The organism is Paenibacillus polysaccharolyticus, assembly GCF_900102085.1.
Lineage (GTDB): Bacteria > Bacillota > Bacilli > Paenibacillales > Paenibacillaceae > Paenibacillus > Paenibacillus polysaccharolyticus.
In genome coordinates, this window is sequence record NZ_FMVM01000015.1 from 115,343 (window position 1) to 211,714 (window position 96,372).

Genomic DNA, 96,372 nt, shown 5'->3' on the forward strand with positions numbered 1-96,372 from the left:
CTTTTTGTGTAAACTTAACAGGTACATCTCTTCCGCCTACCCGATACAACTTCGTATATGTGATCGTGTAGTCCGTATCCGCTACGGCTGGGACTGCATATTCACCCTTCTCATTCGTCTCAATCTGAAGCTCTTCACCTGTCTTCAGATCAGTCACCGTGATGGATGCATTCGGAATAACTTCTCCTGTATTGTTGTCACGCAGTACACCTTCCAGATAAGGGCGAGTATTTTTAAATTTAGCCTCCGCCGCTTTTTTCTCCGGAATCACACCCGTGCGAACAAAACGTTCAGGGTCTGTCACATAACCATCTTTCGTGTAATCGTCCTGCGTTACCGTATACTCGAGAGATGAAGGCAGTCCTTGCACAATAAGTGTCTGGCCATCGGTAAGCTCGAAGCTATCGCCGTTCTTGATCATGCCCTTGCTGCCATCTGACTTCTCATAGGCGTAGGACTCATCTGATCCCTCACCTGTGAAGGTGATGGTGTACTTAAACAGCTTGCTCTTATCTTCGTCTTTGCCTTTCACTGTGTTGCTGATGAGTAATCCGCCCTTCAAAACGCGCACGTTCGTGAATGGTGCTTCTTCATCCATGCCTTTCATCACTTCGGAATAATACCGTTCCCCAGGAGTAGTCATGTATTCATCGGTTGTGTAATCTTTTTGGCTAACTGTGTATCTCAGATGTTTAGGCAGGTCTGAAATATCCAGTGTCTCTCCATCCTTGAGGCGGAAGGTGTCGCCAGACTTGATCGTGCCTGTACTATTATCCGACTTCATGTAAGAGTAACTTTCATCTTTGCCTGTTTCTTCAAAGTGAATGGTGTACTCGAACTCCTTCGTCTTATCGCCACCGTTGCCCATGACCGTATTACTAATAGTCAGCTTGTTAACGGTTCGTTCGTTGATGAAGTCCGCTTTATGATCACCTTTGTTCACAATGGAGCCGGACAGCTCTCTCGTATCAGGTGTGGTCGTATAGCCATCAACGGTCGTATAATCGTCCTCAGTCACGGTATAGACCAGATTCGCAGGCAAAGCAGGAAGTATTGCAGATTCCCCATGCTTGAGGACGATCTTGTCTCCATTTTTGAGCGTTCCAGACGTATTATCCGATTTCTTATAGACATACTCTTCGTCCTGACCTTCACCAGTGAAGGTCACAGTGTATACAAACCCTTTGTTCGGATCACTGCCGTTGCCCTCTACCTTATTGGTAATGGTCAGCTTGCCTTGGGCAGGTGTCGGCACAATCAGCGGTAGATCCGAGGTTACTTTTACCCCGTCTACCCAGAGAGGTTTTCCCGGTGTATTTCCTACATATACTTGATAAATCTTTGTTGTAGGCAACCAAGTATTTGTATCAATGTATGTTTCCTTCAGCTCATAGTAGCCTGGGTCAGGGAATAGAAGATTAAGTTTACCTAAATTATCGGTTTTTCCTTTGATAACTGTAGTTCCGCTGTCTTTTTTATAGAGTGTAAATTCTACATCTTTCAACGGATTTCCATTTGGATCTACTTTTCTCAGAGGCAACAAGGCATTGGAGCTTGAACTACCTGCTACGTCTGAACTGTCCAGTGTACTTTCACTTCTAGCACTGACAGCACTCAGACTGTCATCGCCCTTCAGTTTTACCTCGTTGCCCATTTTGTCTCCGGCTTTCGCTTTCGAAGGATCAACTTCAGTTTGGTATACAAACTGGTAAAACTTATTCGGGTTGTTCATTTTGAATTTGAGGACGGTAGTCCCATCTGCACCTGGTGCAACCTCTACTTGAACTTCGCTATTAGGATCGCTCAGGTCGAGGGCTTCACCTCGTTCCAGAGTACCGCTAGCTGTTAGTTTAGCAGGGTAGACGGCCATACTAGGTGATGTCAGCACAAGCTTTCCGTTAACTTCATAACGTAAGTTCATGCCTGCACCCAGGGTATCCTCCAGATAAACGCCCTGCTTCATGTTAAATGGCGGAGTATAGTTTACTGTCCATTCCAACACACCTGGAACAGGTTTAGTTACCGACTTGCCCAGAGTCTGGATCGGCACGATAATCTTACGCTGTTCAGAGACAATCTTTTCTACTCCACCCCAAGACATATGGAGGTCAGCTTTGTTATATACCACTTGCTTGTCCGTGCCATTCGTCGTGTATTCGTTCAAATATTCCTCTAAAGCTTCGTTAGAAGGTCTTGCCTTCACCAAGATAACATAAGGACTTTCTAATTTAGAGAAAGTGAACGTTCCTACGTTGCCATTATGGGTGAAGGAGCTTACGACATGAGCGTCAGTGCCTGGTTCAATAATGGTCTTGGCATCGTTTCTCGTACCGTAATCTGTACCTGAACTGTTGTCGGAAAATCCTTTCCAAAGCTCATAGTCTTTACCTTCGGAAAAAGGAACAAACTCCCAGCCTTCAGGCAATGTGTCCACTAACTTCATATTACTAATGACTCGATTACCGCCATCTTTAGCCATTTCTTCTGTGTTATATCCGGGCATGTTTACCCCTAGACGGAAGGTGACTGTCTTGGTTGTCCGGTCATAAGCAGAAATCGTCCATGCATCATTACTATCGTTTCTAATGTAACTGTTAACGTTATTTGGGCTAACATTTTCAAGTGTGCCATCTACTTTCAATGGTCTCGAAGCAAAGAGCATATCCTTGTTCAGCATACGCAGGTGAAGATTGGCATTGTTTTGCGCTTGTCTTACGTTCTCACCATCAATGAGCAAAGCGCGATTAGAACTTGTTTTGCCTACGTTGATGTCCTGTCTGAAAAGGATGTCCGGGTTGGTCTCCAGTGCACGGAAGCTGAAGGATGCGGAACTATCCGTATATCCTGTCACCTTAATTAAATCCGCCACCACTTTACCATCCACCGTTAAAGGGATTGCCTTCATCGTCAGATTGGCTTCACTCGTCTTCAGCGTTCCTGCCTTATACTGCTTCCAAAGCTGTGCAGAAGTTACATTTGCTTTAATTTTCGCAATGGTTTCTGCACTCACTTCACCACTTACATCTACGGCGTTGTCCAAAACGTCCATATTACCGCCATGTACCAGGACATCATATACCGCTGCATTCGGCAGAGCATATTGTGGGGCAAGGTTAACCGTCCACGTGATGCTGCCTTGGTTATAATCCTCTATAGAAACAGCGCCTGATTTGGTGAAATTGTGCGCACCGATGTTGACGATGGCCTCGTCCGTTACTGCCACAGGCCATTTACCCGTCGTTACATCGTTGTTCTGTATACCAGCCGGTGTATCCAAATTCCAGTTGGCGCGAGGATCAATTCTGAAGCTGGAACCACTTATTACTTTACTTTTAATAAACAAATCCACTTTACCGTTAATATTTCCAAAAGAATACACACCGTTTGCATCTGGTGTAATGGGTGTTAATCCAGATTCGGTGCCATCCTCTTGCCATTCAGCCGATACAAAATTCAGCCCGGCAGGTAAAACGTTAGTAATCGTAAAGTCCTTTAACCCATTTTTGTTATATCGGTTAACTGTGACTTTCCAGGTAATGGTTTCACTCGCATGATCGTATGAAGCACTGGATTGAATCCAGTCGGGAGCAAATGTCATCTCCAGCCCAGCCTGCACCAGCATGCTATTGTCTTGTCTCAGTTCCACTTTACCATTCATATCCCGGTGACTACGCCCCAAATTGCTTGGCGGATTCCGATACTCGTAATAATAGGATTCCTTAGGAATCCAGGTTTTATATTCTACTTTTGGTTCCGAACCTGTTCCCTGTGGAAAAATGTAAGTCAGCGATCCGTCTGCTCCAACAACTGGTGCTACGTTCTGATCGTTAACTTTGAAGGAGCCCTCCATATAAATACCGCGTGAATTTCCAGGGTTTGTATTATATGCTGAGGGATTTGTATAAAATGTCTTCCCGTCTAATGGCAATTTGATCGTTTTATCAAACTGATCGGATGCGGATACGGTTGACTGCCAAGTAATCGCGCCTTCTACGAATTGGGCCGGTTGAATTCCGCGATAACTATATTGATCCCACCTGATCATTCCAGGCGAGGTTAACGTGATACCGTACTCTGCTGTAACATTTGGATTCTCTAGCTGATATGTACTACCAAAGATGTTGACAGTCTTTTTATCTCCATAATTCAATCCCGTTACATCTGCATCAGCTGTCGTTTCGAAACTGAAAGTAACACCTCGTCCAACACCATTGAAAAAGTTATCATCACCATCGAAGACAACTCGAATGCTATTTGGAGTAAAATAGGTAGTACCCAGTTGTTTAGTGCCTGAGTCAGTCTGTGCATACAAGGTTCTGGTCGCTGTCGGAAGCACGACTTCCTTGAAGTGATCTTCTCTTTTCAGCTCAATCCAGTCACCCTTTTGAATGTATTTCTCAGGATCTGCATTCGTTGGATTGGCATCATCCCCATTGACAGGTATCTTGAGCCCTTCCGATTTGAGCGTAAATGGTTGTCGTCCCTTAATAATACCGTTCAGATCAATGACCACATTCCCTTGCTTCAACTCCAGCGGAAAGGATACATTAGATTCCATAAAAACTGCTGTTTTATCCATTGGGACAGCTGCCAGCATTATGGAATTGTTGGGTACATCATATACTGCCTCGGATACTGAAGTTGGTTCTTCCATACTCATCGAGTCAGATTCGCTAACTGCGCCCATTCCATTATCGTTAGGTACACTCTCTGCATATGCGGCAGTGGAGAACATCACTGTCTGCATAACAAGCATAATTGCCAGAAATAAGGACAATAGCGGTTTACCTACATTGCGTCTTTGCTTCAATACGAGAATCTCCTCCATTTCTAAAATTTATGGCGAAACTGGCATACCTGACCATTATAAATTAGAGGTCTAACCAAATTCTGACCACCTGTATATTTGCCCTTTAGATCTCATATGTAAGCAAAAAAGCGCCCTGTCTACTGATTAACAATCAGTAAACAAAGCGCAAATGGAGAGCCAATATTCAATGTTTAATTCTATTTCACATCATATTTATTCCTTGAACACTGCTGATGTGGTGTGTTATTCGATTAAAATCTATTCAGGTATATATGGAAGATCCAGCATCTTCGGAACGTTGATCACATGTTTTTCCGTATACGTGAGAATACCCTCTGCGCCGTATTCACGGCCAATACCCGATTGCTTGAAGCCACCAAAAGGGAACTGAACATCAAGCCCCTGCACAGCGGCTGTATTAATCATGGTTGTTCCAGCTTCGAGTTGACGTGCCAAAGTGATGGCATCCTCTTCTTTTCCCCACACAGAACTCGTAAGTCCATATATGCTCTCATTGTGCAGTTTAATAACCTGCTCTTCATCGTCAAATGGCAGAACTGGAACCGTCGGACCAAACTGTTCCTCCACGACAATCGGATCATGAGCATCGCAATCCAAAACAAGTGTAGGTTGCAGGTAGTAACCTTGTTCAAACCGATTTCGATCCAGGATTTGGCCGAGAGGGATGACCTTGGCTCCGCGCTTCTGCGCATCTTCAACCAGACCATTCACGTACTCTCTCTGCTTCGAGTTATTAACGGGTCCCACCGTCGTGTTTGGATCAAAAGGATCACCAATTCGAATCCAGCGATTAGCTGCCTCTATATATTTTTCCACAAATTCATTATAAATCGAACGGTGCACATATACGCGTTTGGCAATCATACAGATTTGGCCTGTCGTCAAGAAGTTAGAGATGACAATCCGGCGCATGGCTCGCTCATCATGAACATCAAAGCTTTCCAAGAAAATCGCCGCGTCATTCCCGCCAAGCTCCAGCGTCATATCTTTAATCGTTTCGGAAGCGGCTTTGATAATATGCTTCGCTGTTGCAGTTCCACCTGTAAAGGCGATTTTCGTCACAAGAGGATGACTCGTCAGTTCAACGCCCACATCCGCATCACCGTATACGACATTGATTACACCCGCAGGGAACTCACTGGCAATGATCTCTGCCACCTTCGCCGCCGCCAGTGGTGCATACGGACTTGGTTTAAGCACGATCGTATTGCCCGCAAGTAAAGCTGGAGCGATCTTGATTGTAGATAGAGCAATAGGGTAGTTCCATGGACTAATCGCTGCTACCACACCGATCGGATCATAGGATACAATCGTTTTACCCTGGTCATGCTCGTGAACCTCGTCCGCCAGAACGGATGCAGCTTCATTACAAGCAAACTCCATCCACATCAGCGAAACAAAAATTTCACCATGTGCATCATACAGAGGCTTGCCATGCTCTCTAGACAGCAAATGCACAATGTCATTCTCCGCTGCTTTAATTTTCTCTATCGCCTTGCGCATCCGAGTAATGCGTTCGTCAATGGAGGTCTGTTTCCACGTTTTAAAAGCCCCTGACGCCGCTTCAATGGCGGTGACCGCTTGTTCTTTGGTCGTGACAGGGAAATAACCTACGATTTCAGTTGGATTAGCCGGATTCTCTTTTGCTAACTGCGAAAGGGATTTTACATGTTGACCGTTAATGAAGGCTTCAACTGTAACTGTCTCTTGATCTGCTTGAATTGTCATATGAAATCCCCTCCCTTAACTCCATACTTCTTCTGCAATTTCCTTAACGTAACGAAGTTTACGCCATTGTTGTTCTTCTGTTAAAATGTTGCCTTCTTCGGTGGAAGAAAAGCCGCATTGTGGGCTCAAACAAAGCTGATCCAGAGGAACATAGGTTGCCGCTTCTGCAATCCGGGCTTTGATCTGTTCTTTATTTTCTAACTCGCCGGTTTTCGATGTGATTAAACCAAGCACGATTTTCAAATCTGTTCGATTCACATATTTTAATGGCTCGAAACTACCTGAGCGCTCATCGTCAAATTCTAAAAATAACCCATCTACATTTAAGCCTCCAAAAATAACTTCAGAAGCATAATCGTAACCACCGGTTGAGAAAAAGTTGGATTTATAGTTACCCCGACAAATATGCATCGTCACAACTAAATCTGCCGGTTTATGAGCCAAAGTTTCATTAATCATGCGCTGCATCGTTTTCAACTCTACTGCCGGTTCCAACCCTTTAGCGCGCAGTTTATCATGACCAGCCTCTGAGAATAGGTCTGCCCAAGCTGTATCATCTAATTGTAGATAACGGCATCCTGCATCATAGAAGGCTTGAATGACCTTTTGATATGCTGCAATCGTATCCTGAAGGAATTGCTCACGATCCGTATAGCTGTTGGCGCCGTTTTCCAATCGATAGAGAAGCATATTCGGACTTGGAATAGTTTGTTTTGCCACGGCGTCCCCTGCATGTTTTTTCAAAAACTTAAAATGATCCACAAAGGGATGCGTAGAGAAATCGACCTTACCTACAACTCGAATTCCGCCCTTACGAGTCTGCATGTTATGGAATTTAGGTCCATCAATTTCCTCATACAGCTCTACACCGTCCAAACCACCCAGGAAATCAAAGTGCCACCAGCTTCTGCGAAACTCACCATCCGTGATAGCGAGTACGCCATTTTCTTTTTGTTTCTCAATCAATCGGATGATCTCTTGATCCTCGACATCTCTTAGTTCTTCATATGTAATAGTGCCAGCTTTATATTGTTCACGCGCCTGACTCAAGTTCGCAGGACGTAGGAAGCTTCCAACATGATCGTTACGGAATGGTATCATAGAAAAATCTCCTTCTAACTTTTAGTTACCTGAGTATAGCATGATCAAAATGGTTACAGGTTATATGAAAAAAGCATGACTGGTCATAGCTTTTAGCAATAGCCAGAAGGCCTTAGAAAGCAAAAAATCCACAACCGCATAGGGTCATGGATTTACAGGGTGTAGCCCTATTTTTAAAATAATCGTTCATTAATAAAATTGTACCCGTCTCAACTAATATGATTATAGTTGCTTGATAATACCTTCCAGCTCATCGACCAAGCCTTTTGCCCGTTCAAAATCGGTATTTTTCAAAGCCAATTCGATTTGCATTTCAACAGCCTTTTTATTTTGTTCATTTTGCAAATAGTCTTTATCGAAATGACTGGCGTATATCATTTGTCTGAACTTGCGCATGCTCATTTTTCTGATCGTCTTATTCTCAATAATGAGTACATAATCCATACCGTTGACGACCGAATAGAAATCATGCGAAACCATGAGGATCGCGCCTTGATATTCTTCGATGGCTTTCTCCAGTGCAATCTGCGAATAGATATCTAGATGGCTTGTCGGTTCGTCAAGAAGCAACAGGTCAGCTTGAACCCCGGCAGCTTTAGCCAGTTGAAGCATGTTTTTTTCGCCGCCGGACAGTGATTCGATCTTTTGATCCAGGATTTCGCCTTCAAAGCCGTAGTTCACAAGATAGGCTCTGATCTCATCATACGTTTCAAACCCGGCATCGATGAATTCATGTAGGATTGTATTCGAATCTTTGAGCGTTTCGCCTTGAAGCTGTGATAAATAAGCCAATTTGAGATCCTCATTGATTTCGATGGATGGCTGATTGTTTTTGAAAATATCCCGAAGCAACGTTGTTTTTCCAGTACCATTGGGGCCGATGATGGCCACTTTATCTGTCGATTTGATCTCGAAGTTCACATCTTGCAGAACTAGCTCATCAAAGGAAACACTATAGTTATCGACCTTGATCGCGATGCTGTCTTCCACTTGATGATCCAGGCCAAACCGAATATTCGGCTGCTTGATGTCGACAAACGGTGCTTTGATTCTGCGCGCTTCCAAACGTTCTTGAAATTTCACTCTCGCTTTTAACGCTCTTCCTCTGGAAGCTTCCGAATTAATCGTTGCGATGGCTCTGAGATTTTCGATGACACCATCGTATCTTTCGATCTCTTCCGCTTCAGCAACTGCGATTTCCTGCAGTTCAATCTTCGTCTGAAGCAAGGAGAAATTGTACTCGATATATCGTCCGTCAAACTCCTGAAGCTCCATGTTCTCAAGGTGAATGATTTTGTTGAAGCAATGATTCAACAGATAGCGGTTATGCGTAACGACGAGTAACATGCCTTTATGGGAATTAATCAATTTTTTTAACGCATTGAGATTTTCAAAGTCTAGAAATACATCCGGCTCATCCATGATCATCAGATCCGGACTGTGGAGCATTTCCTTCATGACTTGAATAAGCTTGAATTCCCCGCCGCTTAAGGACGATATGCTTGCATCCTTCAGCTTCATGAGGTTGGCCAGGTTTAGCTGTTTATGAATGGTGTTTTCATATTCATCTCCGCCCATGGCCTCCAGTGCGTCCAAAGCCAATTGCACTTTTTCCATCAGTGAATCCATATCCGATGTGTTGGCCATTTCCGCATAAATCGCTGTGATCTCATCCTGAAGCTTGATAAATTCTTCTGCGATATATTCAAAAACCGTCATTTCTGTCGTTGGGTCTACCTGTGAGAACTGACTCATATACCCGATTGTGCAATCCGGATCGATCTCCAGCTTCCCCTCGAACAAATGTCTTTCCGGGTCCATCAAGATTTCAATCAACGTACTCTTGCCACTACCGCTTGTGCCAATAAAAGCGCAGTGTTGGCCCTCTTCGAGGGTAAATGAAATGTCTTTGTAGAGTTCTTTTTGTGGAAACGAGAAGGATAGATTTTGGGCTTTAATCATGGTGTTACCTTTCTTGGTATCTAAAATAGTGTAATTATGATGTGGGATTGTTGCAGAACGTAAGTTTGAATAAGCCTGAAGTTGTCGATTCTCAGCGTAACACCGATTGAGGTCAAGTACAATTGATTTGTATTTCTAGGTACGAACCAAAGTTTGGCTGTGTCAGATCACTGCTTAAAATGAACCAGTAAACCAGTTCCCAAAACATTGAATTGTTATTAGTGGGGTCAGTTAACGATGACTTTGTGTTTACTTGTGGTACATTCCTCCGCACTGTCTATAACAACACGTTTAGGGCCATTCTTTGTCGAATGGCCCTTCATTTATAAGTGATTATGGACGACTGAATAGTTTCATTAATTTGATGTAAATCGGATGGACCATAAGACCTGTCGGGCTTACGGAGTATCTTTTTCCCGTATCCAATCGGCGAATATGTTCCATTTCCTCAGCATTAAACTCAAAATCAAATAATTCACTGTTCTCTTTTATCCGCTCAGGATTTGATGATTTCGGGATTGCAATAATTCCCCGCTCCAGATGCCAGCGCAAAATGACTTGTGCCACCGATTTTCGGTGTTTATTAGCGATTGCGAGCAGTTTCGGGTGCTCCAGCAGTTCTTTGCTCCCCTGACCTAACGGGCCCCAGGCCTCGTGCAGAATCTGATTTTTCACCATATACTCATGCAACTCTCGTTGTTGGAATTCCGGGTGTGTCTCGATCTGATTCACCATGGGCAAAATCCGGGCATGTTTCTTAAGATGCTCCAAATGCTTGATCTCAAAATTAGCTACGCCTATGACTTTGATCCGGCCTTCGTCGTATAACTCTTCCATCGCTCTCCAGGCATCCTCATAATGGGCACCGGCAAAATGAATTAAATACATATCGAGATACGTTACGTTTAGTCTTTGGCAAGTTCGCTCAAATGTCTTTTTCGTCGCATGATATCCGAGATCCGTTGTCCAAGCTTTCGAGGTAATAAAGAAATCTTCCCGAGAAATGTCACTTTTTTGAATGACTCGGCCTAGCGCTACTTCATTCCCGTAAATTTTCGCTGTATCGAAATGGCGATACCCGGCTCGAATTGCCTCTTCAACCGTTTTTTCGAAAGATTCCCCCTGCTTGATCTTATATAAGCCGAATCCGAGTTGCGGAATATCGACTCCGTTATATGCTTGGATTGTATGTTTCATCAAAGATCGTCCCTTTCATTGGTTCGGGATCGTGATTCCGTAGCTGGCTCCTCACATTGTTCAAATAGCTTATCAATCTCGCTCGCCAAGTTTTTCAACGACTTCAGCTTGCTTCCGGCGTCCAGCAGATAAAAGTTACGAGTTCCTTCTTTGTGAACGCTGATAATCTGCGCTTCTTTCAGTATTTTCAGATGGTGGGATACAGCAGGCCGGGAGAGGTGTGTTTGTAATCTGATCTCACCCACACGCATGCCCGGTTTCTGCGGTCCTTGAATCAAAGCCATCAATATCGCCTGCCGAGTCTCGTCTCCAATTGCATTCAGTACCTTCTGGTTGTTCTTAAATTCGGTCGCGATTGTATTCAAAAATTGCTGTTCGACGGGAATCTCCCCTTTTCGTTGAACCGTTCAATTCTTTTGACGAATATAAGATACCACGATCTCAGACACAGCAGTACTTCGGGAAAGAAATCCAAGAACAACATTTTTCCAATTGCACGGGATTGCTCGAATACTTGCTGTGACTTGTGGTGGTAAGGTTGACCATGTTGTCTAGAGGGTCTCGTTTTATATGCTAGACAATATTTTGAAAATCAAATGTGTTAAACTTAAATGAGCATTGCCTGTCTATTCTAATGAATGCTACATAACTAAATATAGGCTGCTTATAGAACAAATATAGTGAGAAAGGAACTGCCATGAAGCGTTCTCTGAAGCAACCAATGAAGTCATTATTAATGCCTGTAATTCCCGGTGGAATCATGACGATTCTTATATTTTATTTGGATTACTTTCACTTCCAGCTTGTTGAGAAGTTCATACTGTTTGCGGCATTCGTCATTGTGCCTCTTGTCATTTTACTTTTGAAATATGATGCGAAGAATAAACAGCAACGAATAATGTTTGTGCTTATAAAGTGGCTTCAATATCCGGCCGCGCTTCTTACCCTATTTTCCGTCATGAGCAATAAGATGTGGGGATTCGAAGGCACAGCAATACCAGGCATGCTCTCCCTGGGTTGGCTACTGTTCACACTACTGCTGGGCATCTATGGCTTGACCACGATTGTGATGGCTAAAGGAAAAGCAGCGGAAATCGCAATTGGTGCGGGACTTGTTTACTTTTTTATCGGGGGAATATGGTTTACGTTATATCAATATCAAGTGGAGCTTTTCAATGCCAATGTTACTACGCATGCCTTGAGCTCGGTTCACTTTCATTTCTCATCTGCGATCGTTCCAATTTTCATTGGTGCACTGGGACGGATTATGGCGAAAAAAAGCTGGTATCCCTGGGTCGTTGCCATCGATATTATCGGACCGCTATTGATTGCTTTTGGTATGATTTTCTCCAAACCGATCGAGTACGTTGGTGTCGCTTTGTTCGCTTGTAATATTGTGGTATATACGGCTTATCTCCTGGCTTACTTAAGGAAAAACGCTTTGAATATGAAGGCATCCTTCTTCCTAGGCCTTTCTTGTATAGCCTTTTACACGGTTGTTGTCATCTCCATCTTCTATCCGTTACTGAAAAAGATGTACTCCTTAACCATACTCGACTTTATTCCCATTTACGGAGCTCTACACGCGTTCGGTTTTGTCTTATGCGGATTGATTGGTTGGGTGTACATGGTAGACTCTATTCAGGAGAAAAAGATGGCCAAGGAGAATAGATGGGTTGGTACATCTTTATGAGTTGGGTGAACATGGTTTCAGGCTAACCCATCGGCTTCATAGGAGTAGTTTAGTCAAGTTCGTGCTATAATAGGGATCACATAAATAACATTCATCATTTGCCGAGATGGCGATGATTAAGGAGATTGAATCTTGACGAACAACCATGATATTGGAGCAGTTAACGGACTACCAGAGAACTTTGAAGAGCTCAAACGAGCGGCTAATCGGACATCAAGCTGGAGAGACAGACTGAACGCGGTGAACGAATTGGGGAACTGGGACACAGAACCTACCATTAAGTTACTGCAGAATGTTTTGAAAAATGATCAAGTGTTCCAAGTGCGCGAAGCCGCATATCTCAAGCTCAAACAGTTGGGTGAAGAAGTACAAATGCCTGCCAAAAACAAAGGCGAGCTGTTTAAAGGTACGAACAAAATTTTGCTACGGATCAAAAAAAGCCTTCCCGAAGGTCACACATTTGAGGAATTCAAGGAAAAACTGCAAAAGACACGTCTGGATCTCTATGATACGTACGAGGGCGATAAAAATGCTGAGTTCGACTCCTGGCTCCATGATATTTGGGAGACACTAGGTAGAAGATAAGATGGCTGCCGTTCACCGTATGAATAGCAGATTGCAAAATAATAGCCGAGTAAAAAGCCACTTCAAAAAATGGAGTGGCTTCTTTATTTCTTCAGGGTCATCTCCATGAGATCAATGTCACCAGAGTAGCTGTTCATAAAACATCCATCTTCCTGTATATCCCATTACATTTATTTACTAGTATAATAGTGGAAACCAACAAACATTTTGAAATAGAAGGAGAGCTGTTATGGAATATCATGTATCCATATATGGGAATGATCAAGGAAAAGGAACCGCAGATCAACCCCTTCGTACCATATCACGCGCTGCGGCTCATGCCATGGCTGGTGATACCGTTATTGTTCATGCGGGAGTATACAGGGAATGGGTTAACCCGGCGAATGGAGGAACAGCCGAGCATCGAATCGTGTATCGATCCGCAGGAGACGGGGAAGTCGTCATTACAGGAGCTGAGCGGATTACCGACTGGAAGTCCGAAGGAAATGACGTTTGGAGCACAGAAGTGCTGAATTCCATCTTTTCCGTTCGTAATCCCTTTGAAGTGGAGCTTAGTGGAGACTGGTTGTTCGACGGGCCCTTCCCAGTTCATCTCGGCGATGTATATTTGGATGGAAAGTCATTGTATGAATGTGCTAATTTTGAAAGCGTTCACAATCCGGAGATTTGGCCCGAAGCCAAGTATTCCGAGGATTCACTGTTGAAATGGTACGCCGAAGTGGATTCTACGACGACGAAGATCTGGGCTAATTTTGGCGGAAAAGATCCTAGAAAAGAAAATGTAGAAATTAATGTACGTCCTTATTGCTTCTGGCCTGAGAAACCAGGATTGAACTATATCACCGTAAGTGGGTTCACACTCCGTCAAGCCTCTCCTCAATGGGCACCCCCTACGGACTACCAGGAAGGTCTGATCGGACCACACTGGAGCAAGGGCTGGATTATCGAAAACAATATAATCAGTGAATCCAAATGTGTTGGTATTAGCCTAGGTACCGAAATGGGTACAGGGCACACCAACTCTTTGGAAAAGCGCAGTAAAGGCGGGACTCAACGGGAGCAGGAGGTTATTTTACGAGCATTACGCTCCGGCTGGCATAAAGATATCATCGGCAACCACATCGTTCGGGGTAATGTGATTCATGATTGCGAGCAGGCCGGCATTGTAGGTCATATGGGCGCTGCCTTTAGCCACATTTACCAGAATCGGATTTATAATATTCATCATAAACGGCTCAGACACGGTGCCGAAGTCGCAGGAATTAAACTGCATGCTGCACTGGATACTCAAATTAACGAAAATATAATGTATAGTTGTTACCGCGCGCTTTGGCTTGACTGGCAGGCACAGGGCACTCGCATCAGTCGCAATGTATTTTTTGACAACATTTCAGAAGACCTCTTCGTTGAGGTGTGCCATGGTCCGTATATGGTGGATCACAATCTATTCCTCTCACCTATGAATTTCAGAAATATGGCTCAGGGCGGAGCATTTGCTCATAACTTATTTGCTGGCCGATTTGTCGTCCGTTCCGAGATTACCCGGATTACGCCATATCACTTCCCTCACGAGACAGCCATGGCGGGATACTCCAATATCACCGGAGGCGACGACAGGTACTACAACAATATCTTCTTGGGTGATAACGACGCCGACACCAATAAGGAACCTGTTCCAATCACCTTTTTTGAGCATCTTCCCCTCAAACCAAGGGATGCCGTTGGAGAGAACGGGAAGACGGTCATGGATGGTGTGCCGGACGATTCCATTTGTTATCTGCATGCTGTCGGACTTGGCGGTTACAATCAACATCCGAATGTGAAAGATAAAAAGTGGTGGGAATACACCAAAGAAGAGCTTATGGAGCTTGGCGATGCTGCAAAGGATTTCTTTATAGGAAACGCTGTTCTTCCGGTAGCTATGGGTGGCAATGTATATCTCAATCATGCGGTTCCAAGTACTCACGAATTAGATGCGAAGATACATTCACAGAAGAGCATAAAGATTGAGGTTGATTCTGCGCAAGGCAAGGTACTGGTGCAGATCAATGAGCCCGAATTGCTTCGAGGTACCTCTGCCATGGTGATTAACACCGACCTGCTCGGAAAAACGTATCACGCCGATATGAAGTACGAGGAACCCGAAAGCACTCCATATCGCTTGGACTCCGACTTTTTCGGTACAAAGAGACCCGATGCAGATGTTACATCAGGGCCGTTTGAGTTGAGCGAGAAGGGTAATGTTGAGTTTGAGATTTAGATTGTTATTGAGGGTCCAGTCACTTTGGGTGACTGGGCTTTTTTGTGCGGAGCCTATATTTCGATAATCAGGAAATAAGGCTTTGCTTGAAACAACACTCTAATTGTATTTGGGATAGCCTCTTACTTCAAAGAGGTTCAGATCGTTTCTGATCTCAGAATGAAGTTCGTCCACTAATATCTTTAGGATTGTTATGGAAGTGGCTACATTGCTCATTGGAGCAACGAAAACATATGATAAAGTTACAGAAGCCTATGTTGAGAATGCTATCAAAAATGAGTTTAAAGATGAACTTCCCTTCTTAGTCACTCGGAATTCTTTAATTGAGGAATTTGGGCTTATTGGAACGAATGAATATGTGAAACTTAAATTCGGTACTAGTGACTGAGGATTAGAACATATCTTAAGCAAACAATAGTAGTAACGTTTCAGTAGATGGTACTTGTGACGTTAAAAAGTATAGACTTGTTGTTAGTAGCGACTATGAAGTAGTACTTTATATCCTTTGGGCTGGAACCTAGCTGAATCTAAATCAAAACGATATACTAATAAACTACAATTCCATCCATTTAATACATGTTGGACGAGTTTTCGTCTTGAAAAATTCTGTGCACGCATCAGTCATTTGTTTAACTGTAATAACCATTGTACTTGCTAAAACTACTTCTGCGCCATGAACATCCTCGTAAAAGGTAACCGTTTCGTCCCTAATATTGTCATCACCGTAAGAAGCAAAAGTTCCCTTTTGTTCAGCATCTAAAAAGTACAACACACAATAATCATCCCGAACAAAAGCACATAATTGAGGGGCACCACTTCCTTCAAAGGTAAAAATAAACTGATTGGCATTAAATGCTGGACGATTTCGAATAAACTCAATTACCTGCGATTCTTTATTTATTACAATTTCTCCATTAAAATCATTAGCATACATTTGTAAGACCTACTTTCAGTAGCATAAAAAGGGATTTCCTCACCTATACAAGTCCTTGAGGCACATAAGCTAAAAAGAGTTTAAGAGCCCTCCTTATTTATTCTCATGTCCAATTTTTCACCCTACTTGTGGTACGGTTCTCCGTATCGGGTCTATCGGCGTAAATTGTGCTGCGATGTACCGTAGTCAAGATTCTATACCCGCTTGGTGAATTTCCATCAAACCTTAACATAAATGAAATGCCACCAAAGTAATCAGTAAGATAATTTCGCTAAATAGCTTCGGAGGCGTTATCAACGGGTATTCCTTACCCAACAACGATGCTTCTTTGTAACGGTAGAATCCCGGGCCCATCTACTATTATTTCGAGAGCTTGCTCAGAGGTGATTTTTTGATTCGGATCTCCGCTGCCTCGCACCAGGCGGCAGTTCTCTAAAGGGCTTTTCCGGATCTACTTGTCTTCTTCATTACATTTGAAAGCAATATAATTAGTCCACTTTATTATTAACTAAACATTCCGTCAATATAGAAAATCTTATTTCAATTCCTTTATTTGTTCCCTAATTCAATAACGGAACAAATTCTAATTCAGACATTTAGCCCAAAGCCTACGCACATACAAATCTATTTTACACAATAAAAAGGCTGGGTGAGAAACCGTAAGGTTTTCCGTCCAGCCTTTTGGCATGTTTGTCTTGCAAGGAAGTGTGAACTCTCCCTAGTCGTCTTTATGAGATTATTCTTTATTCATATTCAAAAGCATAACAATCGCTTCAGCTCTTGTTGCTTGTTTATGAGGATTAAACGTATTCGCCCCAATTCCGTTCACGATGCCGCGTTCTTGCAGCGTGGCTACTGCGCTTTTGGCCCAGATCGGGATTATCCCGTCATCTGCGAAGGAAGTAACTGCATTCGGGTCCAGTGGCAGACCAAACGCTTTCCCCATCATCGTCGCCATCTCGGCGCGCGTAATATTTGCATTCGCCCGGAAGGTACCATCGCTGTAGCCGCTAATAATGCCTGCTTGCACAGCTTGTGCTACCGCAGACCGTGCCCAACGCCCAATGTCTGCTTGATCTGTGAAGGTCAGCTCTGCACCTGCTTCCTGAACCTGCAAGGCATTCATCAGCATGACTGCAAACTCGGCACGGGTTATCGTTTTACCAGGCTTAAACGTTCCGTCACTATAGCCGTTTACGATTCCATCTTGAACTGCTTGCTTGATGTTTGCTTCAGCCCAATGCCCAGCAATATCGCTAAAGCTAATTTCCGGTTTGGCAGGGGTTACCGCCCCTTCCTCCGACACAGGAAGCCCTGTCGCCTGGTCTACAACAAGCACCGCAAACTTCGTAAAGTGATCAACCTCCGCTCTAATTGAATTTCCGCTTGTCTGACTGCCTTTCACTTCTACCCATTTTTTGTTTTCTTCATCGAAATAGAAGATTGCCACCCCTTGACCGCTCTTCACTTGACTCGCATCGAAGGTAAAAGTTAACGTTACCGGCTTGATGAAATTACCCGAAATATTTTTCAACACTTCATATACCGGGCTTGCAAGCACCTCTTTATGAATGAGAACCTTTTCCGTATCCAGCCATTTTGAAATCGTTAATTTCAGTTCCTGATTGACCGCGCCTACAGGAACAGTAATCTTCAACTGATCTTCCAGACTAACCTCGCCAAGTGATCCAACTGGAAGCGTTAGGCTGCCGTCTGTTGACGATACTTTAGCTGGCGTTGATGGTGTTGGAATCGGCACGATAGCTGGTGTTGACGGTGTCGGCGACGGAACGGTAGGTGTTGGTGTGATCGGTGCTGCTAGTACGGTTACCGTATAGGTCGTTTTCGTTTTTCCATCCTGCGCCGTCACAACGACCTTGCTACCTGTCAATAATGCAGTCGCAAGATCAGTCCCATTCGCCGCATACACCTCAAATGTCGCATCTGCAGATGGAGTGATAGCGGTCTTCAATGCGGCTAACGTTGTTCCGTAAGGAATGTTCGTTAGCGTTTCATTGGCCGTCCCGCCTGTGCTTACGGTTCCAATTGTAGAGGTTAACGTTGAAAGGGTGCTGACCCATTTCGCAAACAATGTCTTACTCGCCGTAATCGTAAAACGATCTGCCTCCGAATAATTTTTGCCGGATCCATCCGCTAAGGTATTCCATCCCGCAAAGGTGTAACCATTTCTGACCAAATTACCTGTGTTTCCACTAACGCTAACCGTATCTCCTCGAACATGAGAGGTTTGGGCAATCGGCAATTCTCCACCCGTTTTACCGTTTCCGTTATAGGTAACTTGAAGCTCCGAACTCCGCAAGTAAGGATATCCATTATTAACCGCGGAATCTATTGTCCAGATCTGACCGAAATCCCAATCTGTATAACTGGCTTGCGTCTTCATCTCCGCTGTCGTTAGTGCCGTCCCTACACTCGGTTGTACGGTTGTTTCACTTTCGTAAAAGCTATTTTTTACCGAACCGCCATACATCCCAACTAAGCCGCTTAAACTTCCTTCTCCTGTTAGGGTACTCGTTGCATAACTGTTATCGACACGAAAAACGTTTGCTCCAACTAATCCCGCTGCAACATTTTTCCCATCTACGCTTCCATGGAAGTAGCTATAAGATAGTAGTCCATTATTCGATCCTACAAGCCCACCTGTGTACAGACCGCTAATGCTTCCGATAGCAAAGCTATTTCTAATCGTACCACCTTCGTTAAAGCCGACCAACCCGCCTGCAACGTCCGCTGTTCCACTCACATTTCCCTTATAGAAGCTATCGCTAATTGCAGAGAAGTTATAACCAACCAACCCGCCTGTATACGAGCTGTCCCCCCCGCTCACACGCCCTGTGACGACCCCGCTGTTTGTGATGTTTCCATCGCTCGCTCCAACTAGTCCACCTACATAGCCTTTACTGCTGACTACATCGATATTTTCCAGAATGACATTATTGACCGTCGCGCTTCTCTCGATATAGCCGAATAACCCTGTAAAATCAGAACTTGTTGTATTTATCGTTAAATTCTTGATCGTATAACCATTGCCATCGAAGTTTCCTTCAAACGCATTGTACCAATCAGAACCGATTGGCGCCCAGCCTGCTCCTTCTGCATAGCCGCTCAAATCGATATCCGCTGTTAACTTAAAGCTCGAATCCAAGAAATCTCTAATCTTATTCAGTTCAGATGCCGTTCCAATCAGATAAGGATCTGCTACTGTTCCTGAGCCACCGGAAAATAGGAACTTTGTTGCTGGGAATGTTACCGTCACTACACCGGAATCGGCTGAATTCGTGACAACCGTCGCACCTGCTACCGTGAAGAAATTCGCAGGTACCCCCGTTAATCCATACCCTCTCTTGGGTGTAATCGTCATCGTAGCCGTGTAAGTCTCTCCTTGTACATACCGGGAAGCCACCTCTGGAGACCAAGTCACGGATGCGGTATATTCGTTTGTATCTATTTGTCGAATTGGCTCTTCGCCCACGACTGGAACAGCTAACCCGCTGATCGCTGCCGTCTTAATTGCCGTTGCAGCGCTCATCGTCACGGTATACGTAGTCTGCGTCACTCCATCTTCAGCGGTAACAATGACTTTTATGCCCGTCACCACTTCAGTGGCTAGCGTGGTTCCATCCGATTTGTAAATCTGAAATGTAGCATTCGCCGCCGGCGTGATCGCTCCCCTCAGATCTGCCAAACTCGTACTGTATGGAACATCGGTTATGGATTCATTAGCTGTTCCGAGTTGACTTACGGTTCCGATTGTCGAGGTCAGCGTAGCCTCTGTTTTTAAGCCGATATGTTCCTCAGCTACCAATAACTCTTGCTCATAAGACGCTGGGTTCTCATCGTCGGCAAGGAATCTAACATAGATTTTATCGCCCGGTTGTACGGGAATATTATCTACATTTGTACCTGTAATACGTTGAAACGCTCCATCATTCACCTTATATTCCATCAGGCTCGTCACATTATTCAGCTTCGTTCCATACTGTGACCCTTTCTCCAACGTTGCGGTTGAAGGAGCTGCTGCTCTTACAATCTTATAGCTCTTGCTCATAATCGGGCTATCTAATTTCCCCGGATACACCGCCATCGCTTTGATCGTGACATCGTCGTTGATTACGATTGGCGTGCCTGAATCGTATAATGCACTAGATCTCGTCGGCGTCTCGCCGTTTGTCGTGTAATGAATTTCAGTATCCGCTCTCTCACCCGTAAGCGTCACTTCTGAACCTACCGCGACAGATCCATCTGCAGGATCTGGGGAAGCCACAGGTTGAGCATTCGCAAATATTCTTAATTGAGGATATTGATGAGGGGGAACAAACCAAATCTGATCGAAATCCCAACCTGCAAATGTAGCTTGGAGCTTCATTTCTTCTGTACTTTTTCCGTTCCCTGCACCACTACTAATTCCTGTCGTGATTTGGTCGTAGTAGCTATTTATAACGAGGTTAGATCCACCATCACCTACTATTGCGCCTTGCTGCCGAGTTGCTGCTACGTTTCCTGTAGCATACGTATTTTCGATCATAACTATTGGATGCTTAAATCCGGCTATTCCACCCACCATATTATTCCCCGAAGTGGTAGCCATCGAATAGCTGTTTTTAATCGATGAATAATCGTGAAGAGCAGCTCCAGCCAATCCTCCTACAAGACTCCATCCTGATACGGTACCCGTTGTATAACTGTTAGAGATCTCTCCCTCTAAATTTCCTGCTATACCGCCAACCATCTCGTACGCTTTTATACGGACATTTTCCAGACCAATTGCCGTAACAGAACCAGTAGCCGTTATGGAACCAAAAAGTCCAACAAGAGAATTAAAAGGAAGATCTATATTCAATCCTGTAATGATATGCCCGGCACCATCCAATGACCCTGAGAAATTATCGATCGGCTGCCATGACGTACCACCGTCAAGACCATTGCCCTCCTCAAGAAACGCTGTCAGGTCAATATCATTTGCCAGTTTATAATGCTTGTCTGGATAATCGCGAATAACGTTTAGTTCCTCCGGTGAAGTAATCAGATAAGGATGCTCTACCGATCCATCACCGCCGCTAAAATCAGCCGCAAAAACCTTACCTCCTCCTGTTGTAAGCAATCCCGGCATACTGCCGATCACCATCATCATGATAAGTAAGAACGCCGTTACCTTCCTACCTACTCGAAATCTTGTACTCATGTCGTTTTCTCCTCCATACCCCTATTGAATTCGGTCCTCAGTATAGAACCCAAGCCATAAAAAAAACACTAACCAAAGTTAGTGTTTCGAAAATATTGTAGAAAATAGCCTAATTAATGAGTTCCAACTCCTTGGCACGGGCAATTGCCTGACTTCTTCGTTTCACTCCCAGCTTGCCGTATACATTATGAATATAACTTTTGACAGTTCCTTCGGTTAATCCGAATCGATAAGCAATCTCCTTGTTCGACAATCCATCTGTCAGCGCGTACAAGATCTCTCTTTCACGATTCGTGAGTGATTCGACTACCAGCCGTGAAGCTTCCTCAGAAGTGGATGACAAATGAGCTGACGAGACGATGGGTGAATCACTCTGGACGCGTGCTTCATCCAACGATGTCACATACATCATTCGGGCAGTCATTTGCTCCAGCATGGTCCTCGTATCCGGAGTGAATACTCCAGCTATGAGACTGTTCTCCAAGTAAAGCGCGAAGGGCATTCGTCTGCTTGAGAAAAGAACAGGCATACATAGCACGGATCGGGACTGGCTACTACTAATCGTAGGATCAGCGGAATAAGAGCTGTGCAACGCATCTGCAAGTATGACCGATTCTCCTGTTTTTAGTACATATCTGACAATCGACTCCCCATACGAAGCTCCCCTGTGATCGCTCAACGAGCCTTCATTTTCAATGGCGTAAATCTCTCCGCCGCTACCTACCATACACCCTCTTTCCGCTCCAGAATAGCGGATGGAAAGCTCCAGGAATTGATCCATTGTCCGACAATTGTCTAGTGCATCCATCCATTCCGGCTGCTGCTTAAATTGCCGATTGCCCGCAGTACGCCAAGACATACCTTCAGACCTTCTTTTGATTGCACCAGACTGCTCTATGAACATCTTGTCTTTCTCCACGCCCTCATTCGAAGCTGTTTGTAATCCTGGATGGCTTGCTCTCAGTTGCACTGCCTTGACCGTGGCACCCCATCTTGAATAAGCGTCACAAGCATCAGCGATAAGCGCTTCAGCACCGTTCATGCTCTCCATCTGCCGATAGAATACAGCGGCTCGCTCACAAGAGATCGCCTCCATCAGCCCCTCTCCTGCATGGCGAGCTACTCGTATAGCCCTTTCGTATAATCGTGCAGCATCGACTCTATTGCCCTCCATCCGATAACGTTCAGCGGATAACAGCAAATAAGTAGACGAAGTCTTGCCGCCATAGCCAGACCATCGCCTCATAGCACGTAAGTGCTTACGCAGCTTCATCCGTATCTTCTTCTGCTCATGGGGTGACACTTCCGAGTACATAGCAGCAAGCGTCAAGGAATAGTACATCCTTTGTTTGCGAACATGCGGCCGCGTCTGGAGGAATGTATTCCTCTCCCCTCTATGGGCCCATTCAAGAGCTTCACGATACCGACCGAAGAGATAAGCGATTTCCAGATTACAAGTGCATGTATAATAGACCTCATTATTCACAAAATCCTTGTATGTCTCATTCAGTAATGGCGTAACGTAGTCATCGTTATGTCCAGCCTCATCTTGCATTTGTGAGATATACCATTTTGCCCTTTGGAAAATGTTCATTGTGACGCCGTCTACAAGCTGCTGTGAAGTCTTTTCATATTCTTGTATCCGTGTAGCTAATGAATACAAATTCTCGGTGAAGTTGGTGATCGTCGTCATCATTGCAATTCCAACATAGGTTAGATTAGCCGATTCCATCCCAGCCTGGATCGATTTCTCAAACTTCTTGATTCCTTCATCCGGGTTGATAATTTCGACAAGACCTTTCAGATAATACAATCGGCTTTGCAGGTCTGCGCTATCAAAGGAAGAGGCTAGACGAGATGCCTGAGCTACATATTGAGTCCCCGTGCGGAAACCTGATATTCTATAAATAACCATCCCGTAGCTGGCAAGCATAAAGGAAAACGCCTCATTGCTTCCATGCTTTAGACCATATCGTACAAATCTTGAGAATAACACAGCTGATTGCTCAATACTTAGTACATAGGCAGGAAGCGAAATCGCCATGACCAGATCTGACAATGCTTTATAGTGTGAATCATGATTAATCGGCAAATGAGGAATATCGTTAGCCTTATTGAACAATGCGCTCTGGGTGAGCAGGATTTCCTTGATCACTAATGCTTTGGAAGGCTTGCTTGGGAACTTCCAGCCCAATTCTGCCAACGCCTGCTGCCCAATATGGACAGCTGTTTCATCCTTCTTCAGATACGAATACATGGCAATACGAATCAAATAAATACGAGAACGTTCAACCACGTTCGTTGTACAAGACATTAAGTTCGCCAGTAGTTCCTCCGCATGATCTGTATGACCACACATGTACTCACATTCGGTGATCTCCAGCATGATCCGGTAATCAAGAGAAGCTGTATTCTTCCAATCACCATTGGATAGGCGTAAAGCGATCTCATAGAAGTGAAGGGCAGATGTAAACGCGGTTGATGCCTTAGATTTCGATCCTGCCTCATAGTTAAATTCCGCAAGCTCTCTTTTCTCTGCGTCATCCTCTATTTTCTCACTGCCCAAATTCAAGTGGTGTACCCGATCAAAGATCGTAAATCCTCTTTCATTAGATAAATCATCGCGTATCAACCGGCCAATGGTCAGATGTAAGCTCGTTTTGTTTGATTCAGACATGGTCATGTAAGCTGCCTGTTGAATACGGTCATGCAAAAATCGATAACGTTCCACATCGTCTGACGCATCACTCTCATGTTCTCGAGAGATTAGTCCCTCTTCCTCTATGGCATGCAGAAGTGTGCGTACTTGCAGTAGAGGGTATCCGCTTACTAATGAGATCGTCAATGAACAGAAACGATGTCCGATAGCTGCACCTATCGCTAACAGCTCGATTTTGGCAGGGGATAGCATACGAATACGAGCCTCAATCAAGTGGACAATGTCAGGATCCTCAGGGATTTCCATAATGACAGATGGATTCCACGCCCATGACGCTTCTACCTCATCATAATAAATCTTATTCTCCCGATATAGCTTGTCTAGCAGACGATTCAAGTATAAGGGATTGCCGCCTGTTCGGTGGTATAACACCTCCGCGAGGGCGCGAATACGGGCTGAGTTCTCATCCAGAACATCGGATACGAATTGTCTCACTTCGATATAGGATAGCGCCTCAAGATGGATATGATGCACAGATAATTGTGATTCATTGTGCAAGGCAAGCGACTCCGCCATCCATGCTGCCGCATCCACTTTATTTCCTTCGTTTTTCTTCCAGCTCTGAGCGAATTCCTCCCGAAACGCGCTGATTACTAGTAAACCAGGTCGTGCCTGATCGTGTACAAGGGTACGAAGAACATCTATCGTAGCAGGATCTGCCCATTGCAGATCATCGAGGAATATAATTAAGGGATTCTGCTTATCCACAAACACCTTGATGAATATGGGTACTATCCGGTTAAAGCGAATCGCAGCCTCTGCAGGCTGCAGCGGTTCTATCGCTGGAATGACATCGAACAGCTCAGCAGCTTCCGGTAAAAGCTGTACAATAACGGCTGCTCCCTGGCCTAAAGCCTTTGTTAATTCCTTCTTCAATTTCGCTACTTGATCCGGCGATTCGCTCCATATTTGTCGAATTAGGCTTCGCAAAGCTTCCAGTAAAGAAGAGAACGGAATGTCGCGATTCATCATGTCACATTTGCCACTAATGAACCGGCCTCCATCCCTTCTAACTACCATCTGAAGCGCTCGGACGAGTACCGTCTTGCCACTGCCTGCACTTCCGCTGACGAAAACGAACGAGGATGCACCCTTTTTAGCCTGTTCGAAAGCATCTCTTAGATCTGCCGCTTCCCTTTCACGTCCAAAGAGAGTCTGAGTAATCCGAAACCGGCTGGCCTCATCTGCACGGGCGATTTCGAAAGAGGTCACTTCTCCCTTTTCTTCCAGCAATAAAGCGCACCGCTTCAAATCACTTAATAAACCATAAGCGCTCTGATAGCGCGCCTCCGGATCCTTCGACAACAGCTTCATAATAACAGCCTCAAGCGAGTCGCTCAGATCTGAACGCCATTCACTCAGCGGCTTCGGTACAACAGCAAGGTGCGCATGTATCCATTCTTCCGCACTGTTTGCGTGAAACGGCAGACGGCCTGACAGCATTTCATAATAGAGCATACCCAGGGAATACAAATCGCTACGCCCGTCTGGGATATAATTGATTTTGCCCGTTTGTTCGGGAGACATATAGGTGTAATCCGTCAGTTGCGAATCTGTGAGAATAACGACTTCCCGATTGGACTGAATTCGGATATTCGCTGGATTTAAATTTCCACATACTTCCTTACGCTTATGAGCATGTTGCACCGACTCCGTCAGTCCTATTGCTATATGTAAGAAGGTACCGACTTCCATTAAGGCACCGTCCATCATTTCATTTAAAAGAATCCCTTCTGTAAAAACCATCCCTGTTCCCTCTCCAATCCGAACGCAGTGCTTCTTGTTATTTTATCATTATTTTTGGGATGTTAGAGCCACGAATTTATTATTAAAGGGTATTATATGACGAAGGGCTTTGCTTATTTATGATACGGTTCTCCCCGATTTATCTTCACCGCGCGATAAATCTGCTCCACCAACACCAGCCGCATTAATTGATGCGGCAAGGTCATGCGCCCGAAGCTCAAGCGCTGCTTCGCGCGGCGCAATACCTCATCGGAGAGCCCGTGGCTCCCTCCGATGACAAACACGACATGGCTCGTCCCATACGTGCCGAGCTTGTCGATCTCCATAGCCAGCTCCTCGGAACTCCAGAGCTGGCCATCCAGTGCGAGCGCAACGACGTGCGCTTCGCTCTTCACATGCGCGAGGATGCGTTCGCCCTCGCGCTCTTTTACCGCCCGTACCTCGGCTTCGCTCAGGGTATCGGGCGCTTTTTCGTCTGCGACCTCGATCATCTGAAACTTGATGTACGGGGCGAGCCGCTTGGCATACTCCTGAATGCCCAGCGTTAAATATTTTTCCTTCAATTTGCCTACGCCAATAATTTGAATCAACATGTGATCATTCCTCCTGAATCGTCCTCTTGCCATCCATCTATCTCTCTTAGATGCTTCAATCGCATCGCTCATCCATCAAAATCATTCCAAACTCTAACGATCACCACAAACCTTATTCAGCCCGAATTGCCCACTTTTAAAACCTAACGATCACAGATGACGCTATTTCGCCCAAATTGAGCATTTTTCGCTCTGTTTGCTGTGATTTTCCCAAAATAAGCTTTCTACGAATCGTTAGAATTTCAACCACGCTCATTTTGCCCAAATAAGGTTTCTCATGATCGTTACAATTCTCACCCGCTGACCACGCCTTTAATTACTGCAAAATGCCCTAACACATTCAGCTCGGCGGCTCACAGCTCATATATGCCAATGTCTGTGCCTTGCCGCTCCCACACTCATATTCTCAACGTTCTGTGCCTACCCTTTCTCTTACCACTCAAAACTCGCTAATTCTTGATTCCAGCCCATTAGATCGCCAGCCCCCATACTCCCCCCGCCACAGCCGCTCGCTCTCCCACAAATGCAAAAAGAGCGCTCAACACGCTCTCTCTGCACCTTGCTGTGATGTTCATACCGGATCGAACCAAGTCTAACGCCAGAGATACTATCTATCGCTGCTACGCCATGCACAACAACATCTCATAGCACCATCCAATAGCACCCCTAGCGGCTTGCTCTACAGTACGCTAAACGACAAGGAATTCCGCGTGCTGATCGCACTCAGCGCATTTGGCAGGCGGGTCCCAGTCGGCAAATTCCGTCTCCTTCAAATCCACGATATCTGGAGCGTCCTCATATTCATCCACAAACATGTCGATGGCAATGTCCACGTGTTCTTTGCATACAACGTACATCCGTCAAGCATCCTTTCTGTCACCAGCTATGTTCCCGATTCACAACCGCTTATCCCATTACAGGATAGCCACTTCTCAGTTCTATCACACCTGCCGCGGAAAAGAAACCCCCACCTCGCAGATCCGCGCAAAAAATTGCCACTCTTACACCGAAAAGCCTTCCTCTTAGCATTAGCAGATATATCTTGCCCTCTTCTGTCTTACCAAACTCAAAAACCAGAATTATTTCCTATAGCACCTAAGATACCAAAGCAAACCATCGCATATAAAAAAGCACCCCCTCAACGATACCCACCCACAGGTATCATTGCTGGAATGCTTCAACTTTAATTTTAACTTCAAGCGTCCATTCACGCTTTTACTCTTATCCTTACTCTACCCTTGTCGTTACCTTTGCTCTATCTCTGATCTTGTCCGTATATTTATCCTTACCCCCAGCTCCCAGCCTACTCCAATCCCGACTGAGCCTTCGTAAGCAGTTTCCCGCCTTGAAAAGCAATTACCGCGTTGCCGCCGTTACCAGCCGTGCCTTTATAGTTGTACACCACCATGTTCTCGGCTTCACTTAGCGCTTCACCTTCACCGCCTAGAATATTGATGACCTCTTCCACGGTCATGCCAACCTCCAGCTTCTCATACTGGGCAAACGTAATCAGTACCCCATCTCCTTTTCCAGCAGACCCGTTGTTTCCGCCAGCTGTCGGTGTTTTGCCACCCGTCCCTTGTCCAGCAACGCCGGCTGTACCAAATTCATTCAGCTTTTTCTCAAGTGCCGCAATTTTCTGCGCCTGCTCATCGCTTTTAATTCCCTGCTCGGTCAGCTTTTTCTCCAGGCCAGCAATCTTCTCCTGCAACGCGCTCGTATCTACTGATGCAGCTGGTGTGTTCTCCGATCCACAAGCAGATAACAACAGCATCGATAGTGCCAATCCTGTTCCACCAAGTACCTTTTTCTTCAATAGATTCATCTCCGAATCCCTCCATTTTCAGATTAGCTAGCCAGATCACACGTTATCCAGCTGTTATTTGCAACAACGATCTATGTAAACACATTAAGAACAGTTTACCATACAGGCGAACAAATGTATCTGCGCCTTTCGCTCCAAGTCTTTCTGTCTATATAAATTGAACTAAAGATTTCACACAGTCCACTCCGATGACAGAATAACCAGGAGAGTAGCGGTTATCCCCAGATTTTTTTTAATTCCCTTTTCCAAAGGGAAAATCCGGTGATAAGCGTATGCTTCCGATGTAGCTTTCTTGCAGAAAGCTTTCAGGCGAGCGCTTCGCTTTTCCAGGTTTTTTCTGTCCTCTTCGTTAACGTGTAAAAGAATAGTCCAACTTATATAGTTGTGTCCTGCCCTACCCTTAGGTTCTACCCCATACCCATGAACATAAAAAGAGTGGTCAGATATATTCTGATCACTCTCTCTACTATCATCTTGACTCATGATCAACTTATCAGTATGGCCATGTTCCATGACATATGATCATTTCAGTGAAACAACCTGCACATCATGCCTCACTGTCACAGGCCCACAAACTTCATAAACTCCACAAGCCTTACTCCGGCTTATCCGTCAGCTTCACAGAGACTTTCTCCGCTTTGCCATCCCGATAGAATGAGACCTCTATTGAATCGCCGATCTTTTTCTTGTCGTACAGGAATTTCCGCAGGTCCAGCGTGGAGGTAATTTTTTGCCCATCAAATTCCGTAATCACATCGTTCAGCTTCATGCCTGCCTCGGATGCCGGGCCGGAAGCTTCCAGTACGACTACACCGCTATCCACGTGGGATGGCAGTTTGAGATCCTTGCGCTGATCATCATCCAGTGGAGCATATGGATTGCTCAGATCAACCGTGTACACGCCCAGATAAGGACGGTATACTTTGCCGTTCAGCAAAAGGGAATCCACCGTTTTCATCACTTCGTTAATCGGAATCGCGAAGCCGAGACCCTCAACGCCGGTATCCGAAATTTTCATCGTGTTGATGCCTACAACCTTGCCGTTCAGATCAACCAGTGCTCCGCCGCTGTTGCCTTCATTAATGGCTGCATCTGTCTGAATAACGTTTTGCTCCCAGTCGTATACCCCGTCCTGATTAATGGATACGGGCAAAATCCGATCCGTATAACTAACGATCCCCGATGTCAGCGTACCGCCAAGACCCAGCGGATTACCGATTGCCAGTACCGTCTGGCCGCGTTGCAGCTTGCTGGAATCACCGATTTCTGCCGCGGCTCCGAGGCCTTTATCGTCCGTTGATAGTACCGCGATGTCACTCACCCGGTCTTTACCTACCAGTTTGGCTTTATGTGTTTCCCCGTCCACCGTCACGATCTCCAGATCACTGGCACCTTCCACGACGTGGTGATTAGTCATAATGTAGGCTTTGCCATCTTCTTTTTTGAAAATAACCCCGGACCCCAGCGCGGAATCTTCCATCGACAGGCTACTGCCTGTTTTATGATTCACGATGCTGACAACAGAAGGACGTACTTCTGCCGCCGCGTTGATGATGCGGTCGTAAGGATCAGCGACCTGTGCGGTCTGTGCAGTTCCACCACCTTGACCTGCCGCATTCGCCAGAGGTAATTGCGTTGCAGGCTGGCTGATGAAGCTGAACAGCGTAACCGTCACGATGGAGCTAATCACCGAACTGATCACAGCTACCTTGACGGTAGAACTGAATTCCGAGCGTGATCTACGCGGATTGCTCCAGCGATCACGTGCGCGTTTTCCGCCTCCCGGGCGGATGATCTGAAGTTTGCCTTTCTGTTCAGGTTCGGCGCGTCTTGATACCTTGGTTGAATAAAAATCGTCTCCAAACAATCCCATCGTGATCCTCTCCCCTTCGTTGTCACGCATCAAGACCCTGACTGCCGCCCAAGTTATTGCATGGATGACCAGTGAAACTCCCTGTCTCCCCATGCCTTTTTGCTTTTTAACAAAATGGTCTTGCACATCGCTACATTCCCGAACCAGACCAGGAACGAACGTATATATACAACAGGATGGCACTGCATCCGTGTGCTCTATCAATCATGCTCTCGCCTATTGCGAGATTTGAGATTCCATTTCATACGCAAAAACAGCCAAAATCATAATACTCCTTATATACTAAACACTTTATATCCCAAAAAGTTGCATAATTACGTAAATAAACGTAAATTTTCGCGATAACTCCCTTAACAATAAAGGTTCATACTATCTATCACCACAAAATGGGATACGCTAAGCGTTATTCTTTCGAATTCATCAAACTTTTTCAATCACATTTCATTCCAAATTCAAAGCGGTACAGCTACAGTTTCAGCATACACATCCCGCCCGGAGAATGTTAGCGGCAAAAAGAGGAATGTTTTCCACCCAGCCTGACTACAATAATAGTAAAAGAACAATTCAAAGCTTCATAGAATGAAGGAGGATTCCACAATGGAACGCACGCGAACACTCACAGCTATGGACGAAGTTCATATGGCGGCCAAGCTGGCTGATCTCAAAGAAGAACATTATCGTAACACACTCGCGCTCAGCACCATCATTGAACTGCTTATTGATAAAGGCATCCTCACACGCGAGGAAGTGGAGCGCAAAGCCGCCGAACTGGACAGCTTTATGGCTCACCCACCCTATCCCATGGTGTAGGACGATCATAATACGTATCGCAGAGCTTGAACTCATGGTCCCGATAAAAACAGCCACGGCTTTCCATCGCATCACGCACCGACATTTTAGCCAAATCCATCATATTATGATCCCGGCTGAGATGTGCCAGATACGTACGTTTGATACGTCCATTCATCAGTTCACTAAGCGCCGCACCTGCGGCTTCGTTCGACAAATGCCCGATGTCACTCAGAATCCGGCGCTTGGTGTTCCACGGATACCGCCCCATGCGCAGCAATTCGACATCATGATTCGCCTCCAGCACGAGCACATCCGAGTCCGAGATCGCATCGCGAACCTTGTCGCTCATATAGCCGAGGTCTGTCGCCACGGACAATTTCTCGCTGCCATCGTCGAATGTATAACCTACCGGTTCAGCCGCATCATGCGAAATACCGAACGACTCTACGCGCAGCGAGCCAAAATCATGCTTCTCACCAGTTTCAAATATTCGCCGGTTCTCCTCCGGAATCGCTCCGACCGACTTCTCCAAAGCCGCCCACGTATTCGTATTTGCATAGATCGGTAAATTATATTTCCGAGACATCGCGCCTAGTCCTTTAATATGATCCGAATGTTCATGTGTCACCAGAATGCCATCCAGTTCCGTTCCCGAAATCTCCCGTTCCAGAAACAATGCCTCCAGCCGCTTCGCGCTAAGACCCGCATCAATCATGAGTGAAGTGCCCCCATGCTGAATGACTGTGGCATTACCTGTCGAACCACTGGATAACACCGTAAAATATATCCCCATAACGCATTACTCCCCTGGTTTATCTGACTTGGGACTGAATACATCCCCACTGATGCCCTGCACGTACAACACTTCGCCACTTTCCAGCACGAACCGCCATGCCGGCATCGCTACCTGTATATCTGAATTGAACAACTGGCCGTAATAGCCCAGCTGTATATCTTTCACAATTGCATTGTTTGGCAAAAAGTTTTCGATCAGCGTTCCCAGCGCCTTTGACGCCGGAAGTACCTGCTGATCGCTCTCCTCGGCGGTTGTAATCCGCACGGGAGTCTGATGATAACCCGTGATTTTCTGATCGCTGTAGAACAGCTCCAGACTCACGTTAAAGAGCGGCCATTTGCCGTCCACCAGCGGGTGGAGCACAAAAGCCCCATCTTCCGCCATCAGCTGATCCAGCCGGTACGTGCCGATTTGCGGAATCTCCGCCTGCAGCGCGTCCGCCAGCTCGCTTGGCGAGAAGATCAGCTTGCTGTCCACCGGCTCCTCCAGCTCCACTTCAATCCCCGACTTGTCCTCTTCGGTAAACTCATAGGACAACTTCGGCAGCTTCGGCGTTTCATTTGGAATCGGCGCCAGCACCTGAATTCCTTTCTCTTCCATCGCCTGCTGTGTATTATCTGCGAGCGAGGTGAAGTCCAGATTGGCTCCAGCCGTCTCGCGTGCATCCATCCAGATCTGATATCCCAGCACCAGATTCAGCAGCAGAAATGCATATATTAATACATTTTTCGCCCGTCCCCAATCCAGACCATTCACCTCCTTATTTACCCGATCGCCTAATATATCCTTGCTTCCACGTTGCCAACGCAGCCTCGTATCCTAATAACCCGTAGCCCCTTCAGGCTAACGATCACCAGGAACCTTATTTGCCCCATTTCAGGCTCATTTTAATTCTAACGATCAGGAGAAGCCTTATTTCGCGTAAATTCAGACTTTTCAGCCATAATCAGCCCATTTTCACCGAAATAGCGTCCGTGGTGACCGTTAGACTTTCAAAACTTCGCAAATCTAGCATATAACGTCTCTGGTGATCGTTAGAATTCCAGCCGCGCATACTGCTAAGACACCGTCGTTTCCTCACCGTTGCCAAAGCGGATCACCCAAACCGGGATCAGCCGCAACCCGTCCTCCATCGATGATGGACGATATGCCGGGTATACATCTACGACTTTGCGGTTTTCACCCGCTACTTTGCGGATCAGATTTTTCAGTTTATCCCCGCCGGGCAGCTTGATGGACTTCTTCGTCTCCGCACCTTCGTTCAAATATTCCAAAGATCGTTCATAGCTCGACACCGTCTCCTGCTGCATTTCCATGTTGATCGTGCCGAAACGGAATTGCATCGAATCCAAGATTGGGTAACTGCCATAATACTGCTGGAACTGCAACTTCGTTTTGTTGTCAGCTGATTTGAGCATCATGCGTGAGCGCCCTTTCCAGCCACCATGCTGATTGACAAAGTCAACCGCAAACAGTGCGTCCTTGGACGCATCACTCTGTCCGGCTGGCGGTGCCGCCGGGTCTGTATAGCTGATCCAGCGTTGCTCCTGCTTCACTTGCAGACTACGTTTGCTATCCGTATAAATCTCTGATCCATCTTTTTCCCGAATATTCCGGGTCATGCTTGGATCAGTGAACAGACTGCGCTGCATCTGCTCTACCGTGAACTGCCCTGTCGGCACATCTGCCTCAATCGTATCCAGTGCCTGCGTCGGAATATAATATCCGCCTTCCATTAGCGTGTACGGTGTCCAGCTCGTCCCAAAATCGACATGTTGCTGCACATCCTGCACCGTCAAATCCGCCTGTGTGGCCTCATAGACCACATCTCCCTTGGCACTGAAAAACAGCGCATGAGCCTTTGTCTCATCTGGAGTTGTATATATAGCGATACGGTTGATTGTCTCTCCTTGAAAAAGAGAATCTGTTCCTAAGCGCATCACTCGCTGTAACAAGGCCACTGGCATGCCTTCCTTAAACGACAACTCAAAGCCGGGACTCTCCTTACGAATCTGATCCCAATTCACCGACTGCACATTGCGACGCTGGAAATCCTCGAACGTCCGGCCTTTCAGCCTGGAATAGATCAATTGATAGAACGTGTTGCCAGGGTAAAACACCGTATGTTTATCCTGACCCAGATGAATAATCATCTGATTCGGGAAAATTAACTCCTCAATATTACGCTCTTGACCCATATTTTCGGTCTTCACGTAGTTTGTCTCCGAGGTCACCACAGAGTCACCGCCCCCAGGAAGACGATAGATCAGGAAATAACTCTGGATCAGACTGGCTGCAACCAGTGAAGCGAGCACCAGAGATTTAATCCGTTCCTTCAAGGTGCTCACCTCCCTTATCATGCATTGGCAATGTGAACGTTACCGTTGTGCCAACGTCTACCTCAGACTCAAGAGAGATGCTTCCATCGTGAGCTTTTACAATTTCCCGGGCAATGGACAATCCAAGCCCTGTGCCCCCCATGCTGCGAGAGCGAGCTTTGTCAACGCGGTAAAAACGCTCAAATATCCGATCCAGATCACGCTGCGGAATACCCATACCTGTGTCAGATACGGAGATAGCTAACGTATGCTCATCGCTGCGCCGGGCAGCGATCGTAATGGTGCCACCCTCCAGCGTATATTTCAATGCGTTGGACACTACATTGTCCAGAACCTGATCAATCTGATCCCGATCGAGTGGAACTGCTGGAATATCATTTTCCACAGACAAGACAGACTGAATGTCCTTCTGGTGCATCTGGAAGGAGAATCGATCCGTGACTTCCTCCAGCATCTCCAAAATATCGATAGGTTGCTTGCGTAGCAACGCTTCCTTGGAATCCAGTCTGGACAGGTGCAATAGGTCCGTCACCAAACGGATCATGCGCTCGGTCTCATTCTGAATGACACCGACAAAACGTCCCGCCAGCTGCGGGTCTTCCAATGCCCCATCATCCAGCGCTTCGGCGTAACTTTTAATCGTGGTGAGCGGTGTACGCAGCTCATGCGATACATTCGCTACAAACTCACGCCGGGAGTTTTCCAGTTCTTCCTGCTCCGTTACATCCTGAAGTACAGCAATTGTGCCGGTGATCCCCAGCTCACGCCGGTGTACAGGAGTGAACGTCATGCGAATCACGACCGGCTCTTCCTGACCTGCCGGAGCAATCTGGAGCAATGTTGAGCCGGTGAAACCACTTGCCAGTGCTTCCGCGTCCTCCGGATCAATACCCAGCAGGACAGCAAAGTGCCTGCCTTCAATATCCGATGGGCGCATGCCGAGAATGTTGCTGGCACGGCGGTTGACGAGAATGACTTTGCCATGCTCATCCGTCGCAACAACACCATCACTCATATTGGTCAGGATCGAGGTCAGCTTCTCTTTCTCCTCTTCGTTCTGGGAAAGAGCATCTCGCAGCCTGCTGGTCATATAGTTAAATGCCTGGCTAAGCTGACCAATCTCATCTGTGCCAAATACCGGTGTCTGCTGATCGAAGTTCCCTTCTGCAACCGCGGTTGCCCGCCTTGTCACTTCCTTAATCGGCTGGGTGATCGTATGTGACAGAATGACACCGAGTACCGCCGTTAATACCAAGGCGATCAGAATACCGGATATGAAAATCTTGTTAATGCCTTCCATCGTCGCGTACAGCTCGTTCATCGAAGCGGCGATGTAGACTGCACCAATAATTTTGCCGCCGGTTAAAACCGGCTTGGCCACGACTTTTTTGCGGACATTATCCTCGTCTACGATATATTCCTCATTATCCCGAATGCCTTGCAATGCACGGCTGACAACGGTCTGGGTATTTTTTCGCCCAATATAATCAGAATGTGAACTTAGCGAAGTCGTAAGCACCTTGCCGCTGGCATCCAGCACCTGAATCTCGGCACCGTTGATGTTGAACAGATTGTTTACCAGGACACGCAGGTTCTCCGTTTTGTCCTCTCCACCCTCCGCTTCTCCACCAGCCATCGTCTGACCGACTAACACCGACAGCATCTCTGCCCGTGCCTGCAAATCTTCTGTAAAGTTGCTGGTGAGCGAGTTCTTCATCGCACTTACAAAATAAACCCCGATCAATTGCATCGCAATTAGAATCAGCAGCACATATATAATAATTAATTTCGCCTGAATCGTTCGAAAGAACGAAAATTGCGAGAATCGGCCCATTATATCCCCACGCTTTTGGCACTGCGCACGAGATAACCAAGCCCCCGGCGAGTCAGAATCGTTTCCGGCTTGCTCGGATTTTCTTCAATCTTCTCCCGTAGCCTGCGAATCGTCACATCCACTGTACGCACATCTCCAAAATATTCGTATCCCCATACAGCTTGCAACAGATGCTCTCGTGTCATGACTTTGCCTGAATGCTTGGCCATATAATAGAGTAGCTCATATTCCCGATGTGTCAGATCAAGCGGCTCCCCGCCCTTGTACGCCGTATACATGTCCATATCAAAAGCCAGATCAAACAGCCGCAGGATCTGCTTCCCTTCTTGCTCTGGCGCTTCTACAATCGTTGCCGGTTTCTGCTGTCTGCGCATCTGAGCCTTGACCCGTGCAAGCAACTCCCGTGTGCTAAAAGGTTTGGTTACATAATCATCTGCGCCTAGTTCCAGACCGAGTACCTTGTCGATCTCTCCGTCTTTGGCTGTCAGCATAATAATCGGGACCTCCAGATGAGCACGCACCTCGCGGCACACATCCATCCCGTCCTTGCCCGGAAGCATCAGATCCAGAAGCATCAGATCCGGTTTCTCGGATAACGCCAGTTCGACCGCACGAATACCATCAAACGCACAGATGACCTCGTATCCCTCTTTTTCCAAATTAAACTTCAGAATATCTGCGATGGGCTGCTCGTCGTCCACCACCAAAATCTTTCCCTGCATCGGCTGAATTCACCCCTATATCCTGCTTAATCCGCCACTGGCGCTGTCTCTCTAATCTATTGTATTGCTTATAGTCCATATCATGTTGTGTGTTGAATATAGTCAACGACTTATACTCTCTAGTTTAACATACCTGAGGCACCGTCACATCCCGAACCCCCTCTTGGAAGCCGTTTCCTGTAGAAATATTTCACACCAAAAAAACAAGGCCAGCTAAACAGCGGGCCTTGTTCTTATCTCAGCATGGTGAAGCGATGCCTTGTGTACTATACTCAATATCGTGATATATCCTTAATTCAGATAAGTCATCGGATTTTCTGCTGTACCATTTTTCAAAATCTCAAAATGCAGATGTGTTCCTGTGGAACGTCCGGTATTGCCCATCACGCCGATACTGTCGCCCTTTTCCACCACTTGGCCAACATCAACACTGATGCTATTCAAGTGACCATAAAGTGTTTCATATCCGTTGCGATGGTTAATAATGATGACATTCCCATAACCGCTCTTTTGGCCTGCAAAAGTAACTACACCTTCATCTGCAGATTTCACATCGCGATTACCGACCAGATCGACACCTTTGTGCTGACGCCCCCAACGTTGACCGAAGCTGCTGCTCATCGTCGCATTGGATACAGGCCATGCAAACTGTCCTGTGCCTTCGCCAACCACTTTAGTTCCGCTCAGCACTACCTCAGTCACCGCAGTTTTGAGAACTTCCTGACCCAGCCATTCTTCGCGAACGACTTCGCCGTTTTCTTTGGTGATGCGATACTGCATATTTTTTAGCCCGCTTTGGCCTGGACGAACCACTTTCGTCGTACCTGCCTTCAGCTCAGCACTTTTGCGCACCTCAACCTGTGGTTTCACTTCAATCTGTTCTACCACTTGCTCCACCGATTTAACCGTGATTGCCGGCTTTGGTACGGTCAGAGTCAACTCCTGTCCAATCTGGAGGGATGTCTCCTTGATACCCGGGTTATGTTTACGAATCTCGCTTTGTGTAATCTCATATTTGGCTGCGATCGAAGAGATCGTATCCCCTTCTCGCACTACATAGGTTACAAGCGCGTCTTTACCAACGGTTAAAGCTTTAACCGCCTCGGACTCATCCCATATTTTATTCGGGTCCGCCTTCACCGTATCCGTTGTCACTTCTTCTTTGATGTCTACGGATTTTAACGTTGTACTTGGCCCGTTATCTTTTTTAGAAGAATTCGCCGATACCGACTTGGTTTTCAGTGAGCTTCGCACAGCCGATGCCGGTATGTATTTGCTCTGTACTTGTTGCAGGATCTTGTCTGCCGTTTCCTGATCCTTCACAATGCCGACGACTTCACCGTTCACTTTAAGCTCCACGCCTTTGGCATAAGCCGTTAACATGTTGCCCAGTTTGTCCAGCGTTTGCTCGCTGTTCACTTCGGGTTTATATGCCCTTACCGTTTCCGTTGTAATTCCGTCTGTGTTCAGCACCATCTCTGCATCCGGATACTTCTCCCGGTATTCTTCGGTTTTTTTCGCAAACAACTGCTGCAGTTGTGCCTCGTTGGCAATGGTTCCAACTTCAGTGCCTTTGACTATAACCTTATAATAAGGAACCGTATTGGAAGCCACATATTGCTTAACTCCGAATCCAACCGATGCTGCAATCAGAATGCCACAAGTTGCGGTAATGATCCATTTGCGCGATGACAAAATTCTTTTCTTATTTGAACTGAAGTTGGACATGCTCATGCTGTTTTTGTCTTCGGCCGTCCGGTGTTCTCCGGATTGTTCGTGTACCCGGTGTTGATCCGGTTGGCGTTTGCCTCTGAAACCTTTCATGATTCTCTCCTTTTCAGCACTTCTTAATCCGCATTTGAATCGGACTTCACCTCATGGTGAGTCTTATGCAAGTAAGTTCATTGTTATGATTATTTAAAAAAGCAGGACTTTAGCTGTGCTCTTAAAAGTGTCAAAATTTTAACCTTTTATCACACCCGTATACTTTAACACAGGTTTTACAGTCATTTCAACTCTTATCCTCACAAGAAAAATCCGCGTCCTATCTGGTTTCCCTGATATATCCATAGGTTAGAGCGTCTGTTCCATCACCCATTATGCCTCAACTCCAGTTATACTATGTACTTTTTATCTCAATCTAAGACTAGGTTCTAAGACCTACTGAATTGCATTCAATTTTTCATGTAAATACAAAAAAATCCCCCATCAGAGTACCTCTGATGAAGGATTAAAATCGGCTTGTTCTATTCTTAGTCTGGCAGGCTCATCACGTTTAAAGCAAGATTCATTTTCACTTATTCTTGGTTGCTCCTATAATAAACCTCTTTTGTTGCACTTCCCAGAATCCATGCCGCTCCATCTCCAGATGGATCTCCCATAATGGTTCACGGAATCGTTCTACTGTAAAATCTGGTACTTGCCACGGGATGGTGTTTAGATAATAAACCAGAGCCCCGATATCATAGAAACGCTGTACAGGCGTAGCTTCACGCTGATCCCAGATGTGAAAACCGTTTCTCACCATCTGATCTACGGCGAAATCGAGCTCCCATCCAGCATAATCAGATGGCATTGGGATGCCTAATCGATCATTGATCTCACGGCAATCCGACCAACCTACCTGCTGAGTCAGAAACACTCCACCTTCTGAAAGCAAGCGCCAGACTTCCCGTGGATTATACGATTCATGCCGATTGAGAATTAGATCAAATTCCCCATCTGCAAAAGGAAGCTGAGAATCATCCGTTACAGGATACACATTTACGCCTAACGGGCTAAGACGATCCTTCGCAATCGCTATATTTGGGGCGTATCCTTCCGTTGCACAAGTGTATGGCGGTAACGGATGCAGACTCGACAGCAGCTCACCACCGCCTGTGCCCATATCCAGCATTCGCTTCGCATCCTTCATACAACTCCGTGCCATCTCGTCGTAAGACCAGCACAACACACCACTCTGCATCCGCCCACTATCCGTAATATATCCAAAATCCCAACCATGGAAGGGCTGTTCTGCTTCCTTTAATCCTTGCTCAAATCGTTCCTTCATTGCAGCAAGTTGTTCAGCCGGCATCATTGATGATGTATTTATCGTATTTTTAGAACCTGCATTATTCGATGTCTTCATAGTTATTAGGCCTCCAATAGTCCATTTCATGCTTTTCACCGGTATCGGTACAACGTACCTCTGGTACAAAGGCATGAACGGAGGGCCACGACTCCTTGGCCTGAGAGCCAGTGTTAAGGAGAGGTTCTGTTGTTATATATCGTGTTCTTTACGGTTCATTCTCATATACTCTTCCTCCTGGGTACGTTCTCTACTATTTCATGCAATTATATGGGGAAAGAATCATGGATTTCAACATGAATGTAACATTTCTCCAGTTTAACTGGTTATTAGTTGGAGGATACGGGGCTAAGAAGGTACCGCGACCCTTTTTATTCTGCTTGCAGGACTTGCATCAAATCATCGTATTCTTCACTCGTAAGATACTTCGAGATCACCTGTTCAATCTCTCGCAGTTCCTGCTCGGTCAGTCCACCCTCCATCGCTCCTGAGATCTGTTGCATTTCCTTTTGGGGTAACTTGTTCATCAGCAGAGTGAAAATACGTTCTTTTTCCTCCGTCGGCAGTTTGTTTTTGGCGCCTGTAATGTCATCTGGTGTAACAACGATTGCATCATTATCCTTTGCATTGTTACTGTTCGCTTCCTGACCACTCGACGTTTCACGTCCAGCCGCTGTTCCGTTACCATCTACGGTTCCATTTCCAGAACCCCCGCTTGCCCCTGCTCCGCCCGTTTCATCGTTGCTTGGGGTTCCGGAGTTCGTCATTCCGTTGCCCATCACCGAAATTGAATTCTCCGGAGCCTTTTCCTCTTTCGTTCCCGCTCGCTGATCCGTAGACGGATCCTCTGACTTTTCTCCCTCACTAGACTGCTTGCCGCCCAAGGCCCCCTGGAACATGCCCATCAGACCCATGGGCTGACCTTCCCACTGTATATTAAAACTGGCTAGCAATGACTTGGCATACGATTGCACGATTAAACCTGTCGTAAGCAACGTCAGTGAACTGACCAGCAACACGATAAGCACCATTTTGACAAACCACATCAGCAACTTCATCTCTGTTTCTCTCCCTCCATATACATATCATTCGTTCAACGTATATCCTGTTAGCCAGTATTGACGGAAATCTCGGGATTATATCCGAAACAGACACAAAAAACCTCCAGTCGCCGCTGAGTAGCAACAACTGGAGGTAGATCTATCATTCATATATCATGTTATACGTAGATTGGCAGAACCTGATTTGTCTGCTCACGGTTACGACCTACAGAGAAGATCGCGATCGGAATACCTGTCAGTTCAGATACACGCTTCACGTAGTTCTGTGTGTTCACCGGCAGATCTTCCAGCTTCTTCGCTCCTGTAATGTCCTCACTCCAACCTGGCATTTCTTCGTATACGGCTTCACATTCAGCCAGCATTTTGAGGCTTGCCGGGTAGTGTGTGATAACCTCGCCACGGAATTTGTAACCTGTGCAGATTTTTACAGTATCCAGACCTGTCATAACGTCCAATGAGTTTAAGGACAGCCCCGTAATGCCACTTACACGACGAGCGTGACGAACAACCACACTGTCAAACCAGCCCACACGACGTGGACGTCCAGTTACTGTTCCGTACTCATGGCCTGTCTCACGGATCTGGTCGCCAATCGCATCATGCAATTCGGTAGGGAATGGGCCGTCACCTACACGAGTTGTGTATGCTTTCGCTACGCCAATAACTTGCTGAATGCGTGCTGGACCAACACCCGAACCGATACATACGCCGCCTGCAGACGGATTGGAAGAAGTCACATATGGATACGTACCTTGGTCAAGGTCCAGCATCACACCTTGTGCGCCTTCAAACAGTACTTTTTTATTCTCATCAATGGAATCATTCAGCACAACCGATGTATCCTTTACATAAGGACGAAGAATTTCTGCATAACCAAGGTAATCCTTCAGAATCTCTTCTACATCAACCGGAGTACCGTTGTAAACTTGCTCGATAACACGATTTTTCTCTTTAACCAGATGACGCAGCTTCAATTCAAAATCTTCTGCATCCAGCAGATCCACCATGCGGATACCGATCCGGGCAGATTTGTCCATGTAACAAGGGCCGATTCCTTTGCCGGTTGTACCGATTTTGTTCGGGCCTTTACTCTCTTCCTCCAGTGCATCCAGAACCATATGATAAGGCAGGATGATATGCGCACGCTCACTGATGGACAGGTTTTTCGTTGTAAATCCGTTATCATGAATATAATTAATTTCTTCGATAAGTGCCTTCGGGTTGATGACCATACCGTTACCAATCACACAAGCTTTGTCTGTGTAAAAGATACCCGATGGAATCATCGTCAATTTATATTTTTTGTTGTCGATCAGGATCGTATGGCCAGCATTGTTACCTCCTTGGTAACGAGCTACCACATCAGCGCTCTCCGCTAAATAATCCGTGATTTTACCTTTTCCTTCGTCTCCCCATTGCGTTCCCACTACAACTACCGTTGACATAGTTAACATACCTCCGTGGGTGCCTTGCGCACCTTTGTATTGGTCTGTCCGTCCTCTATCCCGGCAGGCATGTTACGCAATAAACCGACTGAGAAGCGTGCTAACGGACAGTAAAAATGTCCTTCCGTTACATTCAAGGGAAGGTTTGCGCTGCTTTAACGCAGCAATATTAGTGTACCAGTCCCCTTTTTCAAAGTCAAATGAAATGGCGAACAATTATATATGTCACTTGCTTAATGTTCGGAATTATGACCGAATTTCACAGTAAAAAACCGGTGATCCCAGTCTTGTTACCTTGACTGCATTTTCACCGGTACTTTTACATTTGCAATGGATTGACGCTATATATGGTATACATCCTGATATACAACCGAGCTATTCACCTATTACAGGTTGTACCGGATAGCCTGTGCACCCCTGTTCAGAGCAGTCGCAGTCTACCCGCTACATCGCGAAGGCATCATTATGTGCCCTCTCGTAATTGACGAATTTATTAAAGTTTTTCAAGAAGACTAATTCTACGGTTCCTACCGGACCATTACGCTGTTTGGCAATAATGATCTCGATAATATTTTTCTTCTCGGTTTCCTGGTTGTAGTAGTCATCCCGGTACAGGAAGGCTACGATATCAGCATCTTGCTCGATCGAACCGGATTCCCGCAAGTCACTCATCATCGGACGTTTATCCTGCCGTTGCTCTACACCCCGGCTAAGCTGAGACAAGGCGATAACCGGAACTTCCAGTTCCCGGCCAATCTGTTTCAGCGTACGTGAAATCTCGGATACCTCTTGTTGACGGTTCTCCCCGGCTTTACCACGTCCACTAATCAATTGAAGGTAGTCGATCAGAATCATACCGAGACCCTTCTCTTTTTTCAGACGACGGCATTTCGCACGAATATCAGCTACCGTAATCCCTGGCGTATCGTCGATGTAGATGTTGGCTTCGTTGAGAGCAGCAATCCCCATGGTCAGCTTCTGCCAGTCTTCATCGCCTTTGAATTCCCCTGTACGAAGAACTCCCGCATCCAGATTGGCCTCGGCGCAGATCATCCGTTGTACGAGCTGTGCCGCGGACATCTCCAGACTGAAGATGGCTACCGTTTCTTGTGCCCTGATGCCTACGTTCTGAGCGATATTCAAAGCAAAGGCGGTCTTACCTACAGATGGACGCGCCGCTACAATAATCAAGTCACTACGCTGGAATCCAGCGGTCATCTTGTCCAAATCGATGAAGCCGGAAGGGATTCCTGTTGTCGTTCCCCGGTTCTGATGCAACGTTTCGACCTTGTCGAACACTTCCATGAGAACATCCTGGATGGCGATAAAACCACTGCTGGAGCGTCTGTTGGAAATCTCCAAGATGCGGCGCTCCGCTTCCCCGAGCATACCTGCAACATCTTCTCCGCCTGTGTAGCCTTCACTTACAATCTGCGTAGCTGTGCGGATCAGACGACGAAGCATCGACTTCTCTTCGATAATCTGCGCATAATAATCCACGTTGGCCGCTGTTGGCACACCGTGAGCAAGCTTGGCAAGGTAGCTAACGCCACCGATGTCCTCCAGCTCACCTTTATCCTTCAGACGCGAAGTCAGCGTAACAAGGTCAATCGGTTGATTTTCCTCACCTAGCTGGATCATCGCTTCATATATCAATTGATGGGGCTTATCATAGAAATCCTCGGTTTGCACCCGTTCCATCGCTGTAATCAGAGCTTCGCCCTGCAACAGGATTGCACCCAGCACAGCCTGTTCGGCTTCCAGGTTCTGCGGGGGGACCCGGTCGAATAACATTTCGCCGCCCATCTTACTCCTCCGTTACCTGTACCTTCAAGGTTGCCTTCACTTCAGGGTGAACCTTGACGATCACTTGCGTTACACCGAGCGTACGGATCGGATCATCCAGCTCAATTTTACGCTTATCTATTTTCAGGCCCTTTTTTGACAAAGCTTCCGCGATCTGTTTGCTCGTAATGGCACCGAACAGACGGCCGCCCTCACCCGCTTTTGCCTTGAGTTCCGTTACTTCTGCCTCCAGCTTTTTCGCAAGTGCTTCAGCTTCCGCTTTCTCTTCCTGCTTAAGTCTTTCTTCTGCTGCCTTCTGATTGTCCAGAGTCTTCATGTTACCCTCCGTTGCCGGACGAACAATTCCCCGTGGCAACAGGAAATTCTGTGCATAACCCTCAGATACTTCCTTCACTTGCCCCTTCTTGCCTTGACCCTTCATATCTTTTATAAAAATGACTTTCATTCGAATAACCCCTCTTCCTTTTCGATTTCAGCCAGGACGTTCATCAGCCGTTTCTCCGCTTCTCCCAGCGTTCCTTCAAGCTGCACTGCAGCATTGGTTAAGTGACCGCCGCCACCTAATCGTTCCATAACGACCTGAACATTCATGCGACCCAGTGATCTTGCACTGATGCCAATTAATCCATCCGTTCGCTCACTGATGACAAATGAAGCGACCACGTCGGTCATGTTCAGCAATGTGTCCGCCACCTGGGCGATCATCATCTGTGAGATCTTGTTGCCAGGGCCAGTGACCGCCAGCGCAATGTTCCCATATACCATTTTAGCATGCTTTATGATTTCTGCCTTAGCAATATATTCTGACAGATCCTCTTTCATCAGCTTCTGGACCATAATGGTATCTGCACCACTACGACGAAGGAAGCCCGCTGCTTCAAACGTTCTGGAGCCGGTATGCAGTGCAAAATGCTTCGTATCCAGCGTGATGCCGGCTAGTAGGGCCGTTGCTTCAAGTGGAGTAAACTGTACCTTTTCGTGAATATATTGCAGAAGCTCCGTAACAAGCTCAGCGGCAGACGAAGCGTATGGTTCCAGATAGATCAGTACTGCATCATTAATAAATTCCTCACCCCGGCGATGATGATCCACGACCACCACACGCGTTGCAGATTGCACCAGTTTAGGTTCCATCGTCATTGAAGCCTTGTGGGTATCCACAACAACCAGCAGTGTGTGCTCTGTCATCAGCTGCGTCGCTTGCTCCGGCGATATCAAAGCTTTGGACAGCTTCTCGTCCTTGTTGACCTGTTCCATCAGCCGTTCAATAGAAGGATTCATACCGTCCAGCACAATACGAGCCTCAACATTGTACAGACTCGCTGCCTTCCATACCCCAATGGATGCACCGATGGCATCCATATCCGGCATTTTATGACCCATAACAATTACACGGTCACTTTCCTGCATCAAGTCCCGCAAGGCGTGAGCAATAACCCGCGCTCTGACGCGTGTGCGCTTCTCCACTGCATTGGACTTACCACCGTAAAACGATAAACGCTGACCCGACTTCACAGCCGCTTGATCCCCGCCTCGTCCAAGTGCCATATCCAGACTAGATTGTGCCAGTTCTCCCATCTCGCTGATGCTGTCTGAACCCGATGCAAGGCCAACGCTTAGCGTCATCGGTACTTTCAGATCGGCTGTCATCTCCCTAACTTCATCCAAAATAACAAACCGGCTCTGTTCAAGCTCCTGCAGAGACTTATGATTCAGCATCATCAAGTAACGATCCGACGAAAGACGACGGAGATACACGCCATATTGCTTCGCCCAGGCTGTAATCTCACTGGCGACTCGTGCGATCAGCGCTGTACGTTGTTGGTCATCCATGCCTTGAGCAGCCTCATCCAGATTGTCCAGAACGAGAATACCCAGCGCAATACGTTCATTCTCATATTTATCCCGCAATATAGCTAACTCGGTGATCTCGTACACATATACGTAGCGCTCCTGCGGGTTGTGAATTACACCGTAATACCGATCATCCAGTTGGAATTCATCATGGAATTCCTTAGGGGAAGGTTCTTTCGATCCATCCTTATCCTTCTTCTCCTTCGGCTGGGGAAGATGTGGGAACAAGTTAAGCAGTGAGCTGCCGACGACCGTCTTCTCATGGAACATATCTGCAACGAAGCGGTTGTGCCACTCTATCGTACGATCCTCGCTATACAGCACAATTCCGAAGGGAAGCATGCTAACCGCCTCACCCTCCATACGTTTAATACGAATGGTAAGGCCATTAATATAGTCATTAAGCTCGCGGCGGAATGCAAGTTCTGCCTTGATCATGACGATTCCCAGCGCCGAAGCCAGTATCAGACTAATCAAACCAAGCGTCCAGTTATAGATAGTAACTAACATCACTAGTAGCAACAGCAGTATGAACGCCCATACGGTATAATAGCCGTGCCAGCGTTTCTTTAGAAATTTAGGCATGACTCATCACCCTATCGTTTTGATTTCGATATTGCCTCACGGATCGGGAACGCCAGATCAATAATTCCGACAATGCGAAGTGGACCAATGAAAAACACTGCCGCTCCCAATAAAAATGGGATAATCGGATTCCATTTTCTTGTATATGAGAGGAAAAAGAAGAAACCGATGGCTTGAATCATGAAACCAAGATTAATTAATGGTGACAAGTTCATCGCAATCATCTTCCAATATGATCCGTCGTTTTGTCTGGATACTACCTCAATAATCAATGCGAGGAAGTAATACCAGATCAATGCACGTGGCATACGCCATTCTCTTGCAGGTGGAAGTTTGGATACGTTCAAGCCCATAACACTCAGAATCGGACGAGCAATGATATGTGTAATGAATGCCATGACCATCGATGTAACGACCAGGGCAAAAGGAATCATTAGCTGTGTTTGTTTCGCGATATCTTCAGTCATTTCAGGCGTCCAAACGAAACCATTGATCATCTGATTCGAAGAATTCGTGAGTGGCTCAATCGTTAATTGCACCACATCTCTGATATAACTGGACAGATCAAATTGGAAAATGAGACTGCCCACCAATAGTAACAACAAATATTCCGCCAGCATCGTTCCGGCACCTGTCATTAGAGCAAACAAGGCCGATTTTTGTTTCTTATACGCGTGACCCATAGCGATGGCTGGCAAAATCAAGATCACCATGAACAACAGATAAATCGGATGGACCATAACCAAAATAATAGCAACCGGCACTAGATGCAAAATAAAGGATTTTACAGATAGTGAGGCATACAAAATAACTCCCGGAATCATCATAAAAAATATAGAGAGCACGGATAAAGGAGTTAGTAGCGAAAGCAGCAAAAGTAAAAGCACTGCACTCCAGACAGCTGATTTAAAGCTAAATTTCAACAAATTCACCTCTTACGCATATGATCTTCTAGCGCGGAAATATCCTGGTACCAGTCTTCCAGCTGGTGACCTTCCTGTTTATGCTTTTTTAATTTCTCCACAAGCAGAGCATCGAGATCCTTAAACGGAATACCGAGCCGACGGCCCAATATGTAACTGCTCATCATTAAACTGGCAAGACTATCTCCGATTCGAATCGTGCTGCCTTCCCACAATGCTTTGAATAATCGGGATACTTGATCAAGTACTTCGGTTTTCAGCCATTCAATCACTTTAGCCCGCTTGGCTACATCCAGTTCTTTAGGCATTTGGCGAAAGTCACTCTCCCCCGAAAAAGCTTTATTCTCGATTATAGCATAAAAAAGGGGCCTGCAAAATTACCCCCAAAAGCGGAGAAATTCTCCGAAACTCCATGACAGGTGCGATGCCGAGCCCCGTTTGTCTTATCATATATATTCGTAATAATCGCTTTGATTATCCCTGCAAGCCCACCATTTCTGAAAAGTAATCAACTATTTAGCTTTCATGGACTCCTTGGCAACAATTCCTTCACAGTATTCAATGATCTGACTGCGTCTCACAATGCCGATAAAACGTTCCATATCATCCACGACCGGGACAAAGTTCTGCACCTTGGCTAGATTAATTAAATCCTCCATATTGGCATCAATGGATACCGGCTTGATATCAAGTCTCAACGGAACGTCCTTGAGAAGAAATTTTGAAGCGTTTTCAAATGATATCTTCCCCTCCGCATTTTTCATATACCACAACAGATCGCCTTCCGTAACCGTACCAATATATTTGCCTTCCTTATTCAAAATAGGCACTGCTGTAAACCGATGATATTCCATCCGTTCCAGCGTTTGCCGCAGTGTAGAGTCCGACGTAACACATGTAACCTCTTGTTTGGGCAGCAAAAAAAACGCGATGTTCATACCCTCATATATCCTCCTTGTCTATTTCTCGTTCAACTAGATCGCTCAACTTATATTATACGTTATAGAACGAAGGATGTTCCAAAAGGATGAAGTTCTTACGCGATGAGAAGCCTCACACAAAGAAAAAAACAGCAGCCCGCTTAAACGTACTGCTGATTGTTGTGTAAGACAAACCATCTGTATGGAGTTAACTATTCAATCTTCTGCCGGTCAGGAATCATGACTTCACCGGCTGGGGTCGATTGATCCATCCAGTTTTTAATCAGCTCTTTAGCATATTGAACATCTTTCTCATCGGCACGCCCATAATAAATGCCGTTTTTACGCATACCTTCGCTCAAAATCGTAAAGCTGGAAACCTGTGGTTTTTCCTGTGTCAGCACTTGTTTTGCCAGATCAATGATAAAGTTTGGCTGCATGTCGGTCTGAAAATTATCACCCATGATCTGGAATAACTCGGGGATTTTCGCGATCTGATTCAGATTCAACATTTTGTCTGCAAAAGCATTCAGGAAAATTTGCTGCCGATTCGTACGGTTAAAATCACTGTCTTCCCGATATCTCACGTAATAGAGTGCTTCCTGTCCATCATAGATCGGTTTGCCGCCTTTTACCGTGAACTTTTCATGGTTTGGATCTTTGTTCACGATATCCTTATCAATTGGCAGTGATATGCCTCCGAGGGCGTCAACCACCTTTTTGATCCCCTGAAAGTTAATCGTTGCGTAATAACCTACGTCTGCATCAAGAAACTTTTCCACCGTATTGATGGACATATTCTCCCCGCCGAAGGCGTAAGCATGCGCGATTTTGTCATAATCATCCGTCCCGTCCTTGTCCGCATCTCTTCCTACGATCTGCACATACGTGTCACGCGGGATAGATACCAGAAGCACCCGAGATTCCTTCGGACGTACCACAGCATAGATGACTGCATCCGAACGTCCGCGTGACTTCTCGTAGTCTCGTTTATCGGAGCCCAGGAGCAACACAGAAAATGGTTCTTTACGATATACTGTTGGATCAGGCGTTTTATTACCTTCCTGCGGCACGTAAGATTGCGTTAGCTGCGCTTCTACTGTATCCGCCAGAAACAGGTCAAAAGCGGCCACAGCGAGCTGCTGACGGAAAACATAACCGCCAATGATCAGAACGACTAGGGAGATAAGTGTTATATAGAGGCCTTTGCGACTTTTTTTCTTCTTTTCTTTAGTTCTGCTTTTCATCCGTCGATTCCTTCTTCACTCTCAAAATTGAAATTCATTACTACCCATTAAACGTGAGCAACGTCTGATGACACGCCGTTCTCCAAACTTTTATTTCTCTTTGGGCCGGAGTACCGCTTATGCTCGTTCTATTGTAATCATTCCTGCATCATGAAAAGTTACAATCGGGTTAAATTGAAAAGAACAGTGCCCCCTTTTTCGGTTACAAAAGGTTCACTGTTCCTCCGTATCTTCTCATTTTACTCTCTACATATTATGTGGATCCCAACGATCCCTCCGGTTGCTGCTTCTGTTTCTCTTTTTGACGAAGACGTCCCGTTACTAGAGCCACGATCAAGGTTAACACGCTAAAAATAACTGCTGACCAGAAAAGTCCATTGTACCCCTGACCTGTCGTTTGGTGTACAGCCTGAAGCAACGTCTCCCGTATATTGGCATCTGGAATCTTGGACAACCCCGCCATGAGACTGGAGACATCATTTCCTGATGTTCCACCAGAAGCATATTGCTCCAGCGCGGCTGGTGGTACCTCAATTCCTCGATCCGCCAGACCTGACTGGATGTTCGAGCCCAGGTTAGAAAAAGAACGTGCCAGGAATCCGGCGAAGATCGTCGGTGCAATCGCCATCGCCATTTGACGGAACAAAGAGCTGGTTGCTACTGCAATACCTTTATTGTTCTCACCTGCCTGTTCGGTTACAAGAACGTTGACTGGCGCACCCAGCATCATGCCAAAACCAATACCGACAAGGGTACTCGCAATAACAAACTGCCAGATATGCTCTACCCACAACGGGAATAACAGGAAACCAATCGCAGAGAGCAAGCCAGCTACGGACAATGTCCAGATTGGTCCTTTCCGGTCAACGAGGTATCCTCCTCCTCCTGCTCCAATCCCTGAAGCCAGTGCGAGCGGTGTAAACCAGTAGCCTGAAGCTGTGCTGGATACGCCTAGATATTGCTCTACAAAACCCGGAATAAAGATAACAGAGGCCAGAATGGCTCCTGAGAAAAAGGCAATGAGCAACGTCCAACGGAAGGACGCAATGCCAAGCAGTTTTGTGGAAACGACCGGTTCACGGTCGGACCCTTCCAACCTTTTTTCCATAAAATAAAAGATCACCAGCACAGCTACACCCACTAGAAAGAAGCTATAAAACATGGGAGAGGCCAGGCTTTGAAGCATGTTCACACCGTCCAGGTTGCTGAAGCTGTACATCAGACTCAATACGCCTAATGTTAAGACCGCTATGCCGCTCCAATCGACAGCTGCCCGGCTGAGCTCCTGTTCTTCCTGGATATAACGGATTCCGGCAATGAACAGCAGGATTGCAATCGGTACGTTGATGAGAAACAACCAGTGCCAGTTACCTGTAATATCAAGGATGAATGCGCCGATGTTAGGACCAAGAATAGCTGCTATGCCGTTCATGCCTCCCAGTAGCCCCAGAGCTGTACCCTGCCGCTGAGCAGGAAACTTACTAAGCACATAAGAGCTTGCGATGATAAATATCCCGCCTCCACCAAGCGCCTGAATGACCCGGGCGATCAAGAAAAAGGTAAACGAAGTGCTTAACGCAACAAGGAGCGATCCGATTCCGAATAAAGCAACCTCAATGAGAAACAGTTTTTTACGTCCAAATCGATCTGACAGCTTACCCGCAATGGGTACACTGATTGCAAGCCCAAGCGTGTATAGCGTAATCGTCCAAGCACCCCATGTTGGCGAAACACCAAACGAGGCATTTAACGTGGTCAGCGACGATGTAATTATTCCGTTATCCAGCGCGGCCATAAATACACCCACGGCAAAGAGAATCAATGGCCATTTCATTTCTTTTTGCATCCCGGATTCCTCCTTCATCTGATCCTGTACACTCTCGTACAACTCTTAATACCATCTATATAAACCTGAATGAATAAGAATGACTCACTGGTCATTTTAAAATAAACCGAGTCTATATGTCAATTGATGAATATCGATTAGACCTAATTTATGTAACACCTGCATTCCATTTCAATGATGTATTTCTCAGTCTCACGATTTAAAAAAAGAGGTTGTTCTCTGATCCTTATCGGAATGAGAGAACAACCTTAGCTCTTATTTTTTTACTGCATCAGATGACGGTTCAGGAATTTCTCTATCGCACGATAGAGATCCAGTTGATTCTCTACATTGGCGAAGCCGTGACCTTCATTCATTTTCAGCATATATGGCACGTCTACTCCACGTTTACGCAGTGCTTCGACAATCTGATCGGACTCGGCCTGTTTGACACGCGGATCATTGGCACCCTGAACAACAAATAGTGGTGCTTTCATCTGATCAACATGGAAGAGCGGTGAGATTGCGGTAAGCAGCTCTTTGTCCTTCTCCGGATCACCGACACGCTCATAAAACAGATTGCGCCCAGACTCCCAATATGGCGGTAGCGAGTTAAGCAGCGTAAAGATATTGGATGGGCCTACATAACTAACCCCAGCAGCGTATACGTCAGGGGTGAAGGCCAGACCAGCGAGAGCCGCATAACCCCCATATGATCCACCATAAATTGCGACTCGCTTCGGATCAACTGTACCTTCTTTTACCAGCCAGTTCACACCGTCGGTGAGATCATTCTGCATGGCTTTACCCCACTGCTTATTGCCTGCCTCTAGAAACTTCTTACCATAACCTGTTGATCCACGGAAGTTCACTTGCAGGACTGCATATCCGCGGCTTGCCAAGAACTGGACATCCGGAATATATCCCCATGAATCCCGGGCCCAAGGTCCACCATGCGGAAGAACAACCAAAGGAAGATTCGATGCCGTCGCACCTTGTGGCAGTGTCAGATATCCATGAAGGTCAAGACCATCCCGAGACTTGAACATAATTGGTTTCATATCTGCCATTTTGGTCTCATCAATCCATGGAGCCGTATCCGCCAGCTTATCGAGCTTGCCTGTTTTGGAATTATAGAAATAATACGTGCCCATCGATTTGTCACTGTATGATATAAAGAGTGCCTGCCCATCATCACTTGTGCTTATAATACCAACCTCTTTGCCAGGCACCTTGGCTTTGATATCCTGCATGAGTGTCTTAAACTCGTTGTCAAAATACTCATAATTGACCTTGTCTGTCTCATAGACTGCTGCAAGGATCTTGCCTTTTTCTTTGGAAGGAATAACATTGCTGACATCCACATCTTTGTTTTCAAAAAGAGTTCTGGTTACCTTCTTTGTTGCCAGGCTATATTCCACGACAGCCATCTTGTCTTGCTCCAGATTGGATACAGCGTACAGGTTTTTGTTGTCGCTTGTGAACATGACAGGAACAAACGTATCTCCCAGATCTGTTGTGAGCAGTGGCTGGAACGGCTGATTCTCCGCATCACGATACAATAAGGAAGATACATTGCCATCACTGGATATGGCTACACGAATTTTTCCTTCATGGTCTGTCATCCAGCCTGTAATGTTACCCGGATTCTCGGCAGCAATAACTGCCTCCCCTGTCTTGATATTGATACGGTATACGTCAAAAACTCTCGCATCACGCTTGTTCATGCTTACCAAAATTTCATCTGGAATATTCTCCAAAGGATCGACAAGCATCGCTCTTGTATTTGGATAAGGCGTCAGATCTTTGCTATTTTTGCCATCGATATCTGTAATATACAGGTGGTAGTTCTCATCTCCAGCCGCATCCTTTGCATACAACAGCTTGTCATTCGTTGCCCATGCAAAACTAGCAATACTGCGATCTGTTTCACTTGTAATACGTACAGGCTTATCTTGACCATTTGCCGTAACCACGATGTTCATCCGATTGTTCCACGGCTCCATGTAAGCCAGATGTTTGCCATCAGGGGACATTTGAAAACCTGCCTGAGCAGGCTGTTTGAAGAAGTCCTCAAGCGGTGTGACCCCTGCTTTCTTCACATCAAGCCCTAGGGCAAGGTACAGTGCACTAGCAAATTCCCCATGCGTTACTGCTTGTTTTGCATGAAATGCATTACCTTCGATAATGAAATGTTGTTTAACTCGGACAGCATCATTCGAATGTACAGCCGGGATCTGGTCAGCATCACTGTAGATCACCTGTATACCGTTATCCTTCAATTCGAAAGCTCGTGTGAACAACGAGGCCATCTGGGCACGTGTGAGCGGAGCATCTGGCGCATACCCTTTGGTATTACCTTGAATGAGATCACCTTGTTTCAGCGCATAAATGGCTGGTGCTGCTGCATGATCGGACAGAACGTCTGCAAAACCTGTAAGGGTTGCCGGAGCATCCAGTTCAAGCACACGCTGCAGAATAATCGCAGCTTCAGCACGTGTAATAGGTGTTGCCGTTTCTTTCATTCCATCTGTGGTGCCATCTATGTATCCCAGTTGTTGCAGTGTCTGTGTTGCCTTGGAAACGATAGATTCCGAGACAGCGGCCGTAGGTTTGACTGCTTCGGCCGCCTGTACGGCAGGCTGAATCAAGGCAATCGACATGGCCATGGACAGCGTGAGTGCATACACTTTTTTGCTAATCGAGTTCAAATGTTTTCCCCCTTATAAGTGAATTACAGGATAATGTGGAACTATACGTATCCTATTTTACTATGATTATCCATTTCGGAACAGCGGCAACTCTCCTTGACACGGGTGGTATGTTTAGTTTACTTTTGTGTTCGAAAATCCGTAATTCAACAGCTTGCGCGTCTCAACGAACCGCCCTTCCCTCGTATCTGATCCAAATACAACCGAAATTAGCCGTTTGCCATCTCGCTCAGCCGTTCCAACGAAATGATACCCCGTATCCTTGTCATATCCAGTCTTTAATCCATCATTACCTTCATAAGCATATGGACCCCCGATTGAAGATAACATCCAGTTTGTATTGCTCATATAGATCCCCTTTTGGTGCAACGAGACTTGCATTTGATTGGAAACTTTAAGAATCTCGGGGTGATGGTTAAGCAAATATTGGGCAAGCTTGCAGGCATCCATCGCAGTCATTAACGTTTGACCCTGGATATTATGTGGACGATAAGGACCAAGCATAGTCTCGCTTAGACCTGTAGAGTTGGTGAAGTGAGTATCCCCTGACAGACCAATCTCAGCAGCCTTTTGATTCATCCGCTGTACAAATTGATGTTCTGAACCGCTGATATGTTCCGCCAAAGCAACGGTAGCATCATTGGCAGAATATACTGCCACCACTTGGAATAACTCCTGAACAGTGAATCGATCCCCCTGTTTGAGTGCAAGCTGATTCCCGCCAACAGAGCTGGCGTAACGACTAACATTAACAGGATCATCCCAACGAATATCTCCTCTCATTGTAGCCTCCATTACAAGTAGCTCGGTCATTAGCTTGCTGATACCTGCAGGAGCAATCTCTTCGGAGCCATTGTAATCCATCAGCACCTGTTCCGAATTCATATCCATCAAAACAGCCGACTCGGCTTTAATGCCTGGCTTACCAACCAGCATGTCCGGTTTTACTCCCAAATATATAATAACTAGTAAAGTGAATAACATTCCTGCGCGTTTCCACCATATTTTCATCGATTCATCACCTCTTACCTATATAGACGTAGCAAAGAGGCATTTTGTCTGCACTTTTTTGAGAAAAAATTAAATTTTTTTTATTTTTTGGTTACAAAAAAAACATGGACTCCATACACCCCATGCCAGAGTGTTGGAATCCATGTTTATTAATAATTACTGAGCAACAACCGCTTTATCTGCATTTACAGCCAGATCGCTCAAGTATACGCCAGTTCCATCACCAATCGCATAGTTCATTACACGTTTGTTAACTGGTGATACCACAGCACGGTACAACGTTGGGAATACTGGAACTTCATCTACCATGTATTGTTGCCATTCATTGTAGATCTCTTTACGTTTCTCTACGTCAAATGCTTCAGCAGAGATACCACGTGCCAGCAATTTGTCGTTCTCTTCACTGGAGAAACGAGGGAAGTTATAGAGTGCATCGCGTCCATACAGCCCTGATGGATCAACGTCGATACCAACACCCCAAGCCGCTTGGTACACATCGACATTAGGATCATCTTTACCTGTGTTACCTACACGGTCGTAGAAGTTGTTAAACTCGATCATTTCCAAGTTTACTTTCAGACCGATTGCTGCCCAAGATTGAACATAGTAACGTGCGAGTGGCTCAGCTGTGTCGCCACCTGTCATAGAAATAAAATTGATTTCAAGTGGTGAACCATCTGGCTTCGTACGGAATTCTCCGTCCATTTTATAGCCAGCTTCGTCAAGCAATTTCTTTGCAGCTTCCGGATCATATTTCACACCTGGATTGTTGGAATCATGGAATTCAGGGTGAGAAGGTGGAATCAGTGTTGTTGCATTCCAGCGAAGACCGTTGTAGAAACGTTTACCTACTTGGTCATTATCTACAGCCATCCACATCGCTTTACGCAGGTTTTTGTCACCCATTTTTGCGTCAGGATTGGATTTAACTTTATTGTTCTCAGCATCCCATGTTCCCAGTTTGAAACCGATGTACGTATACGCACGGTCGATTGCACCCAGGAATTCAACGTTGGAGAGGTTCGCATTGTCTTTATACTGGTCTGTCGGGAAGGAGTCTACCAGATCTACACCGCCAGATTTCAGCTCTTGAACAACCGTTGTCGGGTTGATTACTTTCAATGTTACTTTGTCCAGTTTTGGAGCTCCACGCCAGTAGTCATCGTTTTTAACAAACGTTACAGACTCACCTGGTGTGATCGTTTCTACTTTAAACGGACCAAAACCGATTGGCTTCTCACGTACTTCTTTGGAAGAAGACATTTTCGCTATGTCCATACCACCAAAAATATGTTTCGCCAATGGATATGTCCACACGCCGCCTGTCAACAGGGATGGTGTTGCTTCTTTATACGTAATGCTGATTTGTTTGTCGCTCAGCACTTTAATACCAGAGATTGTTTTTGCTTTTCCAGCATGGTATTCTTCCATACCTACAACACTCGTGAAGTTGGAATCATAACGCGGACCATCATAGCCTTTGCCACCGATAACTTCATAAGCGAACTGCAAATCTTCTGCCGTTACCGGCTTGCCATCATGCCAGTTTACATTGTCACGAATCGTGAGCGTAAACGTTTTGCCGTCTTCGGAAGTTTCATATGTCGCAGCACCATCGTTGGTGTACACATAGTCTTTATCCCAAGTCAGCAAACCTTCGTCAAACCACTGCAGCACTTGTGAATCCGGGTTACCGGAGTAGAAGTTATAGTTCAATGTGCCTTCAAAAGCAGTATCGGATACGAGACCAAAAGTAAGTGATCCACCCTCGATGGCTGTACCTTCATTCTTTTTAACATTACTGAAATCTTCAATGGAGTAGACACCCTCTTCTTTCGCAGGCTTCTCCTCCGTCTTTCCTTCTTCTGTTTTGGCTCCTGGTGCAGGAGTTGCTGCTTCTTTCTCGGAGCACGCCGCAAGCGCCAATACAAAGACCAGCATCATCGTGAAAAATAGTCCTCGTGAAAATAATCCCTTTTTCATGAACCTTTCCTCCCTTTTTTTAACCTCTTCTTTGTCTTGCATCCGTCGCACGTTTCAAGGCCTGTCCGACATTATTTATACTCAACATCAATACCAGGATCAGTAGTGATGCAGGTAGCCAAATCCACCATCTGTATTCCAAGGTTTGCGGATTACGTGCATAACTTACGAGTGTTCCAAGACTTGGTGTGCTTTCCGGGAATCCAAATCCTAGGAAAGACAACCCGGATTCAAGACCAATATTAGCTGCCAGGTTCAATGTCATCGTTACAATGATGATTGAACTTAGGTTAGGAAGAAGCTGCGATACAATAATTTTAAAGTGAGAAGATCCAAGTGTTTTGGATGCTTTAATATACTCGAGTTCACCCTCCTGAAGCGCCTTGGATCGAATCAATCTGGCGATTCCCATCCATAGGAAGGCGGTCATAATGAGTGAGAATGAAACGATATTATATTTCGGTACAGCCGTTACAAAGGCGATAACCATCATAAGAACCGGTAATATCATGAAAAAGTCTACAACTCGCATAATCATATTGTCGATCGTGCCACCGAAGTACCCTGCAACAACACCAACCAGAATGCCGATAAATCCAGTCATTAAGGTAACCAGAATACCGATAGTTAACGAGTTTCGTGTCCCAATGACGAGCTGACCAAATACATCTCGTCCGCCATAGTCTGTTCCCAGCCAGTATTGTGCGGAAGGCGGCTCATAAAGTGCAAACAAATCAACTTTAACAATATCGTCCTGATTCAGAATCATAGAGGTTCCATATACAAGAAGGATGACAAGCCCCAGGAATATGAGCGAAACGAGGGCTACTTTGTCCCTGACCAACTCTCGCCACACAATGCTTAAGCCGGAAGGGCTTTTATCAACCTTCTGTGAAGTTACAACAACATCATTGGTCTTGCTCATCTGTTTTCACCCCGAAATCTTCAAGTTCTTACTTAATGCGAATACGCGGATCGACCAATCCCAGAATAATATCAGACAGCAGTGAGCCTAGAATCGTAGCAATCCCATACAATAATACGAGTGCTGTGACTACACTGAAATCCCGTAATGAGATGGAATTCAGGAACAACTGTCCCATACCCGGGTAGCTGAATATACTTTCAATGAAGATGGTCCCGCCAATTAGCCCCGTAATCTCATACCCGAAAAATGCAGCAATCGGCAACAGGGAGTTTCGCAAAATATGTCTGTTGTAGATTCGGGATTCCGAAGCACCTTTGGCTCTCGCCGTGAGTACGAATTCTTTGTGTTTGATATCAATAATCTCACTGCGTAAATACTGTACCGTGGATACAGTGGAGATTAGTGCCATTGATAACGCTGGTAAAAGCAAATGCTGAATCTTGCTTATAACGTATTCGAATGTTCCTGGTGTAAGCCCTGGTGCTACACTTCCCCCGGTCGGGAACCAGCCGAAACGGAAACCAAAAATCCAGACCATGACCAGAGCGAAAATAAAGAGCGGTGCTGCAAAACCCAGGTACGTATATCCTGTAATCAAACGGTCAGACCAGGTGTCATTATAGCGACCACTGATGATACCGAGCGGGATAGCGATAAGATATGTGAGAATCAGTGTTGCCAAAGCAAGCCAGAATGTGTTGGCAATCCGTTGACCAATAAGATCTGTTACTGGCATTTTAAAACGGAAGGATTGTCCGAAATCACCCATAGCAGCATGTCTGATCCAGTCCCAATACTGTATATACCATGGATTGTTCAATCCTAGCCGTTCACGCTGTTCTTCTAGCGCTTTGGGATCGATACTCGGATCAAGCAGTCCCGTCAACGCGTCACCTGGCATGGCTTTGGCCATCAGGAAGACCAGAATACTGAGCAAAATTATTTGAGGAATCATAATAAATATTCGGCGTACAATAGTTTTCCACATATGGCTTTCAACCTTTCTGAGGTAAAGCTACCCGGTGAGTGTCGGAAATGGATTGGAGCGAATAAGCAAGCCCTTCCTCATCGAAGAAATTGCGGTATGAATTTTCATACTCGGATTTGATCTGCTGTCGGAAAGCTATCATTTCCTCACGTTTGGTTGGGTCCATATCCGGAATCGCTGCAATAAGACGTTTGGTATAGATATGTTGGGGATTTTCAAAAATATCATCTGTTGTCCCTTGTTCCACATATCGACCTTTATACATAATTCCAATCTGGTCGCACATATGACGAATAATGCCCAGATCGTGGCTGATAAACAAATAGGTCAGATTCAGTTCTTTCTGAATTTCCTGCATGAAGTTGAGAACCTGGGCTTGTACGGATACATCCAGTGCAGATACAGGTTCGTCAGCGATAATCAGTTTGGGTTTGAGTGCAATGGCACGAGCGATTCCTATCCGTTGACGCTGTCCACCTGAGAATTCATGCGGATACTTGTAGATAGACTCCGGACTCAACCCTACCTTCTCTAATAAGCTACCGACCTGTCTCTTCTCTTCCGTTGCCGTCAGTCGTTCATAGTTTCTTAGAGGCTCGGCAATGATGTCCATAACGCGCTTCTTCGGGTTAAGAGACGAATAAGGATCCTGGAAAATCATCTGTACATCCCGCTGAAGCTGGCGATCTTTGCGTCGTTCTTTGGTCAAATCCCTGCCATTGAATAAAATTTTTCCACTTGTCACATGATTCAGACCAATAACAGCTCTGCCTGTTGTTGTTTTGCCTGAACCGGATTCCCCAACAAGGCCGTAAGTCTGGCCTTCTTCAATGGAAAAGCTGACATCGTCAACCGCCTTGACACTGCCAATCTCCCGCTTTAGTAATCCTCCGCGAATCGGAAAGTGTATTTTGAGTCCTTCTACTTCAAGTAATGCCATTATGTTATGCCTCCTCCGCTTGATCAGGGAAATGAAAGTGCTGATAGCAGGTACACCTTACGAAGTGTCCTGGCGCAATTTCATGCATCTGCGGGTTATCTTCATGAGCAGAGTCGCTAATCCATGGAATTCGGGCCTTGAATCTGCACCCCTGCCTTGGAAGATTTTTGAGAGAAGGTACGATGCCTTGAATGACATGTAATTTGGATTTTTCTTCAGTAATCGTAGGGATCGAGTTTAATAATGAACGTGTATAGGGATGTTTTGCATTGGTCATCAATGTAACAATATCCGCTATTTCAACAATTTCTCCTGCATACATGACGGCTACACGATCAGCCATCTCGGCCACTACACCAAGGTCATGCGTAATAAGGATAATGCCTGCGTTAATCTCATTCTTCAGCTCTCGGATCAACTCGAGAATTTGTAACTGAATGGTAACGTCAAGTGCTGTTGTTGGTTCATCGGCAATGAGCAGTTCTGGCTTATTGGCAATTGCGATCGCGATAACAATACGTTGCCTCATGCCGCCAGATAATTCGTGGGGATATTGCTTATATATTTGTTCGGGACGTGGAATCCCTACCTGGTTCAATAAGTGAATAACCTTATCCCGCTTCTCTCTGGAAGACAGCTTCGGTTGATGAAGAGTGAGAATCTCTTCAATCTGTTCACCTATGATCATTAGAGGATTGAGTGCGGATAATGGATCCTGAAAGATCATCGCCATTTCTCTTCCGCGCAGTTTGTTTAATTGATTAGGGGATATGTTGGCGATATCTTTCCCTTTATAGAGAATCTGACCTTCGATTTTGGCTTTGTTATGCAATCCCATCAGAGAAAATGCAAATGCACTCTTACCTGAACCTGATTCTCCTACAATAGCCAACACTTCATTTTTCTTAACCTTAAGATTAACGTGATCGACTGCTGCATAATAGTTATCTTCAATTCTGAATGATGTCGTTAAGTCTCTGACTTCCAATAGCTCTTTATTCAAATCAATCACCCTAACCCTGTAATTTCATCAGACTGTATTCATAAGTAGAAGAGTGCATCCACTGTATATTTCCATGTTGTTCCTTAAATTGAACAAAAGTGTATACAAAATACCTTATCGTTAACAGAATCAAGATTATAGTCTTCAATTTAAACCATTGGTCAATTAATGTTTATAATTCCTAGCGGAATTATAAATACAAATAATTACTGTAATCATACGTGTAATTTAAGTTAACGTCAATCATTATTTTGGGATTTATGGAATAAATGTTTTCTATGCTACAGTTTTGGGTAATAGTTTTGGCTAAAAGGTATCTATAGCAGGATTTTAGTGTGAGAGTTAAGTGTGCTCGGGTGGAATTACAACAATATGAGGCGTGTGTACAAAGTTTTTTTGTGTTAATATATAACATGTCTATGACACAATGTGTAGAGTTAATAGCAAATGATTTGGGAGTAACTTAGTTAGTGTAAATTACATGTCACATTTAGGGGGATTTTGTCGTTTCATAGAATCTCTGCTTAGAAGTCATATGAAGCTTATATATATACATTTATTTAAGGTTTGTAAGATAAACGTAAAAATCTAGTTATTATAGTATAGTTTTATTTAATTGTTGCTGTAAAGAGTTAATTGTTACTTTTGAACATTTATTTTACAAAAGAAAGAAAAAAGTCCTGCAAAAAGCAGGACTTTACTAATAAATATTCATAATTACGCATATATACTATTACCTTTGTGGTGCCAATGGTGGCCTTTTACCACGTTTTAAATCGCGAATACTCAAATCAAAGTCCATCTGTAGATGTGGATAGTCCGGAAAGTTAGTCCAGTCTCCACCCCAGGTGAAACCTAGCTCTTTAGCTAAATCGACAACCTCCATCCAATCTGCCTTGCCATTGCCATTATCATCTCGTTCCATATCCCAGACAATATCTCCATCAGGGGTTCTTAAGGCAAAATCAATGGCTAGTCCATAGTTATGATAAGACTCCCCGCCTCTTGCATTGGTGACAATATTCCCAGAAGATGAGCGTCCCTGTGCAAAGAGAGCATCTTGTTCCTCCACACTCCGATATCCATGCGTAATCACAACTTCTATACCTCGCCTGGCAGCCATACGGACTAATACACCTTCACTTTCGGCAACAGCTGGATGCAAACCGGTAATTGGCAAAGGCTCAGGAATTATTTCATCTTGCCATATCTCTCCCAAGTCCCCTTTTTGTTGCAACCATACAAAAACAATGGATAGAATAATCGTTGCGATGATCCAGTTTCTCAGGCTTTTCTTCCTTCGCTGTCTTAGCTTACGTAGTGATGAATTCATATACTCTCCTACACTTTTTCTACTCATCAAGCTTTAATTCTTTTTTAAAGGCTTCATTTCAGGTAAACTAACTTCTATTATAATTCATCTCAGCTGTGAAAGCTTCTTCTGCAAAAATTACATGATTATACGTTTTCATTTTCTTAAATTTTCATATGGTATCCTTATTCTTATCCTTAGATTTATAGTATTTAAGAATACAAAAAAGCAGTCGGCTTATAGCCGGCTGCTCTTGTATGCAAACTGAGTAAGACTACTCAGTTGTGTATGGCAACAATGCGATTTGACGGGAGCGTTTGATTGCAATCGTCAGCATGCGTTGATATTTAGCGCTAGTACCTGTTACACGGCGTGGCAAAATTTTTCCACGTTCGCTGATAAATTTACGAAGCAAGTCCGTATCTTTATAATCGATGTGAGTAATTTTGTTCGCTGTGAAGAAGCACACTTTACGACGTTTGTTGCGACCACCACGACGTGCCGGTCTTTTATCGTCTCCGCCTTCTCTTTGCTTGAAGCCCATGCTTTTCAGTCCTTTCCTATCATGTAACCGATATCTCGTACGAGTAACGGCTCACGTTAAAATGGCAAATCATCATCCGATATATCAATCGGTTTTCCGTCATCGGAAAAAGGATCCTGATTGTTGCTACGCGCAGCATTATTGTTGCTTGCACGTCCGCCGCCGCCTCCATAAGAAGGCTCTTCACGCATAGGTTGACCCCCGCCGCCACCGCCTTCGCGGTTAGCTGACTCCAAGAAACGAACATTATCGGCAATGACTTCGGTCACGTATACACGTTTTCCTTCGTTATTCTCGTAGTTACGTACTTGAATGCGTCCTTCGACTGCAGCCAGACGACCTTTACGCAAATAGTTTGCACAAGTCTCGGCAAGCTGTCTCCAGGTTACGACCGGAATAAAATCTGCTTCCCGCTCTCCTCCTTGGCTTGTAAACGGTCTGTCTACGGCCAAAGTAAATTGTGTCACGGCTACTCCTGCTGGAGTATAACGTAACTCAGGATCCCGGGTTAACCGGCCGATCAGAATGACACGGTTCAACAATGTAATCCCCTCCTTCTGAGCGTATTGGTGCGATAATCACGAGTTAATGTCTTAGGCAGACTTAACGTCGTTGGTAATGAGATAACGAATTACTTCGTCAGAAATCTTCATGAGACGCTCAAGCTCAGTAACTACTGCTGGTTCAGCAGTGAAGTGTACCAGAACATAAACACCATCACGGAATTTCTTGATCTCATACGCAAGACGGCGTTTACCCATAACGTCGTGAGCTGTAACCTCACCACCGCCGTTGGAGATGATGCCTTGGAATTTATCGACTGTAGCTTGAACAACTTCTTGCTCAACGTCAGGACGAATAATGTACATCACTTCATATTTGCGCATAATTTTCACCTCCTTATGGACTCTGGCCCTCAATCCAGGTTGAGAGCAAGGAACGAGCACAAACTCGAACTATATTAATATAACAAATACACAAACGAAATGCAAGCAAACGTTCCCTGTACATATTGGTACATAATCCCCATCATGTTTAGACATCAGATGGAACACACTACAGAAGTAACACTGATCTCATTCTGTGGAGGAGGCTACTTATTATGGGTGAAAGAACCGAGTTCGAACCTGGTGACAAAGCACCGAATGACGGAGAATACACTGAAGTCGGGGAGAAGAGTTTTCACACGGAGATTAATGATCCCAAGCGAGTCACGCTAAAAAAAGGTGAAGCCTTTCCGGAAACGAGCAATCACAATCGCAAGTGGAAAAAGCTGACTAAAGCTCGCGTTCACTAAGTTTTTTTTCAGTACCACGTATATAAAACGGTAATTAGCACATAATACAATCAGGCGGTACACGAGAGAGGTGTGGTTCCGTTGGACAACGAAGCCGATTTTTCGATGTTGGAGATGCATCACGTAATATAAGAAGCTTGTGGGTGTGTAAGACTTCAGTCCGAAGCACAGGTATTGCTACAAGCAGTACAGCCAGCGTTTCTGTCGTTACGACCGATTGTGATCTAACTAAACATGTACCGCCGGATAAAGAGCCCGTCAGGGCTCTTTATTTTTTTATACGGGGCCACATTATACAATTTTCACTAAAAAAATATAAGAAACAAAATAAAAAGACTATCCAATAGGCTAGTCCCTTCAAGTTGTTTATGATGACTCCAGTCCATGGAGTTATGTAAGCATTACATTTTCGCAAAATCTAAATGACTTAAGTGGCGGAAAGGGTGGGATTCGAACCCACGCACGCTGTGACACGCCTAGCTGATTTCGAGTCAGCCCCCTTGGGCCTCTTGGGTACCTTTCCGCAGCAAAATTGATTATATCACGCCTGTAGTCGGAAAGCAATACCTATACCCTGTCTGCATGAAAACGCTATTTCACTATTACGTTTCATCACCGCGATATGGCTAGATCTTGCATCTAAAACACCGGATATATGTTTTCCTCTTCCACCCTACCCTCAGGATTCCTCATCCTCTTCTACCGAGCGTAACACTTTTTTCATATTTTTCTCGAACTTGGCCCGAGGAATCAGTACGCTATGTTTGCAACCAACACACTTGATCCGAATATCCATCCCCATCCGAATGATCTCCATCTCATTGCTTCCACAGGGATGCTGCTTTTTCATCTGTACGATATCTCCAAGCTGGAAACTTTTACGCTCCACCTGCACCATCTCCCTCATCATTATCCATCGCAGCCGCCTGCTCTAATGCAGCCAATTTGCTTCTCTCATGGTACTCGAGTATTTTCTTCACATCTCCCTGAATTTGACGTTCGACCGAAGACCGGGAGTTCGGCATACATTCCGCTACCACACGAATGACATAATCAGAAGTGGACATCGACTGAATACCTAGCACATCCGGTACCTTCACAATATTCAGATCTCGTTCCTCAATACCTGCGAGCGATTGCTTCACCAGATGTACGGACTCATCCAGCGTCAGATCAGCCTTCATCGGGATATCCACTACAGCAAGCGAATTAGACATCGAATAGTTAGTCACACTTGCAATTGTACCATTCGGAATGATGTGTACTTCTCCCTGCCAGCTTACCAGTTTGGTTGTTCTTAGGCCAATGACTTCAACGGTTCCTTTAAACGTGCCTGTCTGAATCACATCTCCTACAGCAAACTGATCCTCTAAAATAATAAAGAATCCGGTAATGACATCCTTCACCAAACCCTGGGCACCAAAACCAATTGCAAGCCCCAGAACACCGGCACTAGCTAGCAATGGTCCAACCTGTACATTGATCTCGGATAACAGTAACAAAATCATAATGAAATTACAGGTTATCGAGGTCGCATTTTTCAACAACTCACCAATCGTTACGAATCTGCGCGGGTTGACGCGAATTTTGCCTTCCTGCTTCCGTGCCATCGAACGATCAATAACCCTGGACACCACTTTAATGACAATACGAGTGATAATAAAAATAATGAGGATGCGAATCGAACTGAACATGATGTTAAGCCACATATCCGTATCCGAAATTTTAGCCCACACCTGATCCGTCCAACGAATGGCTTCATCCACAGTTGATGCATAAATGCCGACATTATTACCAGCTTGCGCAAAATAAAATGACATCAAAGTCTGATTCCTCCTCTACATCGGTATGTTATCATAGCTGTCTTCGGTTTTGAAATAGAGGCCGCGAATCTCAACAAACTCATCACGAATAATTTTCTGTACTCGCATCAGATCCTCTTTTGGAAACTGAATACACAGTGCACAGCCCGCTGTAATCTCCTTAGGTGTCGGAAACAAGTCAATCTCGATCTCAGCAAACTCTAATAGCATCTCTGCTCGCAGTGCCTGCTGCGTTGAATCAAACGCAATCAACATCCAATCGTTCAGCCATTCGTCCATGTCCTGCTCCTTTCAAGCTACAACCACTCTCAGGTAAAAAGCCTGTCCTTCCGAAGTATAAAACACTCTACCTTTCCATATACTGATACTACTATTCCAAGGGAAAGGATAGATCCTATGAATCCTACTTCGCGTTCCTTTTCATCACAAGATCTGACCAGCCTGAAAGTTCCTCATACTGATCCAGGTGTGCATTCTGCCATTGTACATCGTTTAATGTTCCATCTCTATAAAGCTCATTCCTTGCAAAATGTAGTGATTGTCTGCATCGGTACAGACCGTTCCACAGGTGACTGTCTCGGACCGTTAGTGGGTACGTCACTGGCAAAATGGGACAGCCCTCTGTTCCATCTATATGGCACATTGGATGAGCCGGTTCATGCTGTAAATCTGCAAGACACACTCCACAAAATCTACAACACCCATCAAAATCCGTATGTGATTGGTATTGACGCCTGTCTTGGCCAATCCTCTAGTGTCGGTTGTATCCAGGTCGTAAACGGCCCGCTCAAGCCTGGCGCAGGCGTAAATAAAGAATTACCGCCGGTCGGCGATATCCATCTGACAGGTATCGTTAACGTCGGCGGTTTTATGGAATACTTTGTGCTTCAGAACACACGGCTTAGTCTCGTTATGCGGATGTCTGAAATTATAGCAAGCAGTCTGTACTCGGCCATTCGGGAATGGCACACTCGCTCTACTCTGCTTGCTGTGCCAGAGTAATAGCTTCCTTTTCCTCTGGGGAAAGTGTATACGTTGACTCTCCCCCTTTTAGAGGTTTTGCATATACATATGAACCATCACGATTGAATAATCCCGTAAGGATCATACCATCCTGACTTTCATTAATCATGGCTATCGAAAAGCTCAGGTCGCTACCACGCTCTCCATAAGCGTTGTATCTTTTCACACCGACCTTGCCCTGAATACGAGCCAGCTTTTGCAATGCTGTTTGCAACTGATTCGTTTGCAGTTTGTGTTCGTCCTCAATGCTGTCCATCTGAATCTTCAGATTAATTAGTAGGGACTCCAAATCCTCCACACCACTGCCAGCCATCATGGCTTCGTATTTACGTTTAAACTTCCGTAACTTTGCCCCTTGAGCAATACTCACGATCAGCAAAATCACCGTAAGCAATGCCAATCCGCCAATAATCCATAACAGCTGTTCCAGAATCAGCTCATTTAATTCAGCCATGTAAGTGCAACTACCCCTCTATGTTTTTGATCAGATTCACGTCTGTCCGTAGTTCTTAGCTTTTATTATAAATCAACCCGTTATTCAAGGAATTAATCATATATTTCCATTTTGAACAACAGAACGTTGAACAATTTTGTTACTCCCTATTTCACTGCTGTCAGCTCAGTAATGGCCCGAATGAGTTCATCGACCTCTTCATGGGAAGAGTTGTATCCAACGCTTGCTCTGACAGCCCCGGTAGCTGTTGTACCTGCTGACTCATGCGCAAGTGGAGTACAGTGAAATCCTGAACGAACCGCAATACCATAATTCCGATCCAGCCGGAATGCAAGCTGAGCTGAATCATATCCCTCAATTATAAAGGATACTAATCCTGAACGAGGTTGTCCAATGTCCGGGCCCAACAGTTGAATACCTTTGATCGAAGAAAGCCCATTCATTATAAGTTGCGTTAACTCCCACTCATGCTGATAGATGGAAGCAGGTGTCATGGCAAGTACATGCTTCACCCCCGCTCCTAACCCAGCAATCCCCACCGTATTAGGAGTCCCTGCTTCATATCGATCTGGACGCACTTTAGGCTGTTCTACTGCCTCGGATTGACTACCTGTACCTCCATGAAGGAGAGGTTGCACATCAAGCTCAGGAGCGATGTATAAGCCGCCTGTACCTTGGGGTCCTAACAATCCCTTATGTCCTGGAAAAGCGAGCATATCAATGCCTAGTTTTCCTACATCCACTGGCATTATCCCAACACTCTGAGCTGCATCCACTAGTAAAAGAGCGTGATGTTGACGGCATAGTTCTGAGATTTCTCCAATTGGCAAAATGCTCCCTAGAAGATTAGAACTGTGCGTACATACGACCAAACGGGTGTTTTTCCGAAACATCCGCTCCATCTGTTTTAAGTCTATGGCTCCATAAGCTGTGACGGGTACATAATCAACCTCAATCTTACCCTGTCTGCGAAGGAACTCCAGGGGGCGCCGAACTGAATTATGTTCCGCCATGGTGGCTATAACATGATCACCCTCTTGAAGCACACCCTGAATTGCAAGATTAAGAGCTTCTGTTGTGTTTGAACCAAATGCAATATCATTAGGGTTTTTAATACCAAACAGAGTCGCTAAGCCTTTTCTCGTTTCAAACAAAACCCTGCTCGCCTGCACAGCCATACGATGACTCCCCCTGCCTGGGTTAGCCCCTGCAAATTGAAGGGCATTCATCATTGCCTCACCAACAGCAGGTGGTTTAGGCCAGGATGTTGCTGCATGATCCAGATAGATTGTGTTCTCCATCCTCCTACCACCTCAGCTCATAAGAATTAATTACAGGATTTGTTTACAAACAAAGAATGACATATCGTTTCTCCAGAACACAGAGTCGATATGTCATGACATGAGTAGCTCTGCATGTTGTTAATGATGCACCCGAGTTGTTATTGCAACAGTTCTAATAATCGTTCGAGATCTTGTTTGCTATAGTAGTTGAGCTCTATTTTACCTTTATCTTTCTGACCATGTTTAATTTTCACTGTCGTTTTAAATCGTTCCCGAAGTGACTCTTCCAAGGTGTCGATAAACGGATCTTTCTTCTTTAGCTTGGCCTTAGCCTTCACTTCACCTGATTTGGAACGATCAAGTTGTTGCACTGCCTCTTCCAGCTCACGCACACTCCACTGCTGATCAATGGACTGTTTAGCCAGCTGTTTGACCAGGTTCTCATCCTTCACACCAACAATGGCTCGTGCATGTCCCATCGACAATGTTCCACGTGAAACATGATCCTTTACTTCCTCTGGCAAAGCCAGCAACCGTAAAAAGTTAGCGATGTGAGAGCGTGATTTACCAACCTTCACGGACAACTCTTCTTGGGTCAAAGAGAATTGATCCATTAATCCCTGGTAGGCTACTGCCAGTTCCATTGCATTCAGATTCTCCCGTTGCAGGTTCTCAATCAGGGCTATTTCCATCACCTGCTGATCATTAAACGTACGGACAACAGCTGGAATGGTAGCATTACCACAATACTGTGATGCCCTAAACCTGCGCTCGCCTGCAATAATCTCATATCCTCGGAGTACAGGACGAACGATAATGGGTTGGATCACGCCGTGCTGCCGGATCGATTCCGCCAGTTCATGTATTGCTTCCTCATCAAATGCTTTACGCGGCTGATAAGGGTTAGCCCGCAGTTGACTAATCGGGATTTCTACGACTTTATCATCGTCATTAATTGAAAGCGAAGGAATGAGGGCATCTAGTCCTTTTCCAAGCCGCTTACTCATAAGAAATCACTTCCTTTGCGAGCTCTAAATACACTTCCGCTCCTCGGGAACGGGGATCATACGTTATAATGGATTGCCCGTGAGATGGTGCCTCACTCAGCCGTACATTACGCGGAATAATCGTTTGATATACCTTTTGCTGAAAATACTTCTTCACTTCTTCTATAACTTGAATGCCAAGATTCGTCCGAGCATCAAACATCGTCAGTAATACGCCTTCAATCTGAAGAGAAGTGTTTAAATGTTTTTGCACCAGCCTAACCGTATTCAGTAATTGGCTTAACCCTTCCAATGCATAGTACTCACACTGAATCGGAATAATCACGGAATCGGAAGCAGTTAGTGAGTTAATTGTCAACATTCCGAGCGATGGCGGGCAGTCAATAAGAATATAATCATAATTATTTCTCACTTGTGCGAGCGCCTTTTTCAGACGAACTTCTCGCGATATGGTGGATACCAATTCGATCTCGGCTCCGGCAAGTTGAATCGTTGCAGGTATGATATGAAGTCCTTCAATTTGCGTCTCCGCGATTGCCTCTTGGGGAGGCACATCATTAATCAGAACATCATATATACAATTCGCCACATCTGCTTTATTAATTCCGACTCCACTCGTTGTATTTCCTTGGGGGTCAATATCGACAAGCAGTACCTTTTTTCCAAGTGAAGCAAGTCCTGCTCCCAAGTTAACCGATGTCGTTGTTTTCCCCACACCGCCCTTTTGATTTGCTACGGCCATAATCTTAGACAATACCTTCACCTCAAATAAAATAGGAGTCTTTTCTTGTAGGTTGTGAGTTACAGTTAAAATAAGCAGGCGGCCACCGTCCACAAGAACAACAACTACCGTTTCCTTAACAGAACGATTTGTTCCCTTCACGTCGCATGAAAAACGGACTATATAGACAGAAAAAGCGGCCATTGCCGCCTTAAGCTTCAATTATTTGCGTTTTGGAATATGAATAACAATTTCGTAGTGATCCTCATGATCCGCTTCTTTTGTTTTGATATCCATACCTGAACCTGTTACCATATCAATGGATTGACGAATCGTGTTAAGTGCCAGTCTTACATCCTTCGTAAAGGATATCCGTTTGGATTTTTTAATCTTGGATGCTTCCTTATAAAAAGCAACACGTACCTCCGTCTGCTTCACGTTCAATTCCTTATCGATAATCTCGCCCAGCAATTTCAATTGCAGTTCTTCCGTATCCAGCGACAACAAGGCTCTTGCGTGACGTTCAGATATTTTGCGCTCCATCAAGGCTGTTTTTACACCTTCTGGAAGATTCAACAACCTAATCTTGTTAGCAATGGTAGACTGGCTTTTACCAAGTCGTTGAGCAAGGCTCTCCTGTGTCAACTGATGCAAATCAATCAACTTTTGGTAGGCAACCGCTTCCTCAATCGAGGTTAAACCTTCGCGCTGCAAGTTCTCAATTAACGCAATGGATGCGGCCTGAGAGTCGTTGAATTCACGCACAATGGCCGGGATGTGCTCAAGACCTAGTTTGCGAACAGCACGCCAGCGGCGTTCTCCAGCGATAATCTCATATGATCCATTACGAACCCGAACAACAATAGGTTGAATAACACCATGTGTTCTGATTGTTTGCAGTAACTCATCAATTTTATCATCATCAAAAATAGTACGGGGTTGATATGGGCTACTCACAATTTCGTTAACCGGAACCTGTTTAATCTCGTCTCCGTTATTGCGCTCCGCCAAACCAAACAACTTCGAAAATTGTTCTTTCATTCCGTAGATTACCACCTAGTTTCGTAATAGCTCCCACATTAGCAGGTGCTTCTTATTCCATAAGCGAGACTTCATACTCATCGTTCCTGAAATAAGTTATGCCACTCGTATTGCCCTGCTGCGAAACAGCAACAAATGCTTAACCATCTATTGATATGAACTAATCTAAGATCACTGTTTACGCAGGAACTGATACTTCTATTCTATCATCTTTTTCACCATAATCCTATGTTTACCTATTCTTTAAAAGAATCAAATTTTCCTGCTTTTTTATTCTGTTTATTAGGAAAATAAAATGAATGACTACCTATATAAGTTGAACTAAAGATGTTTACACGGAGCACTCCGACGACAGAATAACCTTCCCATCGCTGTTATCCCCGATGTAGCTTTCTTGCAGAAAGCTTTTAGCCGACCGCTTCGCTTTTTCAGGTTTTTTCTTTCCTCTCCGTTTCTGTGTAAATAAATATAGTTCAACTTATATAAATCCTGATGAACTAAAATTATTCCAGCCCTGATTTTGTATATGAGAATCCCATCCCACGGTATGCATTTAATTTAACTCAGTTCTAATTTAGAAAACACAAAAAAATAGAGAATGTTTCACGTGAAACATCCTCTATTTCCATCTGGTCATTCAACACGTTATTTTGTTTTTATCCTTATGTCACAATACTACACGAGTGGAGTTTTAAGTGGTGTTCCTGGTTTACGTGGATACTTATGTGGTGTCTTGTCAAACTTCTGAATCAAAATAATATGACGTTCTGATTCCTCCACCGGCAGCTGGAATGGATGAACAGCCTTCACCCGTCCTTTCAGCTGATTAAAGCTGAACTCTGCTTCCTTCATTTCATCCCTCGGGTCTCCGCCCTTCATTGCAGCGAACATACCGCTTTTACGTACAAAGGGAAGGCAGAATTCATTCAGTACCGCGAGCTTGGCTACCGCCCGTGCAGTAACCAGATCATAGCTGTCTCGATATCCTTCTTTGCGGCCTAGCTCCTCAGCACGACCATGGATTAATTCGACCTGCTCCAGACCAAGTGTATCCACTACATACTGTAAGAAACCAATCCGTTTATTCAATGAGTCGATGATTGTAAGCTGGATATGTGGAAAACAAATCTTAAGCGGGATTCCCGGGAATCCTGCTCCTGACCCGATGTCAGCCAGTTTGTTTACTTTGTTCATATCTGTATAAAATGCTAACGATACCGAATCATAAAAATGTTTGGTATATACCTGCTCACGATCCGTGATGCCGGTAAGATTCATTTTTTCATTCCAGGAGACAAGTTCTTTATAATACAATTCGAACTGTTCCAGCTGGAGTTCTCCTATTTCCAAGCCATGCTCCTTCAAGCGTTGTTGCAACTGCTGTTGAATATCGTCCATTATTGTCCCCTTGCTGCGGTAACGCGGTTATAATGCTCAAGATAGACGAGCAAGATAGAGATATCAGCAGGCGTTACACCCGCAATACGAGACGCCTGACCAATGGAGATTGGGCGAATTTTCGCCAGCTTCTGCTTGGCTTCCATCGCAAGACCATGAATCTCATCATATACGATCGTGTCTGGAATTTTCTTTTTCTCCATTTTCAGCAAACGTTCCACGTGGATCAATTGCTTCTCAATATAACCGGCATATTTAATTTGAATTTCGACTTGTTCCTTCATATCAGCAGTCAATTCTACCTCGGAAGGAGATACTTGCTCAATCCAGTCATATCCAATCTCCGGACGACGCATCAGGTTCAGCAATGTGCTTCCATCCTGAATCGGTGTAGAACCAATCTCTTCCAGTTTGGCATTAACTTCAACAGGACGTACCTTTGCATCTTTCAAACGTGCAATCTCCTGCTCGACTTTCGCCTTTTTATCCAGGAAAGATGCATACCGATCCTCGGTAATCAGTCCAATGTCATGACCAATTTCGGTAAGGCGCATATCTGCATTGTCATGACGGAGCAGCAAACGATACTCGGCACGAGAGGTCAACAAACGGTAAGGCTCATTCGTGCCTTTCGTAACAAGATCATCAATGAGTACACCGATATAACCTTGGGAACGATCAAGCACAATAGCCTCTTTGCCCTGCACTTTACGTGCTGCATTGATACCAGCCATGACCCCTTGTCCTGCCGCTTCCTCATATCCGGATGTACCATTGATCTGACCCGCTGTGAACAATCCAGGTAGACGTTTTGTTTCCAGAGATGGCCACAATTGTGTTGGAACCATCGCATCGTATTCAATCGCGTAACCGTTACGCATCATTTCCACTTTTTCCATACCCGGAATCGAACGAAGAACAGCCAGTTGTACATCCTCTGGCAGACTTGTAGATAAACCCTGTACGTAATACTCCGATGTATTTTTACCCTCGGGCTCCAGGAAAATTTGATGCTTTGGCTTATCGCTGAAACGTACAATTTTATCCTCAATGGATGGACAGTAACGCGGCCCTGTTCCTTCAATCACACCCGAGAACATCGGGGCACGATGCAGATTATCATTAATAATCTGATGTGTTTCCACAGATGTATACGTCAACCAACAAGGTAGCTGCTCATTCGTAGAAGATGTTGTCTCATAGGAAAAGAACTTCGGCTCATCATCGCCGGGCTGAATTTCAGTTTTGCTAAAATCAATTGTATCCTTATGCACACGCGGTGGTGTACCCGTTTTGAAACGTACAAGCTCGAAGCCCAGCTCACGCAGATGCTCCGACAATTTCAGAGATGGCTGCTGATTGTTTGGTCCGCTTTCATACATCAGCTCGCCCATAATGACTTTACCACGCAGGTATGTTCCTGTTGTCAGCACTACAGCTTTGGCACGATATTCTGTACCTGTTTGAGTGACAACTCCTACACACTGACCATCCTCTACAATTAGACGATCTACCATGCCCTGACGCATCGTTAGATTAGATTCTTTCTCCATCGTTTCTTTCATTGTATGCTGATAAGAGAACTTATCCGCTTGCGCACGTAGCGCATGAACGGCAGGTCCTTTACCTGTATTGAGCATCCGCATCTGGATAAAGGTTTTGTCGATATTCCGGCCCATTTCCCCGCCGAGTGCATCTATTTCCCGTACAACGTGTCCTTTTGCCGGCCCACCAATGGATGGGTTACAAGGCATGAATGCCACCATGTCGAGGTTGATCGTAATCATCAGAGTTTTTGAACCCATTCGGGCCGCTGCAAGAGCTGACTCTACCCCGGCATGTCCTGCTCCAACGACAATAACATCATATCTGCCGCCATCAAAAGCCATGTGTATTACCTCCTTATTTTGCTGTTATCTATATGAAAACCAACACTTCCTGGCAACAACATCATTCCATCCTTTGACAACGGGCAGAAATTGTACCTTCCCATCATACACAACCATTTCATTGAAAGAAACGATCAAATGATTTACTTTCCTAGGCAGAACTGGGAGAAAATCTGATCTATTAATGCGTCATGCGCTGTATCTCCCACGATCTCTCCAAGCTGCTCCCATGCCAAACGAACATCGATCTGGATCATATCAATCGGAACAAACTGATCCGCAGCCTCATACGCATCAATCAGAGATTGCTTCGCCTTTTTCAATAAGGCAATGTGGCGAACGTTACTTACATACGTCAAGTCAGCAGACTCCAGCTTTCCACTGAAAAACAGCGTCGAGATGGCGTCTTCCAATCGATCAACGCCCAGATCATCCTTCACAGACATCGGAACAAGCCGCTCCTCCGGAATGTAACGGAGCAAGACGTCACGGTCAATCTGTGGCGCTAAGTCCATTTTATTCATAATAATAATTGATTGTCTACCGCGGATTTGTTCCAGCAATTCAATCTCATCCTGATGAAGCGGCTCAGCTGCATTCACAACCATCAGAATCAGATCTGCATCATTGACAGCTGAACGTGAGCGCTCGACTCCAATCTTCTCAACAACATCCATTGTCTCCCGAATCCCTGCTGTATCGAGCAATTTCAAAGGAATATTGTTAATTGTAATGAATTCTTCAATGACATCCCGGGTCGTGCCTGGAATATCAGTCACAATGGCCCGATTATCTTGCGCAAGTGTATTCATTAATGAGGATTTACCTACGTTAGGTCTTCCAACGATTGCTGTCGTGATGCCTTCACGTAATATTTTGCCTTGTTCTGCCGTAGTGAGCAACTTATCAATCTCAGCCATAACCTCACTGGATTTTTCTTTTATAAATTCAGACGTTAATGATTCCACATCATGCTCAGGATAATCGATATTTACTTCGATATGAGCCAGTGTCTCTACCAATGTATATCTCAAATCACGCAACTTGGAGGAGAGTTTACCTTCTACCTGCTTCAGTGCTACCGAGAAAGCACGATCCGACTTCGAACGAATCAGATCCATGACTCCTTCAGCTTGGGACAAGTCAATCCGTCCATTGAGGAAGGCACGTTTCGTGAATTCACCCGGTTCAGCCAAACGGATGTTCAGCTGCAGTAGCAGATCCATCACCCGCTTAACAGATACGACACCACCATGTGCACTAATCTCAACAACATCCTCTGTGGTGAAGGAACGAGGCGCACGCATCACCGTGACCAGTACCTCTTCAATCTTTTCACCATGGCCAGGATCTATAATGTGACCGTAATGAACTGTATGGGAAGGTGCCTGAGTCAAAGGTGTTTTGCTGCGGAAAATCTTCTCTGTCTCGGTCACCGCATCCGGCCCGCTGACGCGAATAACGGCTATGCCGGCTTCACCAACCGCCGTAGATATGGCTGTAATCGTATCGCTAATCATTGTGATCTCTCCCTACTCTCTATAATGAAGTTGTCATCCATCCCATTCCGGAGAACGCCAACACATATTCAACTCAATGGGTACACTACTATCGCATATGCTTCGGTACGAAAAAAGCAATGGCTTCTGCACCGGGCAGGCAGCCATTGCGTCATCAATTGCGTGTTATTTCAACGTAATAACCACACGCCGATTGGGCTCTTCGCCCTTACTTAAGGTCTTAATCTGCGGGTGATTTTGCAGTTTGGCATGAATCACTTTACGTTCAAGCGGAGGCATCGGCTCTAGCACAACTTCCTTACCTGTACGGATTGCTTGTCCAGCCAATCGTTCAGCTAGATCTTCAAGCGTTTTCCGCCGGCGCTGACGGAAGTTCTCCGCATCAAGTACGATGCGAACGAAGCTTTCCGAGTACCGATTGGCTACGATATTGGTCAAATACTGAAGAGCATCCAGCGTCTGTCCACGTCTGCCAATAATCATGCCGAGGTCTTCCCCGGAAATATTGAAGATGTGACCATCCCGCTGTTTCTTGATATGCACTTCCACATCCAACCCCATACCTGCCGCAACCTCTTTCAAAAACGCAGCCGCTTCTTCATAGGGATTATGGACTGCTACACCCTCAAGTAATGCTTCAATCTCAGGTTCAGGTGTGGCTGGTTTGATCGGCTGCGGTGCAGCTTCGGATACGGGCAACAAGCTCACTTCAACTTTAGCAGCCTTCACCCCGAACAAACCCAGGAATCCTTTTGACGGCTGCTCTAAAACTTGTATCTCGACCTTGTCCCGGCTCACGCCAAGCTCAGCCAATCCTTGGTTTACAGCATCTTCAACGGTTTTTCCTGACGTAATGACTGTGGTCATTTCGATTTTTTGGCCCCTTTCGACCCTTTCCCAGAGACGGTTGCCTTGCCACCGTTTTTGCGTTTAGCTCCATTTTTGGAAGAGCTGCTTTGCTTCACGTTGACCTCGGCCACAACTTTATCATTATTCCGGTAAAGGAAATAGTTTTGCACGATGGTGTAGATATTACTGTAGAACCAGTAAAGCGGCAACGCTGACGGGAACTGATATGACATAACAAAAATCAAAATCGGATACACCCACAGCATAAACTGCATTGGGCCAATCTGCTGTGCAGGATTCATACGCATCATCATCCACGTTTGAATGAACGTTGTGATGGCAGCCAGTACTGGCAAAATAAACAGGTGATCCGGTGATCCCAGTTGGAGCCACAAGAAATCATGCGTTCTCAGACTGGAGTTTCCGTAAATGGAGTTATAAAGTGCGATGTAAATCGGCATCTGAATGATAAGAGGCAGACAGCCGGCCATCGGGTTAACCTTGTTCTCCTGAAACAATTTCATCGTCTCTTGCTGAACTTTCTCAGGTGTATCTTTATACTTGGCTTGAATCTCCTTCAGCTGCGGCTGAATGGCCTGCATCGCTTTGGAGCTGCGGACCTGTTTCATCGTCAATGGTAAAATCAATGTCCGTACAATAAGCACCATCACCAGGACAGCCAGTCCATATTCACCGCTAAACCAGTTAGCGAATGTATCGAGCGCCAGTGAGAACCAGTACACGACATTGGCTTGCCAGAATGATTCACTATTCTTCAGATCTTCCGTTGTAACCCCTGCACCTTGTGGAGTACATCCGGCGAGTACAGTGACCATTGCAATGACTGCAATGAGGAGAATCCACTTCCCCTTAGATGTCTTCAATCGCGACACTTCATAACCCCTCTCTTAACCATTCCATTCCACCGTAAATCATACCATAATTAGGAGGACAAATAAACCGAAGCTTACCGCTTGCACGACTTCAACAGGGAGGCCTTACGCAGTACATGCAACAGACTTTTTTCCATTTCCTTATAAGGCATGCCTAATGCACCTTTGCGGACGATGAAAATCAAATCCATCTGCGTAACAATCTCTTGTTCATGATGACGTACAATTTCCTTGATCATGCGTCTCATCCGGTTACGCACGACAGCGTTTCCTATTTTTTTGCTACAGGATACGCCCACCCGGAATTGTTCGGTATCTTTACGGCGGCAGCCATACACCACGAATTGATGATTGGCAAACGATTTTCCAAACCGATATACACGGCTAAAATCCGCACGGTTTCGCAGACGCAGTCTTTTATACACGGCGCTTCTCCTTGCTGTCCTTCATCAACGTTATTGACGGAGGTATCATTACTAATTTAGTATAGGCTTTCTTAATCGACGGTAAACCGTCTTGGCGACAACTTGTATATAAGGAAAGTTTCTGAAAAAGAGAAACTTAACCAACAATTATGATTAGCTAACTGGTAAGCTTCTTCACAGCCTGTAAAGCAATGAATTACGCTATATAACCAGCCTGAATAATCCCGTTTTAAGAAAAAAAAGACCACCTCGGTGGTCTTCAGATGCATTAAGCACTCAGGACTTTACGGCCTTTCAGGCGACGTGCAGCCAAAACTTTACGGCCGTTTTTTGTGCTCATTCTTTTACGGAAACCATGAACTTTTTTACGCTTGCTAACGTTCGGTTTGAATGTAGGTCTCAATGTATTGCACCTCCTTACAAGGAAATACTTATGTGATGAATCCTTTTCATCTTCACAGAAAACACCTTTATATATTTAACCATGTCCAATTGGAAAAGTCAACTGAAAAGCGACGCCTCCCTCCCTCTTTTTCATATGCTTTCCAGCGCCCAAAAAACATGCCTCTCTATCCTAGAGATTTTCCCCCAATAATACAGCCACTAAATCATCAAAAAAAGTTATCCCCAACCTTTGAAAAAGAGCTGATTTCTTCATCTTCTTCCGTTATCCACACTTCTTATAATATGTACTGAAATCTGTATTCCTGTTTTAAGTTATTCACATGTGGATAAAGAATAATAGGTTGAAGTTTGCAAAAATAACGCGTGATGTATCCGCTTCACTGTATAGGTTTACAACGTTTTAAGAAAGGTGTAGGATGGAAATCAGCATCTTGTATACAAGTATACCTTTTGTTTTTTTACCGTTTTTATTTCGCCAGCAATCGACACTAGATCGAAATTGCGATACGAGAACAGTACACATCAACTCTTGTGTGTACATTCAGTAATTTTGACTTTTCGACAATTGATCGAATTCTGAGGTGTAGCACATTGTGTTATGATTCTAACGTACGAATTACTTAATTTAGGAGCGTTAGCCATATGCAATTTCCATCTTCTTGGCTTCAAGGAGCATCTCGCGGTGAGGCCATAGCTTGCGAATTAAGGCTGAGAATCATCAACGGAACCCTTCGGCCTGGGGAAATTTTGTCGGAAAATCGAATTGCTGCTGATTTTGACAGCAGTCGCTCGCCTGTTCGCGAAGCATTGAGAACGTTGTCAAATGAAGGGCTGATTCGGCTTGAACGAATGGGTGTTGTCATCCTGGGCCTCAATATGAAGGATGTCGAAGAACTGTATGATGTGCGTTTTCTCATTGAAAGCTTTGTACAGCAACGGCTAGCGGCAGATGTGCCTCCAGCGCTAATCACGCAGCTGAGCAATATCATTGACAAAATGCAACTCGCTGGCAAACATCAAGATGCTGTCGAATTTGCTTATCAGGATCTTACGTTTCACGAGACCATTGTCGAGGCAGCCTCCCATTCCCGTATCTCACACCTGTGGAAGAGCATCAGATATGTCGTGATGACGGTCATGCTACTTACTACGCGCAGAGTATTTGCCCAAGGTGAGTCCAAAGTAAGTGCTGTAATTGAAAAACACCGCTCCCTTGCAACTGCTCTGGAATCAGGGGACAAAGCTCTGATCCAGCACGGGGTACGCACATATTTTAAAGACTCTGGCCAAACGTTACACGAAAGCTTTGAATTTTGAACTGAGTTCTTACAGTATACCGTTGTCAGAAATCTTGGTATTTGTTAGAACCGAAAGCGTTGCGTACAGATTTTCTTATGAGTGACCATAGAGTTGGCAATCAATCCAGCGTCAAGGACGTGAATGATTGCCACATAACTTGTCGACAAGTATACAAAATGCGATTTTTTTCATTTTCCGGACATGATAAGGGTAGTTTGCTTCATTACATTGTTATCAGATCATCAAGATGCTAATTTTTTCATCACTGCTTTCATTGTAAGCGTTTATCCCAAGACAAAGGAGTAATTACATCATGAGCACGATTTTCGGATTATCCCATAATGCTACATTGCTGATCAGGACGTTGATCGCCATCATCTTCCTGATCCTCTTAATCTCCAAATATAAATGGAACCCCTTTATTACCCTTTTATTATCTGCATTAATGCTTGGTTTGCTTGCAGGTATGAAGCCAGCTGACGTCATTTCCTCCATTACGGGCGGACTTGGCGGTACTTTAGGCACGATCGCTATCGTCATCGGACTTGGTACCATGCTTGGTAAAATGATGGCTGAATCTGGCGGTGCCGAGCAGATTGCGACGACTCTTGTTGACCGATTCGGTGTGAAACGTGTGCACTGGGCTATGATGATTGTTGGATTCATTGTAGGTATTCCTGTTTTCTTTGAAGTCGGTGTCATTCTAATGATTCCGATCATCTTCACAGTAGCCCGCAAAACCAATATGTCCCTGCTTCAGATCGGTATTCCTATTTTGGCTGGTCTCTCCACAGTTCATGGGCTTGTTCCACCACATCCGGCACCGATGATTGCCATTGAAGCCTTCAATGCGGATCTGGGAAAAACGATTCTGTACTCTTTAATTATAGGCATCCCTACTGCGATTATTGCTGGACCGGTATTCGGTAAATTTATCGGCAAAAGAATTCACACCGAACCACCAGCTGAACTCGCTGAACAGTTCTCGTCTAAGAAAAACATTCATTTGCCCGGATTTGGCATTACATTGTTTACGATTCTGTTGCCCGTCATCCTGATGCTGATTGGCTCCATTGCAAACATTGTTGATCCTGATGCAACAAGTGGGTTTACCGTCTTTAGTGAGTTTATCGGCAATGAGATTATTGCTTTGTTGATCTCTGTTGTCTTTGCCCTCTTTTCACTCGGCTTTGCCCGCGGATTCACCAAACATGAACTTTCACGCTTCACCAGTGAATGTCTGGCCCCAACAGCTACCATTATTCTCATTATTGGAGGCGGCGGTGCCTTCAAACAGGTGCTGATTAATAGCGGCGTTGGTAATGCCATTGCAGAATTCGCCACAAATGCACACATTAATGTCATTTTGTTTGCCTGGCTTGTAGCTGCACTGATTCGTGTCGCTACTGGTTCAGCTACGGTTGCGATGACTACAGCTGCTGGTATTGTTGCTCCAGTACTCGCTCTTACACCTGGAGCTAACATTGAGCTGGTTGTTCTTGCTACGGGGGCAGGCTCCCTTGTACTTTCCCATGTTAATGATGCAGGCTTCTGGATGATCAAGGAATTCTTCAATATGAGTGTCTCTCAGACACTCAAGACGTGGACTGTTATGGAAACACTACTTTCAGTGGTTGGATTGATCTTTATTTTGCTACTAAGTACAGTGGTGTGATTGGACGCTAACATCCTTTTTCTCATATAAAAAATCGAAAGAAGGACGAACGAATGACCAATTATATGATTGGAATCGATATTGGAACAACCAGCACTAAATCCGTGTTATTCACAGAGCAAGGCGAGGTAATCACGACCTCCACTCAGGAATATCCGCTATACACACCTGCTCCGGATGTTGCAGAACAAGACCCGGATGAAATTATGCAGGCAGCCATCCGATCTGTACACGGCGTGATGACCCAGAGCGGAGTCTCGGCTAACCAGATTCTCTTTGTATCCTGCAGTTCAGCCATGCACAGTGTCATCGCCATGGATCAGAACGATCATCCGCTAACGCGCTGCATCACCTGGGCTGATAATCGAAGCGCAGCTTGGTCCGCCAAGCTGCAAGAAAATGGTGTCGGTCATCAAGTCTATCTACGCACAGGCACCCCCATTCATCCGATGTCACCTCTGACCAAATTGATGTGGCTTCGTCATGACGAGCCAGAACTATTCGAACGCACGGCAAAGTTTATTTCGATCAAAGAGTACCTTTTCTTCCGTCTATTTGGGCAATATATCGTCGATCATTCCATCGCTTCGTGTACGGGACTGCTGAATCTAGAGCAACTGGACTGGGATCAGGAAGCACTGGATATCGCAGGGATCACACCGAATCATCTATCGAAGCTTGTACCGACGACTTATACAATAGAGGGAATGCATCCTGAATGGGCTGAAAAAATGGCTCTTTCCCCCTCCACGCCTTTTGTAATCGGCGCAAGTGATGGGGTACTATCCAACCTTGGCGTTAACGCCATCAAACCGGGCATCGTCGCCGCAACCATCGGAACGAGTGGAGCCATTCGTACTGTCGTTGATCGCCCTGTGACCGATCCGAAAGGACGTACCTTCTGTTATGCCCTGACGGAAAAACTATGGGTTGTAGGTGGGCCTGTGAATAACGGTGGAATGCTGTTCCGCTGGGTACGGGATGAGTTTGCCGCGTCGGAAGTGGAAACAGCGAAACGCCTCGGCATCAACTCCTACGATGTACTGACCAAAATTGCAGAACGTGTTCCACCCGGCTCCGAAGGGTTGCTGTTCCACCCGTACCTCTCGGGCGAACGTGCTCCACTCTGGAACCCAGATGCCCGTGGCTCTTTTTTTGGACTGACCCTCCATCATAAGAAAGAGCACATGATTCGTGCAGTACTTGAAGGGGTTATTTTCAACCTCTATACCGTTCTGCTTGCCATGGAGGAACAGATCGGGCAACCCACCTCAATTCAAGCGACGGGTGGGTTTGCACGATCGCCGTTGTGGCGGCAGATGATGTCCGACATCTTTAATCAGGAAGTCGTTGTGCCTGAGAGCTTTGAAAGTTCATGCCTCGGTGCCGTTGTTCTAGGCCTGTATGCTACGGGACGAATCAAGTCTCTTGAAGATGTTTCCTCAATGATAGGCACAACTCACCGGCATACGCCAGTCAAAGAACATGCCTCCCTCTATCAGGAGCTGCTGCCGATTTACATTCGCATTTCACGTAAACTTGAAGAGGAATATGCAGACATTGCAGAATTCCAACGCAAAATGTCTATGCTTCATATATAAGTAGAGGGAGACCCCGCAGCCATAAAACGGCTGCGGGGTCTCCCTCTTTTTGATGTCATTTTGTCTCTACCCATGAACACATCCATACTTGTGGTTTACCTCAATCATTTCCTCATGGTCACTTTTAATGTAATCAGCCATCCCTTTTTAGTCACTTTATGAGTTCAGCAATCCAAAACCTCACCTTTTTACGACATAGCAGCTCATGAGGTTGAAAAGGACTAACTACTAATCTTCCACTTTTCCACTTACTCACATCAATTCACTTTCAGTTTATCCACAGCGAAGTTATTCACATCGCAAGTCGACTTTTGCACATCATTTAGCATCTTTCGACGGATATCCTGTGTATAAAAGTTTTTGGTACTTTAGGTCATGCTGTCGAAAATTAAACAATTTATAAACAATATATTGTGTTGTGACTAAAAATTATACACAAGTTATTGAATTTGTGGATAAAATCTCGCCATACGTTGAAATGCGGGGCTTCTTTTGCTATGATTGTATTACTTTTGGATGTGAATATGTGATCTGACCCATAATATTATCAACAGCCTGTGGATAAAGTTGTGAACAATTTTCCGTTGTTCCTTCTTTTTTTGTTTTTGACCTGTGGGAGTTTGGGGATAAATTCGGCAATATATCTCGTATTTCGACACTGCATCATGGCTTAAGCCACACTTGGAACATGTAAAAGGAGTGACAGTCTGTGGACAGCCATACTTCTGATTTATGGCAGCAAATTTTATCAATCATACAAAATAAACTCAGCAAACCCAGCTTCGACACCTGGTTCAAAGCAACCAAGGCCACCAAGCTGAACGATCAGACCATCGTCATCTCCGCCCCAACTACGTTTGCCGTCGAATGGCTGGAGAGCCGTTACACCAAACTGGTTGGTTCGACGGTCTATGAACTGCTTGGCAAACAGGTCGATGTGAAATTTGTCATCGAGGAGAACAAACCTGTAGAACCAGATCCGCAGTTGCCGGCACCGACGCCGACAGTCGTTCAGGAAGAAGCCGTGCTCAGCATGCTGAATCCTAAATATACGTTCGACACCTTTGTCATTGGGCCGGGTAACCGTTTTGCCCACGCCGCATCGCTGGCGGTCGCTGAAGCGCCCGCCAAAGCCTACAATCCTCTTTTCCTATATGGAGGCGTAGGACTTGGCAAAACCCACTTGATGCATGCCATCGGACATTATATTTTGGAGCATAATCCGAGTAGCAAGGTGGTTTATTTGTCATCTGAGAAATTCACGAATGAGTTCATCAACTCCATCCGTGATAATCGCGGGGAAAGCTTCCGGAACAAGTACCGGAGCGTAGATATACTGCTTATTGATGATATTCAGTTCCTGGCCGGGAAAGAATCAACACAAGAGGAATTTTTCCATACGTTTAATGCGCTGCATGAGGAACGGAAGCAGATCATCATCTCCAGCGATAGACCACCTAAGGAAATTCCAACCCTGGAGGAGCGGCTGCGCTCCCGGTTTGAGTGGGGGTTAATTACGGATATTCAGCCTCCGGATCTGGAGACGCGGATTGCGATTTTGCGTAAAAAAGCGCGTGCGGAGAATCTGGATATTCCAAATGAAGCGATGATGTACATCGCCAATCAGATTGATACGAACATTCGGGAGCTTGAAGGAGCCCTGATTCGTGTCGTTGCTTACTCTTCACTGACCAATCAGGACGTTAGTTCTCATCTGGCCGCTGAAGCACTGAAGGATATTATTCCTTCAAGCCGTCCCAAAATGATCACGATTCAAGACATCCAACAAAAGGTCGGCGAATACTACAGCCTCAAGCTTGAAGATTTCAAAGCACGGAAACGGACAAAAGCTGTTGCTTTTCCTAGACAGATCGCTATGTATCTCTCTCGTGAACTGACAGACTTTTCTCTGCCCAAAATCGGGGAGGCTTTTGGAGGACGAGATCATACCACGGTCATTCATGCCCATGAAAAAATCTCTCAAGCGATCAAGAACGATCAAGATCTCTATAAAGTTATCAACAACTTAACCGAAAAAATTAAGAATCCAACCTGAACAAGTCCCAAGCCTATGCACAACGTGTACACATGTGGATAGGCTTAATTTTATGGGTTTAACCCTACTTATCCACATATTCAGTGCCCCTATTACTATTATTACTATAAAGATCTAAAGATATCTTCTCCAAAAAGCCGTTGCAAAGCACGGCCTTCGGCCTTTCGATAAACACCTTTTTAAGACCAAAACAAAACCAAAAACATCTAACAAATCCGCTAGGAGTGAAACCATGAAAATCAGCATAATGAAAAGTTATCTTAACGAATCCATTCAACAAGTATCCAAAGCGATCTCAAGTCGTACGACGATCCCCATTCTGAGCGGTATCAAATTCGACGTGAATCACCAAGGTGTAACGTTGACAGCAAGTGACACAGATATCTCCATTCAGTCATTTATCCCACTTGAAGAGGGAGACAAAAGTGTGGTGCAAGTAGAACAACCGGGTAGCGTTGTTCTGCCAGCCAAATTTTTCGTAGAGATCATCAAAAAGTTGCCTTCGCAGGAAGTACACATGGAAGTCAAAGAAAACTTCAACACTTTTATTTCGGCAGGTGCAACGGAGATTCAACTGGTAGGTCTGGACCCGGAAGAGTTCCCGGTACTGCCAAGCATTGAAGAAAACCAAACGGTCTCCATTCCTGGAGATTTGCTGAAAAATATGATTAAACAGACCGTGTTCTCCATTTCCACCCATGAAACAACACCTATTCTGACAGGTGTACTCTGGAGTCTTGGTGATAACGAGTTGAAATTTGTGGCAACGGACCGTCACCGTCTTGCTACACGTGCGGCAATGCTGGATAATGCAGAAGGTATCCGTTTCAACAACGTCGTCATTTCCGGTAAAACACTAAACGAGCTGAGTAAAATCGTTCCCGACCAGAACACGCTTGTGGATATCGTTGTCGCAGATAATCAGGTGTTGTTTAAAATTGACCGTGTACTTTTCTACTCCCGTATTTTGGACGGAACATATCCGGATACTTCTAGAATTATTCCAACGTCATACAAAACAGAACTTGTTTTGGACACAAAAAAATTAAGTGAATCGATTGACCGGGCTTATTTGCTGTCGCGTGAGGAAAAAACAAACATTGTGCGCATGCAGACGATGGACTCCGGCACGATTGAAATATCCTCCAGCTCCTCTGAGCTTGGTAAAGTAAGAGAAGAGATTGAGCCGGCTGAATTTTCGGGTGAACCGCTCAAGATCTCGTTTAACTCCAAATACATGCTGGATGTGCTGAAAGTGGTGGAGAGTGAGCAACTGATGATTGCCTTTACGGGTGTCATGAGTCCCATTATCTTGAAACCGCTCGACGACAGTCAGAGCCTATACGTCATCCTGCCTTACCGGACGACCAATTAACGAAAGGAAGATCACACGATGAAGCAAGTATCGATTCGAACGGAATATATTAAGCTTGACCAATTTTTGAAACTAGCAGACTGCATCCCTACGGGAGGTATGGCAAAAGCCCTCCTCCAAGAAGGGCTTGTTCGTGTGAATAAAGAGGCTGAGGAACGCCGTGGACGGAAGTTATACCCTGGGGATATCGTAGAGGTAGACGGAGAAGGCACGTTCGAAGTGGTTGCGGAGTAAAAGACCAAGGTGCAATCCTGCTGCCTCCTGACGGACGGGATAAAAGGGAGGTTAATGCGTGTTTGTAAACAGCATAGAGTTGCAGCAATTCCGCAATTATGAGCATCTGAAGCTGGAATCATTTGGACCCGTCAATCTGTTGATTGGACAAAATGCCCAAGGCAAGACCAATCTGGCCGAGGCTATTTTTGTGCTGGCACTCACCAAGAGCCACCGCACCTCCCGAGATAAGGAACTGATCCGTTTTGGGGAAGAACGGTCAAGGCTCACCGCCGAGGTTGACAAAAAATACGGAGCAGTTAAGCTGGAGCTGTCCTTATCACAGCAAGGGAAAAAGGCAAAGATTAACGGTCTGGAGCAACGTAAATTAAGCGATTTTGTCGGCTCTCTCAACGTGGTGATGTTTGCCCCCGAGGATCTGGAGATTGTCAAAGGCACACCTGGGGTTCGCCGCCGGTTCCTTGACATGGAGATCGGGCAGGTGGCTCCAGGTTATCTCTATCATCTGCAGCAGTATCAGAAAGTGCTGGTGCAACGGAATAATCTACTCAAGCAACTGTGGGGAAAAGGGGATTCAGTTCAAGCGATGCTGGAAATCTGGAACGAACAGCTTGCAGAGCACGGTGTTAAAATCGTCAAAAAAAGGAAACAATTCATAAAGAAACTTCAAAAGTGGGCAGAAACGATCCATCAGGGGATTACTGGAGGTGGAGAAGTTCTGCGTCTGGCCTACCTTCCCTCCTTCAGCGAAGCCGCTGAGGAAGATGAAGCTGTCTTAATGGAGCAATTTATGATAAAATTATCACAAATGAAAGAGCAGGAGATTCGCCGGGGCACAACGCTGAGTGGGCCACATCGGGATGACCTGTCCTTTTTCATTAACGAACGGGAAGTACAAACGTATGGCTCTCAGGGGCAGCAACGCACAACAGCGTTGTCTCTTAAGCTTGCGGAGATTGAACTGATTCATGAAGAGATCGGGGAATATCCGGTTCTGTTGCTGGATGACGTATTATCCGAACTTGATCCTTTTCGTCAGACCCAGCTGATCGAAACATTCCAAAGCAAGGTACAGACTTTTATTACCGCTACGGGAATCGAGAGCCTGAACGTTGACAAGCTTAAAGACGCTAGTATCTATCACGTTCATGCCGGACAGGTGGAACGCTAAGGGGTGAGGGCTTATGTACATTCATCTGGGCGGTGAAAAAATCATCCGTTCTTCTGAGTTGGTTGCTATTTTTGATATATCGATCGAGAAATCCTCAAAAATATCCAAGCAGTATGTTACACATGCCGAACAGGAAAAAACGGTCGAACATATCGGCGAAGAGGAAGCAAAGTCTATCGTGGTGACGAAAAACATTGTGTATTACTCACCGATTTCCTCTGCAACGCTCAAGAAGCGTGCGCACCATTTTCCTGATTTATAGCGGATATTCAAGAGAGAATTTCTTTGTCTGCTAATATTCATAAGTTAACGCATATTCAAGATATTGAATCTATAGAAGTAGGTGAAAGGCATGTCTATGAATCAACCGTCATATGATGCGAATGAAATTCAGGTCCTTGAAGGACTGGAAGCCGTACGTAAACGTCCGGGGATGTACATCGGTTCCACCAGTGCCAAAGGTCTGCATCATCTGGTCTGGGAAGTAGTGGACAACAGTATCGATGAAGCGCTGGCGGGTTACTGTGATCATATCGAGATCAACATCCATGAAGACAACAGTGTAACCGTTGTGGATAATGGACGGGGTATTCCAGTTGGCGAACATGCCAAAATGAAACGTCCAGCTCTGGAAGTCGTTATGACTGTTCTTCATGCAGGGGGTAAATTCGGCGGCGGAGGGTACAAGGTATCCGGTGGTCTGCACGGTGTAGGTGTGTCCGTTGTTAACGCACTTTCTGAAAAAGTAGTCGTTACTGTAAAACGGGATGGTCATATCCATCAGCAGGAGTACCGCCGCGGTGCTCCGCAATATGATCTCAAAGTGATCGGCACAACCGACGAGACGGGAACAACTGTGACGTTCCATCCCGATCCGGAGATTTTTACAGAAACTTTGGTATATGATTACGAAACATTGCTTACACGTGTCCGTGAGCTGGCGTTCCTGAACAAAGGAATCGGTCTGACTCTGACAGATGAGCGTACAGGTGTAACTAACTCCTTCATGTACGAAGGCGGGATCATTGAGTATGTATCCTTCTTGAATCAAAAGCGTGAAGTGTTGCATGAGAATCCGATCTACGTTGAAGGTTCACGGGATAACATTCAGGTGGAGGTTGCACTGCAATACAACGACAATTACACCGAGAATATTTATTCTTTTGCGAATAACATCAACACCCATGAGGGCGGAACGCACGAGTCAGGCTTTAAGAGTGCACTCACCCGGATTATTAATGACTATGCCCGTAAGGCTGGTGTAATCAAGGATAGTACCGGCAATCTGTCTGGTGACGATGTGCGTGAAGGTCTGACGGCCATTATTTCGGTCAAAATTCCGGAACCGCAATTCGAAGGACAAACAAAAACAAAGCTCGGAAACAGTGAAGTACGTGGTATTGTGGAGTCTTTGTTTGCAGAGAAGTTGCAGGAGTTCTTGGAAGAGAATCCTTCCGTATCCCGTCGTATTTTGGAAAAAGGATTGCAGGCTGCGCGTGCCCGTGAAGCGGCTCGTAAAGCTCGTGAACTGACACGCCGTAAAGGCGCGCTTGAAGTCAGCTCCCTGCCGGGTAAGCTGGCGGACTGTTCATCCAAAGATGCGTCCATCAGTGAATTGTACATCGTCGAGGGTGACTCTGCCGGCGGTTCAGCCAAACAGGGTCGTGACCGTCACTTCCAAGCTATTTTGCCGCTTCGTGGCAAGATCCTGAACGTGGAAAAGGCACGCCTTGACCGTATCCTGGGCAATGCCGAGATTCGTGCGATTATCACTGCGATGGGAACAGGGATCGGCGACGATTTTGACATCTCCAAAGCACGTTATCACAAAATCATTCTGATGACCGATGCCGATGTCGATGGTGCCCATATCCGTACACTGTTGCTGACATTCTTGTATCGGTATATGCGCAAAATCATTGAGGCCGGTTATGTATATATTGCACAGCCACCACTGTTCAAGATTGAGCGTAACAAAGTCATTCGTTATGCAGGCTCCGAGAAAGAGCGTGACGAGATTATTGCTTCCTTGGGTGAGAACGTCAAGTTCAACGTCCAGCGGTACAAAGGTCTAGGCGAGATGAATGCCGGACAGCTGTGGGAAACCACGATGGACCCGGAAAGCCGGACAATGTTGCAAGTATCGATCAGTGATGCGATGCTCGCGGATGCCATGTTTGACACCTTGATGGGAGATAACGTCGAACCTCGTCGTGACTTCATCCAGGAGAATGCAAAATACGTGAAAAACCTCGATATTTAACGAGTTGCGAAGAGGCGCCTGTGAGGGCGCCTTTTTTTATATTATGAGTGATAATGCACTTATTTACCTGGCAGTCCGTCGTTTGATTGCGGAAGCCTGCGCTTTGGAAGCCTTCGAGGTTGTTTTTTTCGCTTTGCCTTTTTTGGAGGGTAAGCGTCCGTAAGCAATGGCATAACGTTTGATTTTGCGGTAAGCCTCTTTATCGGGAAGCAGACCAAAGGCATAGATGCCAGGCAGTGTGTTGACCTCCAGAATCCAGGGACGCCCATGATCATCCAAAGCGATATCAATTCCAATCTCTTTGAGTCTGGGAAAAGAGCTTTGCAATTGGACAGCAGTATGGATACCGAGGCGGTGCAATTCATGCTCAAGCTTTTGATATCCTTCCCTTTTGAGTTGTGGGAGTACAAGTTCTTCAAAGGTGGCCAGACGGCCGCCTCCATGGATATTGGTAATGATTTTGCCTGGCGCAGCAACCCGTCCGAGAATACCTGTTGTTTCCCAGCTATGCTGTGGGCTCTTCTGGGTTAACACACGCAGGTCAAAAGGTAATCCCTCATGTGTCATTAGTGGAATACCCTGTTGAATGATATAGTCACGTTTCTGAATACGTTCGTTCAATGCGTTCTCAAGTTCTGTGAGCGAATGAAAGACTCGCTCTTCAGTTCCATGTTGCAGATGATAGGTCGTAATATCGGACATAGTCGGAGGAATAGGCTCTGATTCTACTGATTCAGGTGAGGTGGATTCGTCAGATGCTTCATCACTTATGGATTCAGCAGTTGAGTCTGCAGAACGAGGGACTGTGATTGTGGTGTGAACTGTCCTTACCCGCATCACACCATTACCGTAAGTTCCCCTGTCGGGTTTAATAAAATTGGCTGGGAATAACTCGGTCATTCGTTCTAGTGTTTGCGAGCTATATTTTCGGGTCACCGGTATATATTCATTGACATGACGACTGCGTTGCAAAATTGTTGTTTTAGTCCATTTGCTGGAGACACGCTGGATACTCATGTGCATCAGTCCTTTCTTGTTTTGATCCGTTGTGCTGAGGGACATTATGCAGAAAATCAAAGGACAAGAGATGATTTCAGTGGTATAATAGAGGAATATGGCGTTTTGTGCTGTCAGCCGATAAAATTGCAGTTTGATTGCCACGTGGGAACGGCTCTAGCCTTGATTGGACAGTACATATGCCGCTTTTCTAGCATTGTATGTGCAATTGCAGAGGAAGGCAGGGCGAACCCCCAGACACGCTCAAGTTCCTGGAAGAAAGGCTATTGCCCAGCGGACGTTTAATTGTGTAACTTTTGTGAAAGTAATATAATAAAGAGTAGCGTTCTTGCGCGGTTTTAGCCTTGTTAGGCTTTTCACATATATTAATTTTCTGGAAATGATTGATTTGGAACGTTTGTTGAAGGACAAGAAGGAGGTCCAGCATGGCGGAAGAAATGAACTCGCAGATTAAAGATCGGGATATTGGCGTCGAGATGCGTGAATCGTTTATGGATTATGCGATGAGCATCATTGTGAGCCGTGCCCTGCCAGATGTGCGTGATGGATTGAAGCCGGTTCACCGGCGCATTCTGTATGCAATGTCGGAGCTTGGCATGACACCTGATAAACCACATAAAAAATCAGCCAGAATCGTCGGCGAAGTTATCGGTAAGTATCACCCGCACGGTGACTCTGCCGTTTACGAGACGATGGTACGGATGGCACAGGACTTCTCCCTGCGTTACATGCATGTAGATGGACACGGTAACTTCGGATCAGTCGATGGTGATATGGCTGCAGCGATGCGTTATACCGAGGCACGTTTGTCCAAGATTGCAATGGAAATGCTCAGAGATATCAACAAGGACACCATTGACTTCCAACCAAACTATGATGGCGAAGAAAATGAACCTATTGTTCTCCCTGCTCGTTTTCCTAACTTGCTTGTCAATGGAGTTGGCGGGATCGCCGTAGGTATGGCTACCAATATTCCTCCTCATAATCTGGGAGAGGTTATTGACGGCGTACAGGCCATGATTAAAAATCCAGACATTACATCCATGGAACTGATGGATTATATCCAAGGTCCCGACTTCCCTACATCTGGTTATATTCTGGGACGTTCAGGTATTCGTCAGGCTTACCAGACTGGACGCGGATCGGTAACGATGCGTGCCAGAACCAATATCGAAGAGAACAATAACAAAGCTCGTATCGTCGTTACTGAGCTTCCATACCAGGTGAACAAAGCAAGACTCGTAGAGAAAATTGCTGAACTGGTACGTGACAAAAAGATCGATGGCATTACCGATCTGCGTGATGAATCTGACCGTAATGGTATGCGGGTTGTGATTGAGCTTCGCAGGGACGTCAATCCTGGTGTTGTGTTGAACAATTTGTACAAGCACACTTCGATGCAGTCCACATTCGGTATTAACATGCTTGCGATCGTCAATAAAGAACCAAAGATTCTGAATCTGCGTGAAGTGTTGTATCACTATTTGCAGCACCAGATTGAGGTTATTCGTCGCCGTACACAATTCGAATTGAGAAAAGCGGAAGCTCGTGCTCACATTCTGGAAGGTTTGCGTATTGCATTGGATCACATCGACGAGATCATTACGTTGATTCGTTCATCAAGCAATACAGATGCCGCTAGAGAAGGTTTGATTGAGCGTTTCTCACTCAGCCATGACCAGGCGCAAGCTATTCTGGATATGCGTTTGCAACGTCTGACAGGTTTGGAACGTGAACGGATCGAGAACGAGTACAACGAATTGATGGTCAAAATCCGCGAGTATCGCGAAATTTTGGCTAATGAACATCTTGTACTTGAGATTATCAGTACAGAGCTTCAGGAAATTCGTGAGCGTTTTGGTGACGATCGCCGTACCGAGATCACGGTTGGAGAAGAAAGTATTCTGGATGAGGATCTGATTCCACGTGAAGAAGTAATCATCACGATTACCCACACAGGTTACGTTAAACGTCTGCCTGTATCTACCTACCGTAGCCAAAAACGCGGAGGACGCGGTGTTGTAGGGATGGATACAAAGGATACCGACTTTGTCGAGCATCTTTTCGTTACCAACTCTCACAACTACCTGATGTTCTTCACGGATAAAGGTAAAGTATATCGCCTGAAAGCTTATGAGATTCCAGAGCTTGGACGTACAGCGCGTGGGACACCAATTATCAACCTGATTCAGATTGAGCAAGGGGAGTCTGTCAATGCGGTTATTCCAGTACAGGAATTCGAGAGTGATAAGTATCTATTCTTTGCAACACGTCAGGGTGTAGTGAAGAAAACGCCGCTTGAAGATTACACGAACATTCGTAAAGGCGGACTTATCGGGATCTCCTTGCGTGATGATGACAGCCTGATTGATGTGAAGCTGACGGATGGGCAACAAGAGATTATCATGGGTACAGCTCATGGAATGTCTATTCGTTTCTCGGAGGGTAATGTACGTTCTATGGGACGTAGTGCTACCGGGGTTAAGGGTATCACGCTTGACGATCAAGACGCGGTTATCGGTATGGACGTCGTAGATGCTGATCTGGATGTTTTGATTGTCACAGCCAAAGGGTACGGTAAACGGACCCCAGTTAGTGATTACCGGATGCAAACTCGTGGTGGTAAAGGAATCAAGACGATCAATGTTACCGAGAAGAACGGTGCTGTTGTCAGTCTCAAAATGGTTAAAACAGAAGAGGATCTGATGATTATCACATCCAGTGGTACATTAATTCGGATGAGCATGGATGGCATCTCAACCATGGGTCGCTATACTCAGGGTGTGAAGCTAATCCATATTCGTGAGGAAGACGCTGTAGCTACCGTAAGCCGAATTGATAAAAATGAAGAAGAACCAGATGAAGATAACGATGAAGCAACAGAATCTGGGGCGTCCTCTGATACAGAGTTAAATTTGGAAGAAGGCATGGCGTCTGAAGCAGAAGCTGATGTTCAAGATGATGATTCAGGTTCGGAAGAATAACATAGGTATCTTGTTTTATTGAATCGTTAAGAAACTTGAAACAGGATACGAAGGGCTCCCTTTATGGGGGCCCTTTTTGATATGTACAGAAGAAATAATGGAAGCTTCAAAATCTAGGATGTACAGCCTGTTTTCTGAGTAATATAATGGGAAATAACATGAGAAACCGGGACTATGGTCTTGTATTGTCATCATCTTAAGAAGAACGATGAGTGAGGGGAATCGGTATGGGATTAATTACCCTGTCAGAAGTCAAACCAGGACTAAAATTGGGAAGTGATGTGCAGACGTCACGTGGCAATGTGTTGCTTCAAAAGGGTAAAATTATTTTACCTAAAGATATGGAAGTCCTCAGGGCGTTTTTGATTCATCAGGTGGACATCGAACAAGAGAGGACAGGAACTAGCAGTGGAGGTTCAAAAGGAGTAACTGGGCCCAGCGGAGCATTAGGAACAGCCGTTGCAGAGAAGAATGGGGAACGGACAAGTACAATAGTTTCAGCCCCGGTTATTACACTTCAAGATGAATACGAGAAAATGGTTACGTTGACTAAAAACGCGTTTCTCTCCTCATTAGCTGCTGAATTGCCCGTTTATGAGTTACGGACACAGCTAGAGGCTTTGTTCATACATCTCAAACAATATAATGTGCTTACCTTCAGTCCACGCAATATGAAAGAGCATGATTATGTATATCACCATGCTGTGCTAAGCGCGATTACATCCTATCAACTGGCTCAGTGGATCGATCTCCCCTCTAAGGACTGGATGCAGGTTGCCTTTGCTGGATTGTTCCATGATATCGGTAATAACAAGGTTGATCCGCAGATTCTCCATAAACCTTCTTCTCTGACAGCGGAGGAGCAAGAGGAGATCAGGCAACACACCAAGTATGGTTATCAGATTCTTAAACAGGCTAAGGCCATCAATGAAGGTGCAAGACTTGCAGCACTGCAGCATCACGAAAAAGTGGATGGATCGGGTTATCCCTTGCAACTTACCGGGACACAGATTCATATCTATGCCAAAATCGTAGCTATCGCAGATATTTTCCATGCAATGACCCTAGAGAAGATTTATCGTAAGGCTCAATCTCCATATCTGGTTCTGGAACAAATTCAAAGTGAGGCGTTTGGTAAACTGGAACCTTCTATTGTGAATATGTTTGTACAACGCTCCACTCAAATTCATAACGGAATACGGGTGAAGCTGAGTAATAACCAGATTGGGGAAATTATTTTCTCAGATCGAGATCATCCTACTCGGCCAATGGTATCTGTAGAAGGATCGATCATCAATCTGATGCAACAAAGACAGTTATATATTCAAGAAGTATTAGGTTAGAAGCATAGTTGGATTTGTTGTGTGAAGACCTTCTCATAACGAGAGGGTCTTTTTTTAATATGGTAGTTAAAAGGTTAACGTTTATGAGTATATTCGTTATCAAATGAGTCCAACTATAGTTTAGTGTTAAGTAATAAAAGAAATTAGAAAAAATACTTGCATTAAAATTCTCTACATGGTATATTCTAATTCCGGCCAAGAAAACACAGTTAAGACGGTGCGGCAAGCCAATAAAAACAAGCTTCGAAAGAAACTTAAAAAAAGTGCTTGCAAAGTTGGTTCGGAAATGGTATGATATAAAAGTTACTGAAGCGAATGAGTGACGGTGACTGAATATGTTTGATCTTTGAAAACTGAACAACGAGTGAGTAAACATTCTGCTTGCAGAATGATGTGAAGGTTTTTGCTACATGCCATCTGGCTGTATGAAAACTGGA

76 protein-coding genes and 1 tRNA gene (1 of these 77 running past the window's edge) are annotated in these 96,372 nt (G+C 45.3%); 18 read left to right on the forward strand and 59 right to left on the reverse strand.

Annotated features, from left to right (window positions below; all coding sequences use genetic code 11):
* The 6 genes from BLQ13_RS20510 to BLQ13_RS20535 all read right to left on the reverse strand — a co-directional run.
* On the reverse strand, nucleotides 1-4,810 hold the 5' portion of the coding sequence (locus tag BLQ13_RS20510; protein WP_090923548.1) for a DUF7601 domain-containing protein. Its footprint begins 1,253 nt before the window's first position; the window shows 4,810 of its 6,063 coding nt (coding positions 1-4,810); its start codon is at nucleotides 4,808-4,810; its stop codon lies off the left edge, out of view.
* A 258-nt stretch (nucleotides 4,811-5,068) separates the two neighbouring features.
* Nucleotides 5,069-6,559 (reverse strand): aldehyde dehydrogenase family protein, encoded by a 1,491-nt coding sequence (locus BLQ13_RS20515; protein ID WP_090923549.1) that lies wholly within the window; start codon nucleotides 6,557-6,559, stop codon nucleotides 5,069-5,071.
* Nucleotides 6,560-6,574: 15 nt separating this feature from the next.
* Nucleotides 6,575-7,660 carry a 5-methyltetrahydropteroyltriglutamate--homocysteine S-methyltransferase gene (locus BLQ13_RS20520; protein ID WP_090923550.1) on the reverse strand — a complete coding sequence of 362 codons (1,086 nt, stop codon included), beginning with the start codon at nucleotides 7,658-7,660 and terminating at the stop codon, nucleotides 6,575-6,577.
* A gap of 222 nt (nucleotides 7,661-7,882) precedes the next feature.
* Nucleotides 7,883-9,622, reverse strand: a complete 1,740-nt coding sequence (locus BLQ13_RS20525; protein ID WP_090923551.1) for an ABC-F family ATP-binding cassette domain-containing protein — start codon at nucleotides 9,620-9,622, stop codon at nucleotides 7,883-7,885.
* 333 nt (nucleotides 9,623-9,955) lie between these two features.
* Nucleotides 9,956-10,819 carry an aldo/keto reductase gene (locus BLQ13_RS20530; protein WP_090923552.1) on the reverse strand — a complete coding sequence of 288 codons (864 nt, stop codon included), beginning with the start codon at nucleotides 10,817-10,819 and terminating at the stop codon, nucleotides 9,956-9,958.
* The gene (locus BLQ13_RS20535; RefSeq protein WP_244159404.1) at nucleotides 10,819-11,205 is read right to left on the reverse strand and encodes an ArsR/SmtB family transcription factor; all 387 of its coding nucleotides are present in this window, start codon (nucleotides 11,203-11,205) and stop codon (nucleotides 10,819-10,821) included. Before BLQ13_RS20535 ends, BLQ13_RS20530 begins: the two co-directional genes overlap by 1 nt.
* A 311-nt stretch (nucleotides 11,206-11,516) precedes the next feature.
* Between BLQ13_RS20535 and BLQ13_RS20540 the strand changes: the two genes are divergently transcribed.
* The 4 genes from BLQ13_RS20540 (at nucleotide 11,517) to BLQ13_RS20555 (ending at nucleotide 15,745) form a co-directional block, all read left to right on the forward strand.
* Nucleotides 11,517-12,512: a YndJ family transporter gene (locus BLQ13_RS20540; protein ID WP_090923554.1), complete on the forward strand. Its 996-nt coding sequence runs from the start codon at nucleotides 11,517-11,519 to the stop codon at nucleotides 12,510-12,512.
* A 132-nt stretch (nucleotides 12,513-12,644) separates the two neighbouring features.
* Nucleotides 12,645-13,097 carry a HEAT repeat domain-containing protein gene (locus BLQ13_RS20545; RefSeq protein ID WP_090923555.1) on the forward strand — a complete coding sequence of 151 codons (453 nt, stop codon included), beginning with the start codon at nucleotides 12,645-12,647 and terminating at the stop codon, nucleotides 13,095-13,097.
* 229 nt (nucleotides 13,098-13,326) lie between these two features.
* Entirely contained in the window at nucleotides 13,327-15,357 is a 2,031-nt protein-coding gene (locus tag BLQ13_RS20550; protein WP_090923556.1) for a right-handed parallel beta-helix repeat-containing protein, read from the forward strand.
* Nucleotides 15,358-15,556: 199 nt separating this feature from the next.
* Entirely contained in the window at nucleotides 15,557-15,745 is a 189-nt protein-coding gene (locus tag BLQ13_RS20555) for a hypothetical protein (RefSeq protein ID WP_139168929.1), read from the forward strand.
* Nucleotides 15,746-15,910: 165 nt separating this feature from the next.
* Here BLQ13_RS20555 and BLQ13_RS20560 read toward each other — a convergent pair whose 3' ends face one another.
* From BLQ13_RS20560 to BLQ13_RS20595, 8 genes are all read right to left on the reverse strand, one after another.
* Nucleotides 15,911-16,291, reverse strand: a complete 381-nt coding sequence (locus BLQ13_RS20560) for an Imm1 family immunity protein (protein WP_090923558.1) — start codon at nucleotides 16,289-16,291, stop codon at nucleotides 15,911-15,913.
* A 736-nt stretch (nucleotides 16,292-17,027) separates the two neighbouring features.
* The gene (locus BLQ13_RS20565) at nucleotides 17,028-21,494 is read right to left on the reverse strand and encodes an S-layer homology domain-containing protein (RefSeq protein ID WP_090923559.1); all 4,467 of its coding nucleotides are present in this window, start codon (nucleotides 21,492-21,494) and stop codon (nucleotides 17,028-17,030) included.
* A 109-nt stretch (nucleotides 21,495-21,603) separates the two neighbouring features.
* The gene (locus BLQ13_RS20570) at nucleotides 21,604-25,959 is read right to left on the reverse strand and encodes a BREX system ATP-binding domain-containing protein (protein ID WP_090923560.1); all 4,356 of its coding nucleotides are present in this window, start codon (nucleotides 25,957-25,959) and stop codon (nucleotides 21,604-21,606) included.
* A gap of 113 nt (nucleotides 25,960-26,072) precedes the next feature.
* Nucleotides 26,073-26,552 carry a 23S rRNA (pseudouridine(1915)-N(3))-methyltransferase RlmH gene (gene rlmH / locus BLQ13_RS20575; RefSeq protein WP_062327777.1) on the reverse strand — a complete coding sequence of 160 codons (480 nt, stop codon included), beginning with the start codon at nucleotides 26,550-26,552 and terminating at the stop codon, nucleotides 26,073-26,075.
* 432 nt (nucleotides 26,553-26,984) lie between these two features.
* Nucleotides 26,985-27,185: a hypothetical protein gene (locus BLQ13_RS28355; RefSeq protein ID WP_139168930.1), complete on the reverse strand. Its 201-nt coding sequence runs from the start codon at nucleotides 27,183-27,185 to the stop codon at nucleotides 26,985-26,987.
* Between the two features lie 56 nt (nucleotides 27,186-27,241).
* A complete protein-coding gene (locus BLQ13_RS20580) occupies nucleotides 27,242-27,409 on the reverse strand; it encodes a CxxH/CxxC protein (protein ID WP_090923561.1) in 168 nt (55 codons plus the stop codon).
* Nucleotides 27,410-27,855: 446 nt separating this feature from the next.
* On the reverse strand, nucleotides 27,856-28,377 hold the full coding sequence (locus BLQ13_RS28935) for a hypothetical protein (RefSeq protein ID WP_244159401.1): 522 nt from the start codon (nucleotides 28,375-28,377) through the stop codon (nucleotides 27,856-27,858).
* Nucleotides 28,378-28,972: 595 nt separating this feature from the next.
* On the reverse strand, nucleotides 28,973-30,250 hold the full coding sequence (locus BLQ13_RS20595; RefSeq protein WP_090923563.1) for a S1C family serine protease: 1,278 nt from the start codon (nucleotides 30,248-30,250) through the stop codon (nucleotides 28,973-28,975).
* Nucleotides 30,251-30,847: 597 nt separating this feature from the next.
* On the opposite strand from BLQ13_RS20595, the gene BLQ13_RS20600 reads away from it, so the two are divergent.
* Nucleotides 30,848-31,060 (forward strand): hypothetical protein, encoded by a 213-nt coding sequence (locus BLQ13_RS20600; RefSeq protein ID WP_090923564.1) that lies wholly within the window; start codon nucleotides 30,848-30,850, stop codon nucleotides 31,058-31,060.
* On the opposite strand, the gene BLQ13_RS20605 is transcribed toward BLQ13_RS20600, so the two are convergent.
* The 28 genes from BLQ13_RS20605 to rpsF form a co-directional block, all read right to left on the reverse strand.
* The gene (locus BLQ13_RS20605) at nucleotides 31,029-31,835 is read right to left on the reverse strand and encodes an MBL fold metallo-hydrolase (RefSeq protein WP_090923565.1); all 807 of its coding nucleotides are present in this window, start codon (nucleotides 31,833-31,835) and stop codon (nucleotides 31,029-31,031) included. The two genes, BLQ13_RS20600 and BLQ13_RS20605, sit on opposite strands and share 32 nt — an antisense overlap.
* 6 nt (nucleotides 31,836-31,841) lie before the next feature.
* Nucleotides 31,842-32,585, reverse strand: a complete 744-nt coding sequence (yycI, locus tag BLQ13_RS20610; RefSeq protein WP_090923623.1) for a two-component system regulatory protein YycI — start codon at nucleotides 32,583-32,585, stop codon at nucleotides 31,842-31,844.
* A gap of 311 nt (nucleotides 32,586-32,896) precedes the next feature.
* Nucleotides 32,897-34,177 carry a YycH family regulatory protein gene (locus BLQ13_RS20615; RefSeq protein WP_090923566.1) on the reverse strand — a complete coding sequence of 427 codons (1,281 nt, stop codon included), beginning with the start codon at nucleotides 34,175-34,177 and terminating at the stop codon, nucleotides 32,897-32,899.
* Nucleotides 34,161-36,011 carry a cell wall metabolism sensor histidine kinase WalK gene (gene walK / locus BLQ13_RS20620; RefSeq protein WP_090923567.1) on the reverse strand — a complete coding sequence of 617 codons (1,851 nt, stop codon included), beginning with the start codon at nucleotides 36,009-36,011 and terminating at the stop codon, nucleotides 34,161-34,163. Before walK ends, BLQ13_RS20615 begins: the two co-directional genes overlap by 17 nt.
* Nucleotides 36,011-36,733, reverse strand: coding sequence for a response regulator YycF (gene yycF, locus BLQ13_RS20625; RefSeq protein WP_090923568.1), 723 nt, complete (start codon nucleotides 36,731-36,733; stop codon nucleotides 36,011-36,013). Before yycF ends, walK begins: the two co-directional genes overlap by 1 nt.
* 291 nt (nucleotides 36,734-37,024) lie before the next feature.
* Nucleotides 37,025-38,557, reverse strand: a complete 1,533-nt coding sequence (locus BLQ13_RS20630; RefSeq protein WP_090923569.1) for a peptidoglycan DD-metalloendopeptidase family protein — start codon at nucleotides 38,555-38,557, stop codon at nucleotides 37,025-37,027.
* 469 nt (nucleotides 38,558-39,026) lie between these two features.
* Nucleotides 39,027-39,785, reverse strand: coding sequence for a class I SAM-dependent methyltransferase (locus BLQ13_RS20635; RefSeq protein WP_090923624.1), 759 nt, complete (start codon nucleotides 39,783-39,785; stop codon nucleotides 39,027-39,029).
* 389 nt (nucleotides 39,786-40,174) lie between these two features.
* Nucleotides 40,175-40,861: a hypothetical protein gene (locus BLQ13_RS20640; RefSeq protein WP_090923570.1), complete on the reverse strand. Its 687-nt coding sequence runs from the start codon at nucleotides 40,859-40,861 to the stop codon at nucleotides 40,175-40,177.
* A gap of 161 nt (nucleotides 40,862-41,022) precedes the next feature.
* On the reverse strand, nucleotides 41,023-42,309 hold the full coding sequence (locus BLQ13_RS20645) for an adenylosuccinate synthase (protein WP_090923571.1): 1,287 nt from the start codon (nucleotides 42,307-42,309) through the stop codon (nucleotides 41,023-41,025).
* A 444-nt stretch (nucleotides 42,310-42,753) separates the two neighbouring features.
* On the reverse strand, nucleotides 42,754-44,115 hold the full coding sequence (dnaB, locus tag BLQ13_RS20650) for a replicative DNA helicase (protein ID WP_090923572.1): 1,362 nt from the start codon (nucleotides 44,113-44,115) through the stop codon (nucleotides 42,754-42,756).
* A gap of 1 nt (nucleotide 44,116) precedes the next feature.
* A complete protein-coding gene (gene rplI, locus BLQ13_RS20655; protein WP_090923573.1) occupies nucleotides 44,117-44,560 on the reverse strand; it encodes a 50S ribosomal protein L9 in 444 nt (147 codons plus the stop codon).
* A complete protein-coding gene (locus BLQ13_RS20660; protein ID WP_090923574.1) occupies nucleotides 44,557-46,554 on the reverse strand; it encodes a DHH family phosphoesterase in 1,998 nt (665 codons plus the stop codon). Before BLQ13_RS20660 ends, rplI begins: the two co-directional genes overlap by 4 nt.
* Before the next feature lie 11 nt (nucleotides 46,555-46,565).
* Entirely contained in the window at nucleotides 46,566-47,477 is a 912-nt protein-coding gene (locus BLQ13_RS20665; protein ID WP_090923625.1) for a DUF2232 domain-containing protein, read from the reverse strand.
* A gap of 5 nt (nucleotides 47,478-47,482) precedes the next feature.
* A complete protein-coding gene (locus BLQ13_RS20670) occupies nucleotides 47,483-47,785 on the reverse strand; it encodes a MazG-like family protein (protein ID WP_090923575.1) in 303 nt (100 codons plus the stop codon).
* A 204-nt stretch (nucleotides 47,786-47,989) separates the two neighbouring features.
* Nucleotides 47,990-48,415, reverse strand: a complete 426-nt coding sequence (locus BLQ13_RS20675; RefSeq protein WP_090923576.1) for a CBS domain-containing protein — start codon at nucleotides 48,413-48,415, stop codon at nucleotides 47,990-47,992.
* A gap of 194 nt (nucleotides 48,416-48,609) precedes the next feature.
* Entirely contained in the window at nucleotides 48,610-49,644 is a 1,035-nt protein-coding gene (locus tag BLQ13_RS20680; protein ID WP_090923577.1) for an LCP family protein, read from the reverse strand.
* A 253-nt stretch (nucleotides 49,645-49,897) separates the two neighbouring features.
* Nucleotides 49,898-51,508 (reverse strand): MFS transporter, encoded by a 1,611-nt coding sequence (locus BLQ13_RS20685; RefSeq protein ID WP_445260126.1) that lies wholly within the window; start codon nucleotides 51,506-51,508, stop codon nucleotides 49,898-49,900.
* A gap of 245 nt (nucleotides 51,509-51,753) precedes the next feature.
* Nucleotides 51,754-54,180: a S9 family peptidase gene (locus tag BLQ13_RS20690; protein WP_090923579.1), complete on the reverse strand. Its 2,427-nt coding sequence runs from the start codon at nucleotides 54,178-54,180 to the stop codon at nucleotides 51,754-51,756.
* Nucleotides 54,181-54,294: 114 nt separating this feature from the next.
* Nucleotides 54,295-55,191: a D-alanyl-D-alanine carboxypeptidase family protein gene (locus BLQ13_RS20695; RefSeq protein ID WP_090923580.1), complete on the reverse strand. Its 897-nt coding sequence runs from the start codon at nucleotides 55,189-55,191 to the stop codon at nucleotides 54,295-54,297.
* Nucleotides 55,192-55,347: 156 nt separating this feature from the next.
* Nucleotides 55,348-57,174 carry an oligopeptide ABC transporter substrate-binding protein gene (locus BLQ13_RS20700; RefSeq protein ID WP_090923581.1) on the reverse strand — a complete coding sequence of 609 codons (1,827 nt, stop codon included), beginning with the start codon at nucleotides 57,172-57,174 and terminating at the stop codon, nucleotides 55,348-55,350.
* Between the two features lie 19 nt (nucleotides 57,175-57,193).
* Nucleotides 57,194-58,099, reverse strand: a complete 906-nt coding sequence (locus BLQ13_RS20705; RefSeq protein ID WP_090923582.1) for an ABC transporter permease — start codon at nucleotides 58,097-58,099, stop codon at nucleotides 57,194-57,196.
* A gap of 28 nt (nucleotides 58,100-58,127) precedes the next feature.
* A complete protein-coding gene (opp4B, locus tag BLQ13_RS20710) occupies nucleotides 58,128-59,090 on the reverse strand; it encodes an oligopeptide ABC transporter permease (RefSeq protein ID WP_090923583.1) in 963 nt (320 codons plus the stop codon).
* A gap of 7 nt (nucleotides 59,091-59,097) precedes the next feature.
* Nucleotides 59,098-60,030, reverse strand: a complete 933-nt coding sequence (locus tag BLQ13_RS20715) for an ABC transporter ATP-binding protein (RefSeq protein ID WP_090923584.1) — start codon at nucleotides 60,028-60,030, stop codon at nucleotides 59,098-59,100.
* Between the two features lie 4 nt (nucleotides 60,031-60,034).
* Complete coding sequence (locus BLQ13_RS20720; protein WP_090923585.1) at nucleotides 60,035-61,033, reverse strand: ABC transporter ATP-binding protein; 999 nt, start codon at nucleotides 61,031-61,033, stop codon at nucleotides 60,035-60,037.
* A 733-nt stretch (nucleotides 61,034-61,766) separates the two neighbouring features.
* Complete coding sequence (locus BLQ13_RS20725; RefSeq protein ID WP_090923586.1) at nucleotides 61,767-62,366, reverse strand: M15 family metallopeptidase; 600 nt, start codon at nucleotides 62,364-62,366, stop codon at nucleotides 61,767-61,769.
* Between the two features lie 253 nt (nucleotides 62,367-62,619).
* A complete protein-coding gene (gene rpsR, locus BLQ13_RS20730; protein WP_090923587.1) occupies nucleotides 62,620-62,889 on the reverse strand; it encodes a 30S ribosomal protein S18 in 270 nt (89 codons plus the stop codon).
* A gap of 56 nt (nucleotides 62,890-62,945) precedes the next feature.
* Nucleotides 62,946-63,431 (reverse strand): single-stranded DNA-binding protein, encoded by a 486-nt coding sequence (gene ssb, locus BLQ13_RS20735; RefSeq protein WP_090923588.1) that lies wholly within the window; start codon nucleotides 63,429-63,431, stop codon nucleotides 62,946-62,948.
* A gap of 51 nt (nucleotides 63,432-63,482) precedes the next feature.
* A complete protein-coding gene (gene rpsF / locus BLQ13_RS20740; RefSeq protein WP_024629534.1) occupies nucleotides 63,483-63,776 on the reverse strand; it encodes a 30S ribosomal protein S6 in 294 nt (97 codons plus the stop codon).
* Between the two features lie 215 nt (nucleotides 63,777-63,991).
* On the opposite strand from rpsF, the gene BLQ13_RS20745 reads away from it, so the two are divergent.
* Nucleotides 63,992-64,186 (forward strand): YjzC family protein, encoded by a 195-nt coding sequence (locus BLQ13_RS20745; protein WP_090923589.1) that lies wholly within the window; start codon nucleotides 63,992-63,994, stop codon nucleotides 64,184-64,186.
* Nucleotides 64,187-64,618: 432 nt separating this feature from the next.
* On the opposite strand, the gene BLQ13_RS20750 is transcribed toward BLQ13_RS20745, so the two are convergent.
* From BLQ13_RS20750 to BLQ13_RS20765, 4 genes are all read right to left on the reverse strand, one after another.
* A tRNA-Ser gene (locus BLQ13_RS20750) sits at nucleotides 64,619-64,709 on the reverse strand.
* Nucleotides 64,710-64,865: 156 nt separating this feature from the next.
* Nucleotides 64,866-65,075: a DUF951 domain-containing protein gene (locus BLQ13_RS20755; protein WP_090923590.1), complete on the reverse strand. Its 210-nt coding sequence runs from the start codon at nucleotides 65,073-65,075 to the stop codon at nucleotides 64,866-64,868.
* Nucleotides 65,065-66,006 (reverse strand): mechanosensitive ion channel family protein, encoded by a 942-nt coding sequence (locus BLQ13_RS20760; RefSeq protein ID WP_090923591.1) that lies wholly within the window; start codon nucleotides 66,004-66,006, stop codon nucleotides 65,065-65,067. The genes BLQ13_RS20755 and BLQ13_RS20760 overlap by 11 nt, the downstream gene beginning before the upstream one ends.
* Nucleotides 66,007-66,024: 18 nt before the next feature.
* Nucleotides 66,025-66,288 carry a putative Se/S carrier protein gene (locus BLQ13_RS20765; RefSeq protein ID WP_186809681.1) on the reverse strand — a complete coding sequence of 88 codons (264 nt, stop codon included), beginning with the start codon at nucleotides 66,286-66,288 and terminating at the stop codon, nucleotides 66,025-66,027.
* A 117-nt stretch (nucleotides 66,289-66,405) separates the two neighbouring features.
* Between BLQ13_RS20765 and yyaC the strand changes: the two genes are divergently transcribed.
* Entirely contained in the window at nucleotides 66,406-67,011 is a 606-nt protein-coding gene (yyaC, locus tag BLQ13_RS20770; protein WP_090923592.1) for a spore protease YyaC, read from the forward strand.
* On the opposite strand, the gene BLQ13_RS20775 is transcribed toward yyaC, so the two are convergent.
* From BLQ13_RS20775 to rpmH, 12 genes are all read right to left on the reverse strand, one after another.
* Nucleotides 66,986-67,486 carry a DUF4446 family protein gene (locus BLQ13_RS20775; RefSeq protein ID WP_090923593.1) on the reverse strand — a complete coding sequence of 167 codons (501 nt, stop codon included), beginning with the start codon at nucleotides 67,484-67,486 and terminating at the stop codon, nucleotides 66,986-66,988. The genes yyaC and BLQ13_RS20775 overlap by 26 nt on opposite strands.
* Before the next feature lie 146 nt (nucleotides 67,487-67,632).
* Nucleotides 67,633-68,787: an aminotransferase class V-fold PLP-dependent enzyme gene (locus BLQ13_RS20780; protein WP_090923594.1), complete on the reverse strand. Its 1,155-nt coding sequence runs from the start codon at nucleotides 68,785-68,787 to the stop codon at nucleotides 67,633-67,635.
* A gap of 140 nt (nucleotides 68,788-68,927) precedes the next feature.
* Nucleotides 68,928-69,776, reverse strand: a complete 849-nt coding sequence (locus BLQ13_RS20785) for a ParB/RepB/Spo0J family partition protein (protein ID WP_090923595.1) — start codon at nucleotides 69,774-69,776, stop codon at nucleotides 68,928-68,930.
* Nucleotides 69,769-70,530, reverse strand: a complete 762-nt coding sequence (locus BLQ13_RS20790) for a ParA family protein (protein ID WP_090923627.1) — start codon at nucleotides 70,528-70,530, stop codon at nucleotides 69,769-69,771. Before BLQ13_RS20790 ends, BLQ13_RS20785 begins: the two co-directional genes overlap by 8 nt.
* 189 nt (nucleotides 70,531-70,719) lie before the next feature.
* Nucleotides 70,720-71,538 (reverse strand): nucleoid occlusion protein, encoded by an 819-nt coding sequence (gene noc, locus BLQ13_RS20795; protein ID WP_090923596.1) that lies wholly within the window; start codon nucleotides 71,536-71,538, stop codon nucleotides 70,720-70,722.
* Between the two features lie 675 nt (nucleotides 71,539-72,213).
* Nucleotides 72,214-72,936 carry a 16S rRNA (guanine(527)-N(7))-methyltransferase RsmG gene (gene rsmG, locus BLQ13_RS20800; RefSeq protein WP_090923597.1) on the reverse strand — a complete coding sequence of 241 codons (723 nt, stop codon included), beginning with the start codon at nucleotides 72,934-72,936 and terminating at the stop codon, nucleotides 72,214-72,216.
* Nucleotides 72,936-74,825, reverse strand: a complete 1,890-nt coding sequence (gene mnmG / locus BLQ13_RS20805; protein ID WP_090923598.1) for a tRNA uridine-5-carboxymethylaminomethyl(34) synthesis enzyme MnmG — start codon at nucleotides 74,823-74,825, stop codon at nucleotides 72,936-72,938. Before mnmG ends, rsmG begins: the two co-directional genes overlap by 1 nt.
* Before the next feature lie 143 nt (nucleotides 74,826-74,968).
* Complete coding sequence (gene mnmE, locus BLQ13_RS20810; RefSeq protein WP_090923599.1) at nucleotides 74,969-76,345, reverse strand: tRNA uridine-5-carboxymethylaminomethyl(34) synthesis GTPase MnmE; 1,377 nt, start codon at nucleotides 76,343-76,345, stop codon at nucleotides 74,969-74,971.
* 165 nt (nucleotides 76,346-76,510) lie between these two features.
* Nucleotides 76,511-77,212 carry an RNA-binding cell elongation regulator Jag/EloR gene (jag, locus tag BLQ13_RS20815; RefSeq protein ID WP_090923600.1) on the reverse strand — a complete coding sequence of 234 codons (702 nt, stop codon included), beginning with the start codon at nucleotides 77,210-77,212 and terminating at the stop codon, nucleotides 76,511-76,513.
* A complete protein-coding gene (locus BLQ13_RS20820; protein WP_090923601.1) occupies nucleotides 77,209-78,087 on the reverse strand; it encodes a YidC/Oxa1 family membrane protein insertase in 879 nt (292 codons plus the stop codon). The genes jag and BLQ13_RS20820 overlap by 4 nt, the downstream gene beginning before the upstream one ends.
* Nucleotides 78,088-78,161: 74 nt before the next feature.
* Nucleotides 78,162-78,512 (reverse strand): ribonuclease P protein component, encoded by a 351-nt coding sequence (gene rnpA / locus BLQ13_RS20825; RefSeq protein WP_090923602.1) that lies wholly within the window; start codon nucleotides 78,510-78,512, stop codon nucleotides 78,162-78,164.
* Between the two features lie 268 nt (nucleotides 78,513-78,780).
* A complete protein-coding gene (rpmH, locus tag BLQ13_RS20830) occupies nucleotides 78,781-78,915 on the reverse strand; it encodes a 50S ribosomal protein L34 (RefSeq protein WP_019914530.1) in 135 nt (44 codons plus the stop codon).
* 644 nt (nucleotides 78,916-79,559) lie between these two features.
* Between rpmH and BLQ13_RS20835 the strand changes: the two genes are divergently transcribed.
* The 9 genes from BLQ13_RS20835 (at nucleotide 79,560) to gyrB (ending at nucleotide 90,591) form a co-directional block, all read left to right on the forward strand.
* On the forward strand, nucleotides 79,560-80,234 hold the full coding sequence (locus BLQ13_RS20835) for a GntR family transcriptional regulator (protein WP_090923603.1): 675 nt from the start codon (nucleotides 79,560-79,562) through the stop codon (nucleotides 80,232-80,234).
* A 295-nt stretch (nucleotides 80,235-80,529) separates the two neighbouring features.
* Nucleotides 80,530-81,891, forward strand: coding sequence for a GntT/GntP/DsdX family permease (locus BLQ13_RS20840; RefSeq protein WP_090923604.1), 1,362 nt, complete (start codon nucleotides 80,530-80,532; stop codon nucleotides 81,889-81,891).
* 53 nt (nucleotides 81,892-81,944) lie between these two features.
* Nucleotides 81,945-83,492 (forward strand): gluconokinase, encoded by a 1,548-nt coding sequence (gene gntK / locus BLQ13_RS20845; protein ID WP_090923605.1) that lies wholly within the window; start codon nucleotides 81,945-81,947, stop codon nucleotides 83,490-83,492.
* A 709-nt stretch (nucleotides 83,493-84,201) separates the two neighbouring features.
* Nucleotides 84,202-85,548 (forward strand): chromosomal replication initiator protein DnaA, encoded by a 1,347-nt coding sequence (gene dnaA / locus BLQ13_RS20850; RefSeq protein WP_090923606.1) that lies wholly within the window; start codon nucleotides 84,202-84,204, stop codon nucleotides 85,546-85,548.
* Between the two features lie 232 nt (nucleotides 85,549-85,780).
* Nucleotides 85,781-86,923, forward strand: a complete 1,143-nt coding sequence (gene dnaN / locus BLQ13_RS20855; RefSeq protein WP_090923607.1) for a DNA polymerase III subunit beta — start codon at nucleotides 85,781-85,783, stop codon at nucleotides 86,921-86,923.
* A gap of 18 nt (nucleotides 86,924-86,941) precedes the next feature.
* Nucleotides 86,942-87,157, forward strand: a complete 216-nt coding sequence (gene yaaA, locus BLQ13_RS20860) for a S4 domain-containing protein YaaA (RefSeq protein WP_090923608.1) — start codon at nucleotides 86,942-86,944, stop codon at nucleotides 87,155-87,157.
* Nucleotides 87,158-87,215: 58 nt separating this feature from the next.
* On the forward strand, nucleotides 87,216-88,328 hold the full coding sequence (recF, locus tag BLQ13_RS20865; protein ID WP_090923609.1) for a DNA replication/repair protein RecF: 1,113 nt from the start codon (nucleotides 87,216-87,218) through the stop codon (nucleotides 88,326-88,328).
* Between the two features lie 13 nt (nucleotides 88,329-88,341).
* Nucleotides 88,342-88,590, forward strand: a complete 249-nt coding sequence (remB, locus tag BLQ13_RS20870) for an extracellular matrix regulator RemB (RefSeq protein ID WP_090923610.1) — start codon at nucleotides 88,342-88,344, stop codon at nucleotides 88,588-88,590.
* 90 nt (nucleotides 88,591-88,680) lie between these two features.
* On the forward strand, nucleotides 88,681-90,591 hold the full coding sequence (gene gyrB / locus BLQ13_RS20875; RefSeq protein ID WP_090923611.1) for a DNA topoisomerase (ATP-hydrolyzing) subunit B: 1,911 nt from the start codon (nucleotides 88,681-88,683) through the stop codon (nucleotides 90,589-90,591).
* A 63-nt stretch (nucleotides 90,592-90,654) separates the two neighbouring features.
* On the opposite strand, the gene BLQ13_RS20880 is transcribed toward gyrB, so the two are convergent.
* A complete protein-coding gene (locus BLQ13_RS20880; protein WP_167375803.1) occupies nucleotides 90,655-91,608 on the reverse strand; it encodes a YheC/YheD family protein in 954 nt (317 codons plus the stop codon).
* A gap of 425 nt (nucleotides 91,609-92,033) precedes the next feature.
* On the opposite strand from BLQ13_RS20880, the gene gyrA reads away from it, so the two are divergent.
* The gene (gene gyrA / locus BLQ13_RS20885) at nucleotides 92,034-94,592 is read left to right on the forward strand and encodes a DNA gyrase subunit A (RefSeq protein ID WP_090923613.1); all 2,559 of its coding nucleotides are present in this window, start codon (nucleotides 92,034-92,036) and stop codon (nucleotides 94,590-94,592) included.
* A gap of 227 nt (nucleotides 94,593-94,819) precedes the next feature.
* Complete coding sequence (locus BLQ13_RS20890) at nucleotides 94,820-95,935, forward strand: HD-GYP domain-containing protein (protein ID WP_090923614.1); 1,116 nt, start codon at nucleotides 94,820-94,822, stop codon at nucleotides 95,933-95,935.
* The last annotated feature ends 437 nt before the right edge of the window (nucleotides 95,936-96,372 follow it).

What these genes read in the sequence shown, in the direction of transcription:
- BLQ13_RS20515 (WP_090923549.1), bottom strand. Translation starts at nt 6,559, where the DNA reads ATGACAATTCAAGCAGATCAAGAGACAGTTACAGTTGAAGCCTTCATT.
- BLQ13_RS20520 (WP_090923550.1), bottom strand. Translation starts at nt 7,660, where the DNA reads ATGATACCATTCCGTAACGATCATGTTGGAAGCTTCCTACGTCCTGCG.
- BLQ13_RS20525 (WP_090923551.1), bottom strand. Translation starts at nt 9,622, where the DNA reads ATGATTAAAGCCCAAAATCTATCCTTCTCGTTTCCACAAAAAGAACTC.
- BLQ13_RS20530 (WP_090923552.1), bottom strand. Translation starts at nt 10,819, where the DNA reads ATGAAACATACAATCCAAGCATATAACGGAGTCGATATTCCGCAACTC.
- BLQ13_RS20540 (WP_090923554.1), top strand. Translation starts at nt 11,517, where the DNA reads ATGAAGCGTTCTCTGAAGCAACCAATGAAGTCATTATTAATGCCTGTA.
- BLQ13_RS20550 (WP_090923556.1), top strand. Translation starts at nt 13,327, where the DNA reads ATGGAATATCATGTATCCATATATGGGAATGATCAAGGAAAAGGAACC.
- BLQ13_RS20560 (WP_090923558.1), bottom strand. Translation starts at nt 16,291, where the DNA reads ATGTATGCTAATGATTTTAATGGAGAAATTGTAATAAATAAAGAATCG.
- BLQ13_RS20565 (WP_090923559.1), bottom strand. Translation starts at nt 21,494, where the DNA reads ATGAGTACAAGATTTCGAGTAGGTAGGAAGGTAACGGCGTTCTTACTT.
- BLQ13_RS20570 (WP_090923560.1), bottom strand. Translation starts at nt 25,959, where the DNA reads ATGGTTTTTACAGAAGGGATTCTTTTAAATGAAATGATGGACGGTGCC.
- rlmH (WP_062327777.1), bottom strand. Translation starts at nt 26,552, where the DNA reads ATGTTGATTCAAATTATTGGCGTAGGCAAATTGAAGGAAAAATATTTA.
- BLQ13_RS20580 (WP_090923561.1), bottom strand. Translation starts at nt 27,409, where the DNA reads ATGTACGTTGTATGCAAAGAACACGTGGACATTGCCATCGACATGTTT.
- BLQ13_RS28935 (WP_244159401.1), bottom strand. Translation starts at nt 28,377, where the DNA reads ATGAATCTATTGAAGAAAAAGGTACTTGGTGGAACAGGATTGGCACTA.
- BLQ13_RS20595 (WP_090923563.1), bottom strand. Translation starts at nt 30,250, where the DNA reads ATGGGATTGTTTGGAGACGATTTTTATTCAACCAAGGTATCAAGACGC.
- BLQ13_RS20600 (WP_090923564.1), top strand. Translation starts at nt 30,848, where the DNA reads ATGGAACGCACGCGAACACTCACAGCTATGGACGAAGTTCATATGGCG.
- BLQ13_RS20605 (WP_090923565.1), bottom strand. Translation starts at nt 31,835, where the DNA reads ATGGGGATATATTTTACGGTGTTATCCAGTGGTTCGACAGGTAATGCC.
- walK (WP_090923567.1), bottom strand. Translation starts at nt 36,011, where the DNA reads ATGGGCCGATTCTCGCAATTTTCGTTCTTTCGAACGATTCAGGCGAAA.
- yycF (WP_090923568.1), bottom strand. Translation starts at nt 36,733, where the DNA reads ATGCAGGGAAAGATTTTGGTGGTGGACGACGAGCAGCCCATCGCAGAT.
- BLQ13_RS20630 (WP_090923569.1), bottom strand. Translation starts at nt 38,557, where the DNA reads ATGAAAGGTTTCAGAGGCAAACGCCAACCGGATCAACACCGGGTACAC.
- BLQ13_RS20635 (WP_090923624.1), bottom strand. Translation starts at nt 39,785, where the DNA reads ATGAAGGAACGATTTGAGCAAGGATTAAAGGAAGCAGAACAGCCCTTC.
- BLQ13_RS20640 (WP_090923570.1), bottom strand. Translation starts at nt 40,861, where the DNA reads ATGAAGTTGCTGATGTGGTTTGTCAAAATGGTGCTTATCGTGTTGCTG.
- BLQ13_RS20645 (WP_090923571.1), bottom strand. Translation starts at nt 42,309, where the DNA reads ATGTCAACGGTAGTTGTAGTGGGAACGCAATGGGGAGACGAAGGAAAA.
- dnaB (WP_090923572.1), bottom strand. Translation starts at nt 44,115, where the DNA reads ATGGGCGGCGAAATGTTATTCGACCGGGTCCCCCCGCAGAACCTGGAA.
- rplI (WP_090923573.1), bottom strand. Translation starts at nt 44,560, where the DNA reads ATGAAAGTCATTTTTATAAAAGATATGAAGGGTCAAGGCAAGAAGGGG.
- BLQ13_RS20660 (WP_090923574.1), bottom strand. Translation starts at nt 46,554, where the DNA reads ATGCCTAAATTTCTAAAGAAACGCTGGCACGGCTATTATACCGTATGG.
- BLQ13_RS20670 (WP_090923575.1), bottom strand. Translation starts at nt 47,785, where the DNA reads ATGCCTAAAGAACTGGATGTAGCCAAGCGGGCTAAAGTGATTGAATGG.
- BLQ13_RS20675 (WP_090923576.1), bottom strand. Translation starts at nt 48,415, where the DNA reads ATGAACATCGCGTTTTTTTTGCTGCCCAAACAAGAGGTTACATGTGTT.
- BLQ13_RS20680 (WP_090923577.1), bottom strand. Translation starts at nt 49,644, where the DNA reads ATGAAAAGCAGAACTAAAGAAAAGAAGAAAAAAAGTCGCAAAGGCCTC.
- BLQ13_RS20685 (WP_445260126.1), bottom strand. Translation starts at nt 51,508, where the DNA reads ATGAAGGAGGAATCCGGGATGCAAAAAGAAATGAAATGGCCATTGATT.
- BLQ13_RS20695 (WP_090923580.1), bottom strand. Translation starts at nt 55,191, where the DNA reads ATGAAAATATGGTGGAAACGCGCAGGAATGTTATTCACTTTACTAGTT.
- BLQ13_RS20700 (WP_090923581.1), bottom strand. Translation starts at nt 57,174, where the DNA reads ATGAAAAAGGGATTATTTTCACGAGGACTATTTTTCACGATGATGCTG.
- BLQ13_RS20705 (WP_090923582.1), bottom strand. Translation starts at nt 58,099, where the DNA reads ATGAGCAAGACCAATGATGTTGTTGTAACTTCACAGAAGGTTGATAAA.
- opp4B (WP_090923583.1), bottom strand. Translation starts at nt 59,090, where the DNA reads ATGTGGAAAACTATTGTACGCCGAATATTTATTATGATTCCTCAAATA.
- BLQ13_RS20715 (WP_090923584.1), bottom strand. Translation starts at nt 60,030, where the DNA reads ATGGCATTACTTGAAGTAGAAGGACTCAAAATACACTTTCCGATTCGC.
- BLQ13_RS20725 (WP_090923586.1), bottom strand. Translation starts at nt 62,366, where the DNA reads ATGAATTCATCACTACGTAAGCTAAGACAGCGAAGGAAGAAAAGCCTG.
- rpsR (WP_090923587.1), bottom strand. Translation starts at nt 62,889, where the DNA reads ATGGGCTTCAAGCAAAGAGAAGGCGGAGACGATAAAAGACCGGCACGT.
- rpsF (WP_024629534.1), bottom strand. Translation starts at nt 63,776, where the DNA reads ATGCGCAAATATGAAGTGATGTACATTATTCGTCCTGACGTTGAGCAA.
- BLQ13_RS20745 (WP_090923589.1), top strand. Translation starts at nt 63,992, where the DNA reads ATGGGTGAAAGAACCGAGTTCGAACCTGGTGACAAAGCACCGAATGAC.
- BLQ13_RS20760 (WP_090923591.1), bottom strand. Translation starts at nt 66,006, where the DNA reads ATGTCATTTTATTTTGCGCAAGCTGGTAATAATGTCGGCATTTATGCA.
- BLQ13_RS20765 (WP_186809681.1), bottom strand. Translation starts at nt 66,288, where the DNA reads ATGGACGAATGGCTGAACGATTGGATGTTGATTGCGTTTGATTCAACG.
- yyaC (WP_090923592.1), top strand. Translation starts at nt 66,406, where the DNA reads ATGAATCCTACTTCGCGTTCCTTTTCATCACAAGATCTGACCAGCCTG.
- BLQ13_RS20775 (WP_090923593.1), bottom strand. Translation starts at nt 67,486, where the DNA reads ATGGCTGAATTAAATGAGCTGATTCTGGAACAGCTGTTATGGATTATT.
- BLQ13_RS20780 (WP_090923594.1), bottom strand. Translation starts at nt 68,787, where the DNA reads ATGGAGAACACAATCTATCTGGATCATGCAGCAACATCCTGGCCTAAA.
- BLQ13_RS20785 (WP_090923595.1), bottom strand. Translation starts at nt 69,776, where the DNA reads ATGAGTAAGCGGCTTGGAAAAGGACTAGATGCCCTCATTCCTTCGCTT.
- noc (WP_090923596.1), bottom strand. Translation starts at nt 71,538, where the DNA reads ATGAAAGAACAATTTTCGAAGTTGTTTGGTTTGGCGGAGCGCAATAAC.
- rsmG (WP_090923597.1), bottom strand. Translation starts at nt 72,936, where the DNA reads ATGGACGATATTCAACAGCAGTTGCAACAACGCTTGAAGGAGCATGGC.
- mnmG (WP_090923598.1), bottom strand. Translation starts at nt 74,825, where the DNA reads ATGGCTTTTGATGGCGGCAGATATGATGTTATTGTCGTTGGAGCAGGA.
- mnmE (WP_090923599.1), bottom strand. Translation starts at nt 76,345, where the DNA reads ATGATTAGCGATACGATTACAGCCATATCTACGGCGGTTGGTGAAGCC.
- jag (WP_090923600.1), bottom strand. Translation starts at nt 77,212, where the DNA reads ATGACCACAGTCATTACGTCAGGAAAAACCGTTGAAGATGCTGTAAAC.
- BLQ13_RS20835 (WP_090923603.1), top strand. Translation starts at nt 79,560, where the DNA reads ATGCAATTTCCATCTTCTTGGCTTCAAGGAGCATCTCGCGGTGAGGCC.
- BLQ13_RS20840 (WP_090923604.1), top strand. Translation starts at nt 80,530, where the DNA reads ATGAGCACGATTTTCGGATTATCCCATAATGCTACATTGCTGATCAGG.
- gntK (WP_090923605.1), top strand. Translation starts at nt 81,945, where the DNA reads ATGACCAATTATATGATTGGAATCGATATTGGAACAACCAGCACTAAA.
- dnaN (WP_090923607.1), top strand. Translation starts at nt 85,781, where the DNA reads ATGAAAATCAGCATAATGAAAAGTTATCTTAACGAATCCATTCAACAA.
- yaaA (WP_090923608.1), top strand. Translation starts at nt 86,942, where the DNA reads ATGAAGCAAGTATCGATTCGAACGGAATATATTAAGCTTGACCAATTT.
- remB (WP_090923610.1), top strand. Translation starts at nt 88,342, where the DNA reads ATGTACATTCATCTGGGCGGTGAAAAAATCATCCGTTCTTCTGAGTTG.
- gyrB (WP_090923611.1), top strand. Translation starts at nt 88,681, where the DNA reads ATGTCTATGAATCAACCGTCATATGATGCGAATGAAATTCAGGTCCTT.
- BLQ13_RS20880 (WP_167375803.1), bottom strand. Translation starts at nt 91,608, where the DNA reads ATGAGTATCCAGCGTGTCTCCAGCAAATGGACTAAAACAACAATTTTG.
- gyrA (WP_090923613.1), top strand. Translation starts at nt 92,034, where the DNA reads ATGGCGGAAGAAATGAACTCGCAGATTAAAGATCGGGATATTGGCGTC.
- BLQ13_RS20890 (WP_090923614.1), top strand. Translation starts at nt 94,820, where the DNA reads ATGGGATTAATTACCCTGTCAGAAGTCAAACCAGGACTAAAATTGGGA.